A 115,343-nucleotide genomic window follows, 5' to 3' on the forward strand; every position below is an offset into this window, starting at 1 on the left:
CCTCTTGATAATCTTGCTTGGTTCCATTCCCACTGTAAAACATTTCAGCCAAATAGAGTTGCGCTTTCATATCCCCTTGCTCTGCCGATTCCTTAAACCAATGAAACGCTTTAGCAGGATCTTTAGCAACTCCTCGGCCGTCATAATACATATAACCCAAATTAAATTGCGCTTTGTCATGCCCCTGTTTTGCCGCTTTTTCAAACCAATGGATAGCGTGTGGGTAATCTTGTTTCGTTACAATCCCTTGATAGTAGAGGCCGCCGAGCGCAAACTGACCATCCGCATCCCCTGCTTCCGCTTTCAGCTGAGCCGATTTGATCGCTCTGTCTTTCATATCCCCGGATTCAGCTGCCATTGCCATTGAACCGAGCAGCAGTGTATTTATTAGTGCAATAGAGAGTATTTTTTTCATCATTATTCCTTAGAGGTAGTCTAGTATCAATTCTATATAGAAAACCATTAATAGTTCTTTAATGTTTTGCAAACAAGTCGATATTCACCCCTTTTCATTTCGGGTGTATTAAGTTTGTGATATTACTTTTTATGACATTTTAAACAAATTGTTATCCCGTTTCCCCCCTCCAGCAAAGCACTTGAATCTGAAGCATGCGGATTATGGCAACTGATGCATTCGAGTTCGTGTCCGGGCCGTGAGGGATCGGGTTTTCCGTGCGTAGGGTGAATTTTGTTTCCGAATGTATTGATAAAATGGTTCCCTTCCCGTTTATCGGTATGGCACGAGGTACAAAGCTCCCACGGTTTGGCTATTAAATAAAAACGGTTAACCGAAGAGTGCGGGTTGTGACACCGGGTACACTTCGCCGCATCCACCGGCATATGGTGAAACCGTTTTGCTTCCCATCTCTCTTTTGCTTTGGTATGGCATTTCAAACACGCCTCACCGATATGGCGGGGAAGTTTAAATTTTGGACCGTTTGCATCGTTATCCTTCTCCCCCGAACCGTTTTGTTTTTGATGGCACGAGGTGCATAGCCAATTGATAGCCGGGGCATGTCCCTCTCCTCGAGCGGTTAGTTTTTTATGGCAGCTGTAACAATTGGATTCTTCCGGATTCTTAAAGGCAATTCCCGAAATTTCGTTCACTTCCATAGTGTGACAGGGTGTACATTTTTTTTCATTAGAAGATAGATGAAAGTCTTTGATCACATAACTTTCGGGAGGGTGTTTATACCGTTTTTCCAAAACACTGTCGTGATAGAGAATAATTGAATATTCTTTGCTCCATCCGTTTTTCCCGTATCCTTTGATCCTAACTCTATTTTCCCCTGCAATCAACGGTACCGTTTTACAATAGGTATCCCTCCCTTTTTCTCGTGCCACCTCAACCGTTTGATTCGCATCGGTTGTAATCACTATTTTTTCAATCGATGGAGATTTAAAAGTGACAACAACCGAAGCCATCTCCTCGTGGTAGATCGAATGATCCATCGGGCTGAGCAATTCCCATCCCTCATTCATCACCTCTTCAGATCCGAAAATGGAATAATAGGAAAACAGGGAAACCATTATTATCAAAAATTTCATTATTGACCTTTACTCTTGAACAAAAATTGATCTCTTCCCAAATCCACCGTGTGTGTTCTGGGTTCATCAAGGAAATAGGGGTTATCCGACGCATGCGGATTATGACATTTTACACAACTTGGCTCCTGAGTTCCGGGACATCGCGAATTATCCCGCATCGAAGGGGGGAATTTTTTATCACCGTGACACTCGGTACACAAAACATTAGGGACTTCACGTATAAACATAGAGTGCTCTGATGCATGCGGATTATGGCATTTATTGCACAAACCTGCATCAAACGGAAGATGTCTGTATTTTTTTCTATCCCATATCTCTTTATTTTTTTCATGACAACCATAACATATCACGTGAATCGGGTCGGGAACATGATATTTAGACATTTCCGACACCCTTTTACCTTTTTCTTCACGCTTGCCGCTATGGCAACTGCTGCACACCCAATTGACTGCGGGAGCATGGGCATATTTGCCCGTAGTTGTTTTTTTATGACACATATAGCAATTAGACTCTTCTACATCGACAAAAGCGACCCCTTTCATCTCATTAAGACTCATATCATGACATTGCTCACACTCTTTTTCACTTTTGTCCGTGTGAAAAAAGGTTTCCTTATAAAATTTAGGGGGCACTTTGTACCCTTTTAAACTCTGTGAGACGTAATACAATTCGCTTTTGGCCTCATAGGCCAGATGCTCCCCTTTATATCCCCAAACCCGTATCGTATTCTCTCCGGGATGAAGTTTAACCGTTTTGGAACAGACATCATCGCACTCCCTTGTCATTTCCAGCGTATACCGTTCGTTTCGATCGGTAAGAATCAAAATTTTGCTGATATTACGGTCATGCACTTTGACGGTAAGCCCGGTATACGCTTCATGATGAATTTTTTTATCTACCGGGTGGAGAATCTCCACCCCTTCACTGGCCCACAATCCGAAAATCACAACCCCAAGTGAGCAAAAAATTTTTAGAATCATCGGATTCCCCCTTACCCCTCTTTCTTTTGCCCGATCCCCTTGGGATTAGCCCGATCATACTCAAACCTCTTATGACAAGCCGGAGCACAGGAGCCGCCATTGGGGGCATCCACAAACCGAAGCGGAAATTTAACGCTGCTAAAATCGGTGTACTCACGAATCAGATGTTTATTTTTCGAGGCATGCTCATCGTGACAGGCACGGCATGCACGCCCTTTACGGTCATTAACGTGTAAATTATGAAGATTGACATCACCGTCTCTAAATTTAGTTATATCGTCATCGGTCGTGAAACGTTCGGTTATTTTGGACTCTTTATGGCATTTAAAACAGAAAAAATCTTTGTTTTCAAGATCGGCATAGAAATTCTTCGTAAACGATTTTTTAAGGATACTGAAATTATCCGAGCCGTGCGGTTCATGACAACCGCTGCATCCCCCCTCTTTTCCGTTAGGATCACGGATCGGCTTATGCCAGTTTGGATTATCTTTCAGATGCTGCCCTATGTTGAGCAGCATCCCCCCGTCTTCATCGGCTTTCAGCGATTTATCATGGCATCCCAGACATACTTGAACCGGGTCTTTTTTCAAAATACTCCGGTAGTTCGAGGAATGGGGATCATGACACTCAAGGCATTTGCCTTTGCTATCGCTCACTGCACCGTGTTTGTACCGGACAGTGTTAATCCATTTGCGCATATCCCTATGATCTTTAATCGAACTGTGGCAATCAAGACAAAACTCCAGCCCCACCTCTTTTTTCATCAATGTTTTATAATTTGACGTATGGGGTTCATGGCATTCCAAGCAACTTTTTTCAGCCGGCTTATGTTTAAACTTGCCGTTCATCGTGATAAATTTTGTCATCCCTTTAGCTTCATTGCCCTTCTCATGACATTTTAAACAGGTGTCGTTGATCGAAGTCCCTCTAAGCATTTTCGGGACATCGGACTGGTGCGGATCGTGGCACGCCGTACATTTGCCCTCTTTTACCGGCTTGTGATCAAATTCTTTGGTATATTTGGTTTTATGACACTCATAACAAATTTCATGAATATTGCTTTTAACCAGTGCTGCCGGGTTGTCTCCCTTGGGAACGTGACAGATTTGGCATGCTCCCATTTTAAACGGTTCGTGCAGGTATTTTTTAAGCGGTTTAAGCTTGGCGGGAATATCTTTAAGATCGATCGGCTTGGCCTCTTTAATCATCATTTTGGTATGGGTAGGTCGCTCTTCGAAACGGATTTCATCTATCGGGATTTCTCTTGGTGCCGCAGGTTCCGGGGACGCTTCCGAAGAGCTGTGCCCCCGATTTTCCAAATCGAGCGCTATCTTATCGATATTCACTTCGGAGAGCTCTTCATCGGTAATATCGATCTTCTCTTCATGATCTTTCTGAAATACGTTGGCAGAAATCTGTTTCATAATCGCGATAAAGCGACCGAATTTTTCTCCTCCCCCTGACTGATAGAGAACCGCAACTATCCCTAAAGCGGCCAAAAGGAGTGCGATTTTTACACCATATTTCTTTATCATTGTTATTTCTCACTTCGTTATTTAGTCATTAACTGATGTTACACACTTTTCGGGCAAAGCCCGTAAAGTGGCGGGGACAATTTGTCCCCTGCACCCCCCTAAAGCTACCCGCATCTTTGCGGGAGATTACTAACCTTGTTATTTCACTCTTCGTTTTTTAGTCATTAACTGATGTTACGCACTTTCCGCTCATACCCCGTGAAGTGGCGGGGACAATTTGTCCCCTGCACCCCTCTAAAGCTACCCGCATCTTTGCGGGAGATTACTAACCTTTTCGCACGTGTTTAGACAAGGTGCGTAAGGTCAGATCAAAGGTAGAAAAAGTAACTGAGCGGGAAGACTAATTAATGTCCTTGATGCCCCATATCCGGCAACGTTGTTTCTGCGTTAAATTTCCCTGCCGGACAAACGGTTTCACTGACCGTGTTGCGCAAAAGATTCTCTTTATCCGCATGGTGAGGGCTATGACACTTATTACAGTCAATCTCTTTGCCTTCTGGCTTCACCCCTGTGATCGGAACATGACATTTGTAACACAGTTCACCCACGGTATGGGTCACAATCGCTGCGGGCTTCGCTCGGTTTGGGGCATGACATATTGCACATGCGCCCATTTCAAACGGCGGATGGATATATTCCTTAAACGGTTTGAGCGCTTCGGGCAAATATTGATAATCAATTTTCTTTGTCGTCCCCGTGTTTGCCTTAATATAGAGAGTTGTAATCTGTTCCAGAGGGCGAGAGTCTCCATGTGTGGCATGCATCAGATTCGTTGCAATATTTTGACTGATGACACCCAATCGGCCAAGCTTTTCCCACCCCCCTACTAGTGTCATTGCGATGATAATAATAATCCCTGCTCCAATAGCAATGATTCTACCTTTAGACAATGGTTTCATTTTTCATCCCTTCCGTTTACTCTGACTCAGGTGAGTCAGCGAGAGCTTCAGGGGCCTCAGGAAGGTACTTCTCAAGCTGATAGTGTCCTACGTGTTTGTGGCAATCAACACATCGCGCCAACTCTTTTCCCTCCTCACCCTGTACGACCAATTTTTTAGCAAAATAGGCTTTATGGGCCGTAAACGCTTTTTTATTCGGTCGGGTTCCTCTGAGAAGGTTTTCATGACAATGCAAACATCCCGAATCGTATACCCAGTTTCGACGTTCATCCCGTCTCTCATGCCAATCAATTTTAGAGGTATCATGGGTCGATTCAACCCATACATCCCAGATTCCGGTCCGTGCTTTCTGAACCAGATACCCCAGCGTCGATTCATGCGGAAGATGACAGTCGGCACATTTGGCCATGACACCGCTGTGACCGTATCCTCCATGAACGTCATTGCTATAGGCTTCCGCCATCGGCTTCATCGAATGGCATGCGGAACAAAAATTAACTCCGGATGTCTCCTGAACGGCCACTACCGTTACAAACGACACGACAAGCCCGACAATAACTCCACCCCCCGCCAAAGCAGCCAGCCCGCCCCAGCCGAACCAAAATTTTTTTTTCGGCTTTTCTCTTAGATCGGTACTGTTTTCCGATTCCATCATAAGAGCACCCCTTTAGTTTTAAATAATATATTTAATAAATATTTTTCATTTTCACATAATAATATTTAAATGGAGATTAGCACCGTTAAAATTGCGTAAAAAAAGAGACTTTAAAGATCAATATGGAAATTTATGTGAGGAATATTTGATGTATGCAAGAAGTGAAAAGAGGGGAACGCGTGCTTACAGCGCAGAGGTTACCCCTCTGCTGTATTTGTATTTTTTAAACTTCCGCTTACTGCGTGTCGATTTCGAGAAGCAAGGGCAATCAATACGAACACCGTAGCTACCGCATAATAGACCCAAACCGGTACCGGTACCGGATCACCCGCTGCATACGAATGAAGACCAGAGAGATAATAGTTGACCCCGAAGTAGGTCATAATAACTGAACTGTACGCAACCACAGAAGCAACGGTAAATGAGAATACCGAATTCAATTTAGGGATAAACCGTAGATGGACGACCGCCGCATACACGAGAATCGTCACCAACGCCCATGTCTCTTTCGGATCCCATCCCCAATATCGTCCCCACGATTCGTTTGCCCAGACACCTCCCAAAAAGTTTCCGACCGTTACCAGCGAGAGGCCGATAATCATCGACATTTCACTGATACGTGTCGATTCGCGGATACTGATGACAATCTGCCGCTTCGTCTCAGGATTGGAAACTCTCCCTAGCATAATAAAGAGAACCAGAGAGATCAGCCCTAACAATGCGCTTAATCCCAAAAATCCATAACTCGATGTAATAATAGAGACATGAATCGAGAGCCAGTACGATTTAAGTACCGGGACCAAATTGGTGATCTGCGGATCAAGCCAGCTCAAATGGGCAACAAAGAGGGCCGTACCCGATAAAATACCTGTCGAAGCAACCGCAAATTCAGATTGGCGCGCAAACATAATACCGGCCAGAATAATGGTCCATGAAATATACACCATGGATTCATACCCGTCACTCCAGGGAGCATGTCCGGAGATATACCATCGGAGGGCAAGATTGGCCGTATGGGCAATAAATCCTAAAACCAAAACACCCAAAACAATTTTTTGAGCCGTAGCCAGATTCAGCGTCGGCTTGAACAAACGGGCAAAGATAAGCCCCAGTAAAATCAGACCCGCCACTAAATACAGAGGGATCAGCCGTTCAAAAACAGCGGCTTTATTGTAAAACAACTCCGCTGCTACACTGAACTCCGATGGATAGACCTCTACACCGTTGATTTTTTGGTAAGCGATGATTTTTTTAAGAGCATTATTCGCCGTTGACCAATCCCCTTTTTCAAACCCTTCGCTCATCCCGACAAAATTATCCTGAAGAATCTGAGTAATTTGAGCAACATTCTCTTGCGGAAACTCTTTTAACGCATTGCCCGGACTATACCATGTATGAGCTTTATCCCCTTCAAGAGGAAAAATTCTCATAAAATCACTGGTATAAATATTATAGGCAATGTTCAGCTTTTCATCCAGTTTAATTAACTCTTTATCCAATTCATCCCGTTCAGCCGGACGTTTTCGGATCGCTTCATCGACTGCCGAAGCAAGTTTGTATTGTCCGCTTTGATCAGTAACATCGGTAAAGGCAATGTATTTCTTATCCGCTGAAACCCCTAACAACTCTTTTATTTTAGGGTGTTTGATCTTGATCATCGCAATTTTTTGCCACAATACCGGTTTGGAAGCCATACCGACAATGACCTGATTGTGCGAAAGCCCCATAACCGTACTTTGGCCGGAGAGCTTATTTACCAAATCGATGGCAATCGAATCCATCGGTTTAATTCGTCCGCCGGGGTCTTGCACCAAAAGCGATCCGAAGTTTTCGGCATAATCGTAATCCATTTTCTTAACGGTTTCGATCACACTTGGAAGATCCATCTCCTGATCTTTTTCATACCCTGCGTACGCATGTGCCGGTTGTGCCGTCAACAAAAGAGCGCTTATGGCGAATACGGCCATGAGGGATGCGGCGGTACGGTCATATCGGGTACGTGCCAATTTACCGAATCGGCTATTCGGATTAAAGAAATTCAAAAAGAGCCCTAGCGCCAACAAAATATACCCCAGATAGGTCGGAGTTTTCCCCGGATCATGGTTGACGGAGAGGATCGTTCCCATTTCATCGCGGTCAAACGAAGATTGGAAGAATTTATAGCCGCCGTGTTCGAGTGGGTTATTCATAAAAATCCTAAACGGTTCATTTTTCCCTGCAGCAGGATCGATCAGCGTCACATGACTCTCATACGACGAAGGGCTCATAGAACCCGGATATTTTTCCATGGCAAAATCGTCCAGTTTGAGAGAAAACGGCAATTCAATCTGCTTGGCTCCCCATTCCAATGAAATATCCGCGTCACCCAAACGGAAGTTCTCCGTAAACCCTTTGAACCGTTTTCCCTGCCCCATTAGGGCAACTTCACGTTTTTGGCCGTCATATTCCGCTTCAACAATCAGTGCGGAGAGCTCCTCCCCTTTCATCTGCATATCCATTTTCATCGACGCACGGTACTCATCTTCGGAGATTACCTTGACCGTACCGTGAGAAAGGACCGCTTTTGTCGCTATTTGCACACCGTCTACCGTATAGAGGTGACGTTTTGCGAATTCATCTTCATTACCGGCAGCGGCTGATCCGCTTTGCTGATCATCCATCCGGAGCCAATTGACGTCACGATTGGAAACAAAGGTAAATCTCCCCTCTTTTTCAGAAATGCTCAGATACGAACGGCTTGCGTCCGGAGCTTTGTCAAAATAGATCGCCAACGGTCCGACATCAACAAACTCCCCTTTGCGTAAAAAGAATTTTTCCGGTCCGCCGGGGGTCGGAATAACAAAAGCGATAACAGCACCTTGCGTAGGATCTTCAACCGCTGTTTTCGCCGCTTTTTTGATAAACTCTTTGAAACGAACCGTTACCGCTTTTCCACCGATTTCAAGTTTCTCATCCAAATCACCCTCTTCCAGACCCGCTGCATAAATGTTTTTTTCCGCATGATATTTTTTACCCTCTTTTAACGCATCGATCTGTAAAAAAGCGTCCGAAGAGAGCATCCGATTTTCGGTATCCCCCTCACGTATGTGCATCAAACCTTCATACCCTGTATAACGGGTGATCCCCGCACCGATCAAAATAAATAAAAATGCGGTATGAAAAATCAAGGTTGGAAGTTTTTTAAGCGAGAACATCCGAAAACGGATAATATTCGCCACGATTCCAACCCCTAACAGTATTTGAATCAATTCAAACCACTTGGCTCCGTACACCAATCCCCACGACGTCTCTGCACCGTGATCATTTTCGATAAACGTCGCCGTGCCGCTTGCAGCGGCAAATACGATTAACAAAGCCACTATAAACGGCATCGATATCAGAAATGAACCGATTTTTTTCAATAGATTCCCCATGAATCCCCTTTTGGAAATTTTAAATTACGGTTTTATACCACAATCGCGGTAAACAAAAAGCATCAACGCGATAAATAGAAAAAGATTATAATTAATGTGTTAAAAAAGTAACGTAAAATGGTTACTTTTTCACTTTTAAAAGAGGAGTCTCTTTTTCAGAGAGGATTTTTGCGTCATCCACTTTCCATCTAGGACCGATTTTTACGAGATTGTATTGCATTGCATAATCGGACTGGGTCCAGGGCTGGCTCACCTCTTTGGTCACAATCTGAATATAACGCCAACGCCAACGCTCCTGCGTCGTTACGGTCGCTTTCTCTTTATCGATCCGAATGGGGCCGAAATCGATCTTTTCGATGGAGGAATCCATAAAATAGTTATTTTCATGCCACGACTTCATCCAAATCATCAGTTTTTGGGCCCGTTTTTCGGTCGCAAAAGGTTCCATGTGTTCCACGCGATCTTTTTTCGAAGCAATAATGATCCCCTGCGTATACTGCCGTACACTTTCACGGATCATCGATTCCTCCGAGGCAAAAAGCCCCGTTGAGATAAGAAAAAAAAGTACCGAACCAACAGCTGATTTACGGATACGAATCATACGTAATCCCTGCTTTCGGCCCGCCGCCATGACATCCGTTACCGCCACCTCCGCATCCGTTTGCCCACATATTATCGGAATTGGACGTATAGGTCCCATCTGCGGCACTTTGACGGAAAAACCCTTCAGGTTTAAGCATCCGTCCCGCATCCGTACCGTCAACCGAATAATTGTAAGGCTGCGGCATTGTTTTATACCCTTGCAGCCGCGATACGGGAGAACCGTGCGGTATCGCGACATGACACTCGACACACATCAGTCCTTTCATCCCTCCAGAACCGCCTCCAGATGTTTTGTGGGGATAATTAATCGGATTGTGGCAATTTAGACAAAAAATTTCACCGCTTCCTCCTGCCGGAATATCCGTTATTTTATACAAATTACCACCCGTAACCGCCGTTCCAGTCCCGGATGGACCGGCCGGCCAATATCCGTTTGCCCCTTTAAGCATATAGGATCTGCTTGAACCGTGCGGCCCTTTTACCCCGCTTGTCGTTTCATCTTCCGCACCGTGACAATCGGAGCACATCATCGTTTGCGTTCCGGGACTCGTATTCCATGGTGCCTTTAGGTAAGTTGCTGCGAGAGGCGGCGCATAACGCCCCGCCGCAGTACCGTTTCCTCCGTAGGTCAATGACCCAACCCCCAATATTACCATATTCTTTGATGACATGACTACCGGATGGGCACTTCGGTTATAGGGGTTAAATTCCCATGCCTGATCGGTCGCATATACTCCGGTATGCTTCGAAAGAAGATGACTCGTTTCCCCCCCCCTTCCCGGAGTAGCGGCTCCTAGACCCCAATAGGAGTGGCATTTCATACAAATCTGGTACTCTTTAGTCGAACGTTCCTGCGTTGTAAAGGTGGTCGGCTGCGTCCAGCGGCTCGACCATGAGGGCTCAACACCGGGAACACCGAACAAGGCATATCCCTGTGCCAATCCGGCACTGTTCGAAGGGGTCGTCGGATACCAGTCTGCAGCAGCTGCATGTTTGTTCAACCCCGCCAAATGGGGGTTATGACAGTCTAGACACTCGGCATGTTTTGAGTCGCTCCACTTCAACCCCTTACCGGCCGTATCGTCCGGACGCGTGTTTCCCTCTCCGTAAAGGGTATCAAGATCGGTATGGACGCCATCTATCGTATTGACCGGATGTCCATACGTTCGGTTAAGAATCGATTCAACATCATTACCGCTTGCTCTTGTCCCCGTCCCGTGACACGGCGTCACATTGCGCGCGCTTCCGGCACCCAGATAACAGGTATTTTGTTCCACCTGTCTTAAAATATAGGGTTTGCTGTTCCCTTTGTGCGGGCTGTGGCAATTGACGCAAAACATCATGGCTACATTGACCCCTCCACCTGCACCATTATCGTAAGCGGCCAAGACCGCCGTATCGAAATACGGGGAACCATGAGTATTATGTGCTGAAGGCGGCCCTCCGACCATGGTTTTACTGTGACATGAGGTACACGTCGTAACCACATTGGCCGCCTGAGACGCTCCTCCGGTCACATGTAAAAATTTCTTATTTTCGGTATGCGGATCATGACACGAGGTACACTCGATGTATTGTTTTCCGGTATAACCTGCATAGGTATGAAGTTTAATCGGTGCGGTAGGGGGATTTTTAAGTTCAGCCGTACGTGTACCGCTTCCAAACGCAAGCAACTTGGAGGGATCATATTCAAATCCGACGGGGTGATGTCCTCTCAAATCGGTTCCGATATATCCTTGTGCTGAAGCCGGCATCGTCCCGTTTGGATTCACTGCAGCCGGGTTCATAGCGAGCTGAGTATTCCCCATAAGTGTCCCACGAACCACATAAACCGATCCCACCGCGACGGTGCCGTCATGGCAGCTGAGGCATTGACGTGAAAGGGTTCCCGGTGTCCCGGGGGCCGTTCCCAAATCCGTCGGTGTCGCATAATTCATCCGGTTCAGATAGTCGCTGTTGTACATAGTATAAGAAGATGTCGGCATGCTGCGGTTCCATAACGGCGCCGTACCCGCTTGAGAATTATGGGGAATGTGACAAAAGATGCACACCTCCTGTTCCCCGGTTGCTTTAATTGTTCCGACTCCCGTTGTGGAAAAATTATGCTTTGTATTAATAATGGCAGCTTCTGCCGCACTGACCATAAACAAAGAAATCAATACCGATCTGATAGCATATTGCATTTTCATTGTAGCTCCCCACTTTCCGGATTAGGAAGTTTTTTGATCTTCTGAATCCTCATATTGTAAAAATCGGCGATATAAAGAGTGCCGTCACGGTCAACCACAATATCTTTCGGGGAAGAAAATTCTCCCTTTCTCTCCCCAAAATGGCCAATCACCAACAGTAATTTACCTTCAGGATTAAATATCTGTATTGAATGGAATAAAGAATCAGCAACATAGATATTACCTTCCCTATCCACCGCTACACCTCGCGGACTCCCGAAATTGCCGATTTTATCTCCCAGTTTACCAAACATACGGAGAAATTTTCCATTCGGATCCAGCACCTGTATCCGATGATTCATCGAATCGGCAACATAAAGGTTGCCTGCTTTGTCGAGTGCCAAATAGGTAGGTCGATTAAATTCTCTCTCACCTGACCCTTCCGCACCGATTGTCGTTATAAATTTCCCTTCAAGGGAAAAGACCACAATCACTCCCGAAAGGGTATCCGAGACATAAATTCTCCCCAACTCGTTATTAATGACTAATCCTGTCGGACGGGATATTTTAACCTCTCCTTCACCCAAAGCATAAAGAAACTCCCCTTCAGGTGAAAAGACCGCTATCTTTTCGAGTGCCGAATCGGAAACATAAATACGCCCTTGATTATCGCAAACCACATCAACGGGGGAAATAAACCGCTCTTCACCAAAGCCTTCAATCACCCTCATTTCGTTTTCAGTAGGATCAAATATGAAGAGGGACTGATTGCCGCCGTCTGCGACATACATTTTCCCGTTGGAATCGATATCGATTCCAAAAGGTGCTGCCAGTATTCTGGTCTGATTACCGGCGATATAATCCCAAATCTTTTTCCAAAATCCCGGTTTGATATTTAAATCATCCCCTTTGGTAATCGATCCGACATATTCAAATCGGGCCGGATCGGGAGGTGCGGGCCAAACAATCCGCTCTACCTCAGATGCATGAAGCAGCAATGCCCCAGCACTTACCAACCCAATCCAGATCGAAAGTTTCTTATTCATGACTACCCTTTTTCTAAAATCGTCTCGATATCTTAAAATAAGCCGAGCTTTGGGCTCTGTCTTGACTCGTACCGCCTTTTTGTTGCATATGACGGCCACCCAATGACATCGTAACCATCCGTAATGTATAATTTAATCCCATGCTGGCTGAATAGTTCGTTAAATCACTCACCGAATCCTGCGAAGCAGAAAGCATCGAGTTAAAAAACATCGCTTGGAAAAACTGGTAAGTGAAACTGCTCGAAACATGGGGAGCAACGCGGCTCATACTTGCTTCTTTATCGGATTTCGTAACCGAATACATAACACCTCCTCCCATTGTTAATTTACCTCTAAATCCAATATCCTGTACGTAGTTGATACTGTTGTCTAGCGTTAGTATTTCAGAAGATTGATAACTGAAATTACCATCCATAGCGGATAAAAACTGGTTCTCATCTTTTATATAATAAACGGATAATCGGTAGTTTATATCTTCTGCGATGGTAGAACTCAACATTAGATTTGCGTTAAACCGTTTTGTCTTCTCTTCCAACGTCGAAAAAGAGTCATAATACGACACATTAGCGGAGATATTTGTCTTAATGGATTTAATCATTTTGGAAGCACCGCTTGAGATGGTATAGGAATACATATCTCGATCCCGAGTCGTCATATTCAAATCCGACGGCATATTATTCTTTTCCGTTTTAGCAAAGAGACTTACCCCGGTATTGACGGTAAGGTCGTTTTCCAATGTTTTAGAATAATTTCCACCCAGTGAAGCGCTCCCCATTGTTTGGTCGCCAAACCCTCCGGCAGAACGGTAAAGTGACACATTTTGGGTAGTCATAAATTCAGGCGTCAGTCGATAATTTGAATTACCGCCGATCACTGTATTGGTTATATCTCCCATCTTATTGACATTAAGATTAACACCTCCGTTATACTTGTCGTTCGGAGTCCAGTAGAGATTGGCATTTGCTGTAAGATTTTTAATATTCATATAGCTGCTGTCACGATAGCTCAGTATTGACGTAGCTTTCAACGTTTTATCAATATTCCAATTTCCGTTAATGGTCGCATCACGGTTTTTATCGCTCCACAACTGATTCATGCCGTTACTTTTATCATTGCGTACATAGTCACGGGTAGAATCGCTATACGAAGCCGATACCCCCCCCTCCGTGTAGGATTGGGAGATGGAAACGGTATAATCGTCATTATTACGTGTTTCGCTGTCAAAACTTCCATCTCGCTGAAGGTTTGAATTAGTAAACCCATAGCGAAGGTTTGCACCGGAGAGACGCGCATTACCATTTATACCGTATCGATCCGATGTCTCATTGTAGGAGAGAGATGAACCGGTTTGAACACTCGAATACGGGGTAGTCGTTTTTTCTCCATACACCGAGAATGGATAAACAGTTGCGGATAAGAAATTGGTATTTAAACGATAATTGGAACTTTTCGTACTGTAACTGCCCGATGTTGTACTGGATTCATTTTTAGATTCATTGACGAGAAATGAACCCTGCAAAAGATACGTGAGCAAATTAGGGCTGTAAATCGATCCACGCTTTCCAAGGGTATATCTCTGCGCAAATGAGTTTTGGGTAGCTCTGTTATTTTGATCAGAAATAATATCTTGATTGTAGCTGTATTCAACATTTCCGTAAAGACCACGGGTTAATAAACCGGTCCCCTCTCCGTAAAGATACGGGGTAAGAAAGAGCGGAAGTATCCAGAAAGATGTTGATTTGTCCATAAACAGCATACTTTGAAAAATTACCTAGTAATCTTTGACTGTTTTTTTAACGCATCCAGAAGCGCCTCCATTTTCTCTTTTTCCCGGTTTGTCTTTAACTCATCACGCAATTTCTCTTTAACGGTTTTAAAATCAAGTTGATTCGCATCTTTTCGATCAATCAGATGAAAAATAAAATAGCCGATATCGGTCTCCACTATGGAGCTCGTCTCCCCTTTTTTAAGGGCGAAAGCGACATTTTCGGCCGTAACGTTTTCAATTCTCCCTTTGTGAATCATACCGAGATTCCCCCCCTTGACACGCGTCATATCATTGGAGTATTTTTCTGCCACAAGTTCAAAATCATCACCCGCTTTGATCTTTGCCATTGCGTCATTAATCCGCTTTTTGGCAATTTCTCCCCCATTTTTTATTTCGGGATCGTTACGGGTATAAATCATTTGAACATTGATTTTTTCAGGCTCTTTAAATTTGTATTTATTTTTTTCATAATACTCCTTTAAATCATTATCCGAGAATGCGACTTCAATCTTCTTTTTATACAGCTTTCCAATCGATAGTTCTGCCATCAATTCGTACCGTAAATCATTCTCAGACATACCGGCTTGCGTAAGAACGCGCAATAAATTTTTACGCCCCGAGTACCCTTTAACAATGGTCTCTTCCGCATCGGATAACTCCTTTGCCGATACGACAATCCCTTCATTTTTTGCCTCTTGAGACAAAAGCTCTTTGTTGATCAGTTGATCAATCGCCTTTTTTTCCAATTCTTTTTTCTTCTCATCGGTAACAGTCGCATGATAACTCGACTGGGGGATCAATGCACGCACTTCCCTGTCGACCCGTTTTTGACCGATTGCGATTCCATTGACGGTAGCAACAACTTTTTCAGGGACCGCAGCAGCTTCAACGCTGCAAACCGATAGTAATATCGCCAGAATAGTATTTAAACTATTTATTTTCATTTTTTCTCCAAAAGCTCTTGATATTCGTTGGGGTGGGCATTTTTCCATCTGTCACTGATGTATTGAAATACCTGAACCCGGGCGGCAAACCCTTCGGTCGTATAGAGACGATCTTCTTCATCGCAATATAGACCGGTAGGGAGTTGAAACGTCCCGGGAGTCGTTCCGGTACTGCCGAAATAGAGGAGAAGCTCCCCTTTATCATTAAAAATCTGAATATTGTTAAAGGCTCCGTCTGCAGCATAAATATGCCCTTCCGTATCAACGGCTACCCCTTTTGGACGGGCAAACATACCCGGTCGGTCCCCAAGTTTTCCGAATTTTGAGATAAACTTTCCATTTTTATCAAAAATCTGAATACGAAAATTTTGGGTATCCCCGACAACAAGATTACCGTTTCGACGGTCAATATTGATATTTGTCGGAAAATTAAACTCCCCGTCTTCTTCTCCCCGTTTTCCGATCGTATACATTTTCCGCCCGTCCAGAGAATAGACTTTTATATTGTGTTCCAAGGTGTCCACCACATACAATATCCCCAGTTCCCGATTGATGGCAATTCCGGTAGGACGGTAGAACTCATCCTTCTCTCCAAAAGCTTTTTGAAACGTTCCGTTAAGATCGTACACATAGACCCTTTTTAACTTTGCATCCGATACGTATACCAACCCTTTTCCGTCAAACGCGACGCTAACGGGTAAAGCAAGCCGTCCAGTCGATTGATCGCCGATAAAAGAGACTTTTTTGAGTAAAGGGTCAAAAACAAAAACAACCCCTTGGGCCGTATCGGTCGCATAAATCTTCTCTTTGTACGCACTCACACTGTAGGGTTTTACCATATTTTTTGTAAACGCACTCTCTTCTCCGATGAAAGAGTCCAACGCGCTCCTATCGGTAAAATCCATTTCCCCCCGATAGCTTGCTATGTGAAAAATCTTTGGCAAATCGGGAAGCGAAGGTGCTACAAATCGTTCCTCTTTTTTTGGCCCCGGTGCCGCACATCCACTCCACACTATAGGCAGTATTAACAAACCCAATATGTAAATTGCATTTTTGATCATCATCTCCTCCGCAAACAGTATTTTAAAGTATTATACTCTATTTAAATTCAGAAATGAAAATCATTATAAAAAAATATTATAGGACATTTACATTTGTAAATTTAAAAAATAAAATATGGATCCCCCCTTGCGGGGGGATAATGAAAAGGAGAAGTAGATTATTTCCCGTGACAACCGAGGCAGAGAGCACTTCCGGCATTTGTCGTACGAAGGAATGTTGGATTTGTCCCTTCGTGTGGATCGTGACAACTGCTACACTCCACGTTGCCGCCGCGAAGCAGGTTAGCAATCGTACCAGCACCAGCCCATCCGCTCAACGTCGTACTGACCGCTTTTAAGCTTGCATTACCTTCATTGTACGGAATAGATACCGGGTGGTCATTTGACAAATCGGTACCGATCTGAGTAAGTCCCGCCGGCATTTTGAATGCAGTACCCGCTCCCGTTGCTCCGAATGCCGCATATTGCTGATTACCCGCATTGTATCCGCCGGAACCCGGCATATTGACCATGGAGTTGATCGCACTGGCACCGTCATGACAACTCAAACACGCCATTGAAGGGTTGTTCGGCTGCTGCGCCGTTGCCGTGCCGGCGATGGTAACTCCCGCCTGATTTGCAGCTGTTCTACCGTACATTGTAAATGCACCTGCTGCTGTATCCGATTTCTTATTCCACAACGGAGCACCGCTAAAGGCTGTGTTCGCGGCGTGCGGAGTATGACAGTAGACACAAATCTCGTTGTTACTATCACCGGTAGCAGATTTAATCGTACCACTTCCTCCGGATGAAAGGTTGTGTTTTGTAATAGTAATGTTGGACACTGCAAAAGCACTTGTCGCACTCAGGGCCGCAATAAGAGCAGCCGACTTAATAACTCTTTCAAAGGTAAACATAACGCACCTCCATTAATTTTAATGCAACCAAATTGTAATCCCATATTACTTAAGCGTCAATTAAGCTAATTAATAAAATTGTTATCAGTTACATTAGAGTCTATTATATGAAACAACTTTGTGATAAACTAGATGAATAATTGAAAGGATAAATACTCTTGAGAACCCTATTATAGGGGCGGAGTGGGGAATATGTGTGTTTAGAGCGTTGAAGCTCTAAACAGTAATATTAAAAAAAATAATTTAATGAGACTTCACTTTTGGTGACAGCGGTTGCAGACACTAAAAGCCGTTTTGCCTTTAGTACGGAGAAGATAGATCCCTTCGGATCCATGAGGGTCGTGGCAGCCGGAGCAGACCAGTTCTCGTCCCGGGCGTGCGGGATCGGGTTTTCCTCGGGTCGGATGGGAACTGGCACGGACGAAACTGCTGATCACGTGAACGCCGGATGCCTTTTCGGAATGGCATGTCGTACACAAATCCCATATCGGCTTACGGGTGAAGAATATCTCATTTGATGAGTGGGGATTATGGCATCGGTTACATCGCCCGTCACGAACCGGGCCGTGTTCCGATTTGCGGGCAAACCAAATCGCCTTAATATTTTCATGGCAACTGAAACAACGCTCCATTATCGGGTTGGGGGCGGCGTATTTGGATTGACCGGTCTCCTCATTCCCGTATTCCCCTTCTTGTCCCGTATGGCATTCGGTACACAACCAGTTCACCGAAGGGGCATGCGCTTTTGCCCGATTCACCAGATTTTTATGACATTGAAAACAGGTGGAATCTTCGGGATTATCGGGAACCACATGTTGGGCAGCACTTTGTATCATTTTGTGGCATGTCTTACAAAGTTGCTCTTCTTTGTCCATATGAAATGAGACTTTTTTGTATCCCGAAGGGGCTTCCTGAAAGCCGGCAAAAACCTCTGCACGGTAAAAAACCGATGCGCTTTTGCTTTCACCTTTTTCATTATTGGCATAAGGGGTAACACTTATACGGTTTTCCCCCATTTTAGCTTTAAGCGATTGGCAATATATCCGCTTTCCCGCTTTCAGATCGCGGAATACTTCAACACCTTCCCCATCGGTAAATCCGATTTTGGTGACGGATGGATCCGTGATTTTGACGACCACCGAAATTTCACTCTCATCCACAATGCTTTTCACAGCGGGTCGTATAATCTCAAGTGATGATGCAGCTAAAGGGGTGGATCCGATGATCAGGAAAAAAAGAGTAACGACAGAGACGAGGGGGATTTTTCCCCTCTTTGAAGAAAGAAAACCCATTTATTTAAGATTTTCTTTTGGAGTTTCACGATCGTAATGTCGACGCGCATGACAGGCCGGAGCACACGAACCGCCCGTAGGTGTCTCAATATAACGAATCGGGAAGTTAATCGCACCGAAACTTGTTTTTAGCCGAAGGTGATGCGGATACTCTTTCGTGCCGTGGAAATCGTGACATGCGCGGCAAGTGCGCCCTTTGTCTTTGTTTACGTGGACAAAGTGCATGTTTTTAGTACCGTTACGGAAGTTTGTTGCCGTAGTGGTTGCAGCATCCTGAATCTTGGCCGGCTCATGACACTCAAAACAGATATAGCTTTTTTCGTCAAATTTTGCATAAAACGATTCCGGAAACGGCTTCTTGAGCATTCTTAAGTTGTCGGATCCATGCGGATTGTGGCATGCCGCACAATCTCCCCACAAAATCGGTCCATGATGATCCGGATGTTCTTTCAGGTGTTTGTCCATGTTGATCAATTTACTTCCGTCTTGTTCCATTTTGTCGTTGTGACAGGAGAGACATAGGTCTTTCGAGGTATCTTTAATCAACATTCTTGGGGTGTCCGTTCCGTGCGGATTGTGACATTCCAGACATTTTCTCGGACGTTCCAATGCGCCGTGTTTATGGGTGACACTTGCCAAATGCTCTTTTTTCTCAACGTGACACATCAGACACAAGTCCATTTTCCCGTCTGCTTTGAGCTGAAACTTATAATCCTCGGTGTGCGGATCGTGACAGTTGGTACATTGATCTTGTACCGGAGGATGGATATGTTTGGTGTTTTTCAGGAAATGCCCTTTATCGGCATGACACGAGGTACAGAGCTGATTAATGCTCGGGAATCGTAACAGTTTCATATTTTCCGATTCGTGCGGATTATGACACGCGGTACACGCCCCTGCCCCTACCGGCCCATGAATAAATTTTTTGGTATCTTTTGCTTCATGACACTGATAACACAAATCGGGCATGTCCATTTTTAATGCACCGCTTTTAGCGTCTTTTTCCGTATGACAGAAAGAACAGTCTTTGTCATCTTTGGCCATCTGATACGGCGGGTGGACCACTTTTGCGGCGCTTTTCATATTCGGCTCAAAATCGGCTGACGTACTGCTCTGATTCGCTTTATCCGTTCCTGCCGTTGCTATAACCGCTAGCATTAAGCCACCGACAGCTGCCGCTGTCAGTATAATTTTTTTCATGTGTTTAACCATTACCTGTTTCCTTCACTATTCACTGATGCTACACACTTTCCGGGCAAAGCCCGTAAAGTGGCAGGGACTAAAGTCCCTACAACCCCCTGAAGCTACCCGCATCTTTCGGATGCGGGAGATTACTAACCTTTTCGCACTTGTTTAGAGAAGGTGCGTAAGGTCAGCAGTTCAGCTATATCCTAAAAATCAACGCGCATATACGATTGAATGATAAACCGGGCGAGAGAACGGTATTCGTCTTCGTAAAGGTTCCCGATTTTCATCAATTGCGGCTGCATTACCCCTGCGCGTTCCGGATAAACAATCGGCTGCCCCTGCCCTTTTAAATAGGCGACCAATCCGTTCTCGTTGGCATTGTAACGAATTCCGATCGTTCGGACTGAGGGTCCGATCGTTTCCATATCACGTTGATGACACATCACGCATCCTCGATCATTAAAAATCGCTTCGCCGGCTGATTTATCAACCGCACCGAAGAGAAACGTACTCCATGCCATTGCAGCCACTACCATGATTTTTTTCATTGTACCCTCCGTCTCTTTCGCTAAAGTTTTAAACTATTACAAACTGTAATGCATAACCAAACGCATTGAATAACTTTACATCATATCAGAAAGCAATAATTGATGTCAATAAAAAAGGGCGATTTGTACCGCTATTTGGGGTATAAATCGCCACTTTCGAAATATGATTTTCTCACTTATAACATTAGTATCACATTAGCTAAATTTATATAGATAAATTTTATCGTATTGAACAACTTTAGAGCTATCCTTAAGTCGCTGATGCTAAAATAATGCATTAAATATACTTAGGGGTTATCAATGATTCGTAAACATACTGTTGCATTAGGGCTTAGTGCCTGTTTTATCCTTAGCGGATGTAATGACAAAATTGAAGAGGCCAATCAAATGCCTGAAAAAGCGGCAACCGAAGTTCCTGCTCAAGCACCTGAAGCTCCGTCGCAAGCTCAATCGGTAGAAACACCGGCTATGGGAGGAGAACCGCAAGTGACACCTCCGGCAGAACCGTTGAAACCGATAGAGATGAAGAGTCAAACGAAAGCTGCTCCGCAGGCTGCAAAAGGGACCACTACCGTAGCCGATCTTTTTGCCAAAAAGCAAGAATTGAACGGAAAATCTGTTGTTATCAAAGGTAATGTCGTTAAAGTCTCCGACGGTATCATGGGGAAATCCTGGATTCATATTCAAGACGGCACCGGTGGCAAAGAGACCAGCGATATCGTCTTTACCTCATCCACCCAAACCGCAACGGTCGGCGATCATGTTACCGCCAAAGGGACGGTTGCCATCGATAAAGATTTCGGTTACGGCTATTTTTACTCCGTTATCGTCGAAGATGCTACATTTTCTCATTAATAATATTATGCACTTTTCGGGCATAGCCCGTAAAGTGGCGGGGGACGGCCCAGCCGGCACTTCGTGCATCGGCTCCTAAGCTAAAAAAGCCAAGCAGTTGACTTTTTTGACGCTTTTCACCCCTGCACCCCCCTGAAGCTACCCGCATCTTTCCGATGCGTGAGAAACACCCAAGCTGATATTACACATGAAAATACGCGAGCATGAGCCCGCGCGGAAACAAAACACTAGGATTATGAAGTATGCCCCGAGAAGGGGCGAGGAGAAGAGTTTTTTAAAACTTCAACGCAGCAATCACACGGAAAGTATCGGTTGTTTTATCCGTAGTATCCGTCGCTTTAACGTTTTTATCAAACTGTGTATAGATCGCCGTCAAATCAACAGGACCTGCTTTGGTTTTTGCAACAACGTCCCACGCTGTAAAATCGGTATTAAGCGTACTTGCACGGGCGACAGCGGCAAGGGCATCTGTGTTTGCACCCGTTTTAGCCGAAGCATAACTCGTAGAGAGGACTACTCCCGGTATCAACTTCGTCGATGCGCCCACTTTCCAGGCATCGGTATCCGGGGCGGCCGCAATTTCTCCGTCCATGTAAACGCTTCCAAGAGAGGTATAGACGCTCGATTTGTCCCCTGTCGCTACGTTGGAAAACCCAAGGGTACCGCTACTGACGGTTGAGTAAGCGGCATACACATTAAAGCCGGAAAGATCCATTGCCGCTTTAATGGCCAATACATTTGAATCTTTCTTCACCGCATCTAAATTTTCAGCACCTGCAGGATAACCGGCAGCTACAACCGTCCCCTGTGATAGTTTTGGTATCATACCCGCATATTGAACACCCACGTTAATTGTATCCATGATTTTCGTATCTGCTTGCAACCAATACGCATCCGCGATGCTAGGGACATTATAATACCACACCTGAACCGTCGTATTCGGAAGAGATGAATTGACGGCGGCAAATGCGTAAGCACCGTCGGTTCCGAATGTACTGAATTTTCCACCGTGTGCTACGGTTGAATTCCGTCCAGCGGGTGCTAGTAAGCCGACACCGTTATGTTTGCCTACCCAAGCACCGACCAATGTCGTATTCGGAAGATCGTTATTCAACAATACCGCCGCTTCAAACGTATTGGAAACGATGTTCCAGTCTTCCGAGAATGCCAATGGCGTATTCAATGCCTGACGGCCCACTTTTGCCGTTGTTTTATCCATCGTATAGGCTAAATAAGCCTCTTCAACCCATGACTGATCATCCAACTGTGTCGCAACAGATGCACCGGAATTGTCAAATTTAGCCGCCGGGATTGCTCCCACCAAATTGTTTTCCAATCCAAGGGTAGAGAGGGCAGTCCCTTTTACACCGACACTCAGATTTTTCATCAAATCAGCCGTTGCTCCAACGCTTAGCTTTACTTCTGCTACACTATTGGCATCTTTATTAAAAAAAGTTTGCTCAGACTGAGAACCTGCTCCTGTCCCGGCAGCCGGGCCGCTGAACTCTGATGTTTGATACCAAAGTTTAGCATCGCCATTCATTTTTACGTTATCGACTGCGAATACGCTTGATCCCAAGGCCATTACAGCGATAAGACTCATTTTTACCATTTTCATCCCTACTCCTTAAAAAAAGCGTTCAGAATTAAATTATTTCTGAAACTTGAGGCTATCATAACAATTGCAACATAAATTTTTCTTTATCTGGATCAAAAATATCAACGAAGCACTTTTTTTTTGAAAAAAAGTGTAGTTTGAAGACAAAAAAGTATTTTTTGAAGATTCCCGACAAGCGGGAATGTCACTTTCCCTTATGGAGATGGATCCCCGGGTCAAGCCCGAGGATGACGGAAAACGAATCGAGTGCGTAAGATCCGTTACCAGTTACGAATACGGATATGACACGATGTACACTGTTTAAGCAATTGCGTATAATCTTCCAGTGCATCATCCATCCGTCCTGCTTCAATGGAGGCAATCATATCATCCGAATAGAGCCGCAGCATGCTTGCCGTTTTTTGGGCAAACTTATACGCATACACCTGATCTTTCGGTAATATCCATTTAATATCTTCGCTCTCCAATGTTTTAAGGGTTCCCTGAAGCTTTTTCACCCCCGTTTTCATATCGTCGGACGAACTGTAAAGCCCGCCTCGTTGAATCTGCTCCATGGCATCAAGCATGGTGCGCATATCCTTCATCAGCATACTGCGATGATCCGTACCCGCTGCCTGAAGCGATCCGAAAAGTGAAGCCGCCAAGAGAAGTGCCGTTAAACCTTTTTTCATCGTGACCCCTTTTAATATTGGATAAGCTCTTTGGAGTATTCGGTCAATTTAACCGTTTTGGCGGATAGGGAAACCAATGTTTTTGCTTCCGCCATTCCCCCGTAAAACTCTTTTAATTCCGGTCTGAATGCCTTAAAGTAATCCTGAAATTTGTCGGAACCTAAAATTCCGACAGCCCATAAGGTGTCATCAGCGGCATGTTCCAGAACAACTGCGGCAAGAGGCTGCGTAGCGGCACCGCCAAGCACCTTTGCCCCCGCACCGGCATCAAATGCCGATAAATGGGAGGAACAGACAATAATCCCGCTTTTTTCATACGCCATCGTTTTTTGCGATGTCGGAACATAACCGAAAAAACTGTCGTTCGGGGTGGGATGGGTCATCTGATGGGTACATATGGCAACGTAGGCCACAATCGTTCGATCTTTTCCGACACCGCTTTCCCAGAGATATTTTTCTTTGTTTTCCGATTCCAGCTCTACTTTCTGTGCCGTTGCTTTTGGAAGGTTTACCAACAAACACGGGGTCGATGCGTAGGGATAATTAAAGATGTAACTGGTTTCTTTAGCCAAGGTCGAAGCCTTGATGGGAGCACCGGAGGCATCGACCAATTGGGTTTTTTCATACGTTTTGTAAAGTCTGCCGTCTTCGGCACGAAGTTCATTGCGGATCAATGACGGATTTACCGCTATCACGGCTGTCCCTGCCGCCACAATTTTCAAAAAATTCCTTCTGTCCATGAGTCCGTCCGTTTGTAATTATGATCTGATCTTACGCACATTATTGGTTTGAGCCATTCAAAGCTGCCTTTGGTTTTGTCATTCCCGACTTCACGTGCCCTTTAGGGTAGATCGGGAATCCAGCTCTCTTATGGGGATGGATCCCCGGGTCAAGCCCGAGGATGACGGAAAACGAATCGAGACGGACCCCAGATCAAGCCCGAGGATGACAGAAAACAAATCCAGTGCGTAACATCAGTTATTATAAATGATACTATAGCGCGAAATGAAGTAAAGAGAGTTTCTCCCTAGGGGAGAAGAGCGTATTAACCGAATAAATCGCGCATAGCCCCTTTATACCAGTCGTGTGTCGCTTTAGCCAAACCGCTTGTGCGGAATTTACCGCTTTTCTCATCTTTGGGGACGCTTCCCTTGCTCCCGATAACGGGACCTGAAACCATAAATTCATGATTCACCATAATCGCCTCTTCCGGATTTCCGTTTACAAATGAGTAACAGACGTTTGCACTTTTGTACGGAAGGGTCGAAGCGACGCTATAGCTTTTGCCGTGAAGGAGATGGGCTATCTCTTTCGCACACTCTTTACCCGACCAGATCGCCGATTGGCCGCTCGGCGGAATAGCGTGTCCGACAACGTCGCCCACTGCATATACGTCTTTATCGGTAGCGGTTTGGAAAGAGACCGGTTTTTCGGCACTGGTTGCCATTTTGACTTTTTTAAACCAATCCGGAGTAGTTGCTACCCCTGACATTTCAATAATCGGATTCGACTTATTGTGCGGTATTAAATTGAATACGCCGTATTTGATCGTATAGGTCGTTTTAACCCCTTCGGTATCCTCTTTGTCTTTAAAGACGGTTTGAACATAAGTAATCTCTTTTTTATCAAAATCAACATCACTGATTTTACAGTTATCGCGATGTTCGACATTGCCGTTATTGACCTCTTTCCATGCTTCTTTAAACGCGGCCCCTTTAGCAATTTCGGCCGTTTCGTTCAGAATAATGACTTTGCCGCCAAGCCCTTCGTTTTTCAAATAGTTAGCGATCATGCTGGCACGTTCAAACGGTGCCGGAGGACAGCGGTATTTTCCGGCCGGAACGGTAATGACGACATCCCCCTCTTCCAGATTTTTCACCAAACGATCCAGCGCGATGTGTTCACCACCCGGGACTAATGCTGCCGGAGCAACACGGCGTGCTTTAGCGATTTTTGCATCGGACCACTCCGGAAATTGCCCTTTGTAGTCATAACATATTCCCGGTGCGAGAACCAAGATATCGTATCCGACATCCCCTTTGGAGGTATGAACCACTTTGGCCGCACGATCAATCCCGGTTACGGTCGTATGCAGCATACCGTATCCAAAATTTTCTACCGCTTGCGCGTAATCGTGGGTCAAAGTACCGAGATTAACCCCTTTAATCCCGCCGAGATTCGCATTTGAAAACGGACACGACATAAAGCTATCATTTTTCTCGATTATCGCCACATCAAAATTTGAATCAATTTTTTTGAGTTCTTTGGCAACGGTCAAACCGCCCCAGCCTCCCCCGATGATCAGTACTTGATGTTTCCCGATCATTTTTCCAGCCGGGGCTGCCGAAGCCGATGGAGCAGCAACACCGCCCGTTGCCGCACATCCGGATACAGCAGCTGCCGCCGCACTGATCCCTGCAAATTTTAGTAAGTCACGTCTTGAGATCGTCATTGTGGAATTCTCCTTGATGTACAAATGTTGAGTGATAAGCTATGATTTCATAGTCTGCACAATCATAATCATCCTATTCTTAAAATTGTATAATAAGTTATAAATTTTTGATAAATTTATAAAATAACATATTCTGATACCAAGAAAAGTGCTCAAAGGTGACAAATCAGAGAAATGGTATAATTCTTTTACGTTGACAGCTGATGTTACGCACTTGTTTAGACAAGGTGCGTAAGGTCAGTTAACAGATATCCAAAAAATTGATTTCAGAGAAGAGGGACCGTATTTATGAAAATTTCAGAGTGCCACTCATTAGAAGATGTTCGCTGCCATATTGACCGGCTGGATGATCAAATTGTCGAACTGATTGCCGCGCGCAATGCTTATGTCAAACAAGCGGCACTGTTTAAGCACTCCATCGATGAAATAAAAGGGGATGAACGGATGGAAGCGGTCATGGACCGTGTCCGTTCTCGTGCGATGGAATTCGGTGTTTCACCCAATCTTTTATCTAGCCTCTATAAAACCATGATCGATGCGATGGTGGAAGCGGAAATTGCGGAGTTTCGTAACGCTAAATCATTATGATGTTACACACTTTCCGGGCAAAGCCCGTAAAGTGGCAGGGACTAGCGTCCCTACAACCCCCTGAAGCTTCCCGCATCTTCCGGATGCGGGAGAGATAACCGATCTGATGTTATGAACTTTTCGCTCATAGCCCGTAAAGTGGCAGGGACTAAAGTCCCTACAACCCCCTGAAGCTTCCTGCATCTTTCGGATGCGGGAGAATAATTTCCCATGTTGCACTTGCTAGGGCAAGGTGCGTAACATCAGTTATTGATCAAGCAGTGATGTTAAAAATGGCTCCACTCTCCCCTGCAAAGGGCCATGATGACTTTCCCTTCTAAAACCTCGTTTTTATACAAACTATGATGATGGACAACCGGAGTAGCTGTGTTCGGATCAAACAACACCAAATCTCCCTTTTGTCCTACCTCAATCAAACCTCTCGAAATTCCCGCCTGTGCTGCCGGAGCACGTGAAGCCAGATCAATCAAACGGCTCATACTCACCAAACCGCTTTTCACAAGATGGGTATAGCACAACGGTAAATACTCCGTAATCGATGTCGTTCCGAAACTGGCATCAAAAAAAGTGATGTCCTTATGAACATCGGAATTCGGCTGGTGCAATGCGGTAAGAGAATTGATTTTCCCCTCTTTTAGAGCCTCTCTCAAAAAACTCTGTTTCTCGGCGTTTACCAAAGGGGGATTTATTTTCGCATCCGAATCAAATCCGTTGCAGGCTTTGTCGCTGTGGAGAAGATGGTGAATGGAGACTTCGCACTGCACATCGATACCTTGTGCGGCGGCCTGGGCAATCAGTTCAACCGAACGGGGTTCGGTAACACTTTTAAAAATAATCGTAATCTCAAAATGACGTGCGATTTCTATCATTGCGGCGATATGGACAATTTCGCTTAGAGGGGATATCCCCGGAAGTCCCAAGCGGGTTGCCGCATCTCCGTCGCTCATCACACCGCTCTCAAACAGACTTTTGTCCTCCGCTTTGTAAAACAGCGGTCTTTTGGCCATTTTTAAATATTGGGCAATACGGCTGATAAGGTTATAATCGGTGAGGGTCGAGGTATGGACCGCTAACGCCCCTCTTTTGAGCATAATGGCGATATTGGACAATGCTCCCGATTCATTCAATGCACTGAGCGTTGTCTCGATTGTCGCTCCGTTTGCAAGATTGCGATGCTGCTGAACAAATTCCAGTGTGATCTCATTATCAATACGCGGATGAGAATCACTGGCAAGAATGACGGTACTCACCCCCCCCTTTAATGCACGTCGTGACAGGGACTCAAGATTTTTACCGCTGAGCTGAGAATCTTTGAGCCGTACATTGGTATCTACCAATCCGGGAAGTAAATAGCATCCGGATCCCGCGATCATTTCATGATCGGTAAGATTTTCTCCAATCTGGGTAATGAGACCCTCTTCGATTCTTACATCTCCTTTGCGCTCCCCTTGTGCATCACAGATAATGACGTCCGAAATGACCATATTAACTCCCGTTCGCTATAATTACGTTATTTTAATCTAAGAAACGTTTAAAAAGGGTTAGAGTGCAAAAATTCATCATGATCTTAATGACGATAATGCCCCTTGTGGCTGCACCCGCTCCCTACGATGAAGGGAAAAAACTCTACTTTTCAAAAGGGTGCAACGGATGCCACGGTGTATCGGCGGCCGGAACGCATGAATACCCTTCTCTTGCGTATCGGCGCAAAACGTTTCTGGAATATAAGCTCAAAAATTTTCGCGCCAAACGGGGAAACAGCCAGCAATCCGAACTCATGATCCCTTTCGCGCTCCAACTGACGGACAAGGAGATTGATCTGCTGACAACATTTTTGAGTGAGTTTCATGAAAACAAAAGTAACAATAAAAATGAATTTACTATTCGAGGGGATGGGGGATCATGAAACTTCTTGTCAGTGCACTGGAACATTCCGCCAATATCCATTTTGGCTATTTGGTCAAAGAATTAGGGGATGAGATAGAGCTATCCGGTATTTTTGACGCTTCGCTGGGGGAGAGTATCGTCGATTTGCGCGCTACTTCGGTGATGGGATTTGTGGATGCGCTGAAAAAACTCCCGTTTTTTTTCCGGCTCAAAAATACGATGGTTGAATTGGCCGGTGCGGCCGATAAAGTGCTGCTCATCGATTCTTCCGGATTTAATCTGCCGCTGGCACGGGCTATCCGTAAACGTTATCCCGATAAAGAGATCATTTATTATATCCTCCCCCAAGCATGGGCATGGAAAAAAAAACGGATACCGATCCTCGAACAAACCATCACGAAACTTGCCTCTATCTTGCCGTTCGAACCCTCGTACTATTCCAAAAACGCCCCTATTGAATATGTAGGGCATCCTCTGCTCGACGAGATTACGATTCAAAAAAACAATCTTCTCCCCACCGGAAAAATCACCTTTATGCCCGGCAGTCGTCCGGGGGAAATAAAACGACTCATGGGTGCTTTTCGTGAAGTTCGCGGGATGCTGACATGCCGTGCACTGCTGGTAATTCCCTCCCATTTCACACCGGAACAAATCCGGGAACTGTACGGAGACATCTCGGCATTTGAAATTACCCATGAAGCGCACCGGAGTCTGGCTGATTCTGATTTTGCATTTATCTGCAGCGGTACGGCAACACTCGAAGCGGCACTCATCGGTACCCCGTTTATCCTCGCCTACATCGCCAAACCGCTCGATTACGCCATTGCCAAGAGACTGGTAAAACTGAACTATGTCGGACTTGGAAATATCTTATTTTCCCATAAATATCATCGACCGCTCCATCCGGAATTTCTTCAAAACGAAGTCAATGGACAAAATCTGTATAATACCTATCTCCAAATGGATAAAGAGGCATTTTTTCAGGATGCCAAAAGGCTGCGGGACCTGCTAGGGCACGGCAGCGCAAAACGTGTCAGCACACTTATTAAGGAAGAACATGACTAGACTTTTCTTATGGGCAAAAACCCGAATTCGCCGCTATACGGATGAAAAAATCATCCCTTATATCTTTACACTTGCAGATGGTCCGTTGTTATTTCGTGATCTTCTCAAAACCAATAAAATGTACCAAGACGGGCTTAAACTGGAGGGGAAAATTCCCGGCTTTAAAATGAGTGTGGGGAGAAGCTATATTGTCTTTATTATTATTTGGCATTTGATAGTTTTGCCGACATCTGCCATTTTTCACAAAACACTGATTAAAATTGATTGCCATTTGCTTATTATTATGGCGGTATTGTTTACCGGAATGTTTTTTGCAACCTATGCAATCTTCAAAGAGTACCTTCTCGATACCGTAGCCCTAAAAATTATCAAAAGCGCATGGGAGAACCATTTTCCCCATTTTGATTATGATCTGCATGCGAAAGAGGTGGCAAAGATCTATTCGGATGCACTCGAAAAAGAGATACCGCACAAAAATATGCAGCTCTACATCATGGAGCGTTTAATTAGCGCTTCTACCTAAATTATGCACTTTTCGCTCAAAGCCCGTAAAGTGGCAGGGACTAAAGTCCCTACAACCCCCTGAAGCTACCCGCATCTTTCGGATGCGGGAGAAATAACTGATCTAATATTATGCACTTTTCGCTCAAAGCCCGTAAAGTGGCGGGGACAATTTGTCCCCTGCACCCCCCTGAAGCTACCCGCATCTGTCAAATGCGGGAGAGATTAAAGAACCTCTCCTTTCGGAACTATTTGATATTTCTCAATATTCCCATAAAAGTAGGGATATTTGCCCCTCCGTCATGACGCCCCAACTTTTTCTCTTTTGCATCGATAAAATGAAATGTCGGGGTACCGATGTACCCTAATCCATCCGGAAGGGGATCGTTATGGATATCGATATGGACCGGTACAAATCTTTTTTCGATGGCCAAAGAGACCGCTTTCTCTTCAAATACGATATCTTCCATGTATTCGCATGCAGGGCACCCTTCTCTGGAGAGCATTACCATGACGTATTTCTTCTCTTTTTTCGCCTGAGCCAATGCAGCATCGTATGACGGTGCCCATTTGAGTTCTCCCCATGCCGAGGAAGCGATCAAAATCAATCCTAATAGCAAATATCTCATATTATTCTCCTTCTACTTGTTGCAAATGGGTTAAAAATTCCTGCGGCTCTTTAAATCCGATGATATCGGCACTTTTCAACCGTATCCCCTCCTCATCAAAAAAGAGGATCGCCGGAGGTCCGAAAATACCGAATTTTTCACTGATGGTTTTCGATGCTTCGTCATTTGCCGTCAAATCGACCTGAACCAATACAAATGCGTCCATCGCCGTTTTCACATGTTCATCGCTGAACGTCTGCGCTTCAAACTCTTTACAGGAGGTGCACCAGTCGGCATAAAAATCGACCATCACCTTTTTCCCTTTATTTTTTTCCACAATCGCGTTTAGTTCCTCAAGAGAAGTGATTTTGAGAAAGCTTTTATGGGGTGCGTCTTTGACCTCAATCACCGACTTGGATGGGATAAACATCTCCAAAGGGCGGAGCGGACTTGTCGCTCCGCTGATCCCCCCTACCAACAATACAATCGCGTACAACAGAGCGATAAAAGCAAAAGCTTTTTTATTGGACTGAATACTCCATCCCCGCTGATCTTTCAACGGTTCCAGTGCCCCCATGTTGATAGCAACCAAAGCTGCAAGGATTCCCCACAACAATACGGTAATGCTCTCCTCCACAATACGGCTTACCATCCAGATAGCAACGCCGATAAGCATAACCCCGAAAATGGATTTGATCGTATCCATCCAGGCACCCGGACGCGGCATAAACTTGCCTGCCGTTATCCCGACAATCAGTAAAGGGATCCCCATACCGATACTCAAAGCAAACAACGCCGCACCGCCTAAAAATGCGTCTCCGGTCTGACCGATATAGATAAGAGCTCCGGCAAGCGGTGCCGCGACACAGGGGCCGACAATCAAAGCCGATAAAAAGCCCATGATGGCTATACCGAGGATTCCCCCTTTTTTACCGCTTACACGTGATATGCGAGACTGAATACTATTCGGAATCTGCAATTCGTAGAGATCAAACATCGATAACGACAAAACGACAAAGATAAGGGCAATAAGTGTAATGATCCATGGGGTCTGAAATGCCGCTTGCAGGTTAGCTCCGAAAAGCCCGGCCAAAATCCCGGCAATCGTATAGGCAACCGCCATCGAAAGGACATACACCAAAGAGAGGAAAAAAGCCCGTTTTGTCCCGATTCCCGATCCTTGCGCCACAATGACCGATGAGATAATCGGAATCATCGGAAAGACACACGGAGTCAATGCCAGAAGCAATCCGAATCCAAAGAAACTCAGGAGAATCACCCATAGATTCCCCCCTTTGATCACACCGGCAATTTGGTCCGTTTCTGATTGTTTGGCACCATTGCTTATTTCTTTTTCAACTGCCGATGCAATCTGATCACTGCCACTGCTCTGTGAGTCATCGGCCGTTTCCGATACAACCGCTAGCGGCAATTGTGTACCGTCGACGGAGATTTCGAGTACGCTCTCCTGCGGCTCATAGCACAAGCCTGCGGAGGAGCACCCTTGAAACGAAACATTGAGGCGAACTTTTTGTTCAGAGCTGAGCTCTTTATCGGCACTTAAATCGATTTGAAAAACGGGGGTCGTATCGTATACCGGATCCCCTTCATGGTCTACCGTCGGCGTAGATGTTTTGGGTGAACCGATATTAACCCCATCTTTCGTATCCGCATCTTCGATTTTGACTTTATCGGCATAAAGATATATCTTTTCTCCCAATCTAATCTCAACCTGAACCCTCTTTCCGTCAATTTGAGTGATTTTGGGGTTAAACGCCTCTTCAGGCTGGAGAAAACCGACACCCCATGCACTCAAAGAGATCAATAAAATGAGTATAAACCGCATTTATAAACCTTAGTGTAATTTTATACCTTAATTTTATCACATCTAGCTGTTAGCTTGCTCACACAGCAACATTGTTAATAATTTTCAGCTTTACCATAGCCTCTCATGCTACACTATCCCAATTTTTCCATGGAGTTTGATTATGCCCAATCGCTTAGCCCTTGAGGATTCCCCCTACCTGCAACAACACAAAGATAACCCTCTTGACTGGTACGGATGGTGTGACGAAGCCTTTGAAAGAGCTAAAAAGGAGCATAAAGCGATCTTTATCTCCATCGGATACAGCAGCTGCCATTGGTGTCATGTGATGGAGCATGAAGTGTTTGAGAATACCGAAATCGCCGCCTTTGTCAATCAGCATTTCATCTGCATCAAAGTCGACCGCGAAGAGCGCCCCGATATCGACAAACACTATCAGGAGCTCCATATGCTCCTCAACCGCCGTTCAGGCGGATGGCCCCTCTCCATCTTTTGCACGCCGGAAAACAAACCCTTTTACGCCGCCACCTATATCCCCCCTTACAATCGAGACAAAAGCATGGGGTTCAGCGAACTGACGGCAATCATTGCCGAGAAAGTGGCCCAAAAAGACGAAAAACTGTTTCAAAATGCCGACGAAATCAGTGGATTTCTCCGTCCGAAAAACGAGCCTGTGCAGGCAACCGCCCTAAACGATAAAATCATCACACAATTTTTATTGCAGGCTCAGCACAATTACGACAGCGATCACGGGGGATTTTCAAAAGCTCCGAAGTTTCCCCACACTTCAACACTTGAAACCCTTATGACTTTGGATCGTTTGAGACCGAATACTACCATCCGCACCATCCTTACCCACACTCTGGATACAATGGCACTGGGGGGGATGTACGATCTCGTTGACGGCGGATTTTGCCGATACGCTACCGACGAAGCGTGGCTGGTCCCCCATTTTGAAAAGATGGGATACGATAATGCTCTGTTGTGTGCACTCTATGCCAAAGCGGGACTCCTCTACGAGAATGAACACTATCTTCAAGTCGCACAGGAGAGCGCCGAGTTTATGCTTCGCTTTATGATGGAAGATGACCTCTTTTACAGTGCGAGCGACGCCGACAGTGAGGGGAAAGAGGGGAAATATTTCGTCTACCGCTACGATGAGATAGTTCGGGCATTGGAACAATGCGGCGTATCCGACATTGACGAAGCGGCGAAGCATATCGGAGCTACGCCGGAAGGAAATTTCGAGGGGCACTGTATTCTCCGCCTCTCCTCACCCCAGCGTCCGGCATGGTTTGAAGCACTGAAAGAGGAGCTTCAAAAACTCCGGCTTGCACGTACCTATCCCTTTATCGACCGCAAAGTGATCACGGCATGGAATGCAATGATGATCCGCGCCCTTTTAATCGTCGGAAAAGTGGCTCCGAAATATACAACCCAAGCCCTCAAAAGTCTCGATACCCTCCTCTCTACCATGGAAAAAAACGGCGCACTACAACACTCTACCCTGATCCACAAAGCGCCTAAAATCGATGCTTTTTTAGAAGATTACGCCTACTTGTGCCAGAGCCTTATCGAAGCGTACCAATCCACCCTCGATGAGCGCTATCTAATCACGGTACAGCGTTATGCCCACAAAGCCCTCGAACACTTTTATGAGGAGGGGAAATGGTATTTCAGCCGGGGGGCATTTCCGACACTCGCCGAGTTCGATGACGGTACCTACCCCAGTGCATTGGCGGTAATGGTCGATGTACTGCTGAGTCTGGGAATGCTGATCGATCCGAAATACCGCCGTTTTGCATTCAAAACTCTCGAATATGCGTCGATCAAACTAATGAAAACCCCGATCTATTATCCGAAGCTCACCGAACAGGCAATCCGCTATATCCATGAAGAGCGTCTGGTGAAAGGTTCAACCGAACAGCTCTCAGCGATTCAAAAACCGTTTTCCCATCCGTTTGTATTGCTCAAAAACGATGAAACCGTAGAAGGATTTTTGATTTGCGGTGAAAATTCCTGTTATTCAACCACAAAGGATCCGATTCAACTTGACGAACTGATCCGCTCAACGATATAATAGAGTTCTTGCTGAACTCTACTTTTAAACGTGCTTTGAGCAAAACCCAAAGCACTACGCTAGCCGCTATGGCACTAAAGCTTGCCTCTTCGAGGCAGAAGACTTCTTGCAGAACAAGGTGATGCAAGAAGCCTAATGAAAAAAATAAGGAGTAAGTATGGGTGCAAAAAGTTCTATGGCAAAATCCGAAATCATTGAAGTCGAAAAGATTGAAGAGGTTGTCCACGACGATCGTCGTAAATCAGCAGAAGAGAATCGGATAGAACAGCGAAAACATACCGGAAAAGAGGAGCGTCTTCCGATTTGGGTTAAAAAATCGGTGTTGGATTATGAAGCGGAGCTCAAAAAACTTCAGATTGAACTGCTTAAACTCCAGAATCATGTCAAAGAACAAGGGCTTAAAATTTTAATGATCTTCGAAGGGCGCGATGCCGCCGGCAAAGGGGGGACGATAAAGCGGATTACCGAGCACCTGAATCCCCGAGGTGCCCGTATTGTCGCACTGGAAAAACCTTCCGATGTTGAAAAAACGCAATGGTATTTTCAGCGCTATATTCAACATCTCCCCAGCGCCGGCGAAATCGTCTTCTTTGACCGCAGCTGGTACAATCGCGCAGGTGTTGAACCGGTCATGGGATTTTGCAGTGACGAAGAGCACAAAGAATTTTTGAATCAGGTGGGCGAATTTGAACGGATGCTGGTTAACTCAGGGATTATCTTATTTAAATTTTATTTTTCCGTTTCGAAAAATGAGCAGGCCAAACGGTTCAAAGAGCGAAAAACCGATCCGCTGAAACAATACAAACTCTCCCCCGTCGATGCAAAATCCCAAGAGTTATGGGATCAATATACGGTTGCAAAACACTCCATGCTTCGCGCTTCCCACACCGGAAATGCCCCTTGGATCATCATCCGTTCGGACAATAAAAAGAAAGCCCGAACCAACTGCATCAAACATATTTTGTCATGCGTTCAATACCCTTCACGAAGTCAACCGAATTTGCAAACCTCTAAAAAGATTTTGATTTGGGGGGATGAGGAGATCAAGCGAATGGAATCGAGTATGTCACACAAAAAGAGTGAACATGTTAACGAGAGGGGTTAAACCCCACGGAGGATTTAGAGAAATTTGAGAATCTCATTTTCGATATTCTCTTTTTCAATAACGCTCCCCTGGGTAACGGGTTTTGTAAACAAGCCGTTAATCATCGGAGGGATCGAAATTTTTGCCGTCTCCGAAATCAATTTGAGCGCATCGATATCATGGATATCCGTTTCACCGGTCAGTGCATTGGCGATGGTGGGAGAAAACTTGGTCCACTCCGCCGTTGAATAGACGATTGTCTTAAGCGGTTGAGTCGCACAGCAATCATACGCTTTGAAACAGGTGGCGGTATGGGGGTCCATCAGATAGCCGCTGTCAAATGCTTCTTTTATGTACCCTTTCCCCTCTGCACCGTTGCAGTAATCGGCAGAAAAGATCCCTTGAAGCTTCATGGTTTCATCATCAGTGAGGGTATAAAAACGGTCATTTTCAAGTCCTTGCAGCAGCTCTTTTGTACGATCTGAGCCAAAGAAATCAAATAAAATACGCTCTACATTGCTCGAAATCAGAATATCCATTGCCGGTGAAGTCGTCGCTATCACTTTTTCACCGCGCAGATCGTAACGCCCTGTATTGATCAGACGGGTCAGGACGTTGTTTTCATTGGATGCAATGATGATTTTTTCAACCGGCAATCCCATTTTGTAGGCGTAATAGCCGCCCAAAGCATTTCCGAAATTTCCGCTTGGAACATCCAGATAAACTTTCTCACCCATCGTAATCACATTTTGCCGAACCAGTTCGAGATAGCTATGGATATGATAAATGATTTGAAAAATAATACGGCCGAAATTCACCGAGTTGGCCGCAGAAAGGGAGATTTTTTTTGCTCTCAGGGCATCTTTGAAGGGGGTGGAAGCCAGAAGACGTTTGAGAGCGCTTTGGGCATCGTCAAAATCCCCTTTGATCCCGATCACTTTGAGATTCGGTGCATCTTCCGTGACCATTTGTAAACGCTGTACATCAGAAGTACCGCCGTCAGGATACAAACATACGACACGGACATTCGGACGGTTTTTAAATGTCTCTAGAGCCGCAGGGCCGGTATCTCCGCTTGTTGCAGCGAGAATAAGATACTCTTCACCCCGTTTTTGGGCAATGGAAGAGAGGAGAATTCCAAAAGGCTGTAACGCCATGTCTTTAAATGCTCTCGTCGGCCCGTGATAAAGTTCGCTCACGTAGAGGTCATCGCGCACTTTGACAACAGGGACCGGGTTAGAAGGGTCGTCAAACGTATCGTACAACGCCAATGCTTCATCGATGATCGAAGGGGCAATGTCAATTTCAAGGGTTGTCAAAAGATCCTTTGCCAGCTCTTTGTACGAAGAGTCCCGATGTTTGGCAAGAAACGCCTCACCTAAATGAGGAAGCGTTTCAGGAACATACAATCCCCCAAACGATGCGATCGGGCTCAAAATCGCCTCTGAAAAGGTGATCGCCTGTGGATGGATTCCGTCATTTCCGCGTGTTTCGATAAATTTCATTGTGCCACTTTATAAAATTTTTCGCAATTATAACAAAGGAGGGATCAGGGATGGCTTAGGAGTAAAATGATTTTGCCAAACGCTTTCCATTAATTTTATCCTGGGTTAGCGAAAAGGGGTTCATTGAGAGAAATTTTGAAAAGCTGTTAAAATTTTAACGATTGCACATGAGTGGTGCGGCCGAGAGGACTTGAACCTCCACAGCGTTTCCGCCACTAGAACCTGAATCTAGCGTGTCTACCAATTTCACCACGACCGCATTGTTGTAGAGAAGGGGGGAAGTATAGCCAACTTAGCCTTAATCCGGAGTTTTTCTCCCAAAAAGGAGAAAAAGTTTAGAGGACGATCTGGGTCCCTACCCCATCGGAGGTAAAAATTTCGAGTAAAATGGCATGCTCGATCCGTCCGTCGATGATGTGGGCTTTATTCACCCCTCCATCAACCGCTTCCAGACAGGCATCCACTTTCGGGACCATCCCGCCGCTAATCGTCCCGTCCCCTTTGAGCGCTTCAACCTCTCCTTCGGTAAGGGTCGAAAAAAGCTCTTTCTCTTTGTTCAATACACCCGGAGTGTCGGTCATAAAAATCACCTTGCACGCCCCGATCGCCGCAGCGATCGCCGATGCGGCGAGGTCGGCATTGATGTTGTATCCCGGATGTCCGACAATCTCATCGGCTCCGATGGGGGCGATGACGGGGATAAACCCTTCGCGCAGAAGATTGTGGATCACATCGGCTTTAACGTCGGTGACCCGTCCGGTGAGGCCGAATTTTGCTTCATCTTTGGGCTTGGCTTTAAGAAAATGGGCATCTTTACCGCTGATTCCGATCGCTTTGGCTCCGTAGGAATTGAGCAGCGAAGTGATCTCTTTGTTGATCTCTCCGCTGAGGACCATCTCGACGATCCGCATGACATCGGGGGTACTCACCCGTTCTCCGTCGATAAATTCGGTCGGAATTTTCAAATCCCCCAGCAGCTGGCTGATCCGATTTCCACCGCCGTGAACGATCACGACTTTCACCCCTACCAGATGGAGCAAAACGATATCCTGTGCAAACTTTGCTTTCAGATCATCGGAACTTTGTGCCGAACCGCCGTATTTGATGACCACAATCTCGTCTCGGAACTCTTTGATAAACGGCATTGCGTCCATCAGAGTTTTCACGGTTTCAATCTTTTTTATCATGTACATAATCCTTTACGGTAGTAATCAATGCTTCATCCAACTCTAAACTCAGGTCCATGAGCGAGAGGTTGAGATTAAAAGATGCCATTTTAACGAAGTCTTTCTGAGTTACCAAGAGGCTCATTGCTCCGGTACGCTTAATTATCGATTCCAACTCATCCCGGGTAAAAAAATGGTGATCTTCAAAATAGATTTTCTCTTCCACTTTAGGCAAATACGGATCAAGCCTCTCCGGCCGCGCAATGGCCGTAACCAAAACCATTTTTCCCGTTTCATTTTGGATTGTGACCCGACGTCTAAACGATCTCTCTTCTTTTATCCGGATGACCTTTTTTCCGTTCCAAAGGATCTCCCGATACGCTCCGCTGGGAAGACAAAAACGGTTTGGGGTTGCCACATCGATCACAATGTCGAGTTTCTCTATCCCGTGTTTTCCATATCCGTCATCCAGAAAAACCATCTCACATCCCATCGCTTTGGCTTGAGCAATCGCGAGTTCCCGTTTTTCGCTCACGATGACGACAGCGTGTTCAAGACTCTTAGCATAGAGCATCGCTTCATCGCCGCTCATCTCGATATCACGGACGATATCGCCATCTTTGACCACCACCATCCCACGACTTTTGCGGCCGTACCCGCGCAGTACAATTGCCGGTTTTACAAAGTGTTTGGCCAACTCGATGACCAGCGGGGTTTTTCCGCTTCCGCCGACCGTCAAATTGCCGATACTCACAACCGGAATTCCAAAAAACATCGGGCTAGCAAGACGGTAACGGATCAGTGCGATCAGACAATAGAGCCAACTAACGGGGAGAAGGAGAAAGGAGAGGATTTTTTGGCTCAGCGAAGGGTGATACAAATACCCTTCACCCCACCGTACGAACAAGCGCTTCAAACGCGTGTAGATGCTACTTCCAAAATTGCGTCGCAAATCTCTTCAACCTCATCATCGCTCAACGCGGCATAGTTGGGGATAGAGAGAACCTGCTGATAGCTGCGCAGTGCAATCGGAAAATCATTCACCCGTAACGAATATTTGGCTTTGTAATAACTCAAAAGATGAAGCGGTATATAGTGTAATCCGGTTTGAATACCGCGCACAGCCAACTCACGTGCAAATGAATCGCGATTTTTATCCACTTTTATAATATAGAGCGAATAGGAGTGATCTTGATCAACAGCAGGAAGCTTAATATGCGGTGCCCCTTCCAAACGCTCATTGAACCGTTCGGCGATCGCTTGCTGGCGCTCAATATTATCATCTTGTTTTTCGAGTTGAATGAAAATGGTTGCCGCATCAAGCGGGCTGATTGTGTATTGGCTTCCGATATCGGTCACATCATAAATATAGCCTAACGATTCATCATCTACAGTCATCGCATGATGGCGCAGTAACCGCGCACGTTCGATAATCTCCTCATCATCGCTCACCATCATCCCGCCGTTGCAGACATTACGGCGAAGATGGGGGCTGAAATCGAAACAGGTGATATCGGCCCCCGTAGAACCGATTTTTTGACCTTTGTACGTTGCCCCTAAAGCATCGGACGCATCTTCAATAATCTTAACGTCATATTTTCGGGCAATTTCATAGAGGCGATCGAGATCGACACTTTGTCCCGCAATATGCGATACGATTACCCCTTTAAGTTTTTTCGACTTATTGACTGCCAGATAGGCTTCAAGTTTATCCAGATCAATATTAAACGATTCGGCATTGATATCGATAAAAATCGGCTCGGCATCAAAATGACGGACCACTTCCGGTATCGAAGGGAAAGCGTTAATCGAACAGAGCACTTTATCCCCCCGCTTAAGATCGATGGCCAACATGGCCAAATGAAGAGCAGCGGTACCGTGTGATGTTGCAAGGGCGTGAGACACACCGATATACGATTCAAATGCCGCTTCCAAATCGGCGATAATACCCGGAGCCTCTCCGTCAAAAACCTCATCGATTTTTTCTCTCTCGTCACCGCCTACTTCGACACGGTAAAATGGAATATTCATCTTATGCTCCTTTATTTATAGGGTAATATCTCTGGGATAATTAAAATCATGGTTCACGGTACGTGAGGTTAGTTTAGCAATAACCGGCATTTTCCGTTTAAATTGATTTTTATAAATGCGTGTCACTATCATATCAATCAAATCGCTGTTTTCACCCTCATTGACCATATCTTCGTGTGTATGTCGCTCTTCAACGTAACGTTTTAGCACACGGTCCAAATCGGCATACGGATAACCGATCTCCTCTTCATCGCTTTGTCCGGCCCATAAATCTGCCGAAGGGGGTTTTGCAATAATCGAATGGGGCACCTTTAAATACTCCGCAAGTTCAAACACTTCGGTTTTGTACAGATCGCCGATCGGATTGATCGCACTGGCCAAATCGCCGTAGAGCGTTCCATACCCAAGCATCAGTTCGCTTTTGTTGCTGGTCCCCAGTACCAAAGCCCCCTCACGCGCCGAGATATCGAACAGCGTCGCCATCCGAAGCCGCGCTGAGAGATTACCGACGCGAAGCGGCGTCATATCCGGATTTTCGTAAGCACGGAGCATCGGCTCGATCGTGTGCGTTTCACACCGTATCCCGAATGCATTGCACAATTCGTCCGCATCATCCAGACTGTTTTGCGATGAGTAGTGCGAGGGCATCTTGAGACACAGCAAATCTTCACCGAATGCACGACTCGCCAATACGGCAACCACCGCCGAATCAAGCCCCCCGCTCAAACCGACGACCACTTTGTTCAACCCCGTCTTGCGAACCTCCTGGCTCAAAAATTCGGTCAGATATCGGCTAATCAATTCGTATTTGCTCACCCTGTAACCTTATCACTTTTTTAACATTTTGCATTATAACTAACTTTTGTAACTCAGCGTTAACATTTGGTTGGGGAAATTTTTTCCAGCTCATCTGGATCAAATCCGGCCTGCCGTCTTGCTTCACAATTGATCGCAATTTTACGGGGAAAGCTTTGGGGATAATGGCGTTCGATAATCTCAAAATAGATCGACGGCTCTACGCCGGCACGTATGCACGCCTCCTGAAACCAGCGGTCCCCTTTTCGGACATGGTCCACCTCTTCTTCCAGAATAACGTGCAATGCCGCCACGATCTTTTGAATCATCGGATCCGCTCTGTGAGAGTCGAGTTTGCGTAAGATCTGGGGGGTCGCATCCAATCCGTTTGCTTCGAGATAGCGCGGCACGACCGCCATCCGCTCTACCAAATCCAAGGTTCGCATCGAAGCTTCAAACAACGCATCGTGAACAAGATATTCGCCGTAACGGCTCCCCAATTCACGCAATAACCCTTCGATCATCTCAAAATGGCGTACTTCATCGTCGGCCACTTCCAGCCAATCGTTTTCAAACGATTCCCCGCACTCACGAAAGCGATAAAGCGCATCCAATGCCAGATCGATCGCGCTGTATTCGATATGGGCAATCGCATGCAGCAACAGGGTTTGCCCCTTTGCCGTCCCCAGATTTGTCCGTCTTGGGACCTCCTTGGGATCAATAACCGTACAAAACGGACGATACGAGGGGGCCGTAAAAACGGTTATCTTCGCATCCGGGCGACGAACAATTCGACCCTCCCGGTACGTTCGGTAGAACGCCCTGAAGAGGGCAATTTTTTGATCCGGCGCCGAAGCGGTTAAAATGGTTTCAAGGGTTGAGTAGAGTTCCATAGTGCTATTATGATAGAATTTTGCTAAAAAAGAGTCAAAATGGAAATTCTAAAACGCCCGATGGGCGATTATCAAACCAATTGCTATATTGTAAAAATCGACGGTAAAGAGCTAATTATCGATCCGGGGATGGGGGCGACCGAGTGGGTAATGGCCAATGTTTCCCATCCGGTCGCCATCCTCAATACCCACGGCCATTTTGACCATGTCTGGAGCAATCAGGAGCTCAAAGAGAAGCTGAATATCCCCCTTTATACTCCGAAAGGGGATACTTTCTTACTCCAAAGCAGCACCTTTATGCCGGGGCTTCCCCCCTCGACTCCCGATATTGAAGTGGAAGGGGACGAGAGTTTTGAGATCGAAGGGATCGCCGTAAAATTTCACCATTTTCCGGGGCATTGCCCCGGATGTTCGATGATTGAGATCGACGATGCGATATTCAGCGGGGATTTTATCTTCCATAACTCTATCGGTCGGTGGGATTTTCCCTACTCCGACGGTGATGCGATGAAACAGAGTCTGCAGAAATTTTCCCGGATGCAATCGTCCAAAACCCTTTATCCGGGTCACGGCGGCCCGACCACCGTTCCCGCAGAGCAGCGCAATATCGACTATTGGATGCGGGCCATCTAAGCTCTATTCAATATTTTTCATTAAATCGAGCCGCAAAACATGCCGCTCGGTGACGACGGTTTTAAACTCCCCTTCAAATACTTTGATCTCATGAACGAACCCTTTGACCGTCACGTTGCGCTTGCGCCCGTCAGACTGCTGCTCTTTCGCCTCAAAAATGACGATATCCCCTACCCGTACCGGGGCCAGAAACATACAATTGCATGCCGCCAATACGACGTTGGGCTCATTCACTGCCGCCATTGCGGCAAAATCAGCCGCACTGAAAATGAACCCTCCGTGCACCAGCCCCACGTCATCGGCTTGCATCGTTTCGATCGTTTCTAACGCAACCCGCGCATACCCCCCCTCTAATCTTTCGATGTAACCGCTGTAAACCGTATTGATTTTTTCATGCGTGTTGAGAGAAACTTGCGTATGGGGAATCACATGCTGCGGTTCCTGTGTTACTTTTTTTGCCAAAATTACCCCTTCTTGATTCGTACATATCCCCGCTTCGGTGCGGGGTAACCTTCAACGGTTTTGCTATTATCGTCCGGATCCAGAAAATCTTCAAGACTGTACGATTCGATCCACTCCGTTTTACGTTGTTCGTCGGATGTCGTGATAACCGTCCCCAGCACTTCAAAAGATTTAAATCCGGCACGATAGCACCAATTTTCAAGGGCTTTAAGGGTCGGAACGAAATAGACGTTGGTGATTTTGGAATAACTCTCTTTTGGGGTAAGGGCATAGGGCTCATCCCCATCAATGATAAACGTATCAAGGTACACTTCCCCCCTCTCTTCAAGCCCCTGCCCTAATGTTTTCAACATAGCGATCGGATCGCTGCGGTGGTAAAGAACACCAAGACAAAAGATGACGTCAAATTTTTCTTCATAAAAGGGTAAATGTTCCACCCCCAGCAATTCGTACACGATATCGCTCTTCACGTAATGATTAATAAAATCAAACTGCGATTTAAAGAGTGCCGAAGGGTCAAAACCGACCACTTTTGCCGGATCATCTTCCAGAAAACGGAACATATAATAGCCGTTGTTGCATCCGATATCGGCCACTTTTTTACCGCGTAAATCAAAATGGGGACGGAGAAAATTGTATTTTTGATTGCTGCGCCATTCGGTATCAATAAAAAGGCCGAACAGATCAAACGGCCCCTTTCGCCATGGCATCATCATCCGAGCCGCTTTTTCAATGGCCTCCAAATCTACCGCATTTGCACTCGTCAGTTTCACGGTATCTGCAAGGGCAACCTCCGTATCGATAAGCGGCAGAGCATTTAACGCTTCACGAACCGGTGCGATATTTTTCCACGTCATCCATTTTTGCCGCTCCTCTCGAATCTCATTTAAATTCATTCTTTATTCCTCCAGCTTCTCTTTGTAATTGTCTTTGCTTATTTTAATTCACTGATGTTACGCACTTTCCGGGCGAAGCCCAGAAAGTGGCAGGGACAGATGTCCCCTGCACCCCCCTAAAGCTACCCGTATCTTTCGGATACGGGAGATTAACTCCCCTTGAAGTACCTGTTAAGGTAAAGTGCGTAAGGTCAGTTAATTCAGTTTCTCTTAGTTGCCTTCTTCTAAAAGCTTTTGCGCAATTATTCTTTATTATGGATAGCTCTTTTGATTTGTCCAAACTAAGCTTTAACCGCTCATAAAGCCCGCTGTCAAACTGCCGTTTCATTTCACGCAATGTCCAACTGTTCCCAACCGCTTCGATTTCGTAAAAATTCCGCTCATCGATGTTATCAATACGGGTCAAAAAGATATAGTGAGACCAGCTAAGTTTGAATTTGTGAGACACTGTCTCACTTTTTTGAAACGCAAGATAAAACCGCCGCATATTTTTGAGGTTATCTTCTGAAAATCCTTTTCCAAACTCTCTGACCAGCTCATCGGAGAGGTTCTTTAAAATAGCTTTCCCATAGGTTGCACGAGATTCACCGTGTTGTTCTTCTTCAACAATCCGTTTTCCTATCTGCCAGTAGGTTTGGGTCATCGTGGTATTGATCGTACTGTAAACATGCGTTCTGGCTTGATGAAGGAGTGTTTTGATCTCTTCGTAAAAGTGGTTTAGTTTGTCGATATTGCTCATTTATTTTCTCCTCTTCAATCGTTTGCCCATTTTAATTCAGCCAATTCTTGTTTTCGTTTTGTATTATTTCAAATGCTTTTTTTCATCAAAATTGACTATTTCTATCTCTTTTTTGAGTTTTATTTCATGGTCAAAATTATTGATTGACGATTATCACCCCATCCGATTTTTAAAAAAGTGACAAATCTTGTGCCGCACTGCTAAAGTAAGGATATTATAGCTAATCACTACAGATAACCCACAATTTTTAGCAATTTTTGGATAAAATCTCCCTATGCGAATCGAAAAAAAAGCCACCCTTATCTCCAGCAGTGTTGCGTTTATCCTCGTAACATTAAAACTGACCGTCGGCGTGATCAGCGGTTCCGTTGCCGTTTTGGCATCCGCAATCGATTCCTTGCTGGACCTTGTGGTTTCGGCCTTCAACTATTTTGCCCTTCACAATTCCGACAAAGAACCGGACGAAAAATTCAATTTCGGCCGTCGCAAACTCGAACCGCTTGCTGCCGTGATCGAAGGGACGATCATCACCCTTTCGGCACTGTTTATCCTCTATGAAGCGATCTCCAAAATGGTACAGGGGAGCCCGATCACCCATTTAAATGCTTCAGTAATGGTGATGATCGCTTCGATCGTGATCACGACAGGTTTGGTTTTATTTTTAAACTATGTTGCCGGCAAAACAGGAAATATGGTTATCAAAGCCGATGCATTGCACTATAAAACGGACCTCCTCAGCAACGGTGCCGTTTTGGCCTCATTGGCTTTCATTTCTCTCACCGATTACACCCTTATCGATCCGATTCTCGGAGTCGGTATCAGCGCTTATATGCTCTATTCCGCATTTCCTCTGATCAAAGAGGGGATTTTAATGCTTCTGGATGCCGCACTTGATCCGCAGAGTGTCCATAAAATAAACAAACTGCTCAACTCTTATCTGGATATCAGCGGCCATCATGATCTTAGAACGCGCCAATCGGGTTCGGACATCTATATCAGCGTCCATATCGTTTTTAGTATCTCGACCTCCCTTTACGATGCCCATCTTGTCGGAGACCGGATCGAACTCGCACTGCAGTCGCTTTTCCCGGACCAAACGGTCCATGCCCTGATTCACCTCGATCCGTATGATGATTCGAATATGGAAGATTTAGATTAATAATTGACCTTACGCAGCTTGTCTAAACAAGTGCGACAAGGTTTGTAATCTCCCGCATCCGGAAGATGCGGGTAGCTTTAGGGGGTTGTAGGGACCCTAGTCCCTGCCACTTTACGGGCTTTGCCCGAAAAGTGCGTAACATCAGTTAATAAAGGATTTATGTATGTACCGCTTCGCTCTCTTCTCCTTGTCTGTCACCTCATCGTTGCTTCTTGCCCAACCGTTCACGCAAGAAGAGGCTGTTCAACACGGTTCTGCCGTATCTGCCGCATTGGTTCAAAGACTCAGCACGGAGTTAAAAGGGCAAATGGAGCTTGGCGGACCGATGGCCGCACTCCGTTTTTGTTCGCTCTATGCCCTCTCCCTCACCGATCATGTCGCCAAAGATTCCAACGCCACCCTCAAACGGGTCAGTCTGCACAATCGCAATCCGGTCAATGCCCCGACAGCAGATGAGAAGAAACTCCTAGAGAAATGGGAAGCGATGCAGCATGCCAACCAACCGCTCCCCGGATATGAAACCAAACGTCTTGAAAACGGAGATTACCATTTTTACAAACCGATTCTTATCACAAATGAAGCGTGTTTAAAGTGTCACGGGGAGATAGCGGCCGGGTCTCCTCTTGCCAAGGCGATCAAAGCGATCTATCCCGACGACAAGGCAACCGGATACAAAATGGGCAATTTACGGGGGATGATTGTCGTTACCTTGCCGAATCGCCCCTAACGGGCATATTCGACCACACGGCTTTCACGAATAACATTCACTTTGATCTCGCCGGGAAACTGCACTTTTTGAGAAATCTCATCGGCAATCTCACGAGCGAGTAAAGCGGTTTCATCATCACTGACACTTTGTGCACTGACGATTACCCGCACTTCTCTCCCTGCATTGATCGCATACGCCTGCTTGACCCCGATCTTTTGGGTCGCAATCTCTTCGATCTCACTGACGCGGCGTAAAAAACTCTCCAATACTTCACGGCGGGCCCCCGGTCTGGCAGCGGATAACGTATCGGCCGCACATACCGCCGCGCATTCGATACTTTTGATCTCTTCATACCCGTGATGGGCATAAACCGCATTAATGACCACCGGATCTTCACTGTAACGTCGGCACAGTTCCGCCCCGATATCGACATGACTCCCGCCGCTCTCTTGCGTCAGTGTTTTGCCGATGTCGTGCAATAATCCGGCACGACGTGCCAATTTCGGGTCCCCTCCCATCTCAGCGGCCATAATTCCGGCCAGATGGGCCACTTCCAGAGTATGCGCCAACGCATTTTGGCCGTAGCTGGAACGGTATCGCAGCCGTCCGATCAATTTGACCAGCTCCGCATGTACCCCGGCAATTCCCAGTTCAAAAAGGACCTCTTCCCCTTCACGCTGTGTCGATTCTTCAAACTCATCGCATACCTTTTGGTATACCTCTTCAATCCGTGCCGGCTGGATACGTCCGTCTTCGATTAATAGTTCGATGGTTCTCGTCGCAATCGCACGACGATAAAGATTAAACGAACTGACGATAATCGCATTCGGAGTGTCATCAATAATGATATCCACTCCGGACACCATCTCAAGCGCTTTGATATTGCGCCCCTCTTTTCCGATAATCCGCCCTTTTAATTCATCATCATCCAAATGGATGACGCTAATGAGCCTTTCGGCCGCATATTCGCCGGCGAAGCGTGATGTTGCCTGCGCCAAGATATAATTGGCTTTTCGTCTCAGCTGCTCTTTGGTCTGCTCTTCCAAGAGACGAAATTCGCGGGCAAGCTCCAGACGTGCACTCTCCCGTAATTGTTCCAAAAGGATCATTTTTGCATCGTACGCCGATAAGCCGGCGCGCTGCTCGATGACCTCCATCATTTGTTCACTTTTTTGACGGTAATCGTCTTTTAATTTCTCCAAAGCACGTTCATTACGTTCTACATTGAGCCGTCTATTTTCAACCGCAGAACGCTCTGCAGCTATCCGCTCCTGCTCATTTTGCCGAAAACGATCATAATTGAGCTCATTTTGGTGTACTTTTGCTTCCCGATCAGCGAGATCCTTTTTAACTTGCGCATAAGCATCGTTATATTTTCTCTCCGCCTCTTTCTCGATTTCGCGAGAACGGACAGATGAACGTTCCAACATGACCTGAGCTTCATTCTCGATTGCTTTAGCTTTGGCCTTCGCCTGTTCCAGATACAGATCAAAATGGGCGGCGGTAATTTTTTTTGAAATTAAAAATCCGACTACTCCGCCGAGGGTGGCGATACTGCCCCCTACGAGTAGTTCGTTTAACATGAAAATCCTCTAAGCTTTGCACCCCGCGCGGCGTTATCAGCAGGTCGCCTTGCACGTCATAATCATCACACAAATTTTCTTTGGTTTGACACTCGCATGACTGAATAAATATTGTAAACGGTTTGGCTTTCAGAGTCGGAAAAAATCGATCATACATCCCTTTACCGAAACCGATTCGGCATAACGACCCGTCAACACCCACCACAGGGACAATGGCTATATCTATTAAATTTATCTTTTTACGTGAATCCCGAGGCTCATATATACCAAAAGCTTTACGTTCCAACGGGTATCTCAATGGTACCATTTTGAAACTGACGCCATCCATAAACGGTAAAAAAACTTCACTTCCCCCTCGACAACCGGCAATTGTTTTACGAATATCGGATTCGAATCCCATCGGCCAATATGCCAGAATCCTCTTTCCGCCGATTTGTTTTAATACGTGTTTCAAAAAGGCGTTTACCTTTGCATCGCGAGAGCGTTTTGAATGCGTATGAGAGTATTTAAGCCGTTTGAGACAATGGGCCCGAAAATCGCTTTTGGTCACTTTTTACCTTTGCTTCGTTATAATCTTCATTATTTTACTCTAAAAAGGTTTTGTATGCGTTTTTCAACCTTCATAATCCCTATCCTCTCTTTCACGCTTTTAATTCAGGGGTGCGGTAACGACTCCTCGGAAGAGACTATGGTGTCGACTGCCGAATATACGATCATGGATACGCAGGGCAAATCGTACAGCGTTGAAAAAAGAGGGGGTAATTTCACCCTTGATGCGGGAAAAGAGAAAGTGGTTTTATTTGATATCTTCGCGACATGGTGCCCACCCTGCCGGGCAGAAGTACAACATCTCGGCAACCTCCAAAAAAAATACGGCGACAAGCTGATTGTTATGGGGCTTACGATCGAAGAGGATAAAAGCAATGCCGAACTCGAAGCGTTTCGGAAAAAATACAAGGGCGGCGATTATCTTATCGCCAACAAAGCCGACAACCAAAAACTCTCCCGCGCCATTGCTTCAACGATCGGTGTAGGACAGCAATTCCCGATACCGCTAATGGTCCTCTATAAAAACGGTCAATACGTCACCCATTATTCGGGTGCGACTCTCGAAGAGATCATGGATCACGATATCGCTCAGGCACTGGAGAAATAGGTATGTTCGGATTTATCAAAAAAGGGCTTCGGAAAACGATTGAGGCCATTTCAGCTATCGTACCCGAAAAAAAACTCAAAATATCCAAAGATGAGCTGGAAAATATCCTCCTCGAAGCCGACGTTGAATACGATCTGGTCGAAATCATCCTTCGCGAACTCTACCAAAATGAGGTGAGCCGTGAACAGTTGCGTTCCAAACTCCTCGCTACGCTCAGTTTCGCCCAAAACACCCTCCCCGACAATCCCGACAAACCGACCGTCACCCTTATCATCGGCGTCAACGGAGCCGGTAAAACAACCACCATTGCCAAACTCGCCCAACGCTATCTCAACAGCGGTGAGCGGGTCATCCTCGGCGCGGCGGATACCTTCCGCGCTGCCGCTATCGAACAGCTCACCCGCTGGGCCGATAAACTGGATGTGCCGATCGTCTCCTCACGTCAGGGGCATGATCCCAGCGCCGTCGCCTTTGATACGATCGAATCGGCAAAGTCGAGAGGTTTTGAGCAGGTGATCATCGATACCGCCGGACGGCTCCATACCCAGACCAATCTCGGAAACGAGCTCAAAAAAATCGTCCGTATCTGTGACAAAGCCCACAGCGGAGCTCCGCACCGCAAAATCCTGATCCTCGATGGGACACAGGGAAGCTCCGCCATCGCGCAAGCCAAAGCATTCAACGAAATGATCGGCATCGACGGGATCATCATCACCAAACTCGACGGCACGGCGAAGGGGGGATCGGTATTCTCGATCGCTTATGCCCTCTCTTTACCCATCCTCTATATCGGCGTCGGTGAACAGCCGGAGCATTTGATACCGTTTGACAAATACGAGTTTGTGGACGGGATTTTGGATGCTATTTTTGGGGAAGAAAAGAGAAACTAACCCCATCTATTGACATTTTTATGTAATTACTTTATGATTACATAAACACTCATTGAGGAGTACCTTATGACTATGCTCATCAAAATCGGCAACTCACAAGGGGTTCGTATCCCCAAAGCAATCATCAAACAGGCTCATCTAGAAAATTCTCCTCTCGAATTTGAGGTCACCGCACAGGGGCTTCTCCTCAAACCCGTCCAAAAAAAACCGCGCGAGGGGTGGGAGGAACAGATTAAAAAAGCCCTTCTCGAATCTCCCGAAGAAGAGGAAATTTTTCTCGGGGATGATCTCGACTTCAAGGGATGGGAGTGGTGATTAAACGGTTTGATATTTGGCTTGTATCCCTTGATCCTACTTTAGGCAGTGAAATACAGAAAACACGTCCCTGCGTTATTATCTCCCCCAATGAAATGAATCTTTTGCGCACCGTTATCGTTGCACCTTTAACCAGCAAAGGATTTGATTTTCCTATGCGTGTTAAAATCAATTTTGATAACAAAGAGGGGCTGATTTTACTGGATCAAATTCGGAGTGTTGATAAACAACGTCTTGTCAAAAAAGTTGGAACAATTGAGTCAAAGATTGCTGAAGACATTTGCCTCAAACTTCAAGAAATATTTGAATACGAAAGATAAATCATGGCCAAGAAAAAAAACGTCCTCTTCGAATGTCAGCACTGCGGATTTACTACTCCAAAATGGATGGGTAAATGTACCAATTGCGGCGGGTGGGACAGTTTTGTCGAGTTGAATGAACAACAGCAGGATATTATCAAGCTCACCTCCTCGTCCTCCCCATCAGCAGGGGCAAAAGCCAAAGAGATCACCCAAATCGTCGAAGAGCATACCGAACGCTACACCAGCGACGACGCTGAACTCGACATGGTTCTCGGCGGGGGAGTGGTCCCCGGTTCATTGGTCCTCATCGGCGGAAGCCCGGGGGTGGGGAAATCGACGTTACTCCTCAAAATCGGTTCCAATCTGGCCAAACAAAATCGCAACGTCCTCTATGTCTCCGGCGAAGAGAGCGAAGGGCAGATCAAGCTGCGGGCCAACCGCTTGGGAGCCAATGTCGATAACCTCTACCTGTTGGCAGAAATCCGTCTCGAACAAGTCCTCTCCGAACTGCATGAGCGCTCTTATGAGTGTATCATTATCGACTCGATCCAGACGCTCTATTCTGAGACTATCGCCTCCGCTCCCGGCTCCGTAACACAGGTACGGCAGATCACTTTTGATCTGATGCGCATCGCCAAAGAGCGTCGTATCGCGATCTTTATCATCGGCCACATCACCAAAGAGGGTTCCATCGCAGGGCCGCGCGTACTCGAACACATGGTCGACGTCGTCTTGTATTTCGAAGGGGACAGCGCCCAAGAGCTGCGAATTCTACGCGGATTTAAAAACCGTTTCGGCCCCACCAGCGAGATCGGGGTTTTCGAGATGCGTTCAGAGGGGCTGGTATCGGCCAAAGACCTCTCTTCACGCTTTTTCAACCGCACCAAATCGCAAAGCGGTTCGGCCCTCACCGTCATCATGGAGGGGTCACGTCCCATCGTCCTCGAAGTGCAGGCACTCGTCAGCGATACCCATGCCCCTAACCCGAAACGGCAAGCGACCGGATTTGAGAACAACCGCCTCAACATGCTCCTCGCCCTCTTGGAGCGCAAACTGGAGATTCCCCTCAACAGCTACGACGTCTTTATTAATATCACCGGCGGTATCAAAATCACCGAAACCTCTGCCGATCTGGCGATCCTCGCCGCTATCATCAGCAGTTTTCGCAATCGCGCGATCTCCAAAGAGACGGTATTTATCGGAGAAGTCTCCCTTGTCGGCGATATACGGGAGGTATTCCAGCTCGATCAACGGCTCAAAGAGGCCGCATCGCAGCAAATCACCAAAGCGTTGATTCCGAAAAAACCGCTCGAAAAAACCACGATGAAGTGTTATGAAATCGATGAAGTGAGTAAACTTTTGGAGTGGTTTTAACCAAATAATGGCTATAATTGACCACTTTTTTTGACAGAGGAAATCCGTATGCCAACTTGCTCCATTTTTGCAGACCACAAATCCGAAGAGCGTTATTGCAAGCTCTCATTAGTTTACTCAACCGAAGATGAGAGACAAATGATTGAAACGGCCATTGAAACAAGCACCCCGCTCTGTTCGATCGAGCCCAATATCTACGGTGGAGACGTTACCAACGGGAAAAAAATGATTACGATTGAATATCACGATGATTGTGACCGCGAAGGGGGAAAAGTATTCGATCAGATTATCTCTCAGCTAGGGATACAAGAGTGTCACTAAGTCAAGACAATTCCACACAGGCCGCGCAACGGCTGAAGAAATTTGCAAACGGGAATGAAACGTTCCAAAAAAGCTACTTTAAAAAGCATGAAGCACAGCTTTTAAGTTTGGTAAAGGACGGGCAACATCCTCGGGCATTGTTCATCGGGTGTTCCGATTCGCGTGTCATTCCCGATTTAATCGTCCAATCCAATCCGGGAGACCTTTTCGTCATCCGCAATGTCGGCAATTTCGTTGCCCCCTACAAACCGGACGAAGACTTTCACTCGACCGCTGCGGGGATCGAATATGCGGTAGGGGTGTTAAAAGTTTCGGAAATTATCATTTGCGGACATTCCCACTGCGGTGCTATTGCGGCGCTGTATGAGTCCTCCTGCGATTCTTCCATGGTTCATACCTACAAATGGCTTACCCTTGGAGAGAAAGCCAAATCGATGGCGTTGGTCGCTTTGGGTGAAACGACCTCACACGAAGAGCTTCTCCGTGCTACTGAGCACCTCTCCATCGTTACCCAGATCGAAAATCTCCTCACCTACCCCTATGTTAAAAAGCTGGTTGACGAAGAGAAACTCTTTATTCACGGCTGGTATTACGATATCGGAACCGGTGGGATTGAATATTACGATCCCGATTCCTACCAATTCCGCCCGTTAAGTGATTTGATCAAATAAGCGATTTATCTGTTTTAAATCCCCATCGATCAAATCACCAATCCAGGTACAAAAAGAGGGAGGAGAGGAAATAGTTGGCGACAAAAATAGCCACAGCAGAATAGACGACCGCATAAATCGTCGACTCCCCTACTCCGCGCGCTCCCCCCGCCGTGTGATAACCGATATAACTCCCGATAGAACTGACGATAAATCCAAAAACCGCCGCTTTGATCACTCCGGTTAGAATGTCATTGAACTCACCCAAGCGCGAAAGTGTCTCCTGATAGGCATTGGGATTAATCCCCAACACATGCGTCGAGATCAAATAAGCAGCACTGATGGCAATAAAATCGAACCAGATAACCAGCAGCGGCAACGATATAACGGTTGCTACGATTCGGGGGGTAATCAGATACTCTTTTGAATTAACCCCTAAAATATCGATCGCATCAATCTGTTCACTGACCCTCATCGTTCCGAGTTCCGCCGCCATGGCACTGATAGAACGTGAAATCAGCATCAGAGAGGCAAAAACCGGGCCAAGCTCTTTCGTAATGGATAAAAAAATGGTATACCCGATGAAATTATCCACACCAAATTGATGCAGTCCGCTGTAAAGCTGAATCGCTTCTACCATCCCGGTAAAAAGAGCCGTTAACGTCACAACTCCCATACACCCGAAACCGATCACTTCAATTTGGGTCAGGAGAATTTTCGGACGTTTCAAAACATGCGGATACAATTTAAAAAGGGTAAGTTGGAATAAGATAAACGTGCCGAATTTCTCAACGCTGTCATAAAGGTTAAGAAATGGGCGACCGACAAAACTCAATAATCTCTCAACCATATACCCATCCTTATTTTAATCCTCTAAGTTTACCAAAACAAACCAAATTTCAAAGGTTTCAAGATACAATAAAGAATTAATTTCGGAAGAAGGAGCCATGGATGGCTGAAAAAGAGAAAGAACACGACGATAAATCCGCTGAATCGGGTGAAAAGAAAAAATCGGGGAATATGCTCCTTATTATAATTATTATCGTTTTAGTATTACTTCTGGTGATCGGCGGAATTGTCGCCATGCTGATGTTGGGCAATCATGACGCGGAGCCGGCTGCAGAGAACGGAACCAAAAAAGAGGCCTCTGCCCACCCTGAGCAAGAGGCACCGGCCAAAGAAGAGCATAGCAGCGAAGGGGGACACGCTTCAGTGGGAGGGACTGAGGTCGGGTTAATGTTTCCGCTGGAATCGTTTACCGTCAATCTCCTCTCCGAAAGCGGACGACGTTATCTCAAAGTTGAGATGAATTTAGAGATCGAGGGGGAAGAACTCAGCCCTGAGCTGGAAGAGAAAAAACCGATCTTCCGGGATATTATTATTCGCCTATTGTCGTCCAAATCCCTTGAAGAGATCTCAACCGTCAAAGGAAAAGAAAAAATCAAAGATGAGATCGTTAGCGAAATCAATACCCGGCTCAAAGACGGTAAGGTTCTTAACGTCTACTTTACCGATTTTGTCGTTCAATAATTCTCAATGATCGGAATCGACCTCATTAAAATTGATCGGATGAAGTCCTTTATGGAGCGTTTCGGCGATCGGGGGCTCCAACGGTTTCTATCCGGTGAAGAGATTGTTTTTATCAAAAATCCACGCAATGCCGCAGGTTTTTGGGCAGCAAAAGAGGCGTGTGCCAAAGCCCTTGGATGCGGCATCGGTGCGGAATGCGGTTTTCATGACATCCTCCTCTCCAAAACACCCAAAGGTGCTCCGATGATTACCCTGAGTCCGCGTCTTCAAAAAACGTTTACCATTGCTGAGAGTTCCCTCTCCATTACCCATGACGGGGAATACGCAATCGCCGTGGTTGTCTTAAAGTAATGATTTTTTTTCAGTTAAGGTGGGTTTGATGGGACTACGAGGTAAAATTATCGGTGCAATGGCTGCACTTGGCCTTATTGCCAGCCTTCTGTATGCCTTATACGCCTACACGGCCCAGAAATCGCTTTACGCTCAATTGATGGATCAAAAAGTGAAACTGGCCGCACAGGCCGCACAACTTTATTGCGGAAACGGTCTGGTAGATCGTTTCGACTCTAACCATCCGATGGATCCGCAAGAGCATCTGGGTATGATTCGTACCCTCAGTACGCTTGCCTGGGATAACGATGTCGAGTATCTCTATTTGATGGTCCAAGAGGAGGGGAAGATTTATACCTTTCTCAGCAGTGCGACACGCGATGAACTCAAAGCCGCAGAGCAGGACCCTTTCTATACCGAATATGAGGGGAGTGATGCTATTAAAAAAGGATTTAAAGAGAATAATGAATTTTACGAAGACACGATCGACAGTTACGGCCATTTTCGCTCTTATCTCAAAAGCTACACATCCCGTAATGGAAAAATCTATTTGATCGGTGCAGATATCAAACTGGATAATATTCAAGCCAATCTGAACCGTATTCTTTTGCAAACCCTCGGTATCATGCTCCTTGTCACCCTTTTAGCGACCCTTTTTGCCGGACTTGTTTCCAAAGCGATGGTCCGTAATGTTACCCTCATTACGAATCACACTGCCGGCCTTGCCTCCAACAAAGATTTAAATCAGCAGCAGTATATTAACAGCAACGATGAAATCGGTACCATGTCCTCTTCACTAAATCACCTAATAGAAACCGTCAAACAGACTCTCAATGAGGCAAAAGAGGTCTCTCTTCGTAATGAGACACTCTCTACGGAGCTAAAAAACGATGCAGCCGATATTAGCCGACAAAGTGAAACCTCTCGAAGTGCTGTTGCCAAAAACCGGCAGTCCATTGAGACGATCGACACCCGATTGGACCTCATATCCAAAGAGTCGCTTCGTGCCATGGATATGCTTGGACAAGTTGATCAACGCCTTGAGCATACCCAAGGGATCATTCATGCCGTAGCCCGGGAAGCCAGAAATGCAGCGGAACAAAGTGCCGATATGGCCCAGAATCTTCAACGGCTGGAGAGTGAAGCCAATCAAATTCGCGGTATCCTCTCCATCATCGGCGATATTGCCGATCAGACCAATCTTCTTGCACTCAACGCCGCTATCGAAGCGGCCAGAGCAGGTGAGCATGGACGGGGATTTGCGGTGGTTGCCGATGAAGTGAGAAAACTAGCCGTAAATACCCAAAAAAGCCTTGTTGAGATTAATGCAACCGTAAATATCATTATCAATTCCGTAGCCGATATAGCAAGCGGTATCGAGAAAAGTTCCCGGAGTATTATCCATCTGGCACAGGCAAGCGATGAATCCGAAGCGGTTGTTCTGGATGGCAATCAAGCAATGCGCCGCGTGGTATCGGCAATGAAAGAGGCGCAACAAGGATATATCGAGATTGCAGACGTTACCCGCCATGCCGCTACCCAAATGGGACGTATTGAAAACGACAGTATCGCGAACGTCACCAGAATACGTCACATGGAAGAGGTTATTGCCGAGGTAAGCACCCTTGCCGCACGGCTTCAAGAGAAACTAAATGTTTTCAAGACATAAACCGAAACAATTTCACATTAACCAGAGGAACCAAAAAAGCATGGAATACAATGAATTAATCACCCTCCAAAAATATGCGGCAGTTAACCGTCTTCCCATCCACACCGTTATCAAAAAAACGATGAGCGGCGAGTTTGCGACCGTAGAAAAAGAGGAAAACGGAAAAAAGAAAACCTATATTGTCCTTCAAACCTCGGATTCGCACCAAAAGGGTGAAACCTCTTCAATGGAGAAGGATACGGATCAGGAAGTGGAGATCGACTACAAAAAAGAGTACGAAGCACTCCATACACAATATCTGATCCTCAAGACCAAATATGAAAAACTGCTACAAACGCAATCCGCCGACTAAACTCACCCTCCGCCGACAAAATCGAGTAATTCGATCACATCGTCTTTCTTGAGGATCGCTTTGTCCCACTGTTCTTGTTTGACAATCTCCATGTTGAGGGCTGCTGCCATCACCTTGGATTCAAGCCCCAGAGTGTGGATTAGAGTGTGGAGGGTTGATCCCTCTTCCATATCGCGTGATTCACCGTTTACTTTAACCTGCATAATTTTTCCTACATATAGAGTTTAATCATTGAAGCGACCAGCGTATTTTTTTTCGCAACAGCGAAATCGTATGGGGTTGCTCCGTCGTTATTTTTGAGATGAGGGTCAGCTTTTGCCTTAAGCAAAAAATCGGCTACCGCCTCGTTGCCGCTGAACGCCGCCTGATGCAGCGGAGTGATTCCGTCGTTATTCGCCAGATTCACATCGGCACCGCGAAGAATCACAAAAGTGACAAGCTCAATATTTTTTTTCTTGACCGCTAAAATCAGCGGAGTATTCCCCTGATAATCCTGCGCATCGATCAAGGCACCGTAATCCAGAAGCAGCTGCGCACTTTCGATGTCCCCCATCTTGATTGCTACGTGCAATGCGGTAAGCCCCGCTTCATTTTGTTCATCCGCATTGTTACGATTTTTCAGATGATTTTGGACTTTCTCACGATTGCCTTCAAACACCCCTTCGTGCAACACCCCCGCAAAAGCGACACTAAAGGATAAACACAATAACGCCCATCGTCTCATCCTCTACCCTTTTACAAAACGGATCATTTTAAACCGTTCCCCCATCAGCGAGGGGGTGATCAAAATCTTCACTTTTTCCAACTCTTGAGCATAGATTGCTTCGGGGGCCTTCTCTTTAAGCATTGAGAGCAAATCCAAAATCCCCATATTTACCAGCGCCGCCAGCTGTGTCGCATACGCTTCACAGCGTACCCCTTCGGATGCAAAAGCATCCTTCACATGCGAAAAATTAACATCATAGGTGATATCACTCTTACCGAAAGCTTCCGAGAGTTTCAGTGCCTCGTCAAAAAGGGGATAGACCTGATGCTCCTGATAAACGCGAATCGAAAAATCGCTCCGAGCTTCCAATTCTCCGTAATCGAAACTCATAAACTCGAATCGCTTGGCCGAATCCGCCATCTCGCGGGCAAACGATTCGTATCCTACCGCGATTTCTCCCCGATCTTTTTTATATTTTCGGGCATGTTCGAGTGCTTCAGGAGAGTCTAGGTCAAAAACAACTTTATCCCCCTCCACACGACCGATTTTACCTTGATACAACAGATCGCACCCGAATGCATCGAAAATCTCATTGGCAATAAAAAAAGCCGATTCCGATTCAATCTCCTTTAAATCAGAATAGTGCTCCAAGACTACCGCATTGCCGAACGATTCGTCAAAATAGTCTCTTTGGTGCTTTTGCAGGGTACTAAAACGCTCTACGATTCCGAAACGGAGTGTCTGCAGCAACTGCGGACGAAGAGTATGGATAAATTCGATAATATCGGCCAAAAGATAACCGTGATGGGCACCGATTTCGCAAATAAGCGAATCGGATCTCAAAAATCCTTCATCGATTCGCTTAATAATATGTTTGGCTATCGTCCCGCCAAAAAATTTCGAGGTACTGACGGCGGTATAAAAATCCCCTTTTTTACCGATCGGACGGTAGGCGGCATAATAGCCACTCTCTCCGTAGAGCCACTGATTCATATACTCACTAAAATGCACTACTTCCCTTTATAATCTTTTCATCGCATTCTCTAAACGTGAAAACCCTTGATTGATTTCATCTTTCGTAATGGTAAGGGGAGGGAGAAAACGCAAAGTATTACGCCCTGCTTTGAGGACCAATACACCCGCTTCACGCCCTGCATTGATAATCTTAGCGAGAGTATCCGCATCCACGACACGCAATCCCCGCATCATACCGAACCCGACATGTTCCAAAAACACCGCCGGATGTTTTGCGGCAAAGGTATTGAGCGCCTCTTCGAAATAGATTAGGATATGATCGAGTTCTCCGCTTTGTTTGAGTTCATCGAGGATATTCAGTACCTCGTTCGCCGCTGCGGTCGAAAGGTAATTTCCTCCGAACGTCGAACCGTGGTCGCCGGGTGCAAAAATATTTTTCTTACTTGTCATGACGACACCGATCGGAACCCCCCCGCCAAGCCCTTTGGCCAGGGTAATCACATCCGGTTCAATACCATAAAGATTGGATGCCAGAAACTCTCCGGTCCGATATATCCCGGTTTGCACTTCATCCACCATCAACAAAATATCGCGTGATTTAAGCATCGCGGCCAAAGCCTGTACTTTAGCACGATCCAACGGTTGGACTCCCCCCTCCCCTTGAACCAATTCAATCATGACCGCTACGGTATGATCATCGATCAGCGACTCAATTTCGTCAATGTTTTTAGCATACACGAATCCATCAGGAAAAGGGCCGAAATAGTTATGCATCGACTCCTGCCCCGTTGCCTTGAGGGCGGTGATGGTGCGCCCATGAAACGAGTGCTCCAGCGTTATGATTTTATACCGTTTCGGGGTACCGTCCACCTCTCCGTATTTGCGGGCAATTTTAATCGCCCCTTCGTTCGCTTCGGCACCGCTGTTACCGAAAAAACATTTCATATCGTATCCGCTCATTTCTACAATTTTTTTCGCACATTCACCCTGTGGCTCAATGTAATATAAATTCGAAACATGAATCACTTTAGAGACCTGGTCGCAAATTGCTTTGGTTAGACGCTCATTACCGTGCCCTACGCTGCACACTGCAATACCGGCGGCAAAATCGATATATTCATTCCCTTCGCTGTCCATCAATATCGCATTCTTACCTTCGGTAAAACTCACATTCTGGCGTCCATACGTCGGCAAAACATAGTTGTCAAAATTTTTATTTAGCATTTTTCTACCTTTATTTTAGTTTCTTGATACACCGCACTCATCCCCTCATCACTGAGCTGACTCGGGGTCAGATGGTTGACGCCTACCGTACCTGAATAGATGAGGAGACAATCTCTTCGAAGTCGCTCATCGTATTTAACCTCCATTACAACCGAACCGTTCGGTGATTGGAGCACTACCCTCTCCCCCTGCGAAAACCCGCAATCGGGATGAAAATAGACCCCGCTCGGACGTCGAAACTGCGAATTGAGCGATCCCGAAAATTTTGCCGTTATGAGAAAGAACCCTTCACTCTGATCCATACTCAAATCAATTTCGTCCATAAATTCAAACTCACCCGAATCGGTTGCAAACCCTTTTTCATAAGGGACGGCAGGACGACTTCGACGGTACCCTACCCCTTCAACCGTCTCTATCTGTGACGCTAAAAGGGCCAGCGCTTCCTCTTCCGAGGGGATCATCAATCCGAAATGATTCGATAAAAAAGCGGCCAAATCGTACTCCGAGATACCGATCTCGCTCTGATGTATCTGACGCATCGGTTGCATGGTATAATCGCCGTAGGAGCTGCGTACATCGCTCTTTTCATCAAAACTTTTTGCGGGGATAACCAAATCGGCGCTCCTTGCCGTCTCATTATCGTGAAGTCCGAAATAGACCCTGTATCCGGCTTGAGCAAACTCTCTTTCCACTTTCGAAGAATCGGGCATCTGTGCGAGGGGATTCCCCCCCTGAATGAATACGCATCCGTATCGTGAAAAATCTACGGCGGGTTTTGCAACACGTTTTGAGATACTCCGAAACGGCAGTTCAATCCCCTTTAACGAATCTCCCAGATAACTGACACCCGATCCCCTTTTGCCAAAAAGCCCCAAAAGCGCTCCGAAGGCATCAATCGAACGGAGGACATCGGCACCGTTGCGGTATTTTTGAACCCCTGCTCCGACTAGAATCGCCGTTCTTTTCCCTCGAACAATCTCTAAAACCGCACCGATATCCCCTAAGGAGAGATCTATCATATCAAGAGTCGCTTTAATCCGCACCGTTTGCGTCAATTCGTAAAAGTCATTATAGCCGGTCCCAAACTCCTCTAAAAAATCAACGTCATGCATCCCTTCAATCATAGCAAAACGGCTCAACAGCAATGCCAAATGGACGTCACAATGGGGCTTGATCTGAAGATGCAAATCCGCTTGCTGTGCCAGTGCCGTTTTGATCGGGTCAATAACAATGATTTTTTTTCCGCTCAATATCGGCACTAGATGCGAATGGGTTACATGCAGGTTGCGTCCCCATACGACAATCACTTCCGCTTCGGTAAGCATCGATGGCGAAAGGACCCAATTTTCTCCGCGACCGAGCAATACCCCAGCTTCACCCGCCCCGTCACATAAAGAGCCTTTAGTGCCGGTAGCGTCCATAGCGGCAAAAAAATGTTCAACGGAACGCTGCATTAAACCGATATTGCCGCTTCCCCGATAGTAAAGGGTTTCGGGTGATTTTTGAAGAAAATCCGCCAACATCCCCAATGCCTCATCCATCGAAATTTCACCCCCTCTAAAACTCGGAGTGAGAAGACGTTGCGTCTTTGAGTAATGGTTCAGGTGCGGGCACAGATATCCGTTTGTAACCGGATGATTTTTGTCGCCTCGAAAACGGCCTGACGTCTCAACGACAATACGGCAAGCATCATAACAATCCAACGGACAGGCTGTAATCTGGTTCATCCATGAGCTTCTTTATTTGCATTTATTCGTAAAACACCATTTCCCGGAGATATATATTTTAATTCTCCGAAGAATTTAACTATATTTTACACTTCCCACCCTTTATATTTTAGTAAAAAAAACCACTGATTAGGATATGATTAAAGAATACAAATATATTGAGGTCATTATGTCGCTTTTGGAAAATGTTGATGCTGCTACCAATCTGGCAAAAAACAATGAAGTACAGCTTTTAGTCTTTAAAATTGATGCGTCGGAGGGTTCCCCCTATTATGCTATCAACGTTTTTAAAACCCGTGAAGTTGTCGAGGCGAAGCGCCATCACCTTACCCTTATCCCGGGAACGCACCCCCTTTTGGAGGGGAGTATTGTTTTGCGTGAAGTCCAAATTCCGATCCTAAATCTTCCAAAATGGCTCGGTGTAGAGCTTGATCCGGTAAAGAAAAAAACCTCAAATCTTTTAATCTGCGATTTCAACGGAGTTATTATCGGGATTCGGATCATGTACGCCTATCGCGTCATTAAGAAAAACTGGAGCGAAATGCACGCACCCGACTCCTATAGTCTGGGCGACGAGGGGCTTGTGATCAACGATACCCGTCTTGATGACGGAAGTTTATGCCTCGTCCTTGATTATGAAAAACTTCTTTCCGAAGTGATCCCTCAGGCAATGGTCAATGTGGATAAAGCGCTTGAAGGGATTAAAAACCTCCCCATGCCCGAAAAACTGAAAAACGGTACCGTTTTGATTGCCGAAGACTCAAAAACAGCGCAGCGCCATCTCCGCAATATTTTCGACCGTGCCCATTTAAGCTACCAGATTTTCAATAACGGCAAGGATTTGATCGAGTTTGTCACCCGTCATCCCGACCCTGCATCCATTCCCGCTGTTATTACCGATATCGAAATGCCTGAGATGTCGGGATTTACCGTTATACAGCGTCTCAAAGCCAATCCCCTTACCAAAGCGATCCCCATTATCGTCAACAGTTCAATGACCGGAGAAAATAACAAACGCGAAGCGGCAGGACTCGGAGCTGACGGCTTTATCGATAAAACCAAGAGTGAAAATATTTTGCCGTTGATTATCATGAAAATGGAAGCGGCAAAGCAGAAATTACTCTCCTGATCTTACGCACTTTTAAAGAAAAGTCCCTAATACGGCAGAGGTGAATTGGAACAAGCGAAGTGTTCTGAAGGGGATGTTTCCACAGAAACGCTACCCGCATCTTCGGGATGCGGGAGAAAGAAAAAATTAATCCAGAATAGCCAAAACTTGACCGGCTTCGATCTTATCGTTCGGCTTGACCAAAATACTGCTCAGCACTCCCTCGCGCGGTGCAACAACATCGATCTCCATTTTCATTGCTTCAAGAATCATAATTTTATCACCTGCATTCACCTTTGATCCCGCTTGCGCTACAAGCTTGAAAACAGAACCCGGAAGCTCCGCGCAGATTGCATTAGCATTCGCTACAGGCGCTGCAACCGGTGCCGCTGCAACCGGTGCCGCCGGAGCTGCTGCTACGGTAACTGCAGGTGCAGTTTGAACGCTGGCGTTTCCGCCTACGATTTGTACATTATATTGTTGTCCGTCTACGATTACAGTATAGGTTCCGTTTGCCATAATATTATTCTCCTGTGGTAGTGTTGATTGAAGTGTTTCTTGTGCCGCTTTCGGGCTGTTTTTTCGAACATTGAGTGTTGCTTCCCCTTTAAGGAAAGCAATCCCTTTAATATCGCATGAAGCAGCGATGAAAATATTTTCATCGCTGACTTCAATCCCTTCTTCCTCCAAACGCCGGCTCCAGTAAGCGATTGATTTGGTCTCATCGCGATCCGCAATATCGATGGCATTGTCCGTCGTCGGTTCAAGCTTAAGCTGTTCATGCGCGATGCGAACCACTTCCGCATCGGGAGCGGTAGGTGTTTTACCGAAATAGCCCAGTACCATTTTCCCATACCCGGGGGCAATTTTTTTCCATGGACCCATCAACGCATTGTTGAGTGCCTGCTGGAAGTAAAACTGTGATACCGGAGTTACGGAGGTACCGTATCCCCCTTTTTCCACCACTTCGCGCATTGCACGAATCACTTCGGGATAACGGTCTAACATATTGTTATCGCGCATCATCTGCGTATTTGCGGTCAACGCACCGCCCGGCATCGGAGAAAACGGAATCAAAGGCGATACTTGTGTCGCTTCCGGCGGCATAAAATACTCTTTCAGGCAATCTTGAAGCGTATCTTCATATTGTAAGATTTTTTCCAATTCCAATCCGCCAAGATCAAAGTTTTTACCTTTGACTGCATGTAACATTGTCAAAATATCAGGCTGAGATGTCCCTCCGCTCACCGGAGCCGCCGCCATATCGATACCGTCAATACCTGCATCCAATGCCGCCAGATAGCACGCAACACTCACACCGGCCGTCTCATGGGTGTGAAGACGCAGATGGGTCCCCTCCGGAACTAAGCGGCGTGCCATTTGAATCGTTTCGTACACTTTTTGAGGGCTGGAAGTTCCGCTCGCGTCTTTGAAACAGATTGAACTGTACGGAATGCCGGAATCTAAAATTTCACGCAATGTTTTCTCATAAAACGCAACATCATGTGCACCGACACACCCGGGAGGAAGGTCCATCATCGTGACAACCACTTCATGCTTCAGTCCATGATAAGCGATCCGTTCACCCGAATATTTCAAATTCTCGACATCATTCAACGCATCAAAATTTCGAATGGTCGTCGTACCGTGTTTTTTGAACATTTTTGCGTGCAGATCCACCAATTCACGGCTTCCCGTATCCAGCATCACCGTATTAACACCGCGCGCAAGTGTCTGTAAATTGGCATCCGGTCCGACGATAGCACGGAAACGGTCCATCATCTCAAATGCATTTTCGTTCAGATAAAAGAAAAGACTTTGAAAACGGGCACCGCCCCCAAATTCGAAATGCCGGATTCCCGCCTCTTTAGCCGCTTCAACCGCAGGGAAGAAATCTTCCATTAGTACCCGTCCGCCAAAAACAGATTGAAATCCGTCACGAAAGGTCGTATCCATCACATCGATGTATTTTTTTGCCATTTTCTGTATAACCCCTACTTCTTTAGATTATTATGGTGATGAATTGCTGCAACAACAGCGGCCACGCCGATTAAACCGCCGTTTTGAGTTTTCTCAAGTTCATGGTGGTGGATGGCGGCTGCGATTGCGGCAACCTTGGCTTTTACATCATTCTTCTCTTGAGTATGATGATGAAGAGCGGCAGCGATAGCTGCTATTTTTGCACCTTGTTGCCGTTCATTAAAGGAAACATCGGAAGCCCCTGCGGCAACTTCAGTTGCAAACTTTCGAGATTCCGGGAGATTTTTGGATTGAAATAGTGAAAAATATTTCTTTATTTTAGTCAGTAATTCCACTCTTTTGTATCCCCTTATTAATTTGCACACGTAATTACACGGTTTGAGATTCTAGTATAAAGTTCATTAAAAAAGATTTACTGAACCCGGTTTCAAAGAACCTTTTAGTTTCTTTCGTTACAATTCGCCCCATTATTTCACGCACGGAGGAGTCTCTTATGGATCTAAATAAAATCGGTTACGGTGAAAATCCCGATAAAGTTAAAGCAATTATCGAAATTGCATGCGGATCGAACATCAAGTATGAGGTTGAAAAAGAGAGCGGTGCTCTGGTCCTTGACCGTGTCATGCACTCGGCTATGTACTATCCGGCAAACTACGGCTTTGTCAACAAAACCCTTTCTCAAGACGGAGATCCGGCTGATATCTTGATCCTTACCGAGTATCCGATGGTGGAGGGGTGTGTTACCAACTGCCGGTTGGTCGGTGTGTTAATTATGGAAGACGAAAGCGGTATCGATGAAAAACTGCTGGCTGTTCCGACGTCAAAAATCGATCCTACCTTTGAAGAGATTCAAGACCTCGGTGATATTCCGAAACATACTTTGGCAAAAATCAAAAACTTTTTTGAAACGTATAAAATGTTGGAGCCGGGCAAATGGGTAAAAGTCAAAGGATTTGAGGACAAAGCATCAGCGACTAAAATCCTAGAAGACGCCATCAACAACTATAAAGAATAATCCGGTATGATCGATTTCGGTACCCAAGATTTTTTTGCCTATGCGATATTCGGGCTTATTCTTAATTTTATTTTTTCCATTGCGTTCGGTATCTATCTGAGCAAAAATATCGGTATCGAAGAGATGATGCTCTCCAAAGGCGAACGCGAGCAACCTTGGTGGATGGGGTTAACCCTCGCCGTTCCGTTTGCGAAAATGGCCATAACCCTCTATCGGGTTGCTATTTTACAGATCTATTTCCTTGATCAGGGGAGAACCCATAAAGATTTTTGGGTCTACCTCACCACAGAGGATTAAGTTTTACTTACTTCTCTTTTTTTAGACACTCTTTCACTTTATCGGTCGGATGAAACCCTTTTTTCTGACGTTGGGCCCCTTGCTGAGCTCTCATAAACCTCCATTTCCATTCACGATTGTCCAATTTCGGATCCATCATTGCAATCCCCCGCGAAAGGAGCATCTCGCTGTAGGTTTCCAAACCGTTGGCATAGAGGAGACACCCCTCCGTGATCTGCTCAAAATGGTACGATTGCCCGATAATCAGATGCTCTTTTGCAAATACCCTCTCATGCGGAGAGTTCTGATAAAACGTATCGACCGCTTGAGCGCACTCTTTTGAAGTTTTCGCCATCGTTTCCAACGGTACGACTCCGAAAGGGGTGCACGAGACGATGGTGTTTTTGTAGAGGAGATTGAGTTTCCCGTTATCCTCAATCGATTTCAGCATTCCGAGCGAAATTTCACCGTACAGGGGCAGCCCACTCATCAGGAAAAGAATAAATGTTTCTTTTTTACCCATTTTTTTCCTTTTTTTCGAAAATTTCTTACTCCGAAACTTAAAGTAAGCGAGGATATAATCATTTTTTCTAACATTTTTTACCTATTTAATCCGCCAACCTTAAACTGCCACATCCCTGTACCATGGTGGCTAATGGGCTATTTCTATTTGTTTTTCTTAACATATTCATTTAAGAAGATGACACCATTGTCCAAAGCCAACTATTCCCCTAAAATTTCACATCTACATTAAGAGGTGCGAATATTGAGATTTTTACTATTGATCATTTCCATGACACTGACCCTTTTGGCTTCCGATAGCAGCCAAAAAATCTCCCCCAAACAGCTTCACGTCCTTCAGACGGTTCGAGATGTTGCTAAAAGTATACCGGATAAAAACGGTAAGACCTATGAGAACGATCTGAGTGCTATTTGTCTGACCGAAAGCAGCGCGGGAACCTATGTCATCGGCGATTTTCGACATAAAAAATCATTTACCAAAGCATCACTCGGAGCCATGCAGATACAGGTAATAACGGCTCGCCATGTCTCAGAGCATGTTAAATCGCTCCGCTGGATCGGTACCCTTAGCGACGTTCAGCTGGCAGGACGATTACTCGGTGATGTCAAACTCTCCGCAAAAATTGCGACCCATTACGTTATTTTACTTCATAAAAATCGGACCGGCCATTTTTACGCTATCAGCGGTTATAACGGAGGGCTTACCAATCGCCCCTATTATGAGCGTGTTATGAAAAACAAAGAAATAGTCGAACGTCTTGTCGTTGAGGGGAAATTGTCGTAAAGATTTTCGTTATAATATCTCCATGTTTTCGGAGGAGGTACATCGATGGATGATGAAAAACTTAAACTGATTCTTGCCGTCTTGGGTGGAATTGTTTTTAGTCTCGTTTTTGTACTTCTGGCATTTGTCCTCCCGTTGCAGGGAGCTCCCCTTAGCGAACCGCTTCAGACGGAACAACCGCTTCAGCACTAAACTCGGTTTTATACTTTCCTCTCGTTGACCATTGCTTCAAGATAGCCATACATCTCTTGACTGTGCTCTTCCATCTTTTCAAAATTGGCAATTATTGTTTGATGATTCTCAATCACCTTGTCTACCGGATCGATAAAAGAGAGATTTAGATTAACGTAGCGGTGAATCTCGCTATGGGGTTTTTCAATTTTTGAATAAGCTTGCGTCTTACCGAACTTTTCTTTTGCAAACCCGTTATACCATTGCCCTAAACGGCATTCGGCATGGTTTTGAATATCCATCCGTTTATGACGACGGACAATTGAAGTATAGGCATTGGACTTATAGATGGTATGGTCGATTTTGGCGAGGAGGACATAGACCATATTCTCAATTGCATTGGCATACGATGAGGCCATTTTTGCATCATGGCTAAATTGATTGAAGGTGGACCTGAATGTTTCGATGCTCTCGACGGAATTTTGGGCAATCGAATCGGTCAGCTCGGCACTCTCTTGAAGATCGGAAGCATCTTGCTGTAACGTTTGAATCGAGATCGCAATTTCACTCGTCGCTTTCTGCGTCCTTTCGGCAAGTTTTCGGACCTCATCGGCAACGACGGCAAATCCCCGTCCGTGTTCACCCGCCCGTGCCGCTTCGATAGCGGCATTCAGGGCGAGAAGGTTTGTTTGTTCGGCAATCTCTTTGATCAAACCGACAATCGACGTAATCTCGCGGGTTTTTTCATTCAGGATATGAATACTCGATGCCGAAGTGTTTGCACTCAAAATCAGTTCATGCAATTTATCGTTGATTTCCTGAATCGCTCCGATACTACCGTCGGCATTTTGCTCCGTTTGGTAGCTGATCTCAACAATTTTTTTAATATTTTCGATAGAGTGATTCAGATCTTTTTGAAGAAGGCCCAGCTCTCCGATTACCCCATGCCCGATTTTTCCGATCGCATTGTTGATATCGGTTGTAAGAATCGCCCCCGTGTCACTTTCCATATTGGCAATAGCACGATTTGTCGTAATCACATTCTCTTTAAATTTCCCCTGAAAAAGGGTCTCTTCAATTTTGCGGTAACCGCTTTTTTCACTCGCATGTTCGATGGAGGTTGATACTTCCGACATGTATTGGGAGAGTTGATGGGCAAAACTGTTAAAACTCAAACGCATTTTTTCAAGCTCCCCCCCCTCTTCAAAGTCTTCCAAGCGGCGCTCAAGTTTCCCCGCCTCGGCATCGGTCAATACATCGGTAAATTTTTTGATCGTCGATTGAACATGCCGGATGTTCATAAACATATACCATGCCAGCGCAAAATTGGCGATATTAATAACGCGCATGATGTCAAACCCATAATGATAAATCTCGATGAGCAATGCAACCGTAAAAATAAAAAGCGAAACCATATTCGCATACTGAATTTTGGAAAGTGATGACAACCGTTCCATCCTAACCCTTTATATGACTTTTTTCTTTACGCTGATTATAGCCAACATGACACCGACTTAATCACAAATAAATTACATTTATCCAATTTTTTTCCTCCGTTGCAACGGAAAGGGGAGCGCTTTAAAATAGAAACGAACCATTTACCATTATAAATAGCCATAAGCCAACCCTTTAAAAATCTGGATATACTATAACAATTATTTTGAGATTTTGAAAAGGCAGTGTGTGAACATAAACGTTTCGAATTTTTCCCCTCTCACCCAACATTGCCAAAATATCCGCCATATTTTGATTGTGGAGGATTCTTTAACCCTTTCCCATCACCTTAAAGAGCAAATTGACAGAAAATTTTCGTTCGACTGCGACACGGCACGTACCAAACAAGAGGCCGAAGAAAGGATTCGGCACAAACGGTACGATCTCATTATTTCCGATATCAATCTACCCGACTGTGACGGCAAATTTATCCGCGAATTGATCAACAACGGCCATCGCATTATCGTCATGACCGGGGTAACGGATGAAGAGAAACGCTCAAAAATTATCACCCTCCCCATTGTCGATTATGTGGTTAAAAACGACGCCAAAACTCTGGTCAATTATTTGACCCGAACGATACAAAGATTGAATGAGAATCAGCATACCGTTATCGGCATTTGTGACGATTCGGCAACTTCACGGCAGATCATGATCCACATGATTGAATCCCAGAATCTTCAATACATTGAATTTGAAGACGGTCAACAGGTGATTGACTACCTTTCGGACCGAAGTGTCAAAATGGACATTTTACTCACCGATTATCTTATGCCCAATATCGACGGGCTTGAACTGGTTCGGCGGATACGTCACACCTTTTTAAGCGAAGAGTTCCCTATCCTATCTATCTCCGCCTCTGAACGCCCCCATATACTCGCACAGTTTTTAAAAGCGGGGGCGAACGATTATATCCCCAAAAATGCCGAGAATGAAGAGTTCCTGACCCGACTGAATATGACGCTCGATCACCTCTATACCAACCGTCGGAACCAATCGCTGATGGAAGAGCTCGGAAAAGCAGCTACCCACGATTTTCTGACACAGCTTTACAACCGTACCTATTTTTTCTCTCAGATACCGCACATTACGGCCAATGCTTCACGTCAAAAAAAGCCGTACGGAATTTTAATGCTCGATATCGACCATTTTAAAAAAATCAACGATACCTATGGGCACTATGCCGGAGACAAAGCGATTCAGCATCTGGCAATGGTACTCATGGACATCAGCCGAACATCCGATTATTGTTTTCGATGGGGAGGGGAAGAGTTTTTGATTTTAATTCCGATTTGTGAAACATCCCAGGAGCTTCTGCACTTCGGCGAACGGATACGCAACACCGTCGAAAAATCAAAAATCCGTATTGCAGAGGAGAATTTCATCTTTCAAATAACCATCAGTATCGGCGGTATACTAGGGTCGGATAATGATGTACAAAGCCTTATTTCCAAAGCGGACGAGATGCTTTACACCGCGAAAAAATCGGGACGTAATTGCGTCAAAATATACGAAATGTAATCTCTTTTATCGGTTTTTCATTGGGAGCAGAACTTGAGTCAAATTTTTTTATTAGCACTGGTTGCGGCCCTCTTTTACTGGGTCTACAAAAGCTATTCACGCTATCAAAACAGTGAATACTCTCCCAAGCAGTTTCGAAGTTTCGTTCTGACCAAAGAGGCTCTCGCCAAAAGCGAATTGGGGCTCTTTGTCGCACTGGTTGCCAAAGTAGCCAAAGCAGACGGACGGATCGACGAACTCGAAGCCGAAGTGATCGGCAATATGTTCAATGACATCAGCACCCTTTTTCCCGATCCGATAAGCGCCAAAACATTTCTCAAAGAGATTTTTACGGCGGAAAAACAGCGATCGGACACTATTGAGCCTGTCGCGCGCGTCCTCTTTGAATTGATCCGAAACGATCCCCATAAGCGGGTCCAAATGATGCAGTATCTTGTCAATCTGGCTTACATCGACGGGACGCTCAGCCGTTTAGAAGAGGAGATGCTCACTAAAATTGCCGTCTATCTCCATTTTAACGCCCAGGAACTCACCTCGATGCTGGAACTGTTCGGATCGTTTCACCGTCAAAGCTTCAAGGAGAGTTCACTCGATCACGCCTATTCTCTTTTGAACCTCACCAAAAGCTCAAGCGACGAAGAGCTTAAAAAAGCCTACCGGGCTCTGGTGAAACAGCACCATCCCGATATCATCAAGGCACAAGGGGCCAGCGAAGATTATATCCAGGCCGCAACCTCCAAAGTTCAGGAGATTAATGCCGCATACGAATTGATCAAAAAAACACGGGGAATTTGACGGAGACGCTGATGATTCTGTACAACCGACAAAGAGATCTCTTCCGCTACTTTAGGATAGCCTCTCCCTTATGATACATCTGAACACCGACAGCAAATTAACCATTTTAATGCCGCACCAGAACAAGGCCCTTGCGGAAGCGATCAAAAATGCCACCCCCCAGCAGCTGGATCAACTCCGAGAGGGGAAAGATGTCAAGAGTCTCCTTACCTCCGTTTTTCACGACAAAACGACCGCTTCCAAATCGGATCAGACCCTCCTTGAGATCCTTAAAAACGGGGCTGCTTTTAAAAATATGGGAAATGTTGCCGATGAGCTCAAAACTCTCGTAACTAGCCTGAAAAATTCCCCGGATCTTGCCCTGAAATCGTCCACGTTGGAGGGATTTGCCAAAAAAATGGATTCGCTCAACGGCAATACCCTCAAAACTCAGATGGACAACAGCGGTATTTTTATGGAATCGAAAATCGGTTCCGCCGCCCAAATCGTCCCGACCCTTCAGGAAAAACTGCAGACACTTCAAACTCTCCTCACCAAAAGCACCCTCCCCGAAGCCAAAAAGATCGGTGGCGCCCTCGAGGCCCTCGTGAGCACAATCGATCCGAATCAACCCCTCACTACCCTCCAGAGTGCCGAAACACTCACGAATGAGCTGAAAAAAATCACCGATTCCCTCCAAAAATTCATCACAAAAGGGGATGTTTTGTATTCCAAAGAGATGGGGGGGATGGTCCAAAAACTCGATCTTCTCCTCGCTCAGCCCCCTCTCTCGTTTCAGGAGATCAAAGCGACCCTCTCCCAACTCTACGGAGCCCTCCTCTCCAGCGCTGCCTCCGATGCCAACGCTCTGCTCGATACCCTCGAACGGCTGCTGAAACAGGTCGCCAATCCGTCTGAAGAGTCTCTCCCTCTCCTTAAAGAGTTGAGTGTAAAGCTTCGCAACACCCTCGCTTCGGGTGAAGCGACCTTCAGGGAAAGCGGCAAACTGGCCGCAAAACTGGGAGAGTTTTCCCATCCTAACGATCTCTTAATCGATAAGGTACTCCAAGAATCGATGGAAGGGGATCTCAAATCGGGGCTGATGAAACTTTCCGAAGAGCTTCAAAACAGCACGTCCCCCCATAGCGAAGAGCTTTTAAAACAGGTCGATAAACTCCTCACCCAAATTGATTATCATCAACTCCTATCCGCTCTGGACCATTCGACGTCACTCTATTTCCCTTTTGAGTGGGATCAGCTGGAAAACGGATCGCTCGCGTTTAAAAAAGTAGAGAATAACAAATTTTATTGCGAAATCAATCTTCAACTCAAAGAGTACGGTGAGCTGAACTTGTTGATGGCTTTGTACGATAAAAATCAGATCGAAATCCAGGCCCATACCGAAACACCGCAACTGAAAACATTGTTGCAAGAGAATGTGGGGGAGTTGCGGGGATTGCTGATCGATGCGGGGCTCTCGCCCCGACGAATCCGTTTTTTTGAGATGAAGGAGTCCCCCTGCGCTTCTGCTGAACCCTACGGCTCCTTCGGTTCGGATCTGGGATTTGAGGTCAAGGTATGAAGAAAGCGGTCGCACTGCGCTACAACACCGAAAAAGAGAAAGCCCCCCGCGTCGTTGCCTCCGGTAAAGGGGCCACGGCCGAAAACATTATCAAAATTGCAGAGCTTCATAACCTCCCCATCCAAAAAGATGAAGATCTCGTCGAACTTCTCAGCAAAATAGAGATTGACCGGGAAGTCCCCGAAGCGTTTTACAAAGCGGTCGCCGAGGTCTTCAGTTTTGTCTATAAAATGACCAAAAAGGTTAAAACTTAACCCCTTCATACCGGTCATAGATCCATTCCGCCACAGCTTGGCGCTCTTCATCGCTTAGCTTCCCTTTGAGTGATGGCATGATGCCGAACCGCTCGATCGCCATCGGATGGCACATGCTGTATTGAACGCTCGGATTTTCGATATAGTCTTTGATAAAGGCGATAACGACACGCCGTTTGACATCTTGGTCCTCCTCTTTGATCACGATGTTCTCCTTCAGCCGGTTGGAGACTTCAATCATCGGAGGGGCTTTGAGATTTTTAAGATTTTTCAATACCAAACTTTTTTCCATGATCTCCACGTGACAGTGCATACAGTTCTTTTGATACACCCCATACCCCTCAACCGCCCATAAAGCATATCCCGATACCAGTAACACTAACCCTAATTTCATTCTTTCTCTCCTCCCTGATAATAACGGCATTGTACCAAACGGGGATCCTCCCGATGGTCGATCAAAATCTTTTTCACCCGATCCTGCCACATTATCCCAAATGTTTCAACCGCACTCGCCTCGGCACGCCCCGATATAATCAGCGGGAGTAGCTCACCCATCTCCCCCTCTACCGGAACCATCGAAGGGTTGTAGGAGAGGATGACGCGCTCTTGCGTATCGACCCGCTCCAGCACCATCTCCCCCTCGATATCGGCATCAAAGCACAGGAGCCCGCGTCGATCGAACATCCCCCCCAATCCGTGGAAACCGCCGCTCTGCGCCGCCCCCGTTATCATCGATGCGACATTGGCGACCACTCCGATCGTCCCCTCGCCGAGTTTCCCCCTCATCTGAATCTTAATCTCGCCGCGAACGGGGGTATCCTCACCGTAAAGTTCTGTGACCCCTTTTCTAACCATCAAGTAGGCACCCGCTACGGTAGGGCAGGAGTGACCTGCAAGTTTGACAATATCTTCGTAGGTATACGTCAATATTCCTTTTTCAGCTGCTCCCAATAACCGGGACAGGGGATCGCTCATTGTAATCGAAGGGACATCATTAAAAAAATCAGGTGTTTTCATCGGTTTCACTTTTATTATATTAGAGTTCTTGTAGAACTCTCTTTCAAACGTGCTTTGAGCAAAGCCCAAAGCACTACGCTAGCCGCTATGGCGCTAAAGCTTGCCTCTTCGAGGCAGAAAACTTCTTGCATAACAAGGTTATGCAAGAAGTCTATTTATTACACACTTTTCGCTCATAGCCCGGAAAGTGGCGGGGACAATCTGTCCTCTGCACCCCCTTGAAGCTACCCGCATCTTTCGGATGCGGGAGATTATAGGGGCTAACGGTGGTTTTCGTATTGATACCGATCAAGATTTTGTTGTTTCAATGATTCAGGGTTCCAATGCTACACTTACGGTATGAAAAAAATAACTACCCCCTTTTGGGAAACAAAACAGCTCAAAGAACTTACCCATGAAGAGTGGGAAGCGTTATGCGACGGATGCGGTTTATGCTGTCTTCACAAAATGCAAGACGAAGAGGAGGAGGATGCTCCCGTAGTGCTCACGCGCGTCGTCTGCCGCTGTTATGATATTAAAGCGGGGCAATGCAGTGATTATCCCAACCGCCATGAAAAAGTAGAAGGGTGTACCGCCCTCACTCCCGATCGGGCCGCCGAATTTGACTGGCTCCCCGAAACCTGTGCCTACCGGCTACGCCACCATAATCTCCCTCTCCCCTCATGGCACCCTCTGATCAGCGGGTCACGTGAGCGTGTCCGTTTGTATGGAGTCCATGCCCTCGATCCCGTTCTGGAAACGGACGATATCGATCTGGAAGAGTATATCATCGATCCATAGTTCAACCACTACAGAAAAATTTGTCAATTCGTAGAGTATAATTTCTTTTTTATAAATATTATAATCCGATGTTTTATCCAAAAACATCCCCGAAAAGGAAAATGATGAATGTTAATCTAATTCGAAAAGTGTGCCGCCCCTTTCGCATCCTCTTGGGAGTCTCTCTGATCAGTTACGGCGTCTATAGCGGGAATATGTGGTTTTTTCTGGGAGCGGTTCCGCTGATCGCCGGAATCTTGAACTTCTGCCCTCTTTGTAAAATCACAGGACAATGTGACATTCTCTAACTGATGTTATACACTTTCCGGGCAAAGCCCGTAAAGTGGCAGGGACTAAAGTCCCTACAACCCCCTAAAGCTACCCGCATCTTTCGGATGCGGGAGAGAGTATCAACCTGATGTTATGCACTTTCCGGGCAAAGCCCGTAAAGTGGCAGGGGGGAGAGAGAGGTTTGAACTTTTTTTTGATACAATCAAGTAGTTCAACCAATCTCACCGGAGAGGAATCACAATGTCTTCACCTGCATGGATGTCCCATAAACTCGATGACGGAAGGGTTGCCTGCGACGCATGCAGCCAGCATTGCAAGCTGCAGGAGGGGGAATACGGCATCTGCGGTATCCGCCGGGTCGAAAACGGCGAGCTCCGGCTGCTGACCTACGGCATTGCCGCTGCGGTAAACGTCGATCCGGTCGAAAAAAAGCCGATGTTCCATTTTCTCCCCGGATCACGGATCTTCTCGTTCGGAACGGTCGGATGCAATTTTTCGTGCCAATTCTGCCAAAACGCCGATATCTCCCAGTATCCCAAAGAGCACCCGCACCGGATCATCGGCCGTCCCCTCTCCCCTGCCGAAGCGGTCGCAACCGCACTCGAATACGGGTGTGACAGCATCGCCTACACCTACAACGAACCGGTCGTCTTTTTCGAATACACCTACGATACGGCCCGCCTCGCCCACGAAGCGGGGCTGAAAAACGTCTACGTCACCAGCGGCTACGAGACCCGAAAAGCGATCGATACCCTCGCCCCCTATCTGGACGGGATGAACATCGACATCAAAGGCTACACCCAATCATTTTACAAGGATATCTGCGGCGCGTCTCTCAAACCGGTCCTCGATGCGGTCGAATACGCCCATTCCAAAGGGATCTGGATCGAAACGACGACGCTGCTGATTCCGGGGCTGAACGACTCACAAGAGGAGATCCGCTCCATTGCCCATTTTCAAGCTGCACTGAGCCCCGACATCCCCTGGCACATCAGCGCCTTTCATCCGATGTACAAGATGCAAGATCGCCCCCGCACCCCTCCCGAAACCCTCCGCCGCGCGTATGAAATCGGCAAGGAGGAGGGGCTTCGCTACGTCTATGTCGGCAACATCGACGACGAAGCACGCGAATCGACCTACTGTCCCGGATGCGGAAAAATGGTGATCGACCGTCAGGGGCACATCGGGCAGTACATCACCAACCATCTCGTCGAGAAAAACCGCTGCCCGTATTGCGCTACCGCAATCGCCGGGGTGTGGAGCTAAAAATAGGGCGCTTTAGAATAACCGCCCGATTTTTCGAAAGCCCATCGCGTACATCACCCCTCCCACGGCGGTGACTCCCAGAAAATAGGGCCACAGATCGCCCCATTGGGTCCCCCGGTAAAAAATGCTTTCGCTCCCTTCAATGTAATAGCGCAAAGGGGAAGCGTACGACAACAGCTGCAACAGCGGGTGCATTGCGTGGATCGGAGTCCATGCACCGCTTAAAAAAATCATCGGCATCATGATGATGATCGAGAGCTGCGCCACCTGCATCACATCCCGCGCGACCGCCGCGATAAACAGCCCGATTCCGGCAGTGGCAAAAACATAAAAAAAACTCAGCACCATAAACGCGGCAAACGATCCGTTCATCGGGGTTTCAAACATTCCGAATACAACAAATCCCAGCGAAATGACGATCCCGACCATCACGATGATCACCTGCGAAAACGATTTCGCCAGAATAATGAGCTTCGGGTCAACCGGCATCAGCAGCATAATATCCCACGTCCCCTGCTCTTTCTCCCGGACAAAGACCACCGCCGTCAAAATAACCGTCAGCATCGTAATGATGGAGAGCATCTCCGTCAGCGCCATAAAGGTGTGGTTGTCGGCGTTGGGGTTGAAGAGTTTGTGCGAAGCGATCTCCAACAAGAGATTGACCCCTGAAAGATCCAGCACGATATTTTGAAGATACCCCAGTGTCGTATAGGCCTGCGACGCCGCCGTCGCATCCACCAATACGTCCAGCTGCGTCCGCTTCCCCCCCCGCCAGTTTTTCTCAAAATCGGCGTTGAAGACGATCCCGATAATGATCTCTTTGTTAAAAATGGCCCGGCTTAACTGCTGCTGTGAATCAAACCGTTTCGGCGGGAGAAATTCGGGAGCATGCAGACGGGTAAGGATCTTTTGGCTCATCCCCCCTCCGGTGAGATCGACGTACCCTACCGCGACATTGCGCGGATTGATCTCGATGCCGCTTCCGGCGATATAGACTTCGACGCTAAAGGCATACAATACGACAAAAACCAGCTGCCACGAGCGGATAAAAGCGATCAGCTCTTTCCCGACGATTGCCCAGAATATCTTGGTCATTTCAGCTCCTTGCGCAGCAGCAGGCTTCCCAAAGTCAGCAAACCGGCTCCATAGAGGGCCAAAATGGCCAGATACCCCTGCGTTTTGGCCGAAGCCAGCCCCTCTCCCACGAGAAAAACGTCATAGAGGATATGATTGTAATACATGACGGGGAAGATATGGGCCTCCACCCGAGACATCCCGATCATCGACGAGATCGGCATGATAATCCCCGAATACAAAAAGCCCGGGATAATCGTAATAATAACGGTCAACACCACCGCGACGATCTGGGTGCGGGTGATAATGGAGATCAGCATCCCGATGGAGAGGCTGATAATGATATAAAACTCCGACGCGATCCAGTAGAGGAGAAAACTCCCCCGAAACGGAACCTCAAACAGATAGACCGCCCATAAAAACACAATAAAAATGTTCACCGAATGGAGGAGAAAAACGGGGATCATTTTCGCGCTCAGAAACTCCGCTTTGGCAACCGGGGAAGCGTAAAAGTTGAACATCGTCCCCCGCTCTTTCTCCTTGACGATCAGCAATGCCGCCAGAATCGCCGGTGCGACAAGGAGGACAAGGCCGATCAGCCCCGGCACAATCGCATCCTCATCCCGCATCGCCTGATTGAACAAACTTCGCTGATTGATCTGGATTATCCCTTTTGCAAGCCCCGGAGCGACGCTCGAAGCCGCGTCCAGAACCACCCCTTTGACATAATTCTCCATCGTCACTCCCCGGCTGGGAAACGCCGCATCGACGTACACCCCGATCTGCGTCGGCTGCGCGTGCAAAAGCCGTTTTTCGAACGATTCGGGGATGATGATGATCAGATCGCTCTCGCCCCGTTTGATCCGGCGAAGCGCCTCATCCTCGCTCACCGAAGAGAGGGTCACGTCAAAATATTTGGAGTGTTCGAATTTGCTGACAAGCTGATGGGAAATGGGGCTTTGATCGTTATCGAGTATCAGCGTCCGCGCATGGGTCACCTCCATACGGATCCCGTAACCGAACAAAAACAGGATCATCGAGGGCATCAAATAGACCATGATGATGAACCGCGAACGGACCAGTTCGGTCAGCTCTTTGAGGATGTACGCCTTGATCACCCCTATTTTCATCGGTAATACTCCCGAAAAATATCCTCAAACGTCCGGGCATCCGGATGGAGTGCGTAGAGGTTGGCAACCGTATCATCGGCCACTTTTCCCCCCTCGCGCAGCAACACGACCCGATCGCAAAATTCCGCTTCGCTCATGTAGTGGGTCGTAATCAAAATCGCAATCCCCCATTTCTCCTTTAAAGCGCTCAGCAGCTCCCAAAACTGCGATCGTGCGATCGCATCGACGCCCGAGGTCGGCTCATCCAAAAACAATACCGCCGGTTCGTGCAACAAGGCGGCTGCCAGAGAGAAGCGCTGGTTAATCCCCAGCGGAAGCTCCGTCGGAACCGAATCGAGATAGTTCGAAAATCCCAGTTCGGACGCATACCGGGAGATCCGCTTGAGCGCGGTATCGATCGGGATCTGCCGCATCGCGGCAAAATACAAAAGATTTTCGCGGATCGTCATGTCGTTGTAGAGGGCAAAATGTTGGCTCACGTATCCGATGGAGGCTTTGAGCGCCTGACGGTCATCGGTATTTCGGATCGCTCTGCCGAAGAGCTTGAGCTCCCCGCCATCAATCGAATGGAGCCCCAGCAGCATTTTGATAAAGGTGGTTTTCCCCGCGCCGTTCGCCCCCAACAATCCTACAATCTCTCCGCGTTTGAGCTGAAGATCGATCCGGTCGTTGGCGACAAACGGACCGAACATCTTGGTCAGCGAATAAGCTTCCATCAGTACCGGATTCCCGTTCTCCTCACTGTCGCGCCGGGTGATCTCAACCGGAGGAGGTGCTCGATTTGTCCGTAGCGCATTCACAAAAAAGAGAGATTCTAACGTTGGTTCGGCATGCTCGGCTGAAAGCGGTAGGAGCGAATAGCTCCTTTCCAACGTCGTAATCGTCCCCTCCGGAGCCTCAGGAGTCCGGAGATAGGTCATCTCCCGGACCGATTCGATCAGCTCTTTTGCACTCCCCTGCGCAATGATCTCCCCCTCATCAAACAGCAATACCCGATCCATCCGCGCCGCCTCTTCCATATAGGCGGTGCTGACCAGAGCAATCGTCCCCTCTTCGCGACGGATCTGATCGAGAATCTCCCACAGTTCAATCCGGCTCATCGGGTCCACCCCCGTCGTCGGTTCATCGAGTATCAGCAGTTTCGGACGGTGGAGCAGCGAACAGATGAGGGAGAGTTTTTGCATCATCCCCCCGCTCAGGTTTCCGGCCCGGAACTCCCTGAATTTTTCGAGTCCCGCCATTTTCAGCAACCGGGTTTTGTAGGTGTGATACGCTTCATCCTGGGGTACATTGCGGATATCGGCGAAAAACCGCAAATGCTCATCGACGGTGAGAAGATCGTACAGCACCAGTCCGATCCCCTGCGGCATCAGGCTGATCAGGGATTTAACCCCTTCGGCCTCTTTGGGGGAGCGGTAAGCGTGTTGATCGAAACGGACTTCCCCTTCAAACGCGATCACCCCCGCAATGGCATGCATTAGCGAACTTTTGCCGGCTCCGTCGGCACCGATAAAGCCGATAATCTCCCCTTTTTCGGCCTCAAACGAGACGTTTTTGATGGAAACTTTCTCTTTATGCCGAACCGTAACCCGATCAATTTTCAGCGTTCCCATCGTCTCACACGTCCCTTTATTCGGGAACTTCGCGCAACGATGCGGGGAGCCCCTTGCCATCTAGCGATATGACTCCCACGGCCGGCAACCCCATTTTCAACAAAGGGTTGGACTCCAACGGTTTGAGATGGACGGCAAAAACCCGCTGAATCCGGTCGCTGGCGACACTCACCTCTTTGGGGGTAAATTCGGCCTTTTGCTCGATCCTGACCACTTTGGCTTTAATCGGCCGATCCGGATAAGCATCCAGAAACAAGACGGCAGCGTCTCCCATTTTGATTTTTCCGTTCTGGAGGGTATCGACAAAAATTTTCAGGTAAAGCTTCCCCGGATCGATCAGTGCCGCAATCGGCATCCCCGCACCGATGACCTCTCCGGAATTGGCGATTTTTTCGACCACGTACCCCTCTATCGGCGAAACGATTTTCATCTCCGCCAACACGGCATCCATCTCTTTTTTCCCGGCTTCGAACCCTTTGATCCCCGATTCCAGCGCCTCTATCCCCCGTTCAAACGCTGTAATCTTCCCCTGCGATACCGATGCATCGATTTGATCGCTTCGAGAGATTTCAAGAGCTTTTTCCAGCTGTTCGCGTTTTTGAATCAGACCGGAGAGCTGCTCATCGTCCGTATGGGCTTTTAACCGTGCAAGTTCGTATTGCCGTTTTTCGATCAAACGGTTCTCGAAAAGGTTTTTCATCCGCTGCGCGTCCTCTTCGCTTTGCGTGACAACGCTTTTTTGGGCATGGATCATCGAATCGAGTTCATCTCTCTGACGCTGTTTGATGATGACATTGGCATCGGCTTTGACCAGAATCTGGGGGAGCGTTTTCTTGGCCATCGCCAATTCGATCCGTTTTGAGGCCAGTTCGGCGTTACGGGCTTCGAGCTGCGCCTCGATCTGTTCTGCTTTAGCCTCCTGTTCGGCACTGCCGATGATGGCAATCACCTCCCCCCTCTTCACCCCATCCCCGTTCTCTTTGAGAATCTGTTCGATCCGTCCGGGATATTTGACGTTCAGGTTGATCAGATCACCGTCAATCCGTCCGCTCCCCTGCACCAGATTCTCCGGAAGAACACGGGCATGCAACTTTGCATACATCATCACCGCCGCACCGATAAAAAGTACCGCGATCAACACTCCCATCCCATATTTGCGGACGACCATCTCCCCTCCTCCACTTTCGTTCACGACCCTCCCCCCTAAAGGGGAGGGGAAGTTCCCTGATTGTAATCTCTCCTAGCTTAAGGGGAAATCTAATGTTGATGTTGCCAGTGGATTATTTAATCCGTTCAAGACTATAATTTTTTCAAAAATGTGCAGATAACAACGGCACACAATTCCAAGGAGGTAGGATGAAACCGCTCTTTTTTTTACTCTCTCCCGTGTTGCTATGGGGAGAGAGTTATCAGGAGGTGATCCGTTCCTGCGATAATTCTTTACTCCTCAAAAGTGCCGATCAGCTCACCGACAGTGCCCGGGAATACTACCGTGCCGCCGAAGGGAAAAATCTTCCGACGATCGATCTGCGCCTCTCTGCCGCAAAACTCTACACCACCCCGACGATGACCTTTAAAATGCCGCCGCTCTATACCCCCATGCAAGCGCCCGTAGCGACCAAAGAGCATGTGGAGGGGGAAGTGATCCTCACCTATCCCCTCTTCAGCGGCTTTGCCATCCGCGCATCCATCGACAAGGCCCGCCTGACCCACGAAAAACTATTCTTGCAAGCCGCCGATGCCAAACGCAACCTCTACATCGACGCCACCCGCCTCTACAGCTCCATCGCTGCGGCCGATGCGATCATCGAAGCCCAAACCGAGGCGAAAAAAGCGATCACAGACTCCTATGAAAAAGCCAAAGGGCTTTATGAGCAGGGGCTTCTCGCCCCCGCCGGGCTTTATACCATCGAAGCAAAACGCTACGCAATCGAGGCAGAGCTCTTTGATACCCAAAATAAAAAAGCGCAGGCACTCAACCATCTCACCTATCTCACCGGTATAACCCTCACGGGTGCCCTCATAGCGACCGATACGCTGAGGGTACCCGCACGCGACGATCTGATCGCCTCAGCCCTGAGCCGGCGCGAAGATATCCTCTCTCTCGCCAAAGCGCTCAATATTGCGCAAACCGACATAGCTCTGGCAAAAAGTCGATACTATCCGACCGTTGCACTGGTCGGTTCCCTCAAACATCAGGGCAATACCCTCTCCCTGAACGGGGACGGTTTTACAAACGCCGACAAAAGCTACGCCGGGCTCAGTGCCAGTTGGAATCTCTTTAACGGGATGAGCGATCTGCATACCCTTCAGGCGGCGGAAGCGGCACAACTCGCTTCCGCCCTCACGCTGGAAGAGTATAAACAGCGTGTCAAAACCGAAATCGACAATGCCTATCTGGATCTCGAAACCCTGCAAAAACGGCTGATCAGTGCCACAATGCAGGTAAAAGCGGCCCAAGAGTATGCCCGACTGACCCAAGGGAGATTTGAAAATCAGCTCGCAAGCGCTGATGAGCTGAGCCGTGCCATCGCCGATCTCTCGGCAGCAAAAGCCGCGAACGCGAATCTGCAAAGCGAACGGTTCAATCAAAATGCGACCCTTTGGCTCAGAGGGGGATTGGAAACCTACCGTGATAATGTGCTAAAATGATCAGAGCTGATGGGGTGTTGAGACTTTTCAAAGACTTTTATATGTAATACTTTTGTGATATAATTTTATCAAAAGTGAGGGAAGATGGATCATCCGGTTTTTGTCAAATTTCGAGATACACAAAACAATACTCTGGCCAATCTTCTGGAGGTACAGACCACGCTGATTTTGGAAGGGTGGAAAAATCAGCCGCGTGTCAAAAATGTCCTCCTTAAACAAAAAATTGATCCCGATTTTTTTATCAAACATTTCGGTGCCCGCGTCCTCGAATATTTTATCGGAGTATTACGGCAGGAAAAACTGCCGGGACAATGCCCCGTCATCATCGTCATGCTGAAATTTTTCGGCAATCACGGGCTCGGACTCGACGACATCTATCAAATCTGTGCCGGCAAACGCAATACCGTCATCCATACCCTTCTCGCAAACGGCATCGCCCATGACGACATACTGTTTGTAACCGCCATCGAACAGTTCGACATCAACTTTACCGGTGTTATCCAAGAGTACATCGCGTTAACGCAGGAGAAAAGATATCCGCATCACGATGAAAAACTACTCACCTGCAATCTAGATCCCATACCGACAATAGACCCTATCCTCATCAACGACTATTTTGCCGTTACCGATCCCTCTCAGGATAAAGAAAAAGTCCTCTTTCGCATCGACGATGCCGATGACATCCTCGAATATTTCAGCGAAATGTCCGAACAGCTCTCCCTTGCCGCGCTCCATCGCAATCCGGAGCCGATTCTCTATGTCGCCGCGATTTTTTCCAAAGTCGCTTCGATTTTGCTCCACTATACCCCCTACCTCGACTCTCTGGCCGCAAGCATGAGCGAACTCTCTACGGCCATGTATCAGCATACCGATCCTTTTATGTCACTCCTTCTCGAAATGCAAGACGGAGTGCTGAAACTCTTTGACGGTGTCAATGCCGATATGGACCGTTACATCCAGCGCTTCAGCGTCGAAAATATCGCCATGAAAAATACCCACCACATCCATGAACCGACCTCCCTGAGCATACGGCAGATCATCGAGATGTTCGCCCCTTCCGCAGCGCTAGAGGATGGGATCGATTTTTTTTAGGTAATGAAGCCAGTTATGAAAACCTCTCGGTACAGCTTCATATTCCACTCAAAGTGTTGGTGCCGAAAGTATCAGCGTAAAATTTTAACGCTCAGTTTTATAAAATCGATGATCCCTATCAAGGTAAACAACATAAAAAGTATTTTTATCAAATAACATTCGCGTAGTAGGATGAGAATTATTATGATACTCTTCAGGGATAACAAAACCGATTACCCTAACGAGATTTTCTAAATGGAATCGCGCCCATTCAGCTTGATGTGGAATATGTTTAGGCTGTGTAAAATCACTATTTACTGGAAATGAACCATATATTTCAAGAACATGAAATGAACCTACATTCTGTTTTGTCCAAAATTCTAAAGATTCCTTAGAATAATTTTTCATTTTTTCAAGTAATTTTATTAACTCAAAATGTTCCCAATCTTCAAAATTCTGACTTATGCCATCTTGTACATCAAAATAGCTAAAGTTAAATTTGCATCTTTTCGTCAAATCATTGCTTGAATCTACTAATGAAATAATTGGGATTGAAGCTAAAAACCCTTCTTTTCTATGATTTTTAAATTTTCCCATTTTATGCCGTCAATTTTGGTTTTCCGCCAATTTTACCGGCTTTATATATAGGAGTAATAGGTCGATCATTACGAAGAATATCACCCGGAATTTCATCTAGCCGATACAAAAAGCTTTCGTTATCTTCTTTATTGACTAATACAACTCGATATTTCCCCAGCTTATCCATAATATCCGTATTATGTGTTGTAAAAATCAATTGTGCGTTCTTAACATTTTTCACTGGATCATCAAAAAAGTCAACAAGCATAGGCAAAATATCAGGATGTAAATTAATATCGAATTCATCCAATATTAATGTTCGACCATGCCTAAGAGCAATGGCATAATTTCCTAACTGTAAATAAAGTGATTTGGTACCACTCGATTGTTCATAAAAAGTTAATATTTTTGAGTCACTGCTATTATTCCTAAAATAAAAAATTGGAAAATATACAATATTCCCGGTATCATCTTGTCTGTCTAATATTTTTATATTATCAATACCTGTATCAGATTGCTTTAATACTTTAATAACAAACTCAAAAATATCCTGATTATCATAATAGAATTTGGAGATTGTATCATGGTCATGTAATGGTTGTTCATTTCGACCAAAGGGACTAACATTTGTTTTAATTGATTGGAAAAGTTGAGCCAACGGTTTAATACAATTAATTTCATACTGCAAAGCCATACTTATTATAGAAACATTACTTCTAATTTTTATAGTTTTTAATTCATCAAATTCACTAATTGTGCTAATAGTATTTTTTTCTCTCTGTATTATTTGAACATCTCGCTTTTGTTTTCTCGATATTTTTTCCGAAATAACTTCATCTTCTGTAAGAATTAGTTCATATGAATATTCAATATTATCTTGCAAAAAAGCTATAAATATCTCGATGGGAGCATCACAACGAAAAAAACTTCTAATTAAAATTTTTTCCTCTGGTTTAATCTCACTAAATGAGTTAAGAACAAACGATTGAATAAATTGGAGTAATTTTAAAACATTTGTCTTTCCTGATGCATTTGCACCTTTGATAGCAAGAACATTAAAAGCGACATTTTGTCCTGTCTTTTGATCATTTGAACGCAAATTAATTTCAAACCCTTCTTTAAAAGAATAGAAGTTTTTAGCACCAAATTCTAAAATCATTCTGTTTCCCTATATTGTCAATATTTTTTACTTTTTATTGTAAAAATAATACTCTTATTTAAATAATATGTCAAATATGACAAAAATTACGTTTTAAAATAACAAACAATGACTTCACTAAAATTCACCCCTCCCCTTTATCAACTCTCCCCCGCATCTTCTTAATATTCCCGTGCATCGTCATGACGCTTTTGATCAGTTTCCGGAGCCTCGTCTTTGTTCTCTTCCTCACTTCTCGATTCCTGAGAAGCCGGTTAACGCTTCATTCAAACAACATGATATAATAGTTGCGAACATAATGATTTTTTTTATTGTGCAAGGGGCATCCTAATGACACAAACCATCGATATCCTAAAGAAAGAGCTCGAAACGACGCAGCGTGCACTGGCCGAATCCACAAAAGATCGCCTCCTCAGAGAGGCTGAAGTGAATCGGCTAACCGAAGAGTTGCTCAAAACGCGTCATCAGATCGAATATGCCGAACAAGAGTGGATTGCCGCGTTGGACGTGGTGGAAGATTTGATCTTTATCCACGACAAAGATTTCCGCATCCTGAGGTGCAACCGCGCTTATCAACACTACGCCTCCCTCCCTTTCAAACACATCATCGGCCAACCCTATTTTGAAATTTTCCCCAAAACCCACCTCCCTTTGCCCCAGTGTCTCAATAGCATCGAGAATGAAATCCGGGGAGATGAAGATCTGATTGAGGTGAACGGTACCGATTTTCGTTCACGTTCCTATCCGATCCATAACGAATCGGGGGAGTATCTCTATTCCGTACATATCCTCGAAGATATCACGGAACGCAAAAATTTTATCAGCGCATTGCGCGAGAGCGAGGAAAAATTTCGCAGCATCACCACTACGGCCCAAGATGCCATCCTCATGATGGACGATGCGGGGAAAATCACCTATTGGAACCACGCGGCCGAAACACTGTTCGGCTACTCCGAAGAAGAGGCCACCGGTCAACTTTTACATACGCTGATCGCCCCTGAGCGGTTTCATGCCGCCCACGATCATGCTTTCGTCCATTTCAAAAAAACGGGGCAAGGGGCGGCTGTCGGAAAGACACTCGAATTAACCGCTCTGCGAAGAGGGGGGGATGAATTTCCGATAGAGCTCTCCCTCTCATCCGTCATGAAAAACGGCCATTGGAATGCGATCGGTATCATCCGCGATATTTCCGAACGGAAAAATGCCGAAATTCTGATTCAACGCGAACGGGACTTTTCCGAACGTTTGATTGCGACGGCACCGGTCATTATCCTGATCCTCGATCCAAGAGGGCGTATCGTCCGGTTCAATCACTACATGGAAACACTTTCAGGCTATTCTCTTCACGAAGTTGAAGGGGAAGATTGGTTTAATACCTTTCTTCCCGAACCGGATCGGGAAAAAACAAGAGCGTTGTTTCTGGAAGCCATCGATGATATCCAGACACAGGGGAATGTTAATACGCTGATAACGAAACAGAAAGAAGAGCGGCAGATCGAATGGTATGACAAAACCCTGAAGGATGAAGAGGGGGGCACCATAGGGCTGATCGCTATAGGGACGGATGTCACTGAGCGCATAGCGGCGCAGGAGGTGCTGAAACTGTTTCGTACCCTCCTCGACCACTCCAGCGATGCGATCGAAGTCCTTGATCCCCTGACGCTCCGGTTCGTGGATGTGAATGAGACCGCGTGCCGCGCTCTGGGATACACCCGTGAGGAGTTGCTGTCGATGAGTGTCCGTGCTATCGATCCCGCAATAACCGAGTCTCAATTGCAACAGCTGGATCATGAAGTGAAAACAGAGGGGGCCGTCTTATTTGAAACCCGCCATCGTCGCAAAGACGGTTCCGAATTTCCGGTCGAGATCAGTATGTCCCTCGTTCAAAATGCCCATGAATATCGGGTTGCTATTGTACGGGATATCACGGAACGCAAAAATGCCGAACAATCCCTCAATCGTGCCAATCAAGCCCTTAAAACCCTCTCTGCGGGAAATCTGGCACTGGTACGGGCGACCGATGAAGATGAACTGCTGAAAACGGTCACAAAGGTCATTGTTCAAGAGGGGGGATACGCGCTGGCGGTGGTCGACTATGCCAACGAGGACCTTCAAAAGAGCATTACCCCTATGGCATGGGCAGGTTTCGAGGAGGAGCAATATTGGATAGAACATCTTAGCTGGGGCGATAACGAAGAGGGGCAGATGCCGGTTGGCAAAGCGATACGAAGCGCAAAGGTACAGCTGTGCCGAAATATCGCACACGAATCGGAATCTACACGCTGGAGAGAGGCCGCCTTGGCTCACGGCTATCTCTCCAGCATCGCCCTTCCCCTCTCTCATGCCGGCAAGACGTTCGGGGCTCTGAACATTTATAGCTCCGAGAACAAGGCGTTTGATGAAGAAGAGGTCCGGCTGCTGGAGGAGCTCTCCAATGACCTCGCCTACGGTATCATCACTCTGCGTACCCGTGTGGAACATGAAAACCATTCGATCATCCTGCAACAGAGCCTTGAACAATCGATTCAGACGATCGCGGCGACCGTCGAGGCACGCGATCCCTATACCGCCGGTCATCAGCGGCGCGTGAGCGAACTGGCAACGGCTATCGCCGTAGAAATGGGCTTGCCCAAAGAACAGGTCAACGGCATCCATCTCGCCTCCATCATCCACGATCTGGGAAAAATACAGATACCATCGGAGATCCTCTCCAAACCCGGCAAACTCAACACTATCGAGTTTATGCTCATACAGACCCACCCGCAGGCAGGATATGATATTCTCAAAGAGGTCACGTTCCCCTGGCCGATTGCCCGGATGATTCTACAGCATCACGAAAAACTCGACGGTTCGGGGTATCCGCAGGGGCTGGTGGCGGATCAGATCTTACTCGAAGCAAAAATCATCACGGTATCCGACGTCGTCGAAGCAATGTCTTCCCACCGCCCCTACCGACCGGCGCTGGGGATTAATGCGGCGCTTGAGGAGATCAAACGGGGGAGAGGAATCGTCTATGACCCGAGCGTCGTCGATGCCTGTCTCCATCTTTTTAATGAAAAAGGGTTTCGCTTTAGCAGTTAAGAGTAGACTCATTTCACCCCTCCCCTTTGTCAACTCTCCCCCGCATCTGCTTGATGTTCCCGTGCTTCGTCTTACTGTCGAGGCGTCGCTTCTGAGAGTTGCGGGTCGGTTTGGTCGCTTTACGCTTTTTTTGCGTCGCCATGACGCTTTTGATCAGTTCCCTGAGCCGCTCCAGCGCCGCTTCCTTGTTCTCTTCCTGACTTCGTGATTCTTGTGATTTGATGTTGAGTATCCCCTCTTTCGTAATCCGGTGGTCGGTGAGGGACAGCAGCCGTTCTTTGTAGCGCTCCGGGAGCGATGAGGCGTTGATGTCGAAGCGCAGATGGATCGCGGTGGAGACTTTGTTGACGTTCTGCCCTCCGGCTCCCTGGGAGCGGATGGCGGATATCTCGATCTCGCCGTCGGGGATGGTGAGAGACTCGGTGATTTCCGGCATGATTAGCGCAAGACCAGATAGGCGCCCGAAGCGACCAGCAGCGCCCCGATCATTTTCGTGACATCCAGCGGCTGCGCCATTGCGAGGATGCCGAAATGGCCGATCACAATCGCTGCCGCCATCTGCCCGGCGATAAAAAGGGTGACCGTCGAAAGAGGGCCGATCCGGGGGAATGCCAGTGCCATCGCCGCGATAACCACTATCCCGCACACTCCCCCCACGAGGATCGAAGGGCTCATCTGTGCCCATTCGATTTTCCCTGCCTCTCGTCCGGCTAAAAACAGATAGTACGCTATCGCCCCGACCATGACCACAGAGGCATTGACGAGAAGGATGGTTTTGAGATCGAGTTTTTGCTCCCAATGGCCGTTAAAGAGGCTTTGGAGGGACGATGCGATCCCGGCACCGAAAGCGATCAGTAGATAAAAAAGTTTCATCGTGTCTCACTTGGAAAAAGATGGGCCAAATCGGCATCGGTATTGGCATTATACAAGATGTTCGGATCGTCGACCGGAATCATCACGGTACTCTCCCGGTGTGCTTCCAGCCACCGATCCAGCCGTTCAACCCCCGAAGAGGGAATCGTTTGTGCAAGCGCGGCGTCGATAAGTACGGGATGCCCGCTGCGCCCCTCGTATACCGGAATAATGATCGGTGCGTCCAAAGCATCCATCCGCTTCACCAACAAAGCCGCCAGCGGCACGTCGAGGGGATGGATCAGCAGTTTTCCCTCCGAAGGGGATTTACCCAAAGCGGCGCACAGGGAGGAAAACATCCCCTTTTTTGGGGCAGGGTTCTGCACGATGCAAAGATTCTCCCTCTCCCCTACCGCCGCACGCACCGCTTCGGCATGATAGCCGATAACGACGATAACCTGATCCGCCCCGCCGGCGAGGAGAGCCTCAATCTGATGGACGACGAGAGGAATACCCCCGATCCTATACAGCTGTTTCGGAGTTGTCGTGCGTGTCGAAGCGCCGGCGGCGAGGAGGATCGCCGTGATCATAGCGCGAGGATCTGTGCCGCGATGCTGATGGCGATCTCGCCGGGGAGTTTATTCCCGATCCCCTCCGCTCCGGCCGGGCAGAAAAACCGTTCCATCCGCTCTTCACAGACCGCGTGAGCGCGCAGGTGTTCCCGTAGCCGCTCCCCTTTGTTACGGCTTCCGATCACTCCAAGATAGCGCCACTGAAGGGGGATAAGAGCACTCAGTATCCGGGTATCCTGATGGGCCGAGAATCCGGCAACGACGCATACGAGGTTCTCCTCCTGCAATAACGCCTCAGCCGCTTGTTCAAACGGCAGGGATACGATCTCGATCCCCTCCGGCCAGTCGAACTTCTCCAGTGTCTGGGGTCTCTCCTCGATCACCCGTACGTGAAACGACGTCTGCGCCATCACCGATGCGAGGGCATGGCCGATATGACCGCCGCCGAAGATGACGAGCCGCCGCAAGGGGGCAACGTATTCCAAAAACACCTTCACCCCTCCGCCGCATCCGCTCTGGGGATAACGGTATTCGAAGATTTCGCTCCCGCCGTGGATGAGGAGCGTGTGCGAGGCGGCGATAACGGCCGCTTCGAGGACACCGCCCCCGATCGTTCCCCTTGCGTTTCCCGTGCGGGGAATGATCATTTTTGCCCCCGCTTCGCGCGGGGCGGACCCCGCACACTCGATCAGGGTCGCGAGGACGAAGGGAACCCCCTCATCGTGCAGCGCTTGGGCATCATCAATCCAGCGCATCGGCAAACTCCTCTATCATGTTGGCCGTCACCGCGAGGCGGTACTCCGCGCTCCCCCGCAAACCGCTGTGCGGATCGATATCGCGCTTCAGAGCATCCAGTATGTCTTCACGTTCGGGTATTCCCTCGGCGAAGAGCGCTTCGACACCCTTCATCCGTCGCGGCGAAGGGGCAAGCGATGCGCCGCACAGACGCACCTCCCACCCCTCATCCCTTTTTTTCGACCCGAGGGCAACCAATGACGCGACGGAGATATTTAGCGCGCTTCGCCGCCCGATTTTGCGGTAATAGTGGGTGTTCCACTCTTGAGAGGGAATACTAATCGAGGTAATAATCTCCCCCGCCTCAAGCGCCGTATGCCCCGGGGAGAGGATCAGTTCATCGACACTGCAATGGCGCTGTGTCTGCGCACTCTCGATCCCGATCCGGGCTCCGAGCGCCAGCAGCACCGGAACGAGATCGGCGGCAGGTGAAGCGTGGGCGATATTTCCCCCCACCGTCGCGACGTTGCGGATCTGACGGGAGCCGAATTCCATGCAAGCCCGCTTAAAAACGGGGAAAATTACCCCCATCTGCGGATGTTCCATGATCTCTGCCACGGTTGCCATCGCCCCGATCGATACCTCATTTGCCTCAATCCGGATCGATTTTAACGAATCGATTTTTCCCAGTCCGATTACCCCTTCGCACCCTTTTTTCGATTGAAGTTCAAGCAGTAAATCGCTCCCCCCGGCAAGGATTCGATAAAGGGGATTCTCGCCGGCAAAACGGAGCGCCTCTTCCAGCGTACGGGGGACGAATGCGTTCATTGCTCCTCCCCTGATGCATCGACAATCGCTTCGATGATTTTCTGATACCCGGTACAACGGCACAGATTCCCGTCCAGCGCCGTTTTCACCGCTTCAGGATCGGGGGAACCGCCGTTTCGGAGATAATCGTAAGCCGCCATGACCAATCCGGGGGTACAGAACCCGCACTGAGCCGCGTCGTGGCGCTCAAAGCTCTCCCGAAGATTCCGGGTTTTCTCCATCAGAGCCTCCAGCGTCGTGACTTCGACGCCCTGAAGCGAGAGGACGGGGTAGATACAGCTATTGACGAGACGACCGTCGACGAACACGGCACACGCCCCGCACTCCCCCTCGCCGCACCCCTCTTTGCACGAAGTAATGTTGAGATGACGACGCAGAAGTTCGAGAAGGGAGAGTGTCGGTTCGGTTGCCACTTCGACCGGATGGCCGTTGAGGGTAAAGCTGAGTTTCATCGCAATGCCTCCAAAATCGTCTGCGGCGTGATGGGGAGTTTCGTGATCCTCATCCCCAGCGCATCGGCTACGGCGTTGGCGATCGCCGCACCTGCACCGTCCATCGGCAGTTCCCCGAGCCCTTTGGGCTTTTCGTCGCTCTGCACAAATACGGCCCGCATCGGCGGCACATCGGCGGCGACGGGGATCATATAATCACAGAGTCGAGGATTCAGCAACCGTCCGTCGCGATAGATCAGCTCTTCGGTCAGGGCATATCCCATCGCCTGCACCATCCCGCCGTACACCTGCCCCTGTGCCAAAAGGGGGTTGACGACCCTGCCGATGTCGCTGAGGGCGTAGAGCTCCATCACCCGCACCCGGTAGCTGATCGGATCGATCTGTACTTCGGCAACCGTGCACCCCAGAGAGTAGCCCAGATAGGCATCTCCGCGATAATGCTCCTCATCCCACACGATGTCGCCGGGGGGAGAAAATACCGATTCAAATACCCTCTCTCCCCCCCGTTTTAGATGGTGTTTCAACGCCGTACGAAACGCTTCGTCATCGGCATAAAAGTTCAATGCCTCCCGAAGTTTCCGGGCGGCGCGGCACAGCAAATCGCCGATCACCATCGTCGTCCGGGAGGCGACGGTAGGGCCGCTGTCGCTCCCCGTCGCGGTATTGGGGAGGGCGTAGTCGATCAGTTCCGCAGAGATCCCCAGCTCCTGCGCCACCAGTGCCGGAAGAACGGTCGAGGCACCCTGCCCTATCTCGGTGCTGATAATACGGATCGTGACCCGCCCCGACTCTCCCGCTTCCAGCCGGACCCGGCTGGCCAAAAACGACTCCCCGCTTCCGGTGAAGCCCCCCCCATGCATAAAGAGGGCCATCCCGATCCCCCGCAAAGGGGTAGTGCCGACACTCAGGGCGTCACGCCGACGGGTATAATCGGATTCGGATGCCGCACGCTCCAGTAGATCTCTCAATGCATCGGCTTCGCGAATGGGGGCTCCGGTGAGGGTCGTGCTCCCCGCACCGGGGAGATGACGGCGGCGAAAATCGAGAGGATCTTCCCCGATCCAGCGGGCCAGATCGTCCATATGCCGTTCAAGGGCGAAAATCGCCTGCGGCGCCCCAAAGCCGCGAAACGCTCCGGAGGGGGGGGTATTGGTCGCGAGGGCCCGGGCGAGAAGTGAGACGGAGGAAAAATCGTAAAGGCCGCAGGCATGGAGCGCCCCGCGCGAAAGGACGACGGGGGAGAGGGTACAATAGGCCCCCGCATCGATCTCGAAATTTACCTCCATCGCCGCGATCTTTCCGTTCGGGTCTATGGCAGTACGGTAGGAGATCCGTGCGGGGTGGCGTTTGGTCGTATAGGCCATATCCTCGCTTCGGCCGTAGACAATCCGGACGTTACGGCCGCTTTTACGGGCCAGCAGCCAGACATATCCGGCGATCAGGGAGGGGTAATCCTCTTTGCCCCCGAATCCGCCGCCGGTCGGGGTCTGCTCTATTTCGACCGTCTCGCCGCTGAGCCGTTTCAACGCACCCGCGACATAGCCGGGGCACTGCATCGACCCCTTGACGACGATCACCCCTTCGCGGTAGAGGGCTTCCATCCCCTGCGGTTCGAGGTAGAGGTGCTCTTGTCCCGCCGTTTCGTAGAGCCCCTCGAACAGACGCTGCGCCGGATCGGAAAAAACGGCTTGGGTATCCCCTTTGGTAATCTCGATCGTTTTAAAGCTGTTGTCGTTACCGAAGACGGTGATGGCATTGGAGGAGGCCGCTTCCAGTGAAAGAAGCGGCTCCAGAGGATCGGCTTCGATGCGGATATGTTTCAGCGCATCGCGCAAAAGGGGGAGATCGGCGCAAGCGATCAGGGCAAGAGGCTCACCGTAGAATCGGATCTCACCCCCCGATAAAAACGGCTGATCCTCCATCAATCCGGGGCAAACATTTTCGCCGGGGATATCGGCCGGCTCAACGATGACGAAAGGGGACCAGTCAAAGGCCGGATCGTAGAGGATCCGGCGTAAAATCCCCCTTGCGACCGTACTGCGGACGATAGCGCCGTGCAGCCCCTCGAATGGGAGATCGTCCAGATACCCCAGAGTCCCGGCAATCTTCGGCCAAGCATCGCGCCGCAGCAAACCGTTTTGCACCGCCCTCTATTCCTCTCTTTTTTTACGGCTGACGTAGTTGAGTACCGCCATCGAAACGATCAGGATTCCGACCCCGCTGATAAGATAAAAAGCATAATTCATATTGCGGATATCGTTAATCGCCACCTTAAACACCACCATCAGCGATTCGATCGAGAGGGCAATGATGATCGAGGTGAGAAATTTCGTCAGGGTCGCGTACTCATGCCCCTCCTCCAGCGTCAGGGAACGGTAAAATACCTCCTGCTCCAGAATCGTCTTCGCCAGATCGTAGATCGCAATCGCGAGGGTAATCCCGATGATCGATTTGAAAACATAATGGAGGGTTTCGTCTCCGAAATAGATCACCGCTTTGACAAATCCGATCAATCCGTAAACCCCCAAAAAGAGTGCCAGCAATACCAATCCTCCCCCCAGCAGCGCATAGACCGATACCGAGAGCTTGGAAATAAGGCGGTCACTGTCGATCAGGTGCATTTTGGTCAATACCGCGACGAGGTCGAGATCAAATACGGCAATTTTTCCGTCCGGATATTTATGGGCGATTGACACTTTCGGCTGGCCGCTGTTGGCGCAGATATAGGGATTGGAGATATAGTTGCCGTGATCGTCGAACCGGATACGGTTGATAAAATAGCCCCGGTCACTCCCCTGCATCGACGCATCGTGACCCGATCGGCGCCACGTCGGGGTAATCTGTTCCCCTTTGGGGTCCATAACGTAAAGATCGCTCAGGCAAGGGAGCCGTTTGAAAAAGTTTTTTACCTGTACCTCATCAAAATCGTGTTGGGGAGTGTCGCTGATCGTCGTCAGTAAAAATCCCTCCACCGCTTCACGGTTGGCCCGGTAAATCTGCATCATCTGTTTCATTCGTATTTCCCAACGTTATAAAAGTTGTTTAGTGTACCCAAATTGCCGAGTCGATGTCAAAAAAAATAAGGTTATGCAAGAAGTCTAATATGTGCTATGATCTTTCATTGCAAAAAATCTTCCAAAAAGGATCTCTAATGGCACCACGGACGGATCTGGATATCAAGGAGTTTGCGACACTCCTCCAAACCGAAAAAGAGAGAATTCAGAAAAATATCGAAGCGCTTAAAACGGAGGTACACAGTATCGGAAGCGAAAATGATGTCGGGGATGACGAGGACCTCTCCGAGAGGCAAATTGACAATACCAACGATCAGGCGCTTCTCAATCGGCTGAATACGGAGATGCAGGAGATCGAAGCCGCATTAGGGCGTATTCACTCCGGCACCTACGGTTTATGCGAAAAAACCGGGGAACCGATCCCCCTTAAGCGCTTAAGAGCGTATCCCTCGGCACGCACCGTCGTCGGGGCTTAACCCTTTTATCGTCATGTATACCAATCAGCAGCTGATCGACCATTTGATCCGCTCCGGCATCCTGCGCACCCCTTGCCTGATCAGGGCCTTTGAACGGTGCGACCGCATCCTTTTTGTCCCCGAACCGTTTCAAAAAGATGCGTACGGTGACTACCCCCTCCACATCGGCGAGGGGCAAACCATATCGCAGCCTTTTACGGTCGCCGTTATGCTCGAAATGCTCGCCCCCCCTGAAAATGGGCAGGTATTGGATATCGGATCGGGATCGGGATGGACGACGGCGCTTCTGGCGGCGGCGGTCGGAGAAAGCGGTCGGGTAGAGGGGGTGGAGCGGATCGCTTCACTGGTCGACTACGGCCGTACAAATCTGGCCAAAGTACACATCCGCAATGCGACGATAGAGCCGGCCGACCCCTCCGCTCTAGGAAAGCCGGGGCACCTATATGACCGGATACTCGTCTCCGCCAGTGCCCCCGAACTGCCGGTATCCCTGATCGATCAGCTCAAAACGGGGGGGATACTGGTCATTCCGATCCAAAACAGCATCTGGCGCATCACCAAAAACGGGGAGGGAAAAATCGAAGCGTACGAACTGAACGGATTTCGTTTTGTCCCCCTGATTGTCCCTTAGAATATCGCCGTTTATTGGATGTCGATTTGTTTGGCTGAAACGCTTGGCAATGCTTTTTTAGGGAGGGTGATTTCAAGAACTCCGTCTTTATTCTCGGCATGAATATTTTCGGCATCAACGGTGTCGGGCAGGACAAAACTGCGGGTAAAGCTGCCGAAACTACTCTCTATCTTGTAGTAGTTCTCTTTTTTAACCTCCTCTTTGCTCTTCCGCTCCCCTTTGAGGGTTAAGAGATTATTTTCCACTTTAACGCTGATATCCTCTTTTTTTACCCCCGGAAGATCCACATCGATATGGTAGGCGTACTCCCCCTCTCTCGTGTTCACCGACGGGGTAAAGTTCGACAACACCTCTTTATTCAGATCGGATGAAAACGCGTCACTGATTCTCTTTTCAAGCGTGCGTAACTCATGAAACGGGTCAAATCGTGTAAGTAACATAGAAGATCCTTTTTCCGAAAATTTGCAGAAATGGGCGACAATCGTCACTCTATCTACATCCGATCACTTTAACCCAGAATCCTTAAACATTCAATAAAATAAAATAGATTGCAACCAAACTGTAACCAAAAAATTATCCCGATTCAAAACGTCTTACACGATTTTAACAGGGCCGAAGGGGTCGTATATGCTACAATAAGTTTGATTGATACCGCTAGAAGAGGATATGATGATCGAGCCTTACCGATGCCCCAACCCCTCCTATACCGTCTACATCCTCCGGTGCAGCGACGGAACCCTCTACACCGGGATTTCCCTCGATCCGCTCAAACGGGTCCAAGAGCACAACGCCTCTGCCAAAGGGGCCAAATATACCCGTTCGCGACGCCCCGTGAGCCTCGTCTATCAGGAGAGCTGCGGGACGAAAAGCGACGCCCTCAAACAAGAAGCCGCGATTAAAAAACTCTCCAAGATTCAGAAAGAAGCACTCGTAACGGGGACAAAGGGAGGTATCTCTAAAGGGCGGGGAGGATTATCGTAAAACACGCCCCCTCCCCCTCATTGGAAGCATGCAATACCCCTTTATGATGCTCTTCGATGATCGTCTTGGACATGTACAGACCGATTCCCGTCCCTTTTCCCTCCTCTTTGGTCGAAAAATAGGGGTCAAAAATCCGGGGAAGAACCGCCTGAGGGATCCCTCCGCCGTTGTCTTGCAGGGTCAGGACGATATGGCTTCCCTTTCTGAGGAGACGGATGTGAATCTTTTTCTCCTTCACCGCGCGCTCCTCTAACACATCCCGGGCGTTATTCAGCAGATTAAGGATCACCTGAGAGAACTCGTTTTTATACCCCCTCACTTCCAAAGAGGGGTCAATCCGGATATCGACGCCAATCCCCTGTTGGGTAAAAGCGACATCGACCAATCCATAGGCCTCATCCACCGTATCCTTTAGATTAAACGCTCCGATCTCTTTGTCGGGTTTGAAAAAGTTTCGGAAGTCATCGATCGTCGTCGACATTTTCCGGATCAATACCTCCGCTTTAGCGGTCGATTTCTGAAGAAATTCAGACGTCAGCTCCTCATAATCGTACGCATCCTTGACATTGATGCAAATCAGGCTTAACGCGTTAAGCGGCTGACGCCACTGGTGGGCGATATTGCCGATCATCTCCCCCATTCCCGCCATACGCGACTGCTGCATCATAATCGCCTCTTGCTCACGCCGTTTGGAAATCTCCGTCGCAACCTGCGCCTCCAAATCATTTTTATACCGTTCCAGCTCCTCTTTTTGGCGATTCAGCGTCTCAACCATCTGGTTGAAGGAATCGGCGATCTCTCCGAGTTCGTCTCTGGCGGCCAGATCCATCCGCGCACCGGCATCCCCGTTGGCAATTTTGGCGATGGTATCCGACATCGATGCGATCGGACTAATGACACGCTGTCTCAAAAAAATGATAATCGCAATAATAACGATCATAATGGCCGACAAACGGAGGAAAAGCGACTCGTACGCATTGAGATACTCATCATCCAGTGCTCTGCTGTACGAGACCGAGATCACAAGGGTACCGTATCCGTCATGATGGAGTTCCCCCCTCTTGGGGGGCATTCTGACCGAAAAAAATCCTTGCAGCGTCCGATGGTGCCGATCATGCACAATGATATTGGTACCGCTTTTGGCAACTTTCCCTACGGCCTCCTCATCCCCTTTGAAAAGGGGGTCGCTGCGGTGATAGACACTGCCCGAGGCAATGGTCTCGTTGTGACGATCCAGCAACAGCAGATCCGTCATCGAACCGGTCAGGTAGAGACTGAACAACCGTCTGATCTCCTGCTGCTGTATCGGCAAGCTGTTTTTTTCACGGAGAATCTGTTCGATTTGTGCCGAAAGACGGTTTCCGTCCGAACGCAGAAGCAGCTGAAAGTTGTTGTAGATCGACGTCTCTCTACTTTTGAGGGTATAGGCGATTTCACCGATCGTGAAACAAAGGGTCAAAAAAATAATCCATAGCGGCAGCGCGTACCGCAACGAGAGCCGCTTAAACATCACTCAGCGCCGTTGTATTCGTGGGTAAAAAAGTGTTCAAACGTCACCTCTTTTCGCAAAAGTCCCTGAGAACGCATACTCTCGATCAACCCTCGGGAGGTTTTGTACAGCGATCCGGGATGGCGGTTCAGCATCCATGCCGATTCGTCACGGCTGGGTATCTTGATCCCCTCCAAAGAGCGGACAAACATCGCTTCGGATATCCCTTCCAACGCGGCAATCCGCTTATGAGCATCCCGGGGATTTTTTTTCATGTAGGCTACGGATCGGTACCACCCCTCGACCAGATGTTCAATCGATCCTTTTTTCGCTTTGAGGACCGTGTCACTGGCGATCAGAACGTCGACGATTTCTCCGGGCATTTGGGTACTGTCAAACAACACCGCTCCCCCCTGCGCTTCCAACTGCTCTTTGACCGGGTTGTAGGTGATCAGCGCATCGGCCTGATCGGTGGAAAATACCTGCAATTGAAAATCATAATTGACGGGGATAACGGTGACATCGGCATGGGTTAAGCCGCCGAAGGCCAAAAAACGTTCCAGTATGTAGGCGCTTAGTGCCGACTCCTCCGCTGCGATCCGTTTCCCTTTGAGCTGATCGGGACGGGTGATCCCCTCTTTGGCGACAACACCGTCCCCTCCGTTTGAAAAATCGCACACCAAAAAAGCGCGGATATCGGGATTCTCCTGCGCATAGACCAGACTCTCGTCAATCGTCAGGGCAGCAACATCGATCGTCCCGTTGCGTATCGCCCCCAAAACATCGATAATCGAGGGGAAACGGATAATTTTGATCTCCTCTTTCGGATAATACCCCAACAAATCGGCCAGAGCCAACGGCTCATATCCCGGCCAGGAGACGATCCCTACCCTCACCTCTTCGGGCTTTTTCACCAGAGAACACCCCGTCAACAGCCATAACACCGCCATCAGAACCATCAGCTGTTTCACCCGTTCTCCCCCGGATCGGGTAAAAACACTTTGATCATGTGCATCAGTTTTGCCAACTCAACCGGCTTGCCGACGCACCCGCTTACCCCTAATTCCATAATGGCTTCCAACCGCGAATCCGATGCATTGAACGCGGTCAACGCAATAATCGGGATCTTTGGATCGATTGCTTTGACACGGCGTATCAGTTCAATCCCGTCCATCACCGGCATCTGGACATCGGTCAAAATCATATCGGGCTTTTCGATCCTCAGTATCTCCAGCGCTTCGGCTCCGTTTGTCGCGGCAAAAAAACGTTTCGTTCTGCGCCCGAGGTACAATGAGAGCTCTTCGCGGATATCCTCATCATCCTCGACATACAAAAGGGTAATATTTAATTGTTCCCGCACTCCGGCTCCTTCGCTTCGATCGTATCACGGTATTGTTCCCGCACCGCCAAAAACTCTTCCAAATGGTCAAAAAAGATACTCACCAGCACGGGATCAAAATGGCGTCCCGACTCTTCGCGGATCAATCCCAGAATTTTATCGAGTTCCCACGCTTTTTTATAAACACGGTCGCTTCCCAGAGCGTCAAATACATCGGCAATGGCGGTGATCCGGCCGTAGATGTGGATATCCTCCCCCGATTTTTTATTCGGATAGCCGCTTCCGTCCCATTTTTCATGATGTTCGCGCGCCACCGTCGCCGCCGCTTTGAGAATCGGACGTTCGGAGTGTTTGAGCATCTCGTACCCCAAATCGGCATGGGTTTTCATAATATCGAACTCTTCATGGGTGAGCTGCCCCGGTTTGTTGAGAATCGCATCGGGTATCCCCACTTTCCCGATATCGTGCATCGGAGAGGCCTGCTTGAGCAATTCGGCTTCCGCCTCATCCAATCCGTAATGAAGAGCCAGAATACGGGAGTACTCGGCGACCCGCTTGACATGGTTCCCCGTCTCTTTGCTCCGGCTCTCCCCGATGGAGCCCATCGTAAAGACCACTTCGCGCTGCGTCGCTTCGATTTCTTTGTTCAGGTGGACGATTTCAGAGACATCGTGGCACAGACTCATAAATTCGACAATCTCCCCCGCCGTATCGAGAATCGGGATGACCGCCGTATCCAGATAACACCATGTACCGTCTTTTCGGACGTATTTCAGGCTCCCCTGCCAAATCTGTTTCTCCTGAATCGTCTTCCATAACGTGTCATACACCGCCTCATCCCCATCCAAGGGACGGAATATCCGGTGCGTTTTTCCGATCAGTTCGGAAGACGCATACCCCAAAAGATCGCAAAACATCGTATTAACGTACGTCATTTTCCCTTCGCCGTCGGTTCGGGAGATGGCGCTGTTGATATTGATCGCTTTTTCGTATTCGCGGATCGCCGTCACCTTTTCATTCAGAGTCGTATAGCTGCGGTCAAGCTGCTGTTCGAGCACCTCACGATACATTTTCAGCTCCGTCACATCATAACGGATCGCAATGTATTCGCGGATCTCCCCCTCTTCGTCGCGCAATCCCAGAATCGTCGTGTCCAGATAAAACGTCTCACCCGATTTGGCCCGGTCTTTGACAATGCCGCGCCAAACCTTTCCGGTTTGAATGGTCTCCCATATCTCTTTAAACACCGCAGATTTCATCTGCGGATGGCGAACGATACTGTGCGATTTTCCGATCAACTCCTCTTTGGTATATCCGCTGATGGTACAAAAGGGCTCATTGGCGTAGGTAATTATCCCTCGCGCATCGGTTTTGGTTACCAGAGCACTGACATCCACAACGGTGCGATAGTGTTCCAGAAGGCGTGATTGTTTCGTGACGGTGTCACGATCATAAAGCCGCTGCGCCTCCTTGAGAACCGTTTTGGCCAGACGATCGGGATCGACGGGCTTGGGGACATACCCGTCAATCCCGATATTGATCGCTTCTCCCAGCTGATGACGGTCTCCGAGTGCGGTGCAGAGGATGATCGGGGTGTCGGGGCTCATCGCTTTGATCGCTCTGGACATTGCCAATCCGTCCATGACCGGCATCGTCACATCGGTCAAAATCAGGTCGGGCCTCTCTTTTTCAAACAGCTCCAGCCCCTCGGCGCCGTTGGCGGCCACCAACAGTTTTCCGACGCGAAGTTCCAGATAGGTGGAGAGCTCTTCACGCGTCTCCTCTTCGTCCTCTACGTACAGCATCGTCAGATTGCCCCACACCGTTTGTCTCATATCATTTCCCTTTCGGATGAGGAAGGATGATCACAAATTGCGCCCCCTCGTGCGTGTTGTGGGCGGTGATTTTCCCCCCCATGTGATCTTCGAGTATCATCTTGGTCATATACAATCCGATTCCCGTCCCTTTCCCCTGCTCTTTGGTCGTAAAATAGGGGTCGAATATTTTCGGAAGGACCGCATCGGCAATCCCCCCTCCATTATCCGAAATTGTAATCTCCATCGTCTCCATTCGGCTTTGGACCGTTATACTAATCTTCGGACTTAAGCTCCTTTTCTCGATAAGGACATCCCGGGAATTGGCGATCAGATTGAGCAGTGCCTGAGAAAATTCCCCCGGATATCCGTAGAGCTCCTCTGGCGTATCCAGCTCAAGATCGAGTTCAATGGAGTGGTATTTCAGCGAGGCATCGATCAAAGCGACCGTTTCACGGATCACCGCAGCGGGGGAAAAACTTTTCTTCTCTTTGTCCGCAATAAAAAAATTACGAAAATCATCGATCGTCGTCGACATTTTCTGGATCAACCGCTGCGATTTCACACTGAATTTCTCCATTTTGTCATCGTCTAATGTTTGAAAATCATAGGCATCGCGCAGATTGACAATCGTCAGGCTGAGCGCGTTGAGAGGCTGGCGCCATTGGTGGGCGATGGAGCTGATCATCTCCCCCATCGCCGCCATGCGCGATTGTTCAAAGAGTATCTGGTCTTTTTCCCGGTTTTGGACCACCTGCTCGGCGATCCGCTCTTCGAGTTCGTCGTTGAGTTTCTGAAGCTCCTGTGTCCGGAGCAACACTTTCTCTTCAAGACTCGTATTCATCTTCTCCATCTCATCCAGCGCCGAATTGGCAAACCGGGTCAACGATTTGAGCGTCTTGCTAAAGCCGCTCTCATCGCGAACGGGGAGCCTGCTGCTGCGTCGGTTTTTTTTCTCCGACTCGCTCATCGCGATCATCGTCATACTCTGGTTGAGCATCTCGTTCGATCCGGGGACGTGAAAAAACTCCCCGTAGGTGAAAAAACCGCTGGTCGGTGCCAGCGACTGGAGGGGGAGGATCTCGTTTTCGATCAGCTCAGGCATAAAACGGCGCCGCGCCATCGACGAAAAGACAAAAATCGACTCCATCTCCTCCTCCATCCGTTGCGAAAGCATTTGAGAGGGGTCCAGAATGTTCTCAGGGTTTCCGAATCCGAAACACACCCTGTCGCCGACACGGATACTCCCCGCCAGCGTCACCGAACCGTCCGGATGCAGCGCGACCGGAGCACGGGCGATCTGTAACCCGTTGCGATCGATCATAAAGGGGAATTCGACCGTAGAGCGCGGAATCTCCGCTGCCATTTTTTCGCCGAAATAGCGTCCGTAGACCTGAGCTACCGGCACACCGTCGATCGTATACAGTCGGTTCCCCTCGGCACGGGTGACACCCATCGGACGCCCCAACAGTTCCCATTCGAAACTGTAATCGGTAATGATCCGCAGCCGATCACTCCCCAAAGCGACACCGACAACCCCGTTTTGGACGAAATCATCGTAGGTAAACGCGACCGGCTCTTTAAAACGCCCATCATCCCCGGCAAGCCCCCCGGCGACGATCACCGTATCGCTGATCTCCTCGATCCCCCGGACGATCGCCTCCCCGTCTTGTTTTATCCCCGCCCCGAAAAGGATCAATGCCCGGGTAGAGTCATCGATGAGTCGCGACCCTATTGTTTTGCCGATGGCATACGAATCTTCCCCCCGGATGGCGGCAACGACCGGAACAACGCTCTCAAACTGGGTCAGCGAAATGATGCACTCATGGTTCAACACCCTCCCCTCGCAAATCTCCCCGTCGGTCGTGGCTCCGATCAGCGCGGCATTGGGGAATCGCCCTTTGAGAAGTGAACGCAGTTCATATATAAACGGCGTCTGCAAAATCCCGCAAAAAACCTGAATCAGGAGTGATTTATTATCTTTGATCTTACTGTTTTTCAGGAGAGGAATGAGCTCTTCTACCGTCGTGATCGAAAGATTATGGGTGTGCATCAGCGATCCTCAATGGGGGGGGAAATTATTAATATAATCTCAATTTTACCATTTTTTTGATTTAATTGTGATAATTTTCCCCTCTCATACCCACAAGGAGCCGTTGATTTAGAAACTAATGGTACGCACCTTGCCCTAGAAAGTGCAATATGGGGAATTATTCTCCCGCATCCGGAAGATGCGGGTAGCGTTTCAGGAAACATCCCTTCGGGAGCGCTTCGCTTGTTTTGGGGGTTGTAGGGACCCTAATCCCTGCCACTTTACGGGCGATGAGCGAAAAGTGCGTAACATCAGTTAGAAAAAAAGCCAGAGGAGAAGGAGAACCCCGAATCCAAGATTAAACCAGCTCCCCCCCTCGTTAAACAGCATGATCAGCATCTCATAATAGTACCGCTGCGGGGCGGAAACGGCGGAAAGAAGCGCTTCACGGGCATAAGCGGTAATCTCACCCCCCCAGATAAAGGCGATAATCTCCGGAACGATAAAAAAAAGGAGGACCCCGAAAAATCCCCATACGGTTTTTTCCGGTTTCAACGATTGCAGCGCTTTTTGCGCTTTCGGATTGCGTAGAATCTGTCGGGTTTTCATGATAATGGTCTGTTTCATAGGATGCGAATTTTACCACAGAAATTCGATGACCACGGAGGTTATACCGTCTATCTTTAACTGTACATATGCATTTTGTCATCCCGTACTTGATACGGGATCTATTTCTTGCATTGGATTTTGTGTCGTAGCACGGAATGACGAGAGTATGCCTAGCTAATAAAGTTTGGTATAAGCTAAAAAAGCCAACCTGAAGCTCCCCGTATCTTTCGGATACGGGAGCAAAGTTTCCCTTTTCGCACGTGTTTAAACAAAATGCATAAGGTCAGTTATTCAGGGACTTTTCCGACTTTTAAGCCAATATATTATATTCTGTGAAAATTTATATTATTCCGCAAAGGCATCCGTTGAGAATCCTCCATTTCTCCGACACCCAGCTGGGGTTTAACGATCTTGACATTACCGACGAGACCGGTATCAATCAGCGTGAAGCCGATTTTTACGATGCCTTTACTCAGGTGATCGATGCGATACTCGAAACCAAACCCGATTACGTCATCCACACCGGCGACCTCTTTCACCGCCCTCACCCCTCCAACCGTGCCATCAGCTTTTGTCTGACACAGCTCAAACGTCTTAGTGTCGCTCAGATCCCGACGATCATCATCGCGGGAAACCACTCGACCCCCCGCACCCGCTCCGCCTCCCCGATCCTCGCCGCTCTGCGGACCCTCGATCACATCTATCCCGTATTTGAAGAGCGTTATGAGAAAGTCGTATTTGATGATATCACCTTCCACTGCATCCCCCATATCAACGACGAAGCGGCCAATTTCGCGGCGATCGAAGAGTGCGAAGCCTCGGTGGATGAGGATAAGCGCAATATCATGATGCTCCACTGCTCCGTCGGGGCGCAGTTTATGATGGAGGAGTATGGCGAGCGGGTGTATCCGCGTGAAAAAGAGGATCTGTTTGAAAAAATGGATTACGTCGCCCTCGGACACTGGCACGGATTTGGGAGTGTCGGAAAACACCCTAACGTCTACTATGCCGGATCGAGCGAGCGGACCAGCAGCGCCGATGCCCGTAACGACAAGGGATACGCCCTCATTACACTGGGAGAGAGCCTTGAGGTGACATTTCATCCTATCACTCTCCGTCCCAGTCACCGCCTCCGTATCGATGCCGGGGAATCAGCGGATATTTTCGACACCCTACGCTCTCGTGGTGCATCATTAGACGTTGAGGGGGCGCTTCTCTCCGTCACGATCGAAAACCTGAGCGCGACCCAATCGATCGACATTGCCAACCGCGATATCGAAGGGTGTTTCCCTACCGCACTCAATGTTCAAGTGCAACGTAAGTTCCGACGTAGTGAAGCTTCCGCCGCGACGGAGAGCGTGAACGCCGCCTCGTTGCAGGAATATTTCGGAGCGTTCTTGGAAGAGCAGAGTTCTACACCCGAAGAGTTCACCCGTCTAAATTCCAAAGTTTCGACACTCTTTGCACGCTATGACGAGGTTAATAATGACGCTTGAATCGCTCAAACTCCAGAACTTCAAACGCTACGCCTCGTATGAGATCACTTTTGAGAGCGGTCTGTGCGGCATCCTCGGACGTAACGGTCGTGGGAAATCAACGATCTTTGATGGGGTATTCTTCGCCCTTTACGGGGAAAACCGAACAGACAAAAAATTAATCCCCACCGCCGGAAGCACCGGAGGGGTCAAAGTCGAGCTGAACTTTGAGATCGAGGGGAAAAGCTACACCGCGATACGAGAGTTTCGAGGCAAAGCCCTCACCGCCTACGCCACCCTCAAAGAGGGGGATGCGTCTATCGCCACGGGAGCCAAAGAGGTGACCGCCTCCGTCACCAAACTGCTGGGGATGGGGAAAGAGGCGTTTTTACACACGGTCTTCGCCTCCCAAAAAGAGCTGACGGCTCTGAGCTCCATGAAAAACGACGAGCGCAAAGCGATGATGCGCCGATTGCTGGGATTGGAGAAGATTGACAAAATCGAGGAGATGATCCGCGAGGAGCTGCGCGAACTCAACCGCGAACTCAAAAATGCTTCGGGCTTCTTGCTCAGTGACGACGTTCTCAAACAGCACCGCGACGATCTGGCTTCCAAAACCGCCCTCTCCCAGAGCCTCGAAGCGAACCTCAAAACCCTCACCGAGGAATCACTAAAACTCAAAACCGCCTACGAAGCCGCCAAAGCACTCGTAGAGACCCACCAGAGGGCCAAAGAGGAGCGGCAAAAGAAACTCGATACCCTCGAAAAAGGACAACAGACCCTAACCCTCCACCAAAAACAGCTCATCGAACTCGAAACAGAGCTAAAAACCCTCAATGCCCACCAAAGCCATTACACGGCACAACTACCTCTCAAAACGCAACTTTCATCATTGGAACACTCGCTAAAAGCTCAGGACGAGCTAAAAACCAAATTCCTCCAAAAAGCAGGTTTGGAAAAAGAACAAGAGGAGTTGCGAAAAGGGTACACTGCACGCAAAGAGGAGGTGGCACAGCTCACCAAAACAATCATGCCGCTGGAGGATCTGCAAAAACAGCTCCAAAGTGATCAAACCGCCCTCGCAGAGCTCAAAGCGACCCTTCTGAAACTCGACACCGAGATCACCGCCCTCACCTCTGAGATCGGCTCCCACCGCTCCAATATCGCCAAAGTGACCAAACAGGTCGCCACAATCACCGATCTGGGACGGGAATCCTCCTGCCCCACCTGCACCCGTCCTCTGATGGAGCAGTATGACAGTGTCCTCACCTCGCTCCACACTGAGATCAATGAGGTCTACCAAAAGCAGATCGATCTCCTGCAACTGCGCCTCAACGCCCTGAGCGAGCAAAAAGCCTCTTCTCAAAAGACAAGCGACGAGGCACAGCTCAAATGCAATACAGTTCAAACCCAAATCGCCCTCCTGCTGAGCAAATCCAAAGACCTCCTCAAAGCCCAAGAGCTGTTCCGTGAGGTCGAAACACGGGGGATGAGTAACAAAGCCGCCCTTGCTGAGCTTGGGAGCATCACCTACGATGAAAACGCCCACAATGCACTCAAAGAACAGTATCAAGCTCTCAAACCGCAGGTGGAAGAGCTCATCAAACTCGAAGCCCTCATCGCCACCATCCCGATGAAAACCGAAGCGCTTCAAGCGCTCCAAACCCAGATCAAAACCGATGAGGCTTCTATCGCTTCATTCCAAGCCCTGATCGCCGCCGATACCTACAAAGAGCAGAGCCATACCGAAGCGATTGCCCATGCCAAAGCTTCCGAAACCGCAAAAGATGCCAAAGGGGTCGAACTGAACGGCTTAGTGCTAGAGCAGACCAACATCCGCCGCGACATCGAAGCGATCGACAAAGAGATCAAGCGGGACGAGGCACAGCGAGCCTCTCTGAAAGCCAGAGAAAACGACCGCGATGACTACGAGAAACTCAAAGCGGTCATGAGTGAGTTCAAAACCCATATCAATGCCCGCGTCGCCCCCCGCATCGGTGAAGTCGCCAGCGAGATGTACAGCCGCATCACCCGCGGACGCTATCAGCACATCGAGGTCTCTCCCGAATTCGACTTTTACATCTACGACAACGGCGAACGCTACCCCATCGAGCGGTTCAGCGGCGGAGAGATCGATCTCGCCAATCTCGTACTCCGTATCGCCATCTCCAAAACACTGGGGGAACTCAGCGGCGGCGGTAATATCGGGTTTTTAGCCTTCGACGAGGTATTCGGCTCCCAAGACGAGGAACGGCGCATCCAGATCATGGAAGCGTTTCACACGATCAGCGAATCGTATCGGCAGATATTTCTGATCTCTCATGAAACGGAGATCAAGGAGATGTTTGAGAGAGTGGTGGAGTTGTAAATATGAATGAAATAGTAACAACCGAAAAAAGAAAACAGATGCAATCAGCGGATGTGGTCATATACAATACGGGAGAAATTGAACTTAAAATACCTCTCAATGATAATGATATATGGCTCAGTGCAAACGATATAGCAAGCATATTTGGCGTGAACCGTCCGGCAATCGTAAAGCACATCGGCAATATTTACAAAACGGATGAACTGAGTAAAAATACAACCTGTTCCATTTTGGAACAACTTGCACCAGACGGTAAACTACGAAATATGAACTTTTATAATCTTGATATGATTATCTCGGTGGGCTACAGGATTAACTCAAAAAAAGCAACAAAATTTAGACAGTGGGCGAATGGAGTTCTTAAAAACTATATTCAAAACGGATATGTATTAAACAGTACAAAACTCACAGAGCAGAAAATAACTCTTTTAGAAAATGATTTGAAACTACTTCAAACCAAAATGAAAAATAAACAACTCCAAACAGACGAAAAAATCAACAAACTTTTTGAAGCCATAGAAGAAAAATCGATCAAACCGACGCAAGGTATTTTCTACGACGGAGAGGTTTACGATGCCTATCTTTTTGTCTCAGACCTTATAAAAAGTGCTAAGAAAAGTATCGTCCTCGTCGATAATTACCTCGATGAGAGTGTATTGACCATGCTCTCCAAAAGAGCCCCCGATGTCACCGCCACCCTCTACACCAAAAACATCACGCCGCAATTAGAACTCGACCTCAAAAAATACAATGCCCAATACCCCAAAATCACCCTCAAAAAGTTCGATGCCTCGCACGACCGATTCCTCATCCTCGATAGCAAAGAGCTTTACCACATAGGAGCAAGCTTAAAAGATTTAGGGAAAAAATGGTTCGCTTTTTCGAAGTTTGAGAGGGAGAGTTTTGATATTTTGAGCAGATTAGAGAGGTGATGGGAATGGTGTTTAAAAGTCACGACGAGGAACGGCGGATCCAGATCATGGAAGCGTTTCACACGATCAGCGAATCGTATCGACAGATATTTCTAATCTCTCATGAAACGGAGATCAAGGAGATGTTTGAGAGAGTGGTGGAGTTATAAATATGAATGAAATCGTAACAATGGACGAAGAAAACATCAAAACCAAAATCTTCACCGTCAGAGGGTTGCAAGTGATGCTTGATCGGGATTTGGCAGAGCTTTATGAAGTGGAGACAAAAGTTTTCAATCAAGCAGTCAAAAGAAATGAGAATAGATTTCCCGATGATTTTAGATTTCAGCTGACAACTACGGAAAAAAATGAACTGGTCACAAATTGTGACCGGTTCCATTCACTCAAACATTCAAGCACAAACCCTTATGCATTCACCGAACAAGGGGTATCCATGCTCAGTGCCGTTTTAAAAAGCGATATTGCCGTCGATATCAGTGTAAAAATCATCCGAAGCTTTGTAGCCATGAGAAAACTCATCTCCAATAACGCACTTATATATCAAAGACTCGAAACATTAGAGCAAAAACAATTCTCCAACGATGAAAAATTCAACAAGCTTTTTGAAGCCATAGAAGAAAAATCGATCAAGCCGACGCAAGGTATTTTCTACGACGGAGAGGTGTACGATGCCTATCTCTTCGTCTCAGACCTTATCAAAAGTGCTAAGAAAAGTATCGTGATTGTCGATAATTACCTCGATGAGAGTGTTTTAACCATGCTCTCCAAAAGAGCCCCCGATGTCACCGCCACCCTCTACACCAAAAACATCACGCCGCAATTAGAACTTGACCTCAAAAAACACAACGCCCAATACCCCAAAATCACCCTCAAAAAGTTCGACGCCTCGCACGACCGATTCCTCATCCTCGATGGCAAAGAGCTCTACCACATAGGAGCCAGTCTCAAAGATTTAGGAAAAAAATGGTTCGCTTTTTCGAAATTTGAGAGGGAGAGTTTTGATATTTTGAGTAGGTTGGAGGGGTGATGGAAGCGTTTCACACGATCAGCGAATCGTATCGGCAGATATTTTTGATCTCTCAGAAAAGGGAGATTAAAAAGATGTTTGAGAGAGTGGTGGAGTTGTAAAAAAAATGAAAGGAAGCCCTGATGCCTAACATAACAGTTCTGGAACATAGCGTCACCGTCAACAAAGAAGACTACATCTCCCTGACGGATATCGCAAAATACAAAGACGGCAGCGAGGCCAACGACATTATCCGAAACTGGCTTCGCAATCGAAACACCATCGAATTTCTGGGAATCTGGGAACAGCTCTACAACCCCGATTTTAAACCCGTCGAATTCGACGGGTTTAGAAAAGAGGCGGGGTTGAACAGCTTTACACTAAGCCCTGCAAAGTGGGTCGAAGCGACCAACGCCATCGGTATCGTCTCGAAATCGGGCCGCTACGGCGGAACCTACGCCCATAAAGACATCGCATTCGAATTCGCATCGTGGATTTCGGTGGAGTTCAAGCTCTACCTTATCAAAGAGTTCCAACGTCTCAAAGACGAAGAGCAAAAGCAGCTGGGATGGGATATCCGCCGAAACCTGACCAAGATCAACTACCGTATCCATACCGACGCCATAAAAACCAATCTGATCCCCGAAACACTTACGCCGCAGCAAACGAGCCTCGTTTATGCCAGCGAGGCAGATATCTTGAACATGGCGCTGTTTGGAATGACGGCTAAAACGTGGCGCGAATCCAACCCTGATAAGCAGGGCAATATTCGAGACGATGCCGATATGAGCCAACTGGTCTGTCTGGCGAATCTGGAAACGCTCAACGCACTGTTTATCCAAGACGGGCTGTCACAGCAAGAACGGCTGCAAAGGCTAAACACCATTGCTATCGAGCAGATGCGGATTTTGAATGAAAACAGTATCAAGCGGTTGGCGGAGATGTTTGAGAGAGTGGTGGAGCTTTAATATGCAAAAAGATCAAATGAAGTTTATTACGGTAAAAAATTATCTTGCACAGAATAATTCGTATTTATTATTTCTTGATAAGTCATTTTCTCATATAAAGAACTTAGATCAAACTATTGAATTGAATAATGATTTTTTTATTTTATGTAACAATTTTAGCAAGAACACTGAATTAGAATTATATATTACACTAAATGACTTTTTTAATAATCATCAACTATTTCCCTACGATGAAACTGATATACGAATTCCTATAAAAGTTTTACTGTCTATGGCCACAAGTGTTATTCCTTTAATGAATAGCATCGGAAATATTCCGATATCGTTCTTTATTATTCATAGTGCCATTGATTATGGCGTAAGCCTTCATATTCCTCATCATACATATCATTATAACATTCAAAATACTCTTATTTGTCTATTTGAGATACAAAAAATGGTTCCAGATAAAATTGATAATTATTTTTGCATTTTTCTAACATACATGATTTTATATGCAAAAAAGTATAGTACTGACTATCATTTAGTAAATGACCTAATATATAATATCAGACAAGTCCCAAGCTTATTAGAATCAATTTCTATTGAATATTTTTATCATTTTTTATGTCAAGTATTGGATTGGTGCTATGATAATAAGCATAATGATTTTGAAACATTTTTTTACATTTTAGACAATATAAGAAAAAGTGCAAATGATGAAACAACTGATATTGCAATAGAGTTATGTTTATTTAGATATAGATCAATGGTTGATGAAAACTATGATTACAAGGCTCTTGAAGAATTTTACGTTAAAAATAAAGAGGATATCAGATTAATCGATAAACTTAGAGTATTATCTGAACTCTTTTTAAAGTTAGATCGAGATACATATTTACATTTATTTTCAGATGAAATTGCAAAATTAGATACAAATGATTTAATACAGATGATTGAAGATATTCATCCAAATGTTTTTTCAGCTTACCTAATCAATTTAGCTTTTTATAAAAATGAAGATTTTTTGAATTTTTTACATATTACTTATGGCTGTCCGTCAGATATTTTAAAAATGACAGCTATTTATATTCACTCAAACAATGCAACATATATTTTGGAAAAGTCTATTAACAAGCTAGATATTTCTGATTATGATTTACACTTTAATATCATTCAATACATTAATGAAATTAATAATTTAGGCATTACTGTTTTTGGAGAATCAATTGAACAAAAATTATCTGCGAAATATCAAGCACATAGGGAAAACAAGCCAGATGAAAAATACAAAACTATAGAAATAAAGTTAATTGAAAGTATTGAAAAGTACTATTTTATTCATGCGCATACTTTTGATGACAGTATAAAATTTATATTGCCAATGCAACAAATCAGAGTCCCTCTACAACAATTACTTTTTAAAAAATATAATAAATTATTTCCTATCATTAAAATCGTCGATAAAGAAGTTATTCCTGAAAAGAAGCTCGAAAAAGTCATCCATGTAGTTCTTTCAGTATCAGGGACTTTAGATCAAGAAAAAGAAGTAATTGAGTATTTAAACACATTAACTGATAATATAGAATTTGAGTATAAATATATTGATAATTTTGAAGAATTATTGAGCATTTTAAAATCAGATATATATACAGTGATTTCAATTACTACACATGGCGAAGTGGATACAAGAAACCCATTGAATAATGTCATTAAAGTTGGTAATGAACAAATACCATGGTATCTGTTTGAGCCGAATACATATAATTTAAATAATCAACGATTGCTTTACTTAAACATCTGTGATTCTGGTCACTTTTCCTTGAAAAATGGTTTTATCTTAGAATCATTTTCGACATATTTGACAAATAGCAATCAAGCTACAGTATCACACATGTGGCCTGTAAAGCAAGATTATTCAAGCACTTTTTTGATGATTTTTTTGCATCATTTAATTTCGGCAAGTAGTTTTAAGGAAGCATATACATCAACACTATCACTAGCTATAGACGATAGGTTTGATTCCTATATCAGATATAATAATTTAGAAGATATTGAATTATTTAAAATTTTTCAAAATGCTTCTTTATATAAAAAAAGTATTACTCATTGGGGATCACTTTTGTATCAAGAATGATTATGTTATCAAAATCCTTCTACACCCATGGAATCCAATGTTCAAAATCCCTATGGCTGAAAAAGTACAGCGCTGAAGCGATGGTCAGGGTGCATCAAAAACTCAGAGAGACAACCGCTTTTTGAATGCGTTCGATCCTTTACCCGTTTTAATGTATAATTATTCCCATCACAAAACAGGAGGGATCAGATGGTCGATATCGAAGTGATCAAACATGAAATCGTCGAACGTCTCAAACCACTCGACCCCGATAAAATCATCCTGTTTGGTTCCTACGCTTACGGAACACCCACCGAAGAGAGCGATATTGATCTGTTTTTGGTCAAAGATACCGAGGATCGAAACTATGATGTTGCCGCCAAGATGCGATTACTCGATCTTATCCGAAAATACCGTATTGGTTTTGATATCCTCAGTGCATCAAACCATTTTTTACAATCGAGAGAAGATTATTTTTATAAAGTTGATATCCTCCAAAAGGGAAAAGTAATCTATGAATAAAACAGCAGGGTTCGAGTGGCTCGAAAAAGGGTGGCATTACCTCAGTACGGCTAAACTTCTCCATCAATGCAATCATTACACTGATATTATAGGGGTGGAACTCCACTACAGTATCGAAATATGCTTAAAAGCGATTTTGGCTTATGATAATCAGCCGATCAAAAAAACGCATGAACTTTATGATCTTTATCTATTGGTCTCTGATCAAATCGATCTAAATGACGACGAAATCGCTCTAATTTTGATGGCGACGAAATACCATATTCTCGAAGCCTACCCTACTAGAGATCGCCAGCTACCTCCCGAAGAAGAGATTAAACCAATTTTGGAGTTCGCCGATCAACTATTTGAGCGCATATGCACACTACTCAATATCTCAATCCACGAGATCAAATCAAAGCCGAACTAAACATACGTGTTATAGGTTTTAACAGGAGGGGTCAAGTATTCAATCTTCACTTTTTCCTCTACACTCAAATAGCGTTAAATCCTATAGTTAATACAAAAACCCGAAAAGCCAAAGGGGAATTTTACGCTCATCTCCGATTTCAATATCATCCGCTGCAATGTACCCGTTTACATTCCCTTCCAACTGAGATCCTTTTTTAGAACTTCCCCCTATTTCAAAGACATATTGATCGTTTACGATGAAATCGCCTTTATCGTGATAATGAATTTGATGTGACATCGTTAGCTGGGAAACAAAAAAGCTTTCGCGGATCGAACCGATATCTGCGGAAGCACATAACACATTAAACATATTGGGATTATCCAGCAACAGCTTGTCAGGCTTGTTTACCGCACGCATGCCGCTTCCCCCGCGAACAATATGTATTAAGCTCCCTGCATCCATTCGCTCTAAATATTTGGCTAAAGTCGGCCACGACGTGCCTACAGCTCCACTGAGTTTGGAGATATTGAGCTCATACGGAGAAGTCGAACAAAGCATGTACATCACTTTTTTGAGCTTATCGAGTTTCGAAGGGTCAATATTGAAAATGCCGCACAAATCGGCATCGATGGTAAGGGAGATCACTTCGAGCAGTTTCTGCGGATAATCACTTCGAGATTCCTGATAAAACGGATAACACCCATACTCCAGATAATTGT

At 47.1% G+C, this 115,343-nt stretch carries 117 protein-coding genes and 1 tRNA gene (1 of these 118 running past the window's edge); 48 read left to right on the top strand and 70 right to left on the bottom strand.

The features are described 5' to 3' along the window. The 17 genes from M0P91_RS08315 to M0P91_RS08395 all read right to left on the bottom strand — a co-directional run. Positions 1-415: tetratricopeptide repeat protein (locus M0P91_RS08315; protein ID WP_295066307.1), on the bottom strand; the 415-nt coding region annotated here is incomplete at its 3' end. A gap of 122 nt (positions 416-537) precedes the next feature. Continuing rightward, entirely contained in the window at positions 538-1,548 is a 1,011-nt protein-coding gene (locus M0P91_RS08320; protein ID WP_295066308.1) for a cytochrome c3 family protein, read from the bottom strand. Beyond that, positions 1,548-2,528 (bottom strand): cytochrome c3 family protein, encoded by a 981-nt coding sequence (locus M0P91_RS08325; protein WP_295066309.1) that lies wholly within the window; start codon positions 2,526-2,528, stop codon positions 1,548-1,550. Before M0P91_RS08325 ends, M0P91_RS08320 begins: the two co-directional genes overlap by 1 nt. Before the next feature lie 11 nt (positions 2,529-2,539). Continuing rightward, positions 2,540-4,063, bottom strand: coding sequence for a cytochrome c3 family protein (locus tag M0P91_RS08330; protein WP_295066310.1), 1,524 nt, complete (start codon positions 4,061-4,063; stop codon positions 2,540-2,542). 344 nt (positions 4,064-4,407) lie between these two features. Next, a complete protein-coding gene (locus M0P91_RS08335; protein ID WP_295066311.1) occupies positions 4,408-4,962 on the bottom strand; it encodes a cytochrome c3 family protein in 555 nt (184 codons plus the stop codon). A 16-nt stretch (positions 4,963-4,978) separates the two neighbouring features. Continuing rightward, positions 4,979-5,617, bottom strand: coding sequence for a NapC/NirT family cytochrome c (locus M0P91_RS08340; RefSeq protein WP_295066312.1), 639 nt, complete (start codon positions 5,615-5,617; stop codon positions 4,979-4,981). A gap of 197 nt (positions 5,618-5,814) precedes the next feature. Further along, a complete protein-coding gene (ccsA, locus tag M0P91_RS08345) occupies positions 5,815-9,030 on the bottom strand; it encodes a cytochrome c biogenesis protein CcsA (RefSeq protein ID WP_295066313.1) in 3,216 nt (1,071 codons plus the stop codon). Between the two features lie 121 nt (positions 9,031-9,151). Then, on the bottom strand, positions 9,152-9,631 hold the full coding sequence (locus M0P91_RS08350; RefSeq protein WP_295066314.1) for a hypothetical protein: 480 nt from the start codon (positions 9,629-9,631) through the stop codon (positions 9,152-9,154). Next, a complete protein-coding gene (locus M0P91_RS08355) occupies positions 9,615-11,822 on the bottom strand; it encodes a cytochrome c3 family protein (protein ID WP_295066315.1) in 2,208 nt (735 codons plus the stop codon). The genes M0P91_RS08350 and M0P91_RS08355 overlap by 17 nt, the downstream gene beginning before the upstream one ends. Next, a complete protein-coding gene (locus M0P91_RS08360; RefSeq protein WP_295066316.1) occupies positions 11,819-12,847 on the bottom strand; it encodes a 6-bladed beta-propeller in 1,029 nt (342 codons plus the stop codon). The genes M0P91_RS08355 and M0P91_RS08360 overlap by 4 nt, the downstream gene beginning before the upstream one ends. A 13-nt stretch (positions 12,848-12,860) precedes the next feature. Then, complete coding sequence (locus M0P91_RS08365; protein ID WP_295066317.1) at positions 12,861-14,594, bottom strand: hypothetical protein; 1,734 nt, start codon at positions 14,592-14,594, stop codon at positions 12,861-12,863. Positions 14,595-14,614: 20 nt separating this feature from the next. Next, a complete protein-coding gene (locus tag M0P91_RS08370) occupies positions 14,615-15,559 on the bottom strand; it encodes a peptidylprolyl isomerase (protein WP_295066318.1) in 945 nt (314 codons plus the stop codon). Beyond that, positions 15,556-16,464, bottom strand: coding sequence for a 6-bladed beta-propeller (locus M0P91_RS08375; RefSeq protein WP_295066319.1), 909 nt, complete (start codon positions 16,462-16,464; stop codon positions 15,556-15,558). The genes M0P91_RS08370 and M0P91_RS08375 overlap by 4 nt, the downstream gene beginning before the upstream one ends. Before the next feature lie 314 nt (positions 16,465-16,778). Continuing rightward, on the bottom strand, positions 16,779-17,516 hold the full coding sequence (locus M0P91_RS08380) for a cytochrome c3 family protein (RefSeq protein WP_295066320.1): 738 nt from the start codon (positions 17,514-17,516) through the stop codon (positions 16,779-16,781). A 254-nt stretch (positions 17,517-17,770) separates the two neighbouring features. Continuing rightward, positions 17,771-18,808, bottom strand: a complete 1,038-nt coding sequence (locus M0P91_RS08385; protein WP_295066321.1) for a cytochrome c3 family protein — start codon at positions 18,806-18,808, stop codon at positions 17,771-17,773. Then, a complete protein-coding gene (locus M0P91_RS08390; RefSeq protein ID WP_295066322.1) occupies positions 18,809-20,008 on the bottom strand; it encodes a cytochrome c3 family protein in 1,200 nt (399 codons plus the stop codon). Positions 20,009-20,199: 191 nt separating this feature from the next. Then, positions 20,200-20,544 carry a c-type cytochrome gene (locus M0P91_RS08395; RefSeq protein ID WP_295066323.1) on the bottom strand — a complete coding sequence of 115 codons (345 nt, stop codon included), beginning with the start codon at positions 20,542-20,544 and terminating at the stop codon, positions 20,200-20,202. A 300-nt stretch (positions 20,545-20,844) separates the two neighbouring features. On the opposite strand from M0P91_RS08395, the gene M0P91_RS08400 reads away from it, so the two are divergent. Further along, positions 20,845-21,399, top strand: coding sequence for a hypothetical protein (locus tag M0P91_RS08400; protein ID WP_295066324.1), 555 nt, complete (start codon positions 20,845-20,847; stop codon positions 21,397-21,399). A gap of 274 nt (positions 21,400-21,673) precedes the next feature. Here M0P91_RS08400 and M0P91_RS08405 read toward each other — a convergent pair whose 3' ends face one another. The 4 genes from M0P91_RS08405 to M0P91_RS08420 all read right to left on the bottom strand — a co-directional run bounded on the left by M0P91_RS08405 (position 21,674) and on the right by M0P91_RS08420 (position 26,140). Further along, the gene (locus M0P91_RS08405; protein ID WP_295066325.1) at positions 21,674-23,017 is read right to left on the bottom strand and encodes a hypothetical protein; all 1,344 of its coding nucleotides are present in this window, start codon (positions 23,015-23,017) and stop codon (positions 21,674-21,676) included. 260 nt (positions 23,018-23,277) lie between these two features. After that, entirely contained in the window at positions 23,278-23,688 is a 411-nt protein-coding gene (locus tag M0P91_RS08410; RefSeq protein ID WP_295066326.1) for a hypothetical protein, read from the bottom strand. 11 nt (positions 23,689-23,699) lie between these two features. After that, positions 23,700-24,401, bottom strand: coding sequence for a Rieske 2Fe-2S domain-containing protein (locus tag M0P91_RS08415; protein ID WP_295066438.1), 702 nt, complete (start codon positions 24,399-24,401; stop codon positions 23,700-23,702). A 332-nt stretch (positions 24,402-24,733) separates the two neighbouring features. Continuing rightward, the gene (locus M0P91_RS08420; RefSeq protein ID WP_295066327.1) at positions 24,734-26,140 is read right to left on the bottom strand and encodes an FAD/NAD(P)-binding oxidoreductase; all 1,407 of its coding nucleotides are present in this window, start codon (positions 26,138-26,140) and stop codon (positions 24,734-24,736) included. A gap of 288 nt (positions 26,141-26,428) precedes the next feature. Here M0P91_RS08420 and M0P91_RS08425 point away from each other — a divergent pair, with 288 nt between their 5' ends. Beyond that, the gene (locus M0P91_RS08425) at positions 26,429-26,728 is read left to right on the top strand and encodes a chorismate mutase (protein WP_295066328.1); all 300 of its coding nucleotides are present in this window, start codon (positions 26,429-26,431) and stop codon (positions 26,726-26,728) included. A gap of 266 nt (positions 26,729-26,994) precedes the next feature. Here the strand turns inward: M0P91_RS08425 and M0P91_RS08430 are convergent, their stop codons facing one another. Continuing rightward, positions 26,995-28,212: an amidohydrolase family protein gene (locus M0P91_RS08430; RefSeq protein WP_295066329.1), complete on the bottom strand. Its 1,218-nt coding sequence runs from the start codon at positions 28,210-28,212 to the stop codon at positions 26,995-26,997. A gap of 62 nt (positions 28,213-28,274) precedes the next feature. Between M0P91_RS08430 and M0P91_RS08435 the strand changes: the two genes are divergently transcribed. Genes M0P91_RS08435 through M0P91_RS08445 form a run of 3 tightly spaced genes read left to right on the top strand, consistent with a single transcriptional unit; the run spans position 28,275 to position 30,203 of the window. Then, on the top strand, positions 28,275-28,634 hold the full coding sequence (locus M0P91_RS08435) for a cytochrome c (RefSeq protein WP_295066330.1): 360 nt from the start codon (positions 28,275-28,277) through the stop codon (positions 28,632-28,634). Next, entirely contained in the window at positions 28,631-29,680 is a 1,050-nt protein-coding gene (lpxB, locus tag M0P91_RS08440; RefSeq protein ID WP_295066331.1) for a lipid-A-disaccharide synthase, read from the top strand. The genes M0P91_RS08435 and lpxB overlap by 4 nt, the downstream gene beginning before the upstream one ends. Continuing rightward, on the top strand, positions 29,673-30,203 hold the full coding sequence (locus M0P91_RS08445) for a hypothetical protein (protein WP_295066332.1): 531 nt from the start codon (positions 29,673-29,675) through the stop codon (positions 30,201-30,203). Before lpxB ends, M0P91_RS08445 begins: the two co-directional genes overlap by 8 nt. Before the next feature lie 226 nt (positions 30,204-30,429). Here M0P91_RS08445 and M0P91_RS08450 read toward each other — a convergent pair whose 3' ends face one another. Both M0P91_RS08450 and dsbD read right to left on the bottom strand, forming a co-directional pair. Then, positions 30,430-30,810, bottom strand: a complete 381-nt coding sequence (locus M0P91_RS08450) for a thioredoxin family protein (protein WP_295066333.1) — start codon at positions 30,808-30,810, stop codon at positions 30,430-30,432. A gap of 1 nt (position 30,811) precedes the next feature. Beyond that, positions 30,812-32,635, bottom strand: a complete 1,824-nt coding sequence (gene dsbD, locus M0P91_RS08455; protein ID WP_295066334.1) for a protein-disulfide reductase DsbD — start codon at positions 32,633-32,635, stop codon at positions 30,812-30,814. Between the two features lie 142 nt (positions 32,636-32,777). Between dsbD and M0P91_RS08460 the strand changes: the two genes are divergently transcribed. After that, positions 32,778-34,694 carry a thioredoxin domain-containing protein gene (locus tag M0P91_RS08460; protein ID WP_295066335.1) on the top strand — a complete coding sequence of 639 codons (1,917 nt, stop codon included), beginning with the start codon at positions 32,778-32,780 and terminating at the stop codon, positions 34,692-34,694. Between the two features lie 157 nt (positions 34,695-34,851). Continuing rightward, positions 34,852-35,799, top strand: coding sequence for a polyphosphate kinase 2 (ppk2, locus tag M0P91_RS08465; protein ID WP_295066336.1), 948 nt, complete (start codon positions 34,852-34,854; stop codon positions 35,797-35,799). Positions 35,800-35,813: 14 nt separating this feature from the next. Here the strand turns inward: ppk2 and thrC are convergent, their stop codons facing one another. The 7 genes from thrC to M0P91_RS08500 form a co-directional block, all read right to left on the bottom strand. Further along, on the bottom strand, positions 35,814-37,283 hold the full coding sequence (thrC, locus tag M0P91_RS08470; protein WP_295066337.1) for a threonine synthase: 1,470 nt from the start codon (positions 37,281-37,283) through the stop codon (positions 35,814-35,816). A gap of 172 nt (positions 37,284-37,455) precedes the next feature. After that, positions 37,456-37,542 (bottom strand) — tRNA-Leu (locus tag M0P91_RS08475). A 76-nt stretch (positions 37,543-37,618) separates the two neighbouring features. Then, positions 37,619-38,470: an acetylglutamate kinase gene (argB, locus tag M0P91_RS08480; RefSeq protein ID WP_295066338.1), complete on the bottom strand. Its 852-nt coding sequence runs from the start codon at positions 38,468-38,470 to the stop codon at positions 37,619-37,621. Continuing rightward, positions 38,454-39,365 (bottom strand): tetraacyldisaccharide 4'-kinase, encoded by a 912-nt coding sequence (locus M0P91_RS08485; protein WP_295066339.1) that lies wholly within the window; start codon positions 39,363-39,365, stop codon positions 38,454-38,456. The genes argB and M0P91_RS08485 overlap by 17 nt, the downstream gene beginning before the upstream one ends. Further along, on the bottom strand, positions 39,362-40,480 hold the full coding sequence (locus tag M0P91_RS08490; RefSeq protein ID WP_295066340.1) for a DegT/DnrJ/EryC1/StrS aminotransferase family protein: 1,119 nt from the start codon (positions 40,478-40,480) through the stop codon (positions 39,362-39,364). Before M0P91_RS08490 ends, M0P91_RS08485 begins: the two co-directional genes overlap by 4 nt. 15 nt (positions 40,481-40,495) lie before the next feature. After that, positions 40,496-41,296: an NAD+ synthase gene (locus M0P91_RS08495; protein ID WP_295066341.1), complete on the bottom strand. Its 801-nt coding sequence runs from the start codon at positions 41,294-41,296 to the stop codon at positions 40,496-40,498. A 59-nt stretch (positions 41,297-41,355) separates the two neighbouring features. Continuing rightward, complete coding sequence (locus M0P91_RS08500; protein ID WP_295066342.1) at positions 41,356-42,168, bottom strand: ferritin-like domain-containing protein; 813 nt, start codon at positions 42,166-42,168, stop codon at positions 41,356-41,358. Between the two features lie 39 nt (positions 42,169-42,207). Between M0P91_RS08500 and M0P91_RS08505 the strand changes: the two genes are divergently transcribed. Then, positions 42,208-42,801 (top strand): MBL fold metallo-hydrolase, encoded by a 594-nt coding sequence (locus tag M0P91_RS08505; RefSeq protein ID WP_295066343.1) that lies wholly within the window; start codon positions 42,208-42,210, stop codon positions 42,799-42,801. Between the two features lie 3 nt (positions 42,802-42,804). Here the strand turns inward: M0P91_RS08505 and M0P91_RS08510 are convergent, their stop codons facing one another. Genes M0P91_RS08510 through M0P91_RS08520 form a run of 3 tightly spaced genes read right to left on the bottom strand, consistent with a single transcriptional unit; the run spans position 42,805 to position 44,898 of the window. Continuing rightward, positions 42,805-43,263, bottom strand: a complete 459-nt coding sequence (locus tag M0P91_RS08510) for a hotdog domain-containing protein (protein WP_295066344.1) — start codon at positions 43,261-43,263, stop codon at positions 42,805-42,807. A 2-nt stretch (positions 43,264-43,265) separates the two neighbouring features. Then, a complete protein-coding gene (gene cmoB, locus M0P91_RS08515; protein ID WP_295066345.1) occupies positions 43,266-44,159 on the bottom strand; it encodes a tRNA 5-methoxyuridine(34)/uridine 5-oxyacetic acid(34) synthase CmoB in 894 nt (297 codons plus the stop codon). Positions 44,160-44,202: 43 nt separating this feature from the next. Then, positions 44,203-44,898 (bottom strand): DUF1016 N-terminal domain-containing protein, encoded by a 696-nt coding sequence (locus M0P91_RS08520; RefSeq protein ID WP_295066346.1) that lies wholly within the window; start codon positions 44,896-44,898, stop codon positions 44,203-44,205. Positions 44,899-45,172: 274 nt separating this feature from the next. Between M0P91_RS08520 and M0P91_RS08525 the strand changes: the two genes are divergently transcribed. Together M0P91_RS08525 and M0P91_RS08530 are read left to right on the top strand one after the other, a co-directional pair. Then, a complete protein-coding gene (locus M0P91_RS08525; RefSeq protein WP_295066347.1) occupies positions 45,173-46,057 on the top strand; it encodes a cation diffusion facilitator family transporter in 885 nt (294 codons plus the stop codon). Positions 46,058-46,220: 163 nt separating this feature from the next. After that, positions 46,221-46,784, top strand: a complete 564-nt coding sequence (locus M0P91_RS08530) for a DUF3365 domain-containing protein (RefSeq protein ID WP_295066348.1) — start codon at positions 46,221-46,223, stop codon at positions 46,782-46,784. Here the strand turns inward: M0P91_RS08530 and rny are convergent. Further along, entirely contained in the window at positions 46,781-48,349 is a 1,569-nt protein-coding gene (rny, locus tag M0P91_RS08535) for a ribonuclease Y (RefSeq protein WP_295066349.1), read from the bottom strand. The genes M0P91_RS08530 and rny overlap by 4 nt on opposite strands. Continuing rightward, the gene (locus tag M0P91_RS08540) at positions 48,255-48,899 is read right to left on the bottom strand and encodes a 5-formyltetrahydrofolate cyclo-ligase (protein WP_295066350.1); all 645 of its coding nucleotides are present in this window, start codon (positions 48,897-48,899) and stop codon (positions 48,255-48,257) included. The genes rny and M0P91_RS08540 overlap by 95 nt, the downstream gene beginning before the upstream one ends. 54 nt (positions 48,900-48,953) lie before the next feature. Here M0P91_RS08540 and M0P91_RS08545 point away from each other — a divergent pair, with 54 nt between their 5' ends. The 7 genes from M0P91_RS08545 to M0P91_RS08575 all read left to right on the top strand — a co-directional run bounded on the left by M0P91_RS08545 (position 48,954) and on the right by M0P91_RS08575 (position 53,378). Next, complete coding sequence (locus M0P91_RS08545) at positions 48,954-49,505, top strand: TlpA disulfide reductase family protein (protein ID WP_295066351.1); 552 nt, start codon at positions 48,954-48,956, stop codon at positions 49,503-49,505. Positions 49,506-49,507: 2 nt separating this feature from the next. Further along, entirely contained in the window at positions 49,508-50,395 is an 888-nt protein-coding gene (gene ftsY, locus M0P91_RS08550; protein ID WP_295066352.1) for a signal recognition particle-docking protein FtsY, read from the top strand. 66 nt (positions 50,396-50,461) lie between these two features. Then, complete coding sequence (locus M0P91_RS08555; RefSeq protein WP_295066353.1) at positions 50,462-50,710, top strand: AbrB/MazE/SpoVT family DNA-binding domain-containing protein; 249 nt, start codon at positions 50,462-50,464, stop codon at positions 50,708-50,710. Continuing rightward, positions 50,698-51,030, top strand: a complete 333-nt coding sequence (locus tag M0P91_RS08560; RefSeq protein WP_295066354.1) for a type II toxin-antitoxin system PemK/MazF family toxin — start codon at positions 50,698-50,700, stop codon at positions 51,028-51,030. The genes M0P91_RS08555 and M0P91_RS08560 overlap by 13 nt, the downstream gene beginning before the upstream one ends. Positions 51,031-51,033: 3 nt before the next feature. Further along, positions 51,034-52,386 (top strand): DNA repair protein RadA, encoded by a 1,353-nt coding sequence (gene radA, locus M0P91_RS08565; RefSeq protein ID WP_295066355.1) that lies wholly within the window; start codon positions 51,034-51,036, stop codon positions 52,384-52,386. A gap of 48 nt (positions 52,387-52,434) precedes the next feature. Then, positions 52,435-52,707 (top strand): hypothetical protein, encoded by a 273-nt coding sequence (locus tag M0P91_RS08570; protein ID WP_295066356.1) that lies wholly within the window; start codon positions 52,435-52,437, stop codon positions 52,705-52,707. Beyond that, positions 52,698-53,378 (top strand): carbonic anhydrase, encoded by a 681-nt coding sequence (locus M0P91_RS08575; protein WP_295066357.1) that lies wholly within the window; start codon positions 52,698-52,700, stop codon positions 53,376-53,378. The genes M0P91_RS08570 and M0P91_RS08575 overlap by 10 nt, the downstream gene beginning before the upstream one ends. 34 nt (positions 53,379-53,412) lie before the next feature. On the opposite strand, the gene M0P91_RS08580 is transcribed toward M0P91_RS08575, so the two are convergent. Next, positions 53,413-54,207, bottom strand: a complete 795-nt coding sequence (locus tag M0P91_RS08580; RefSeq protein ID WP_295066358.1) for an ABC transporter permease — start codon at positions 54,205-54,207, stop codon at positions 53,413-53,415. Between the two features lie 101 nt (positions 54,208-54,308). Between M0P91_RS08580 and fliL the strand changes: the two genes are divergently transcribed. Genes fliL through M0P91_RS08600 form a run of 4 tightly spaced genes read left to right on the top strand, consistent with a single transcriptional unit; the run spans position 54,309 to position 57,238 of the window. Beyond that, positions 54,309-54,887 (top strand): flagellar basal body-associated protein FliL, encoded by a 579-nt coding sequence (fliL, locus tag M0P91_RS08585; protein ID WP_295066359.1) that lies wholly within the window; start codon positions 54,309-54,311, stop codon positions 54,885-54,887. 6 nt (positions 54,888-54,893) lie between these two features. After that, positions 54,894-55,238, top strand: coding sequence for a holo-ACP synthase (gene acpS / locus M0P91_RS08590; RefSeq protein WP_295066360.1), 345 nt, complete (start codon positions 54,894-54,896; stop codon positions 55,236-55,238). Between the two features lie 28 nt (positions 55,239-55,266). After that, positions 55,267-56,886, top strand: coding sequence for a methyl-accepting chemotaxis protein (locus tag M0P91_RS08595; protein WP_295066361.1), 1,620 nt, complete (start codon positions 55,267-55,269; stop codon positions 56,884-56,886). A 40-nt stretch (positions 56,887-56,926) separates the two neighbouring features. Further along, positions 56,927-57,238, top strand: coding sequence for a hypothetical protein (locus M0P91_RS08600; RefSeq protein ID WP_295066362.1), 312 nt, complete (start codon positions 56,927-56,929; stop codon positions 57,236-57,238). A 2-nt stretch (positions 57,239-57,240) separates the two neighbouring features. Here the strand turns inward: M0P91_RS08600 and thiS are convergent, their stop codons facing one another. The 5 genes from thiS to M0P91_RS08625 are packed head-to-tail and all read right to left on the bottom strand — an operon-like array spanning position 57,241 to position 61,870. Next, positions 57,241-57,441, bottom strand: a complete 201-nt coding sequence (gene thiS / locus M0P91_RS08605) for a sulfur carrier protein ThiS (RefSeq protein ID WP_295066363.1) — start codon at positions 57,439-57,441, stop codon at positions 57,241-57,243. An 8-nt stretch (positions 57,442-57,449) separates the two neighbouring features. Then, positions 57,450-57,962 (bottom strand): ankyrin repeat domain-containing protein, encoded by a 513-nt coding sequence (locus tag M0P91_RS08610; RefSeq protein WP_295066364.1) that lies wholly within the window; start codon positions 57,960-57,962, stop codon positions 57,450-57,452. Between the two features lie 3 nt (positions 57,963-57,965). Next, complete coding sequence (locus M0P91_RS08615; protein WP_295066365.1) at positions 57,966-58,937, bottom strand: SAM-dependent methyltransferase; 972 nt, start codon at positions 58,935-58,937, stop codon at positions 57,966-57,968. 27 nt (positions 58,938-58,964) lie between these two features. Further along, positions 58,965-60,143, bottom strand: coding sequence for an aspartate aminotransferase family protein (locus M0P91_RS08620; RefSeq protein ID WP_295066366.1), 1,179 nt, complete (start codon positions 60,141-60,143; stop codon positions 58,965-58,967). Beyond that, positions 60,137-61,870, bottom strand: coding sequence for a molybdopterin-dependent oxidoreductase (locus M0P91_RS08625; RefSeq protein WP_295066367.1), 1,734 nt, complete (start codon positions 61,868-61,870; stop codon positions 60,137-60,139). The genes M0P91_RS08620 and M0P91_RS08625 overlap by 7 nt, the downstream gene beginning before the upstream one ends. A 136-nt stretch (positions 61,871-62,006) precedes the next feature. On the opposite strand from M0P91_RS08625, the gene M0P91_RS08630 reads away from it, so the two are divergent. Then, on the top strand, positions 62,007-62,999 hold the full coding sequence (locus M0P91_RS08630; RefSeq protein ID WP_295066368.1) for a chemotaxis protein: 993 nt from the start codon (positions 62,007-62,009) through the stop codon (positions 62,997-62,999). Positions 63,000-63,125: 126 nt separating this feature from the next. Here the strand turns inward: M0P91_RS08630 and M0P91_RS08635 are convergent, their stop codons facing one another. Then, positions 63,126-64,958 carry a biotin/lipoyl-containing protein gene (locus tag M0P91_RS08635; protein ID WP_295066369.1) on the bottom strand — a complete coding sequence of 611 codons (1,833 nt, stop codon included), beginning with the start codon at positions 64,956-64,958 and terminating at the stop codon, positions 63,126-63,128. A gap of 14 nt (positions 64,959-64,972) precedes the next feature. Next, complete coding sequence (locus tag M0P91_RS08640) at positions 64,973-65,293, bottom strand: hypothetical protein (RefSeq protein WP_295066370.1); 321 nt, start codon at positions 65,291-65,293, stop codon at positions 64,973-64,975. 158 nt (positions 65,294-65,451) lie between these two features. On the opposite strand from M0P91_RS08640, the gene ppa reads away from it, so the two are divergent. Further along, a complete protein-coding gene (ppa, locus tag M0P91_RS08645) occupies positions 65,452-65,973 on the top strand; it encodes an inorganic diphosphatase (RefSeq protein ID WP_295066371.1) in 522 nt (173 codons plus the stop codon). Between the two features lie 6 nt (positions 65,974-65,979). Continuing rightward, the gene (locus M0P91_RS08650) at positions 65,980-66,270 is read left to right on the top strand and encodes a hypothetical protein (protein WP_295066372.1); all 291 of its coding nucleotides are present in this window, start codon (positions 65,980-65,982) and stop codon (positions 66,268-66,270) included. A gap of 7 nt (positions 66,271-66,277) precedes the next feature. Here the strand turns inward: M0P91_RS08650 and M0P91_RS08655 are convergent, their stop codons facing one another. After that, positions 66,278-66,772, bottom strand: a complete 495-nt coding sequence (locus M0P91_RS08655) for a hypothetical protein (RefSeq protein WP_295066373.1) — start codon at positions 66,770-66,772, stop codon at positions 66,278-66,280. Between the two features lie 243 nt (positions 66,773-67,015). Between M0P91_RS08655 and M0P91_RS08660 the strand changes: the two genes are divergently transcribed. Together M0P91_RS08660 and M0P91_RS08665 are read left to right on the top strand one after the other, a co-directional pair. Continuing rightward, a complete protein-coding gene (locus M0P91_RS08660) occupies positions 67,016-67,555 on the top strand; it encodes a hypothetical protein (RefSeq protein WP_295066374.1) in 540 nt (179 codons plus the stop codon). 45 nt (positions 67,556-67,600) lie between these two features. Then, positions 67,601-67,747, top strand: a complete 147-nt coding sequence (locus M0P91_RS08665; RefSeq protein ID WP_295066375.1) for a hypothetical protein — start codon at positions 67,601-67,603, stop codon at positions 67,745-67,747. 8 nt (positions 67,748-67,755) lie between these two features. Here M0P91_RS08665 and M0P91_RS08670 read toward each other — a convergent pair whose 3' ends face one another. Next, complete coding sequence (locus M0P91_RS08670; RefSeq protein WP_295066376.1) at positions 67,756-69,183, bottom strand: methyl-accepting chemotaxis protein; 1,428 nt, start codon at positions 69,181-69,183, stop codon at positions 67,756-67,758. Between the two features lie 226 nt (positions 69,184-69,409). Between M0P91_RS08670 and M0P91_RS08675 the strand changes: the two genes are divergently transcribed. The 4 genes from M0P91_RS08675 to M0P91_RS08690 all read left to right on the top strand — a co-directional run bounded on the left by M0P91_RS08675 (position 69,410) and on the right by M0P91_RS08690 (position 73,351). Then, complete coding sequence (locus M0P91_RS08675; protein ID WP_295066377.1) at positions 69,410-70,741, top strand: diguanylate cyclase; 1,332 nt, start codon at positions 69,410-69,412, stop codon at positions 70,739-70,741. Positions 70,742-70,774: 33 nt separating this feature from the next. After that, positions 70,775-71,536, top strand: a complete 762-nt coding sequence (locus M0P91_RS08680) for a TerB family tellurite resistance protein (protein WP_295066378.1) — start codon at positions 70,775-70,777, stop codon at positions 71,534-71,536. A 70-nt stretch (positions 71,537-71,606) separates the two neighbouring features. Then, the gene (locus M0P91_RS08685; protein ID WP_295066379.1) at positions 71,607-73,097 is read left to right on the top strand and encodes a flagellar hook-length control protein FliK; all 1,491 of its coding nucleotides are present in this window, start codon (positions 71,607-71,609) and stop codon (positions 73,095-73,097) included. After that, on the top strand, positions 73,094-73,351 hold the full coding sequence (locus M0P91_RS08690; protein ID WP_295066380.1) for an EscU/YscU/HrcU family type III secretion system export apparatus switch protein: 258 nt from the start codon (positions 73,094-73,096) through the stop codon (positions 73,349-73,351). Before M0P91_RS08685 ends, M0P91_RS08690 begins: the two co-directional genes overlap by 4 nt. On the opposite strand, the gene M0P91_RS08695 is transcribed toward M0P91_RS08690, so the two are convergent. Then, entirely contained in the window at positions 73,341-73,745 is a 405-nt protein-coding gene (locus M0P91_RS08695; RefSeq protein ID WP_295066381.1) for a c-type cytochrome, read from the bottom strand. The two genes, M0P91_RS08690 and M0P91_RS08695, sit on opposite strands and share 11 nt — an antisense overlap. Next, a complete protein-coding gene (locus M0P91_RS08700) occupies positions 73,742-74,368 on the bottom strand; it encodes a hypothetical protein (protein ID WP_295066382.1) in 627 nt (208 codons plus the stop codon). The genes M0P91_RS08695 and M0P91_RS08700 overlap by 4 nt, the downstream gene beginning before the upstream one ends. Positions 74,369-74,707: 339 nt before the next feature. On the opposite strand from M0P91_RS08700, the gene M0P91_RS08705 reads away from it, so the two are divergent. The 3 genes from M0P91_RS08705 (at position 74,708) to amrS (ending at position 76,684) form a co-directional block, all read left to right on the top strand. Beyond that, positions 74,708-75,148 carry a YcgN family cysteine cluster protein gene (locus M0P91_RS08705; RefSeq protein ID WP_295066383.1) on the top strand — a complete coding sequence of 147 codons (441 nt, stop codon included), beginning with the start codon at positions 74,708-74,710 and terminating at the stop codon, positions 75,146-75,148. A 104-nt stretch (positions 75,149-75,252) separates the two neighbouring features. Continuing rightward, complete coding sequence (locus tag M0P91_RS08710) at positions 75,253-75,435, top strand: DUF2892 domain-containing protein (RefSeq protein WP_295066384.1); 183 nt, start codon at positions 75,253-75,255, stop codon at positions 75,433-75,435. A gap of 223 nt (positions 75,436-75,658) precedes the next feature. Then, on the top strand, positions 75,659-76,684 hold the full coding sequence (gene amrS, locus M0P91_RS08715) for an AmmeMemoRadiSam system radical SAM enzyme (RefSeq protein ID WP_295066385.1): 1,026 nt from the start codon (positions 75,659-75,661) through the stop codon (positions 76,682-76,684). 12 nt (positions 76,685-76,696) lie between these two features. Here amrS and M0P91_RS08720 read toward each other — a convergent pair whose 3' ends face one another. From M0P91_RS08720 to M0P91_RS08735, 4 genes are read right to left on the bottom strand one after another with little or no spacing between them, the layout of a single operon-like run. Next, positions 76,697-77,779, bottom strand: a complete 1,083-nt coding sequence (locus M0P91_RS08720) for an ABC transporter permease (protein ID WP_295066386.1) — start codon at positions 77,777-77,779, stop codon at positions 76,697-76,699. After that, the gene (locus M0P91_RS08725) at positions 77,776-78,888 is read right to left on the bottom strand and encodes an ABC transporter permease (RefSeq protein WP_295066387.1); all 1,113 of its coding nucleotides are present in this window, start codon (positions 78,886-78,888) and stop codon (positions 77,776-77,778) included. The genes M0P91_RS08720 and M0P91_RS08725 overlap by 4 nt, the downstream gene beginning before the upstream one ends. Next, positions 78,885-80,501, bottom strand: coding sequence for an ATP-binding cassette domain-containing protein (locus M0P91_RS08730; RefSeq protein ID WP_295066388.1), 1,617 nt, complete (start codon positions 80,499-80,501; stop codon positions 78,885-78,887). Before M0P91_RS08730 ends, M0P91_RS08725 begins: the two co-directional genes overlap by 4 nt. Positions 80,502-80,517: 16 nt before the next feature. Further along, the gene (locus M0P91_RS08735; protein ID WP_295066389.1) at positions 80,518-81,693 is read right to left on the bottom strand and encodes an HlyD family efflux transporter periplasmic adaptor subunit; all 1,176 of its coding nucleotides are present in this window, start codon (positions 81,691-81,693) and stop codon (positions 80,518-80,520) included. Positions 81,694-81,857: 164 nt separating this feature from the next. Here M0P91_RS08735 and M0P91_RS08740 point away from each other — a divergent pair, with 164 nt between their 5' ends. Together M0P91_RS08740 and M0P91_RS08745 are read left to right on the top strand one after the other, a co-directional pair. After that, positions 81,858-83,153: a TolC family protein gene (locus M0P91_RS08740; protein ID WP_295066390.1), complete on the top strand. Its 1,296-nt coding sequence runs from the start codon at positions 81,858-81,860 to the stop codon at positions 83,151-83,153. A gap of 84 nt (positions 83,154-83,237) precedes the next feature. Then, positions 83,238-84,245, top strand: coding sequence for a hypothetical protein (locus M0P91_RS08745; protein WP_295066391.1), 1,008 nt, complete (start codon positions 83,238-83,240; stop codon positions 84,243-84,245). Positions 84,246-84,329: 84 nt separating this feature from the next. Here M0P91_RS08745 and M0P91_RS08750 read toward each other — a convergent pair whose 3' ends face one another. Both M0P91_RS08750 and M0P91_RS08755 read right to left on the bottom strand, forming a co-directional pair. After that, positions 84,330-84,821 (bottom strand): hypothetical protein, encoded by a 492-nt coding sequence (locus M0P91_RS08750; protein ID WP_295066392.1) that lies wholly within the window; start codon positions 84,819-84,821, stop codon positions 84,330-84,332. Between the two features lies 1 nt (position 84,822). Further along, entirely contained in the window at positions 84,823-85,962 is a 1,140-nt protein-coding gene (locus M0P91_RS08755) for an ATP/GTP-binding protein (protein WP_295066393.1), read from the bottom strand. Positions 85,963-86,292: 330 nt separating this feature from the next. Between M0P91_RS08755 and M0P91_RS08760 the strand changes: the two genes are divergently transcribed. Then, complete coding sequence (locus tag M0P91_RS08760; RefSeq protein ID WP_295066394.1) at positions 86,293-89,043, top strand: PAS domain S-box protein; 2,751 nt, start codon at positions 86,293-86,295, stop codon at positions 89,041-89,043. A gap of 13 nt (positions 89,044-89,056) precedes the next feature. Here M0P91_RS08760 and arfB read toward each other — a convergent pair whose 3' ends face one another. The 8 genes from arfB to M0P91_RS08800 are packed head-to-tail and all read right to left on the bottom strand — an operon-like array spanning position 89,057 to position 95,496. Further along, the gene (gene arfB / locus M0P91_RS08765) at positions 89,057-89,479 is read right to left on the bottom strand and encodes an alternative ribosome rescue aminoacyl-tRNA hydrolase ArfB (protein ID WP_295066395.1); all 423 of its coding nucleotides are present in this window, start codon (positions 89,477-89,479) and stop codon (positions 89,057-89,059) included. Between the two features lie 2 nt (positions 89,480-89,481). Next, positions 89,482-89,916 (bottom strand): DMT family transporter, encoded by a 435-nt coding sequence (locus M0P91_RS08770; protein WP_295066396.1) that lies wholly within the window; start codon positions 89,914-89,916, stop codon positions 89,482-89,484. Next, positions 89,913-90,485 (bottom strand): nucleotidyltransferase family protein, encoded by a 573-nt coding sequence (locus M0P91_RS08775; protein ID WP_295066397.1) that lies wholly within the window; start codon positions 90,483-90,485, stop codon positions 89,913-89,915. Before M0P91_RS08775 ends, M0P91_RS08770 begins: the two co-directional genes overlap by 4 nt. Beyond that, entirely contained in the window at positions 90,482-91,222 is a 741-nt protein-coding gene (locus M0P91_RS08780; RefSeq protein ID WP_295066398.1) for an XdhC family protein, read from the bottom strand. Before M0P91_RS08780 ends, M0P91_RS08775 begins: the two co-directional genes overlap by 4 nt. Then, a complete protein-coding gene (locus tag M0P91_RS08785) occupies positions 91,209-92,030 on the bottom strand; it encodes an FAD binding domain-containing protein (protein WP_295066399.1) in 822 nt (273 codons plus the stop codon). The genes M0P91_RS08780 and M0P91_RS08785 overlap by 14 nt, the downstream gene beginning before the upstream one ends. Continuing rightward, the gene (locus M0P91_RS08790) at positions 92,027-92,482 is read right to left on the bottom strand and encodes a (2Fe-2S)-binding protein (RefSeq protein WP_295066400.1); all 456 of its coding nucleotides are present in this window, start codon (positions 92,480-92,482) and stop codon (positions 92,027-92,029) included. Before M0P91_RS08790 ends, M0P91_RS08785 begins: the two co-directional genes overlap by 4 nt. After that, the gene (locus tag M0P91_RS08795) at positions 92,479-94,626 is read right to left on the bottom strand and encodes a xanthine dehydrogenase family protein molybdopterin-binding subunit (RefSeq protein ID WP_295066401.1); all 2,148 of its coding nucleotides are present in this window, start codon (positions 94,624-94,626) and stop codon (positions 92,479-92,481) included. The genes M0P91_RS08790 and M0P91_RS08795 overlap by 4 nt, the downstream gene beginning before the upstream one ends. A 6-nt stretch (positions 94,627-94,632) precedes the next feature. Continuing rightward, complete coding sequence (locus M0P91_RS08800; RefSeq protein WP_295066402.1) at positions 94,633-95,496, bottom strand: hypothetical protein; 864 nt, start codon at positions 95,494-95,496, stop codon at positions 94,633-94,635. Between the two features lie 137 nt (positions 95,497-95,633). Here M0P91_RS08800 and M0P91_RS08805 point away from each other — a divergent pair, with 137 nt between their 5' ends. Both M0P91_RS08805 and pcm read left to right on the top strand, forming a co-directional pair. Next, positions 95,634-95,972 carry a TraR/DksA C4-type zinc finger protein gene (locus M0P91_RS08805; RefSeq protein ID WP_295066403.1) on the top strand — a complete coding sequence of 113 codons (339 nt, stop codon included), beginning with the start codon at positions 95,634-95,636 and terminating at the stop codon, positions 95,970-95,972. Positions 95,973-95,985: 13 nt separating this feature from the next. Then, positions 95,986-96,603, top strand: coding sequence for a protein-L-isoaspartate O-methyltransferase (gene pcm, locus M0P91_RS08810; protein ID WP_295066404.1), 618 nt, complete (start codon positions 95,986-95,988; stop codon positions 96,601-96,603). Positions 96,604-96,614: 11 nt separating this feature from the next. On the opposite strand, the gene M0P91_RS08815 is transcribed toward pcm, so the two are convergent. Continuing rightward, positions 96,615-97,043, bottom strand: coding sequence for an Hsp20/alpha crystallin family protein (locus M0P91_RS08815; protein WP_295066405.1), 429 nt, complete (start codon positions 97,041-97,043; stop codon positions 96,615-96,617). 226 nt (positions 97,044-97,269) lie between these two features. On the opposite strand from M0P91_RS08815, the gene M0P91_RS08820 reads away from it, so the two are divergent. Then, positions 97,270-97,584 carry a GIY-YIG nuclease family protein gene (locus M0P91_RS08820; RefSeq protein WP_366934071.1) on the top strand — a complete coding sequence of 105 codons (315 nt, stop codon included), beginning with the start codon at positions 97,270-97,272 and terminating at the stop codon, positions 97,582-97,584. Here the strand turns inward: M0P91_RS08820 and M0P91_RS08825 are convergent. The 6 genes from M0P91_RS08825 to M0P91_RS08850 all read right to left on the bottom strand — a co-directional run bounded on the left by M0P91_RS08825 (position 97,559) and on the right by M0P91_RS08850 (position 104,885). Then, on the bottom strand, positions 97,559-99,094 hold the full coding sequence (locus M0P91_RS08825) for an ATP-binding protein (RefSeq protein WP_295066406.1): 1,536 nt from the start codon (positions 99,092-99,094) through the stop codon (positions 97,559-97,561). The genes M0P91_RS08820 and M0P91_RS08825 overlap by 26 nt on opposite strands. Continuing rightward, positions 99,094-100,044, bottom strand: a complete 951-nt coding sequence (locus M0P91_RS08830) for an ABC transporter substrate-binding protein (RefSeq protein ID WP_295066407.1) — start codon at positions 100,042-100,044, stop codon at positions 99,094-99,096. The genes M0P91_RS08825 and M0P91_RS08830 overlap by 1 nt, the downstream gene beginning before the upstream one ends. After that, entirely contained in the window at positions 100,041-100,433 is a 393-nt protein-coding gene (locus M0P91_RS08835) for a response regulator (RefSeq protein WP_295066408.1), read from the bottom strand. The genes M0P91_RS08830 and M0P91_RS08835 overlap by 4 nt, the downstream gene beginning before the upstream one ends. Then, positions 100,418-102,247: a PAS domain S-box protein gene (locus M0P91_RS08840; RefSeq protein WP_295066409.1), complete on the bottom strand. Its 1,830-nt coding sequence runs from the start codon at positions 102,245-102,247 to the stop codon at positions 100,418-100,420. Before M0P91_RS08840 ends, M0P91_RS08835 begins: the two co-directional genes overlap by 16 nt. A gap of 1 nt (position 102,248) precedes the next feature. After that, a complete protein-coding gene (locus tag M0P91_RS08845) occupies positions 102,249-104,279 on the bottom strand; it encodes an FIST N-terminal domain-containing protein (RefSeq protein WP_295066410.1) in 2,031 nt (676 codons plus the stop codon). Positions 104,280-104,573: 294 nt separating this feature from the next. Next, positions 104,574-104,885, bottom strand: a complete 312-nt coding sequence (locus M0P91_RS08850) for a hypothetical protein (protein WP_295066411.1) — start codon at positions 104,883-104,885, stop codon at positions 104,574-104,576. A gap of 347 nt (positions 104,886-105,232) precedes the next feature. Here M0P91_RS08850 and M0P91_RS08855 point away from each other — a divergent pair, with 347 nt between their 5' ends. The 9 genes from M0P91_RS08855 to M0P91_RS08895 all read left to right on the top strand — a co-directional run bounded on the left by M0P91_RS08855 (position 105,233) and on the right by M0P91_RS08895 (position 114,642). Next, positions 105,233-106,363, top strand: coding sequence for a DNA repair exonuclease (locus tag M0P91_RS08855; RefSeq protein ID WP_295066412.1), 1,131 nt, complete (start codon positions 105,233-105,235; stop codon positions 106,361-106,363). After that, positions 106,338-108,710 carry an SMC family ATPase gene (locus M0P91_RS08860; RefSeq protein WP_295066413.1) on the top strand — a complete coding sequence of 791 codons (2,373 nt, stop codon included), beginning with the start codon at positions 106,338-106,340 and terminating at the stop codon, positions 108,708-108,710. The genes M0P91_RS08855 and M0P91_RS08860 overlap by 26 nt, the downstream gene beginning before the upstream one ends. 2 nt (positions 108,711-108,712) lie before the next feature. Next, positions 108,713-109,642 carry a RhuM family protein gene (rhuM, locus tag M0P91_RS08865; protein ID WP_366934072.1) on the top strand — a complete coding sequence of 310 codons (930 nt, stop codon included), beginning with the start codon at positions 108,713-108,715 and terminating at the stop codon, positions 109,640-109,642. 5 nt (positions 109,643-109,647) lie between these two features. Further along, positions 109,648-109,791: a hypothetical protein gene (locus M0P91_RS08870; protein WP_295066414.1), complete on the top strand. Its 144-nt coding sequence runs from the start codon at positions 109,648-109,650 to the stop codon at positions 109,789-109,791. Between the two features lie 2 nt (positions 109,792-109,793). Beyond that, positions 109,794-110,669 (top strand): ORF6N domain-containing protein, encoded by an 876-nt coding sequence (locus tag M0P91_RS08875; protein WP_295066415.1) that lies wholly within the window; start codon positions 109,794-109,796, stop codon positions 110,667-110,669. Positions 110,670-110,791: 122 nt separating this feature from the next. Beyond that, positions 110,792-111,616, top strand: coding sequence for a KilA-N domain-containing protein (locus tag M0P91_RS08880; protein ID WP_295066416.1), 825 nt, complete (start codon positions 110,792-110,794; stop codon positions 111,614-111,616). Beyond that, positions 111,561-113,732 (top strand): hypothetical protein, encoded by a 2,172-nt coding sequence (locus M0P91_RS08885; RefSeq protein ID WP_295066417.1) that lies wholly within the window; start codon positions 111,561-111,563, stop codon positions 113,730-113,732. The genes M0P91_RS08880 and M0P91_RS08885 overlap by 56 nt, the downstream gene beginning before the upstream one ends. A 189-nt stretch (positions 113,733-113,921) precedes the next feature. Further along, the gene (locus M0P91_RS08890) at positions 113,922-114,233 is read left to right on the top strand and encodes a nucleotidyltransferase domain-containing protein (RefSeq protein ID WP_295066418.1); all 312 of its coding nucleotides are present in this window, start codon (positions 113,922-113,924) and stop codon (positions 114,231-114,233) included. After that, on the top strand, positions 114,226-114,642 hold the full coding sequence (locus M0P91_RS08895; protein WP_295066419.1) for a HEPN domain-containing protein: 417 nt from the start codon (positions 114,226-114,228) through the stop codon (positions 114,640-114,642). Before M0P91_RS08890 ends, M0P91_RS08895 begins: the two co-directional genes overlap by 8 nt. A gap of 87 nt (positions 114,643-114,729) precedes the next feature. On the opposite strand, the gene M0P91_RS08900 is transcribed toward M0P91_RS08895, so the two are convergent. Continuing rightward, positions 114,730-115,343 carry the 3' portion of an AAA family ATPase gene (locus M0P91_RS08900; RefSeq protein ID WP_295066420.1) on the bottom strand. 577 nt of this gene lie beyond the right edge of the window, so the window shows 614 of its 1,191 coding nt (coding positions 578-1,191); the start codon falls outside the window, past its right edge — the gene reads right to left on this strand; it ends in the stop codon at positions 114,730-114,732.

The sequence above is a fragment of the Sulfuricurvum sp. genome, assembly GCF_023229695.1.
Taxonomy (GTDB): domain Bacteria; phylum Campylobacterota; class Campylobacteria; order Campylobacterales; family Sulfurimonadaceae; genus Sulfuricurvum.

Bases quoted from the DNA above. Each gene is read 5' to 3' on its own strand.
- M0P91_RS08860 (WP_295066413.1), top strand. From the start codon at position 106,338: ATGACGAGGTTAATAATGACGCTTGAATCGCTCAAACTCCAGAACTTC.
- M0P91_RS08445 (WP_295066332.1), top strand. From the start codon at position 29,673: ATGACTAGACTTTTCTTATGGGCAAAAACCCGAATTCGCCGCTATACG.
- M0P91_RS08790 (WP_295066400.1), bottom strand. From the start codon at position 92,482: ATGAAACTCAGCTTTACCCTCAACGGCCATCCGGTCGAAGTGGCAACC.
- M0P91_RS08330 (WP_295066310.1), bottom strand. From the start codon at position 4,063: ATGATAAAGAAATATGGTGTAAAAATCGCACTCCTTTTGGCCGCTTTA.
- arfB (WP_295066395.1), bottom strand. From the start codon at position 89,479: ATGCCGGAAATCACCGAGTCTCTCACCATCCCCGACGGCGAGATCGAG.
- M0P91_RS08525 (WP_295066347.1), top strand. From the start codon at position 45,173: ATGCGAATCGAAAAAAAAGCCACCCTTATCTCCAGCAGTGTTGCGTTT.
- M0P91_RS08750 (WP_295066392.1), bottom strand. From the start codon at position 84,821: ATGGGAAAATTTAAAAATCATAGAAAAGAAGGGTTTTTAGCTTCAATC.
- M0P91_RS08670 (WP_295066376.1), bottom strand. From the start codon at position 69,183: ATGGAACGGTTGTCATCACTTTCCAAAATTCAGTATGCGAATATGGTT.
- M0P91_RS08460 (WP_295066335.1), top strand. From the start codon at position 32,778: ATGCCCAATCGCTTAGCCCTTGAGGATTCCCCCTACCTGCAACAACAC.
- M0P91_RS08700 (WP_295066382.1), bottom strand. From the start codon at position 74,368: ATGAAAACACCTGATTTTTTTAATGATGTCCCTTCGATTACAATGAGC.
- M0P91_RS08625 (WP_295066367.1), bottom strand. From the start codon at position 61,870: ATGAACCAGATTACAGCCTGTCCGTTGGATTGTTATGATGCTTGCCGT.
- M0P91_RS08815 (WP_295066405.1), bottom strand. From the start codon at position 97,043: ATGTTACTTACACGATTTGACCCGTTTCATGAGTTACGCACGCTTGAA.
- M0P91_RS08545 (WP_295066351.1), top strand. From the start codon at position 48,954: ATGCGTTTTTCAACCTTCATAATCCCTATCCTCTCTTTCACGCTTTTA.
- M0P91_RS08650 (WP_295066372.1), top strand. From the start codon at position 65,980: ATGATCGATTTCGGTACCCAAGATTTTTTTGCCTATGCGATATTCGGG.
- pcm (WP_295066404.1), top strand. From the start codon at position 95,986: ATGTATACCAATCAGCAGCTGATCGACCATTTGATCCGCTCCGGCATC.
- ftsY (WP_295066352.1), top strand. From the start codon at position 49,508: ATGTTCGGATTTATCAAAAAAGGGCTTCGGAAAACGATTGAGGCCATT.
- M0P91_RS08490 (WP_295066340.1), bottom strand. From the start codon at position 40,480: ATGAATATTCCATTTTACCGTGTCGAAGTAGGCGGTGACGAGAGAGAA.
- M0P91_RS08390 (WP_295066322.1), bottom strand. From the start codon at position 20,008: ATGAAAAAAATTATACTGACAGCGGCAGCTGTCGGTGGCTTAATGCTA.
- M0P91_RS08385 (WP_295066321.1), bottom strand. From the start codon at position 18,808: ATGGGTTTTCTTTCTTCAAAGAGGGGAAAAATCCCCCTCGTCTCTGTC.
- amrS (WP_295066385.1), top strand. From the start codon at position 75,659: ATGTCTTCACCTGCATGGATGTCCCATAAACTCGATGACGGAAGGGTT.
- M0P91_RS08530 (WP_295066348.1), top strand. From the start codon at position 46,221: ATGTACCGCTTCGCTCTCTTCTCCTTGTCTGTCACCTCATCGTTGCTT.
- dsbD (WP_295066334.1), bottom strand. From the start codon at position 32,635: ATGCGGTTTATACTCATTTTATTGATCTCTTTGAGTGCATGGGGTGTC.
- M0P91_RS08705 (WP_295066383.1), top strand. From the start codon at position 74,708: ATGAAAAAAATAACTACCCCCTTTTGGGAAACAAAACAGCTCAAAGAA.
- M0P91_RS08805 (WP_295066403.1), top strand. From the start codon at position 95,634: ATGGCACCACGGACGGATCTGGATATCAAGGAGTTTGCGACACTCCTC.
- argB (WP_295066338.1), bottom strand. From the start codon at position 38,470: ATGATAAAAAAGATTGAAACCGTGAAAACTCTGATGGACGCAATGCCG.
- M0P91_RS08360 (WP_295066316.1), bottom strand. From the start codon at position 12,847: ATGAATAAGAAACTTTCGATCTGGATTGGGTTGGTAAGTGCTGGGGCA.
- M0P91_RS08620 (WP_295066366.1), bottom strand. From the start codon at position 60,143: ATGCTAAATAAAAATTTTGACAACTATGTTTTGCCGACGTATGGACGC.
- cmoB (WP_295066345.1), bottom strand. From the start codon at position 44,159: ATGAATTTAAATGAGATTCGAGAGGAGCGGCAAAAATGGATGACGTGG.
- M0P91_RS08885 (WP_295066417.1), top strand. From the start codon at position 111,561: ATGAAAACAGTATCAAGCGGTTGGCGGAGATGTTTGAGAGAGTGGTGG.
- M0P91_RS08600 (WP_295066362.1), top strand. From the start codon at position 56,927: ATGGAATACAATGAATTAATCACCCTCCAAAAATATGCGGCAGTTAAC.
- M0P91_RS08845 (WP_295066410.1), bottom strand. From the start codon at position 104,279: ATGCACACCCATAATCTTTCGATCACGACGGTAGAAGAGCTCATTCCT.
- M0P91_RS08410 (WP_295066326.1), bottom strand. From the start codon at position 23,688: ATGAAAAAAGGTTTAACGGCACTTCTCTTGGCGGCTTCACTTTTCGGA.
- thrC (WP_295066337.1), bottom strand. From the start codon at position 37,283: ATGAAATTTATCGAAACACGCGGAAATGACGGAATCCATCCACAGGCG.
- M0P91_RS08775 (WP_295066397.1), bottom strand. From the start codon at position 90,485: ATGATCACGGCGATCCTCCTCGCCGCCGGCGCTTCGACACGCACGACA.
- fliL (WP_295066359.1), top strand. From the start codon at position 54,309: ATGGCTGAAAAAGAGAAAGAACACGACGATAAATCCGCTGAATCGGGT.
- M0P91_RS08630 (WP_295066368.1), top strand. From the start codon at position 62,007: ATGATTAAAGAATACAAATATATTGAGGTCATTATGTCGCTTTTGGAA.
- M0P91_RS08870 (WP_295066414.1), top strand. From the start codon at position 109,648: ATGGTGTTTAAAAGTCACGACGAGGAACGGCGGATCCAGATCATGGAA.
- M0P91_RS08500 (WP_295066342.1), bottom strand. From the start codon at position 42,168: ATGGAACTCTACTCAACCCTTGAAACCATTTTAACCGCTTCGGCGCCG.
- M0P91_RS08350 (WP_295066314.1), bottom strand. From the start codon at position 9,631: ATGATTCGTATCCGTAAATCAGCTGTTGGTTCGGTACTTTTTTTTCTT.
- M0P91_RS08615 (WP_295066365.1), bottom strand. From the start codon at position 58,937: ATGAATCAGTGGCTCTACGGAGAGAGTGGCTATTATGCCGCCTACCGT.
- ppa (WP_295066371.1), top strand. From the start codon at position 65,452: ATGGATCTAAATAAAATCGGTTACGGTGAAAATCCCGATAAAGTTAAA.
- M0P91_RS08755 (WP_295066393.1), bottom strand. From the start codon at position 85,962: ATGATTTTAGAATTTGGTGCTAAAAACTTCTATTCTTTTAAAGAAGGG.
- M0P91_RS08610 (WP_295066364.1), bottom strand. From the start codon at position 57,962: ATGAGACGATGGGCGTTATTGTGTTTATCCTTTAGTGTCGCTTTTGCG.
- M0P91_RS08685 (WP_295066379.1), top strand. From the start codon at position 71,607: ATGATACATCTGAACACCGACAGCAAATTAACCATTTTAATGCCGCAC.
- M0P91_RS08740 (WP_295066390.1), top strand. From the start codon at position 81,858: ATGAAACCGCTCTTTTTTTTACTCTCTCCCGTGTTGCTATGGGGAGAG.
- M0P91_RS08325 (WP_295066309.1), bottom strand. From the start codon at position 2,528: ATGATTCTAAAAATTTTTTGCTCACTTGGGGTTGTGATTTTCGGATTG.
- M0P91_RS08730 (WP_295066388.1), bottom strand. From the start codon at position 80,501: ATGGGAACGCTGAAAATTGATCGGGTTACGGTTCGGCATAAAGAGAAA.
- M0P91_RS08595 (WP_295066361.1), top strand. From the start codon at position 55,267: ATGGGACTACGAGGTAAAATTATCGGTGCAATGGCTGCACTTGGCCTT.
- M0P91_RS08555 (WP_295066353.1), top strand. From the start codon at position 50,462: ATGACTATGCTCATCAAAATCGGCAACTCACAAGGGGTTCGTATCCCC.
- M0P91_RS08370 (WP_295066318.1), bottom strand. From the start codon at position 15,559: ATGAAAATAAATAGTTTAAATACTATTCTGGCGATATTACTATCGGTT.
- M0P91_RS08580 (WP_295066358.1), bottom strand. From the start codon at position 54,207: ATGGTTGAGAGATTATTGAGTTTTGTCGGTCGCCCATTTCTTAACCTT.
- rhuM (WP_366934072.1), top strand. From the start codon at position 108,713: ATGAATGAAATAGTAACAACCGAAAAAAGAAAACAGATGCAATCAGCG.
- M0P91_RS08450 (WP_295066333.1), bottom strand. From the start codon at position 30,810: ATGAGATATTTGCTATTAGGATTGATTTTGATCGCTTCCTCGGCATGG.
- rny (WP_295066349.1), bottom strand. From the start codon at position 48,349: ATGTTAAACGAACTACTCGTAGGGGGCAGTATCGCCACCCTCGGCGGA.
- lpxB (WP_295066331.1), top strand. From the start codon at position 28,631: ATGAAACTTCTTGTCAGTGCACTGGAACATTCCGCCAATATCCATTTT.
- M0P91_RS08825 (WP_295066406.1), bottom strand. From the start codon at position 99,094: ATGTTTAAGCGGCTCTCGTTGCGGTACGCGCTGCCGCTATGGATTATT.
- M0P91_RS08430 (WP_295066329.1), bottom strand. From the start codon at position 28,212: ATGGTCATTTCGGACGTCATTATCTGTGATGCACAAGGGGAGCGCAAA.
- M0P91_RS08710 (WP_295066384.1), top strand. From the start codon at position 75,253: ATGAATGTTAATCTAATTCGAAAAGTGTGCCGCCCCTTTCGCATCCTC.
- ccsA (WP_295066313.1), bottom strand. From the start codon at position 9,030: ATGGGGAATCTATTGAAAAAAATCGGTTCATTTCTGATATCGATGCCG.
- M0P91_RS08570 (WP_295066356.1), top strand. From the start codon at position 52,435: ATGCCAACTTGCTCCATTTTTGCAGACCACAAATCCGAAGAGCGTTAT.
- M0P91_RS08850 (WP_295066411.1), bottom strand. From the start codon at position 104,885: ATGAAACAGACCATTATCATGAAAACCCGACAGATTCTACGCAATCCG.
- M0P91_RS08320 (WP_295066308.1), bottom strand. From the start codon at position 1,548: ATGAAATTTTTGATAATAATGGTTTCCCTGTTTTCCTATTATTCCATT.
- M0P91_RS08745 (WP_295066391.1), top strand. From the start codon at position 83,238: ATGGATCATCCGGTTTTTGTCAAATTTCGAGATACACAAAACAATACT.
- M0P91_RS08520 (WP_295066346.1), bottom strand. From the start codon at position 44,898: ATGAGCAATATCGACAAACTAAACCACTTTTACGAAGAGATCAAAACA.
- M0P91_RS08400 (WP_295066324.1), top strand. From the start codon at position 20,845: ATGATTCGTAAACATACTGTTGCATTAGGGCTTAGTGCCTGTTTTATC.
- M0P91_RS08355 (WP_295066315.1), bottom strand. From the start codon at position 11,822: ATGAAAATGCAATATGCTATCAGATCGGTATTGATTTCTTTGTTTATG.
- M0P91_RS08655 (WP_295066373.1), bottom strand. From the start codon at position 66,772: ATGGGTAAAAAAGAAACATTTATTCTTTTCCTGATGAGTGGGCTGCCC.
- M0P91_RS08365 (WP_295066317.1), bottom strand. From the start codon at position 14,594: ATGGACAAATCAACATCTTTCTGGATACTTCCGCTCTTTCTTACCCCG.
- M0P91_RS08760 (WP_295066394.1), top strand. From the start codon at position 86,293: ATGACACAAACCATCGATATCCTAAAGAAAGAGCTCGAAACGACGCAG.
- M0P91_RS08820 (WP_366934071.1), top strand. From the start codon at position 97,270: ATGATGATCGAGCCTTACCGATGCCCCAACCCCTCCTATACCGTCTAC.
- M0P91_RS08505 (WP_295066343.1), top strand. From the start codon at position 42,208: ATGGAAATTCTAAAACGCCCGATGGGCGATTATCAAACCAATTGCTAT.
- M0P91_RS08395 (WP_295066323.1), bottom strand. From the start codon at position 20,544: ATGAAAAAAATCATGGTAGTGGCTGCAATGGCATGGAGTACGTTTCTC.
- M0P91_RS08695 (WP_295066381.1), bottom strand. From the start codon at position 73,745: ATGAAATTAGGGTTAGTGTTACTGGTATCGGGATATGCTTTATGGGCG.
- M0P91_RS08635 (WP_295066369.1), bottom strand. From the start codon at position 64,958: ATGGCAAAAAAATACATCGATGTGATGGATACGACCTTTCGTGACGGA.
- M0P91_RS08785 (WP_295066399.1), bottom strand. From the start codon at position 92,030: ATGAACGCATTCGTCCCCCGTACGCTGGAAGAGGCGCTCCGTTTTGCC.
- M0P91_RS08800 (WP_295066402.1), bottom strand. From the start codon at position 95,496: ATGAAACAGATGATGCAGATTTACCGGGCCAACCGTGAAGCGGTGGAG.
- M0P91_RS08725 (WP_295066387.1), bottom strand. From the start codon at position 78,888: ATGAAAATAGGGGTGATCAAGGCGTACATCCTCAAAGAGCTGACCGAA.
- ppk2 (WP_295066336.1), top strand. From the start codon at position 34,852: ATGGGTGCAAAAAGTTCTATGGCAAAATCCGAAATCATTGAAGTCGAA.
- radA (WP_295066355.1), top strand. From the start codon at position 51,034: ATGGCCAAGAAAAAAAACGTCCTCTTCGAATGTCAGCACTGCGGATTT.
- acpS (WP_295066360.1), top strand. From the start codon at position 54,894: ATGATCGGAATCGACCTCATTAAAATTGATCGGATGAAGTCCTTTATG.
- M0P91_RS08880 (WP_295066416.1), top strand. From the start codon at position 110,792: ATGCCTAACATAACAGTTCTGGAACATAGCGTCACCGTCAACAAAGAA.
- M0P91_RS08405 (WP_295066325.1), bottom strand. From the start codon at position 23,017: ATGAAAATGGTAAAAATGAGTCTTATCGCTGTAATGGCCTTGGGATCA.
- M0P91_RS08890 (WP_295066418.1), top strand. From the start codon at position 113,922: ATGGTCGATATCGAAGTGATCAAACATGAAATCGTCGAACGTCTCAAA.
- M0P91_RS08340 (WP_295066312.1), bottom strand. From the start codon at position 5,617: ATGATGGAATCGGAAAACAGTACCGATCTAAGAGAAAAGCCGAAAAAA.
- M0P91_RS08665 (WP_295066375.1), top strand. From the start codon at position 67,601: ATGGATGATGAAAAACTTAAACTGATTCTTGCCGTCTTGGGTGGAATT.
- M0P91_RS08560 (WP_295066354.1), top strand. From the start codon at position 50,698: ATGGGAGTGGTGATTAAACGGTTTGATATTTGGCTTGTATCCCTTGAT.
- M0P91_RS08895 (WP_295066419.1), top strand. From the start codon at position 114,226: ATGAATAAAACAGCAGGGTTCGAGTGGCTCGAAAAAGGGTGGCATTAC.
- M0P91_RS08875 (WP_295066415.1), top strand. From the start codon at position 109,794: ATGAATGAAATCGTAACAATGGACGAAGAAAACATCAAAACCAAAATC.
- M0P91_RS08375 (WP_295066319.1), bottom strand. From the start codon at position 16,464: ATGGATTTTACCGATAGGAGCGCGTTGGACTCTTTCATCGGAGAAGAG.
- M0P91_RS08380 (WP_295066320.1), bottom strand. From the start codon at position 17,516: ATGTTTACCTTTGAAAGAGTTATTAAGTCGGCTGCTCTTATTGCGGCC.
- M0P91_RS08420 (WP_295066327.1), bottom strand. From the start codon at position 26,140: ATGACGATCTCAAGACGTGACTTACTAAAATTTGCAGGGATCAGTGCG.
- M0P91_RS08690 (WP_295066380.1), top strand. From the start codon at position 73,094: ATGAAGAAAGCGGTCGCACTGCGCTACAACACCGAAAAAGAGAAAGCC.
- thiS (WP_295066363.1), bottom strand. From the start codon at position 57,441: ATGCAGGTTAAAGTAAACGGTGAATCACGCGATATGGAAGAGGGATCA.
- M0P91_RS08335 (WP_295066311.1), bottom strand. From the start codon at position 4,962: ATGAAACCATTGTCTAAAGGTAGAATCATTGCTATTGGAGCAGGGATT.
- M0P91_RS08770 (WP_295066396.1), bottom strand. From the start codon at position 89,916: ATGAAACTTTTTTATCTACTGATCGCTTTCGGTGCCGGGATCGCATCG.
- M0P91_RS08425 (WP_295066328.1), top strand. From the start codon at position 26,429: ATGAAAATTTCAGAGTGCCACTCATTAGAAGATGTTCGCTGCCATATT.
- M0P91_RS08840 (WP_295066409.1), bottom strand. From the start codon at position 102,247: ATGAGACAAACGGTGTGGGGCAATCTGACGATGCTGTACGTAGAGGAC.
- M0P91_RS08780 (WP_295066398.1), bottom strand. From the start codon at position 91,222: ATGCGCTGGATTGATGATGCCCAAGCGCTGCACGATGAGGGGGTTCCC.
- M0P91_RS08720 (WP_295066386.1), bottom strand. From the start codon at position 77,779: ATGACCAAGATATTCTGGGCAATCGTCGGGAAAGAGCTGATCGCTTTT.